General features: G+C 41.2%; 115 protein-coding genes. 36 read left to right on the top strand and 79 right to left on the bottom strand.

All coding sequences use genetic code 11. The features are described from left to right. Positions 1-60 precede the first annotated feature (60 nt). The 4 genes from AKG39_RS11450 to AKG39_RS11435 all read left to right on the top strand — a co-directional run bounded on the left by AKG39_RS11450 (position 61) and on the right by AKG39_RS11435 (position 4,755). Positions 61-480: a DUF6325 family protein gene (locus AKG39_RS11450; RefSeq protein ID WP_050740533.1), complete on the top strand. Its 420-nt coding sequence runs from the start codon at positions 61-63 to the stop codon at positions 478-480. Further along, entirely contained in the window at positions 481-765 is a 285-nt protein-coding gene (locus tag AKG39_RS11445; RefSeq protein WP_050740532.1) for an SHOCT domain-containing protein, read from the top strand. 349 nt (positions 766-1,114) lie between these two features. Further along, complete coding sequence (locus AKG39_RS11440) at positions 1,115-2,356, top strand: anaerobic sulfatase maturase (RefSeq protein ID WP_201780276.1); 1,242 nt, start codon at positions 1,115-1,117, stop codon at positions 2,354-2,356. A gap of 65 nt (positions 2,357-2,421) precedes the next feature. Then, positions 2,422-4,755, top strand: coding sequence for an arylsulfatase (locus AKG39_RS11435; RefSeq protein ID WP_050740530.1), 2,334 nt, complete (start codon positions 2,422-2,424; stop codon positions 4,753-4,755). Positions 4,756-4,885: 130 nt separating this feature from the next. Here the strand turns inward: AKG39_RS11435 and AKG39_RS11430 are convergent, their stop codons facing one another. From AKG39_RS11430 to AKG39_RS11335, 20 genes are all read right to left on the bottom strand, one after another. After that, positions 4,886-5,389 carry a GNAT family N-acetyltransferase gene (locus tag AKG39_RS11430; RefSeq protein ID WP_050740529.1) on the bottom strand — a complete coding sequence of 168 codons (504 nt, stop codon included), beginning with the start codon at positions 5,387-5,389 and terminating at the stop codon, positions 4,886-4,888. 62 nt (positions 5,390-5,451) lie between these two features. After that, positions 5,452-7,122, bottom strand: a complete 1,671-nt coding sequence (locus AKG39_RS11425) for a formate--tetrahydrofolate ligase (RefSeq protein WP_050740528.1) — start codon at positions 7,120-7,122, stop codon at positions 5,452-5,454. Positions 7,123-8,101: 979 nt separating this feature from the next. Continuing rightward, positions 8,102-9,487 (bottom strand): uroporphyrinogen decarboxylase/cobalamine-independent methonine synthase family protein, encoded by a 1,386-nt coding sequence (locus AKG39_RS11420; RefSeq protein WP_050740527.1) that lies wholly within the window; start codon positions 9,485-9,487, stop codon positions 8,102-8,104. A gap of 138 nt (positions 9,488-9,625) precedes the next feature. Further along, entirely contained in the window at positions 9,626-10,288 is a 663-nt protein-coding gene (locus AKG39_RS11415) for a Crp/Fnr family transcriptional regulator (RefSeq protein ID WP_050740526.1), read from the bottom strand. 11 nt (positions 10,289-10,299) lie between these two features. Beyond that, entirely contained in the window at positions 10,300-10,770 is a 471-nt protein-coding gene (locus AKG39_RS11410; protein ID WP_050740525.1) for an HAD family hydrolase, read from the bottom strand. 175 nt (positions 10,771-10,945) lie between these two features. Continuing rightward, positions 10,946-11,356, bottom strand: coding sequence for a large conductance mechanosensitive channel protein MscL (mscL, locus tag AKG39_RS11405; RefSeq protein ID WP_050740524.1), 411 nt, complete (start codon positions 11,354-11,356; stop codon positions 10,946-10,948). 135 nt (positions 11,357-11,491) lie between these two features. Then, positions 11,492-12,661 (bottom strand): MFS transporter, encoded by a 1,170-nt coding sequence (locus AKG39_RS11400; protein ID WP_050740523.1) that lies wholly within the window; start codon positions 12,659-12,661, stop codon positions 11,492-11,494. A 211-nt stretch (positions 12,662-12,872) separates the two neighbouring features. Beyond that, entirely contained in the window at positions 12,873-14,027 is a 1,155-nt protein-coding gene (locus AKG39_RS11395; RefSeq protein ID WP_050740573.1) for an iron-containing alcohol dehydrogenase, read from the bottom strand. 108 nt (positions 14,028-14,135) lie between these two features. Further along, positions 14,136-16,049, bottom strand: coding sequence for an oxidoreductase (locus AKG39_RS11390; RefSeq protein ID WP_050740522.1), 1,914 nt, complete (start codon positions 16,047-16,049; stop codon positions 14,136-14,138). 995 nt (positions 16,050-17,044) lie between these two features. Next, entirely contained in the window at positions 17,045-17,710 is a 666-nt protein-coding gene (locus AKG39_RS11385) for a putative ABC transporter permease (RefSeq protein ID WP_242852600.1), read from the bottom strand. 234 nt (positions 17,711-17,944) lie between these two features. Further along, on the bottom strand, positions 17,945-18,859 hold the full coding sequence (locus AKG39_RS11380; RefSeq protein ID WP_050740520.1) for a DMT family transporter: 915 nt from the start codon (positions 18,857-18,859) through the stop codon (positions 17,945-17,947). A 331-nt stretch (positions 18,860-19,190) separates the two neighbouring features. Further along, complete coding sequence (locus tag AKG39_RS11375; protein WP_050740519.1) at positions 19,191-20,801, bottom strand: metallophosphoesterase; 1,611 nt, start codon at positions 20,799-20,801, stop codon at positions 19,191-19,193. 148 nt (positions 20,802-20,949) lie between these two features. After that, complete coding sequence (locus AKG39_RS11370) at positions 20,950-21,429, bottom strand: hypothetical protein (protein WP_050740518.1); 480 nt, start codon at positions 21,427-21,429, stop codon at positions 20,950-20,952. Positions 21,430-21,645: 216 nt separating this feature from the next. Further along, positions 21,646-22,035 carry a VOC family protein gene (locus AKG39_RS11365; protein ID WP_050740517.1) on the bottom strand — a complete coding sequence of 130 codons (390 nt, stop codon included), beginning with the start codon at positions 22,033-22,035 and terminating at the stop codon, positions 21,646-21,648. Positions 22,036-22,062: 27 nt separating this feature from the next. Continuing rightward, complete coding sequence (locus tag AKG39_RS11360; protein ID WP_050740516.1) at positions 22,063-24,363, bottom strand: HD domain-containing phosphohydrolase; 2,301 nt, start codon at positions 24,361-24,363, stop codon at positions 22,063-22,065. A 100-nt stretch (positions 24,364-24,463) separates the two neighbouring features. Further along, positions 24,464-25,219, bottom strand: coding sequence for a DNA repair protein RecO (gene recO / locus AKG39_RS11355; RefSeq protein WP_050740515.1), 756 nt, complete (start codon positions 25,217-25,219; stop codon positions 24,464-24,466). 20 nt (positions 25,220-25,239) lie between these two features. Next, positions 25,240-26,136 (bottom strand): GTPase Era, encoded by an 897-nt coding sequence (gene era / locus AKG39_RS11350; RefSeq protein WP_050740514.1) that lies wholly within the window; start codon positions 26,134-26,136, stop codon positions 25,240-25,242. 20 nt (positions 26,137-26,156) lie between these two features. Further along, positions 26,157-26,519: a diacylglycerol kinase family protein gene (locus AKG39_RS11345; RefSeq protein WP_050740513.1), complete on the bottom strand. Its 363-nt coding sequence runs from the start codon at positions 26,517-26,519 to the stop codon at positions 26,157-26,159. Between the two features lie 201 nt (positions 26,520-26,720). Then, positions 26,721-27,188, bottom strand: a complete 468-nt coding sequence (gene ybeY, locus AKG39_RS11340; protein WP_050740512.1) for an rRNA maturation RNase YbeY — start codon at positions 27,186-27,188, stop codon at positions 26,721-26,723. A 28-nt stretch (positions 27,189-27,216) separates the two neighbouring features. Next, complete coding sequence (locus tag AKG39_RS11335) at positions 27,217-27,933, bottom strand: histidine phosphatase family protein (protein ID WP_050740511.1); 717 nt, start codon at positions 27,931-27,933, stop codon at positions 27,217-27,219. Positions 27,934-28,062: 129 nt separating this feature from the next. On the opposite strand from AKG39_RS11335, the gene AKG39_RS11330 reads away from it, so the two are divergent. The 14 genes from AKG39_RS11330 to AKG39_RS11265 all read left to right on the top strand — a co-directional run bounded on the left by AKG39_RS11330 (position 28,063) and on the right by AKG39_RS11265 (position 39,895). After that, the gene (locus AKG39_RS11330) at positions 28,063-28,977 is read left to right on the top strand and encodes a DMT family transporter (protein ID WP_050740510.1); all 915 of its coding nucleotides are present in this window, start codon (positions 28,063-28,065) and stop codon (positions 28,975-28,977) included. Between the two features lie 76 nt (positions 28,978-29,053). Then, positions 29,054-30,118: an NAD(P)H-dependent flavin oxidoreductase gene (locus AKG39_RS11325; protein WP_201780275.1), complete on the top strand. Its 1,065-nt coding sequence runs from the start codon at positions 29,054-29,056 to the stop codon at positions 30,116-30,118. A 94-nt stretch (positions 30,119-30,212) separates the two neighbouring features. Then, on the top strand, positions 30,213-30,509 hold a 297-nt coding region (locus AKG39_RS11320), incomplete at its 5' end, for a MarR family winged helix-turn-helix transcriptional regulator (RefSeq protein WP_160316177.1). A gap of 65 nt (positions 30,510-30,574) precedes the next feature. Further along, positions 30,575-31,543, top strand: a complete 969-nt coding sequence (locus tag AKG39_RS11315; RefSeq protein ID WP_050740508.1) for a beta-ketoacyl-ACP synthase III — start codon at positions 30,575-30,577, stop codon at positions 31,541-31,543. A gap of 307 nt (positions 31,544-31,850) precedes the next feature. Beyond that, positions 31,851-32,072 carry a phosphopantetheine-binding protein gene (locus AKG39_RS11310; RefSeq protein WP_050740507.1) on the top strand — a complete coding sequence of 74 codons (222 nt, stop codon included), beginning with the start codon at positions 31,851-31,853 and terminating at the stop codon, positions 32,070-32,072. 8 nt (positions 32,073-32,080) lie between these two features. After that, on the top strand, positions 32,081-33,028 hold the full coding sequence (locus AKG39_RS11305; protein ID WP_050740506.1) for a nitronate monooxygenase: 948 nt from the start codon (positions 32,081-32,083) through the stop codon (positions 33,026-33,028). Beyond that, entirely contained in the window at positions 33,016-33,957 is a 942-nt protein-coding gene (locus tag AKG39_RS11300; RefSeq protein ID WP_050740505.1) for an ACP S-malonyltransferase, read from the top strand. Before AKG39_RS11305 ends, AKG39_RS11300 begins: the two co-directional genes overlap by 13 nt. Beyond that, positions 33,951-34,691 (top strand): 3-oxoacyl-[acyl-carrier-protein] reductase, encoded by a 741-nt coding sequence (gene fabG / locus AKG39_RS11295; RefSeq protein ID WP_050740504.1) that lies wholly within the window; start codon positions 33,951-33,953, stop codon positions 34,689-34,691. The genes AKG39_RS11300 and fabG overlap by 7 nt, the downstream gene beginning before the upstream one ends. 8 nt (positions 34,692-34,699) lie before the next feature. Beyond that, entirely contained in the window at positions 34,700-35,947 is a 1,248-nt protein-coding gene (gene fabF / locus AKG39_RS11290; RefSeq protein ID WP_050740503.1) for a beta-ketoacyl-ACP synthase II, read from the top strand. A 1-nt stretch (position 35,948) separates the two neighbouring features. Continuing rightward, positions 35,949-36,425, top strand: a complete 477-nt coding sequence (accB, locus tag AKG39_RS11285; protein WP_050740502.1) for an acetyl-CoA carboxylase biotin carboxyl carrier protein — start codon at positions 35,949-35,951, stop codon at positions 36,423-36,425. Positions 36,426-36,427: 2 nt separating this feature from the next. Continuing rightward, complete coding sequence (gene fabZ / locus AKG39_RS11280; protein ID WP_050740501.1) at positions 36,428-36,844, top strand: 3-hydroxyacyl-ACP dehydratase FabZ; 417 nt, start codon at positions 36,428-36,430, stop codon at positions 36,842-36,844. A 12-nt stretch (positions 36,845-36,856) separates the two neighbouring features. Next, a complete protein-coding gene (accC, locus tag AKG39_RS11275; protein WP_050740500.1) occupies positions 36,857-38,209 on the top strand; it encodes an acetyl-CoA carboxylase biotin carboxylase subunit in 1,353 nt (450 codons plus the stop codon). A gap of 17 nt (positions 38,210-38,226) precedes the next feature. Beyond that, positions 38,227-39,111, top strand: a complete 885-nt coding sequence (gene accD / locus AKG39_RS11270) for an acetyl-CoA carboxylase, carboxyltransferase subunit beta (RefSeq protein ID WP_050740571.1) — start codon at positions 38,227-38,229, stop codon at positions 39,109-39,111. Next, positions 39,098-39,895 carry an acetyl-CoA carboxylase carboxyltransferase subunit alpha gene (locus AKG39_RS11265; RefSeq protein WP_050740499.1) on the top strand — a complete coding sequence of 266 codons (798 nt, stop codon included), beginning with the start codon at positions 39,098-39,100 and terminating at the stop codon, positions 39,893-39,895. Before accD ends, AKG39_RS11265 begins: the two co-directional genes overlap by 14 nt. Positions 39,896-40,121: 226 nt before the next feature. On the opposite strand, the gene AKG39_RS11260 is transcribed toward AKG39_RS11265, so the two are convergent. Together AKG39_RS11260 and AKG39_RS11255 are read right to left on the bottom strand one after the other, a co-directional pair. Then, positions 40,122-40,670, bottom strand: a complete 549-nt coding sequence (locus AKG39_RS11260) for a hypothetical protein (protein ID WP_050740498.1) — start codon at positions 40,668-40,670, stop codon at positions 40,122-40,124. A 273-nt stretch (positions 40,671-40,943) separates the two neighbouring features. After that, positions 40,944-41,759 carry a hypothetical protein gene (locus AKG39_RS11255; RefSeq protein ID WP_050740497.1) on the bottom strand — a complete coding sequence of 272 codons (816 nt, stop codon included), beginning with the start codon at positions 41,757-41,759 and terminating at the stop codon, positions 40,944-40,946. A gap of 252 nt (positions 41,760-42,011) precedes the next feature. On the opposite strand from AKG39_RS11255, the gene AKG39_RS11250 reads away from it, so the two are divergent. Continuing rightward, on the top strand, positions 42,012-43,871 hold the full coding sequence (locus AKG39_RS11250; protein ID WP_050740496.1) for an ABC transporter ATP-binding protein: 1,860 nt from the start codon (positions 42,012-42,014) through the stop codon (positions 43,869-43,871). A gap of 261 nt (positions 43,872-44,132) precedes the next feature. On the opposite strand, the gene AKG39_RS11245 is transcribed toward AKG39_RS11250, so the two are convergent. The 12 genes from AKG39_RS11245 to AKG39_RS11190 form a co-directional block, all read right to left on the bottom strand. Then, entirely contained in the window at positions 44,133-44,693 is a 561-nt protein-coding gene (locus tag AKG39_RS11245) for a hypothetical protein (protein WP_050740495.1), read from the bottom strand. 149 nt (positions 44,694-44,842) lie between these two features. Beyond that, complete coding sequence (locus AKG39_RS11240; RefSeq protein WP_050740494.1) at positions 44,843-45,769, bottom strand: EFR1 family ferrodoxin; 927 nt, start codon at positions 45,767-45,769, stop codon at positions 44,843-44,845. 288 nt (positions 45,770-46,057) lie between these two features. Beyond that, positions 46,058-46,327 (bottom strand): type II toxin-antitoxin system Phd/YefM family antitoxin, encoded by a 270-nt coding sequence (locus AKG39_RS11235; RefSeq protein WP_050740493.1) that lies wholly within the window; start codon positions 46,325-46,327, stop codon positions 46,058-46,060. A gap of 108 nt (positions 46,328-46,435) precedes the next feature. Next, positions 46,436-48,835: a putative bifunctional diguanylate cyclase/phosphodiesterase gene (locus AKG39_RS11230; RefSeq protein ID WP_160316174.1), complete on the bottom strand. Its 2,400-nt coding sequence runs from the start codon at positions 48,833-48,835 to the stop codon at positions 46,436-46,438. Between the two features lie 241 nt (positions 48,836-49,076). Continuing rightward, complete coding sequence (locus tag AKG39_RS11225; protein WP_050740491.1) at positions 49,077-49,823, bottom strand: alpha/beta fold hydrolase; 747 nt, start codon at positions 49,821-49,823, stop codon at positions 49,077-49,079. Positions 49,824-49,864: 41 nt separating this feature from the next. Then, positions 49,865-50,944: a hypothetical protein gene (locus AKG39_RS11220; protein WP_050740490.1), complete on the bottom strand. Its 1,080-nt coding sequence runs from the start codon at positions 50,942-50,944 to the stop codon at positions 49,865-49,867. Positions 50,945-51,349: 405 nt separating this feature from the next. Further along, positions 51,350-51,994 carry an ethanolamine utilization microcompartment protein EutL gene (gene eutL, locus AKG39_RS11215; protein ID WP_050740489.1) on the bottom strand — a complete coding sequence of 215 codons (645 nt, stop codon included), beginning with the start codon at positions 51,992-51,994 and terminating at the stop codon, positions 51,350-51,352. Between the two features lie 365 nt (positions 51,995-52,359). Further along, on the bottom strand, positions 52,360-52,692 hold the full coding sequence (locus AKG39_RS11210; RefSeq protein ID WP_050740488.1) for a hypothetical protein: 333 nt from the start codon (positions 52,690-52,692) through the stop codon (positions 52,360-52,362). A gap of 100 nt (positions 52,693-52,792) precedes the next feature. Beyond that, complete coding sequence (locus tag AKG39_RS11205) at positions 52,793-53,488, bottom strand: hypothetical protein (RefSeq protein WP_050740487.1); 696 nt, start codon at positions 53,486-53,488, stop codon at positions 52,793-52,795. Positions 53,489-53,807: 319 nt separating this feature from the next. Continuing rightward, a complete protein-coding gene (locus AKG39_RS11200; protein WP_050740486.1) occupies positions 53,808-56,642 on the bottom strand; it encodes a bifunctional diguanylate cyclase/phosphodiesterase in 2,835 nt (944 codons plus the stop codon). Positions 56,643-56,695: 53 nt separating this feature from the next. After that, positions 56,696-56,968 (bottom strand): GNAT family N-acetyltransferase, encoded by a 273-nt coding sequence (locus AKG39_RS11195; RefSeq protein ID WP_050740485.1) that lies wholly within the window; start codon positions 56,966-56,968, stop codon positions 56,696-56,698. Positions 56,969-56,986: 18 nt separating this feature from the next. Continuing rightward, positions 56,987-57,406 (bottom strand): GNAT family N-acetyltransferase, encoded by a 420-nt coding sequence (locus AKG39_RS11190; RefSeq protein ID WP_050740484.1) that lies wholly within the window; start codon positions 57,404-57,406, stop codon positions 56,987-56,989. A gap of 239 nt (positions 57,407-57,645) precedes the next feature. Between AKG39_RS11190 and AKG39_RS11185 the strand changes: the two genes are divergently transcribed. Continuing rightward, on the top strand, positions 57,646-58,215 hold the full coding sequence (locus AKG39_RS11185) for a GGDEF domain-containing protein (protein WP_050740483.1): 570 nt from the start codon (positions 57,646-57,648) through the stop codon (positions 58,213-58,215). A gap of 36 nt (positions 58,216-58,251) precedes the next feature. On the opposite strand, the gene AKG39_RS11180 is transcribed toward AKG39_RS11185, so the two are convergent. Continuing rightward, positions 58,252-59,127, bottom strand: coding sequence for an SPFH domain-containing protein (locus tag AKG39_RS11180; RefSeq protein WP_050740482.1), 876 nt, complete (start codon positions 59,125-59,127; stop codon positions 58,252-58,254). Between the two features lie 209 nt (positions 59,128-59,336). On the opposite strand from AKG39_RS11180, the gene AKG39_RS11175 reads away from it, so the two are divergent. Then, the gene (locus AKG39_RS11175; RefSeq protein WP_201780274.1) at positions 59,337-60,746 is read left to right on the top strand and encodes a deoxyribodipyrimidine photo-lyase; all 1,410 of its coding nucleotides are present in this window, start codon (positions 59,337-59,339) and stop codon (positions 60,744-60,746) included. Between the two features lie 181 nt (positions 60,747-60,927). Beyond that, on the top strand, positions 60,928-61,209 hold the full coding sequence (locus AKG39_RS11170) for a DUF2769 domain-containing protein (protein WP_050740480.1): 282 nt from the start codon (positions 60,928-60,930) through the stop codon (positions 61,207-61,209). A gap of 263 nt (positions 61,210-61,472) precedes the next feature. On the opposite strand, the gene AKG39_RS11165 is transcribed toward AKG39_RS11170, so the two are convergent. The 12 genes from AKG39_RS11165 to AKG39_RS20055 form a co-directional block, all read right to left on the bottom strand. After that, positions 61,473-62,123 (bottom strand): class I SAM-dependent methyltransferase, encoded by a 651-nt coding sequence (locus AKG39_RS11165; protein WP_050740479.1) that lies wholly within the window; start codon positions 62,121-62,123, stop codon positions 61,473-61,475. Between the two features lie 23 nt (positions 62,124-62,146). Beyond that, the gene (locus AKG39_RS11160) at positions 62,147-63,499 is read right to left on the bottom strand and encodes a sodium-dependent transporter (RefSeq protein ID WP_050740478.1); all 1,353 of its coding nucleotides are present in this window, start codon (positions 63,497-63,499) and stop codon (positions 62,147-62,149) included. A gap of 10 nt (positions 63,500-63,509) precedes the next feature. Then, a complete protein-coding gene (locus AKG39_RS11155; RefSeq protein ID WP_050740477.1) occupies positions 63,510-65,105 on the bottom strand; it encodes an ABC-F family ATP-binding cassette domain-containing protein in 1,596 nt (531 codons plus the stop codon). 251 nt (positions 65,106-65,356) lie between these two features. Further along, a complete protein-coding gene (locus AKG39_RS11150) occupies positions 65,357-66,223 on the bottom strand; it encodes a class II fructose-bisphosphate aldolase (protein WP_050740476.1) in 867 nt (288 codons plus the stop codon). Further along, positions 66,213-66,593, bottom strand: coding sequence for a DUF1667 domain-containing protein (locus AKG39_RS11145; RefSeq protein ID WP_050740475.1), 381 nt, complete (start codon positions 66,591-66,593; stop codon positions 66,213-66,215). The genes AKG39_RS11150 and AKG39_RS11145 overlap by 11 nt, the downstream gene beginning before the upstream one ends. Then, positions 66,594-67,850, bottom strand: coding sequence for an NAD(P)/FAD-dependent oxidoreductase (locus AKG39_RS11140; RefSeq protein WP_050740474.1), 1,257 nt, complete (start codon positions 67,848-67,850; stop codon positions 66,594-66,596). It lies immediately after the preceding gene. Between the two features lies 1 nt (position 67,851). Further along, entirely contained in the window at positions 67,852-69,306 is a 1,455-nt protein-coding gene (locus tag AKG39_RS11135) for an NAD(P)/FAD-dependent oxidoreductase (protein WP_050740473.1), read from the bottom strand. A 77-nt stretch (positions 69,307-69,383) separates the two neighbouring features. Beyond that, positions 69,384-70,142, bottom strand: a complete 759-nt coding sequence (locus tag AKG39_RS11130; RefSeq protein WP_050740472.1) for an SDR family NAD(P)-dependent oxidoreductase — start codon at positions 70,140-70,142, stop codon at positions 69,384-69,386. An 18-nt stretch (positions 70,143-70,160) separates the two neighbouring features. Beyond that, positions 70,161-71,660, bottom strand: coding sequence for an FGGY-family carbohydrate kinase (locus AKG39_RS11125; protein WP_050740471.1), 1,500 nt, complete (start codon positions 71,658-71,660; stop codon positions 70,161-70,163). A gap of 335 nt (positions 71,661-71,995) precedes the next feature. Next, positions 71,996-72,550 carry a glycerol-3-phosphate responsive antiterminator gene (locus AKG39_RS11120; protein WP_050740470.1) on the bottom strand — a complete coding sequence of 185 codons (555 nt, stop codon included), beginning with the start codon at positions 72,548-72,550 and terminating at the stop codon, positions 71,996-71,998. 156 nt (positions 72,551-72,706) lie between these two features. Continuing rightward, positions 72,707-73,402: an SGNH/GDSL hydrolase family protein gene (locus tag AKG39_RS11115; protein ID WP_050740469.1), complete on the bottom strand. Its 696-nt coding sequence runs from the start codon at positions 73,400-73,402 to the stop codon at positions 72,707-72,709. A gap of 36 nt (positions 73,403-73,438) precedes the next feature. Further along, positions 73,439-73,582 (bottom strand): hypothetical protein, encoded by a 144-nt coding sequence (locus AKG39_RS20055; RefSeq protein WP_160316173.1) that lies wholly within the window; start codon positions 73,580-73,582, stop codon positions 73,439-73,441. Between the two features lie 214 nt (positions 73,583-73,796). Between AKG39_RS20055 and AKG39_RS11110 the strand changes: the two genes are divergently transcribed. Beyond that, complete coding sequence (locus AKG39_RS11110) at positions 73,797-74,117, top strand: nucleoside triphosphate pyrophosphohydrolase (protein ID WP_050740468.1); 321 nt, start codon at positions 73,797-73,799, stop codon at positions 74,115-74,117. Between the two features lie 94 nt (positions 74,118-74,211). On the opposite strand, the gene AKG39_RS11105 is transcribed toward AKG39_RS11110, so the two are convergent. The 19 genes from AKG39_RS11105 to AKG39_RS11015 all read right to left on the bottom strand — a co-directional run bounded on the left by AKG39_RS11105 (position 74,212) and on the right by AKG39_RS11015 (position 89,727). Next, entirely contained in the window at positions 74,212-74,580 is a 369-nt protein-coding gene (locus tag AKG39_RS11105) for a YraN family protein (RefSeq protein ID WP_050740467.1), read from the bottom strand. Continuing rightward, a complete protein-coding gene (locus AKG39_RS11100) occupies positions 74,580-75,356 on the bottom strand; it encodes a ribonuclease HII (protein WP_050740466.1) in 777 nt (258 codons plus the stop codon). Before AKG39_RS11100 ends, AKG39_RS11105 begins: the two co-directional genes overlap by 1 nt. Before the next feature lie 209 nt (positions 75,357-75,565). After that, positions 75,566-76,423 (bottom strand): ribosome biogenesis GTPase YlqF, encoded by an 858-nt coding sequence (gene ylqF, locus AKG39_RS11095; RefSeq protein ID WP_050740465.1) that lies wholly within the window; start codon positions 76,421-76,423, stop codon positions 75,566-75,568. Next, positions 76,423-76,953: a signal peptidase I gene (gene lepB, locus AKG39_RS11090; RefSeq protein WP_050740464.1), complete on the bottom strand. Its 531-nt coding sequence runs from the start codon at positions 76,951-76,953 to the stop codon at positions 76,423-76,425. Before lepB ends, ylqF begins: the two co-directional genes overlap by 1 nt. Positions 76,954-77,007: 54 nt before the next feature. Continuing rightward, positions 77,008-77,361, bottom strand: a complete 354-nt coding sequence (rplS, locus tag AKG39_RS11085) for a 50S ribosomal protein L19 (RefSeq protein ID WP_050740463.1) — start codon at positions 77,359-77,361, stop codon at positions 77,008-77,010. A 92-nt stretch (positions 77,362-77,453) separates the two neighbouring features. Next, positions 77,454-78,152 carry a tRNA (guanosine(37)-N1)-methyltransferase TrmD gene (trmD, locus tag AKG39_RS11080; RefSeq protein ID WP_050740462.1) on the bottom strand — a complete coding sequence of 233 codons (699 nt, stop codon included), beginning with the start codon at positions 78,150-78,152 and terminating at the stop codon, positions 77,454-77,456. Further along, the gene (gene rimM, locus AKG39_RS11075; RefSeq protein WP_050740461.1) at positions 78,149-78,661 is read right to left on the bottom strand and encodes a ribosome maturation factor RimM; all 513 of its coding nucleotides are present in this window, start codon (positions 78,659-78,661) and stop codon (positions 78,149-78,151) included. Before rimM ends, trmD begins: the two co-directional genes overlap by 4 nt. A gap of 57 nt (positions 78,662-78,718) precedes the next feature. Then, the gene (locus AKG39_RS11070) at positions 78,719-78,949 is read right to left on the bottom strand and encodes a KH domain-containing protein (protein ID WP_050740460.1); all 231 of its coding nucleotides are present in this window, start codon (positions 78,947-78,949) and stop codon (positions 78,719-78,721) included. A gap of 16 nt (positions 78,950-78,965) precedes the next feature. Continuing rightward, positions 78,966-79,211, bottom strand: a complete 246-nt coding sequence (gene rpsP, locus AKG39_RS11065) for a 30S ribosomal protein S16 (protein WP_050740459.1) — start codon at positions 79,209-79,211, stop codon at positions 78,966-78,968. 60 nt (positions 79,212-79,271) lie between these two features. Next, entirely contained in the window at positions 79,272-80,609 is a 1,338-nt protein-coding gene (gene ffh / locus AKG39_RS11060) for a signal recognition particle protein (RefSeq protein ID WP_050740458.1), read from the bottom strand. 10 nt (positions 80,610-80,619) lie between these two features. Next, positions 80,620-80,976, bottom strand: coding sequence for a YlxM family DNA-binding protein (ylxM, locus tag AKG39_RS11055; RefSeq protein WP_050740457.1), 357 nt, complete (start codon positions 80,974-80,976; stop codon positions 80,620-80,622). A gap of 78 nt (positions 80,977-81,054) precedes the next feature. Next, a complete protein-coding gene (ftsY, locus tag AKG39_RS11050) occupies positions 81,055-81,957 on the bottom strand; it encodes a signal recognition particle-docking protein FtsY (RefSeq protein WP_050740456.1) in 903 nt (300 codons plus the stop codon). A 188-nt stretch (positions 81,958-82,145) separates the two neighbouring features. Further along, the gene (gene smc, locus AKG39_RS11045) at positions 82,146-85,721 is read right to left on the bottom strand and encodes a chromosome segregation protein SMC (protein WP_050740455.1); all 3,576 of its coding nucleotides are present in this window, start codon (positions 85,719-85,721) and stop codon (positions 82,146-82,148) included. Between the two features lie 44 nt (positions 85,722-85,765). After that, positions 85,766-86,428: a ribonuclease III gene (rnc, locus tag AKG39_RS11040; RefSeq protein WP_050740454.1), complete on the bottom strand. Its 663-nt coding sequence runs from the start codon at positions 86,426-86,428 to the stop codon at positions 85,766-85,768. Positions 86,429-86,487: 59 nt separating this feature from the next. Then, entirely contained in the window at positions 86,488-86,712 is a 225-nt protein-coding gene (acpP, locus tag AKG39_RS11035) for an acyl carrier protein (protein WP_050740453.1), read from the bottom strand. A 3-nt stretch (positions 86,713-86,715) separates the two neighbouring features. Continuing rightward, positions 86,716-87,711, bottom strand: coding sequence for a phosphate acyltransferase PlsX (gene plsX, locus AKG39_RS11030; RefSeq protein ID WP_050740570.1), 996 nt, complete (start codon positions 87,709-87,711; stop codon positions 86,716-86,718). Between the two features lie 84 nt (positions 87,712-87,795). Beyond that, a complete protein-coding gene (rpmF, locus tag AKG39_RS11025; RefSeq protein WP_050740452.1) occupies positions 87,796-87,975 on the bottom strand; it encodes a 50S ribosomal protein L32 in 180 nt (59 codons plus the stop codon). Positions 87,976-88,007: 32 nt separating this feature from the next. Beyond that, on the bottom strand, positions 88,008-88,466 hold the full coding sequence (locus tag AKG39_RS11020) for a YceD family protein (RefSeq protein ID WP_050740451.1): 459 nt from the start codon (positions 88,464-88,466) through the stop codon (positions 88,008-88,010). A gap of 70 nt (positions 88,467-88,536) precedes the next feature. After that, a complete protein-coding gene (locus AKG39_RS11015) occupies positions 88,537-89,727 on the bottom strand; it encodes an acetate/propionate family kinase (RefSeq protein WP_050740450.1) in 1,191 nt (396 codons plus the stop codon). 157 nt (positions 89,728-89,884) lie between these two features. Between AKG39_RS11015 and AKG39_RS11010 the strand changes: the two genes are divergently transcribed. Together AKG39_RS11010 and AKG39_RS11005 are read left to right on the top strand one after the other, a co-directional pair. Further along, a complete protein-coding gene (locus tag AKG39_RS11010) occupies positions 89,885-91,126 on the top strand; it encodes a nucleotidyltransferase (RefSeq protein WP_050740449.1) in 1,242 nt (413 codons plus the stop codon). A gap of 26 nt (positions 91,127-91,152) precedes the next feature. Further along, the gene (locus AKG39_RS11005) at positions 91,153-92,718 is read left to right on the top strand and encodes a carboxylesterase/lipase family protein (protein ID WP_050740448.1); all 1,566 of its coding nucleotides are present in this window, start codon (positions 91,153-91,155) and stop codon (positions 92,716-92,718) included. A 243-nt stretch (positions 92,719-92,961) separates the two neighbouring features. Here the strand turns inward: AKG39_RS11005 and AKG39_RS11000 are convergent, their stop codons facing one another. Both AKG39_RS11000 and AKG39_RS10995 read right to left on the bottom strand, forming a co-directional pair. Next, the gene (locus tag AKG39_RS11000; protein WP_050740447.1) at positions 92,962-93,207 is read right to left on the bottom strand and encodes a hypothetical protein; all 246 of its coding nucleotides are present in this window, start codon (positions 93,205-93,207) and stop codon (positions 92,962-92,964) included. Positions 93,208-93,216: 9 nt separating this feature from the next. Further along, positions 93,217-94,470 carry a DNA polymerase Y family protein gene (locus tag AKG39_RS10995; RefSeq protein WP_050740446.1) on the bottom strand — a complete coding sequence of 418 codons (1,254 nt, stop codon included), beginning with the start codon at positions 94,468-94,470 and terminating at the stop codon, positions 93,217-93,219. Between the two features lie 177 nt (positions 94,471-94,647). Between AKG39_RS10995 and AKG39_RS10990 the strand changes: the two genes are divergently transcribed. The 3 genes from AKG39_RS10990 (at position 94,648) to AKG39_RS10980 (ending at position 98,560) form a co-directional block, all read left to right on the top strand. Then, positions 94,648-95,370 carry an XRE family transcriptional regulator gene (locus tag AKG39_RS10990; protein WP_050740445.1) on the top strand — a complete coding sequence of 241 codons (723 nt, stop codon included), beginning with the start codon at positions 94,648-94,650 and terminating at the stop codon, positions 95,368-95,370. A gap of 1 nt (position 95,371) precedes the next feature. Next, a complete protein-coding gene (locus tag AKG39_RS10985) occupies positions 95,372-95,842 on the top strand; it encodes a GyrI-like domain-containing protein (RefSeq protein ID WP_242852599.1) in 471 nt (156 codons plus the stop codon). 132 nt (positions 95,843-95,974) lie between these two features. Continuing rightward, on the top strand, positions 95,975-98,560 hold the full coding sequence (locus tag AKG39_RS10980; protein WP_050740444.1) for a chemotaxis protein CheW: 2,586 nt from the start codon (positions 95,975-95,977) through the stop codon (positions 98,558-98,560). 16 nt (positions 98,561-98,576) lie between these two features. Here the strand turns inward: AKG39_RS10980 and panD are convergent, their stop codons facing one another. The 4 genes from panD to AKG39_RS10960 are packed head-to-tail and all read right to left on the bottom strand — an operon-like array spanning position 98,577 to position 101,535. Further along, a complete protein-coding gene (gene panD / locus AKG39_RS10975; protein ID WP_050740443.1) occupies positions 98,577-98,960 on the bottom strand; it encodes an aspartate 1-decarboxylase in 384 nt (127 codons plus the stop codon). A gap of 18 nt (positions 98,961-98,978) precedes the next feature. Then, entirely contained in the window at positions 98,979-99,821 is an 843-nt protein-coding gene (gene panC, locus AKG39_RS10970; RefSeq protein ID WP_050740442.1) for a pantoate--beta-alanine ligase, read from the bottom strand. A 3-nt stretch (positions 99,822-99,824) separates the two neighbouring features. Then, entirely contained in the window at positions 99,825-100,661 is an 837-nt protein-coding gene (panB, locus tag AKG39_RS10965) for a 3-methyl-2-oxobutanoate hydroxymethyltransferase (RefSeq protein WP_050740441.1), read from the bottom strand. Further along, on the bottom strand, positions 100,651-101,535 hold the full coding sequence (locus AKG39_RS10960) for a Rossmann-like and DUF2520 domain-containing protein (RefSeq protein WP_423230041.1): 885 nt from the start codon (positions 101,533-101,535) through the stop codon (positions 100,651-100,653). Before AKG39_RS10960 ends, panB begins: the two co-directional genes overlap by 11 nt. A gap of 393 nt (positions 101,536-101,928) precedes the next feature. On the opposite strand from AKG39_RS10960, the gene AKG39_RS10955 reads away from it, so the two are divergent. Beyond that, positions 101,929-102,528 (top strand): SOS response-associated peptidase, encoded by a 600-nt coding sequence (locus AKG39_RS10955; RefSeq protein WP_050740439.1) that lies wholly within the window; start codon positions 101,929-101,931, stop codon positions 102,526-102,528. Between the two features lie 2 nt (positions 102,529-102,530). Here AKG39_RS10955 and AKG39_RS10950 read toward each other — a convergent pair whose 3' ends face one another. The 6 genes from AKG39_RS10950 to AKG39_RS10925 all read right to left on the bottom strand — a co-directional run bounded on the left by AKG39_RS10950 (position 102,531) and on the right by AKG39_RS10925 (position 107,499). Beyond that, the gene (locus AKG39_RS10950) at positions 102,531-103,040 is read right to left on the bottom strand and encodes a EutP/PduV family microcompartment system protein (RefSeq protein WP_050740438.1); all 510 of its coding nucleotides are present in this window, start codon (positions 103,038-103,040) and stop codon (positions 102,531-102,533) included. 15 nt (positions 103,041-103,055) lie between these two features. Then, positions 103,056-103,430 (bottom strand): BMC domain-containing protein, encoded by a 375-nt coding sequence (locus tag AKG39_RS10945; RefSeq protein ID WP_050740437.1) that lies wholly within the window; start codon positions 103,428-103,430, stop codon positions 103,056-103,058. A gap of 143 nt (positions 103,431-103,573) precedes the next feature. Continuing rightward, positions 103,574-104,548: an aromatic ring-hydroxylating oxygenase subunit alpha gene (locus tag AKG39_RS10940; protein ID WP_050740436.1), complete on the bottom strand. Its 975-nt coding sequence runs from the start codon at positions 104,546-104,548 to the stop codon at positions 103,574-103,576. Positions 104,549-104,591: 43 nt separating this feature from the next. After that, positions 104,592-105,242 carry an adenylate kinase gene (locus AKG39_RS10935; protein ID WP_050740435.1) on the bottom strand — a complete coding sequence of 217 codons (651 nt, stop codon included), beginning with the start codon at positions 105,240-105,242 and terminating at the stop codon, positions 104,592-104,594. 31 nt (positions 105,243-105,273) lie between these two features. Beyond that, positions 105,274-106,341 carry an HD-GYP domain-containing protein gene (locus AKG39_RS10930; protein ID WP_050740434.1) on the bottom strand — a complete coding sequence of 356 codons (1,068 nt, stop codon included), beginning with the start codon at positions 106,339-106,341 and terminating at the stop codon, positions 105,274-105,276. Positions 106,342-106,659: 318 nt separating this feature from the next. After that, a complete protein-coding gene (locus tag AKG39_RS10925) occupies positions 106,660-107,499 on the bottom strand; it encodes a DUF1002 domain-containing protein (RefSeq protein ID WP_050740433.1) in 840 nt (279 codons plus the stop codon). A gap of 320 nt (positions 107,500-107,819) precedes the next feature. On the opposite strand from AKG39_RS10925, the gene AKG39_RS10920 reads away from it, so the two are divergent. The 6 genes from AKG39_RS10920 to AKG39_RS10895 all read left to right on the top strand — a co-directional run bounded on the left by AKG39_RS10920 (position 107,820) and on the right by AKG39_RS10895 (position 113,544). Beyond that, the gene (locus tag AKG39_RS10920) at positions 107,820-108,752 is read left to right on the top strand and encodes an alpha/beta hydrolase (RefSeq protein ID WP_242852598.1); all 933 of its coding nucleotides are present in this window, start codon (positions 107,820-107,822) and stop codon (positions 108,750-108,752) included. A 110-nt stretch (positions 108,753-108,862) separates the two neighbouring features. Continuing rightward, on the top strand, positions 108,863-109,888 hold the full coding sequence (gene ltaE, locus AKG39_RS10915) for a low-specificity L-threonine aldolase (protein ID WP_050740432.1): 1,026 nt from the start codon (positions 108,863-108,865) through the stop codon (positions 109,886-109,888). Between the two features lie 366 nt (positions 109,889-110,254). Beyond that, positions 110,255-111,376: a betaine/proline/choline family ABC transporter ATP-binding protein gene (locus AKG39_RS10910; RefSeq protein ID WP_050740431.1), complete on the top strand. Its 1,122-nt coding sequence runs from the start codon at positions 110,255-110,257 to the stop codon at positions 111,374-111,376. Further along, complete coding sequence (locus AKG39_RS10905) at positions 111,373-112,005, top strand: ABC transporter permease (protein ID WP_050740430.1); 633 nt, start codon at positions 111,373-111,375, stop codon at positions 112,003-112,005. Before AKG39_RS10910 ends, AKG39_RS10905 begins: the two co-directional genes overlap by 4 nt. Beyond that, positions 112,005-112,601 carry an ABC transporter permease gene (locus AKG39_RS10900; RefSeq protein WP_050740429.1) on the top strand — a complete coding sequence of 199 codons (597 nt, stop codon included), beginning with the start codon at positions 112,005-112,007 and terminating at the stop codon, positions 112,599-112,601. The genes AKG39_RS10905 and AKG39_RS10900 overlap by 1 nt, the downstream gene beginning before the upstream one ends. Positions 112,602-112,629: 28 nt before the next feature. Then, positions 112,630-113,544 (top strand): glycine betaine ABC transporter substrate-binding protein, encoded by a 915-nt coding sequence (locus AKG39_RS10895; RefSeq protein WP_050740428.1) that lies wholly within the window; start codon positions 112,630-112,632, stop codon positions 113,542-113,544. 204 nt (positions 113,545-113,748) lie between these two features. On the opposite strand, the gene AKG39_RS10890 is transcribed toward AKG39_RS10895, so the two are convergent. Continuing rightward, entirely contained in the window at positions 113,749-114,594 is an 846-nt protein-coding gene (locus tag AKG39_RS10890) for a lipase family protein (protein ID WP_050740427.1), read from the bottom strand. Between the two features lie 203 nt (positions 114,595-114,797). Here AKG39_RS10890 and AKG39_RS10885 point away from each other — a divergent pair. Continuing rightward, positions 114,798-115,343 (top strand): hypothetical protein (locus AKG39_RS10885; protein WP_050740426.1); only part of this gene is annotated, 546 nt, incomplete at its 3' end.

Here is a 115,343-nt window from a genome sequence, read left to right as displayed (position 1 = left end):
TTAATGCCATAACAAATTAAGAACAAATCTGAAAAACAGATACGTTGAAAGGAGCGAAATATGCATGGACCAATTGATTTTATCGTCGTAGGTTTTGAAGGAAATAAGTTTAATGGCGAGGTATTGGATGCTTTGGGGGAAGCGGTTGAAAAAAAGATTATTGATGTACTTGATATTGCAGTGATCGCCAAAGATGAAGAGGGCCAAGTACATGCAATTGAACTGAGTAACTTGGACAACGATTTAGCCCGTGCGATTGATTTAACTCATGTATCGAATTCGGGGTTAATTTCCTTGGAGGATACCGACGAGGTCGCTGAACTCCTTGATAACAACAGTGCTGCTGGGTTATTGATCATCGAACAATTATGGGCCAAGGATCTCAAGAAAGCGTTGCTCAGCGCCAATGGCCGATTATTATCAGAAGGCCGCATCCATCCTGACGCCGCAGGTGAAATTGAAACAAAGGAGGCAATGTAAATGCCGGGATTATTAAGAGGAATGGCTAGAACCGCCGCAGTTGTCGGCACGGCAAGTGCAGTATCCGGTCGGGTTCAGCACAAACAGCAGCAAAAATATGCAGCCCAGGATCAACAAGCCTATCAGGCTCAAATGGCACAGCAGCAGGCTCAACAAACTGCAGCACCAACTCCGGGGTTTGATGATCAAATGGCTCAACTAACTCAACTCGCTCAATTGAAAGATCAGGGGATCATATCTTCTGCTGAATTTGAAGCAAAAAAGAAACAAATACTAGGCTTGTAAAATCACCTTGTATGTAATACCCGTCCTGAGGATAATAGCAAATCGTTGTCTGCTTATGCACGTTCAGGTTATGACCTGTACGCCATAATACAGATACCAGATGTTGCAATTATCCCCAGGACTTACTTTTTATATTGGGATTATTATTTATCGTTATAAGCTTTAAGACCATGTAATCCCTCAATCCTTCGCTAGGATGCAAACTACTGGTGGCACAATCGCCCCCATGACTTACTTTTCTACAATCCGAATAATCTAAGGAGACAACCATGAAAATCATAGATACGACTTCCCACCCCTTTATAAATCTATCTAAATATATTAATATGACGAAGGGGGTATGGATGCAATGGATCTGAACTTTCATCTTCTGGCCAAGCCCTCCGGGGCAGCCTGTAACCTCAACTGCAAGTACTGTTTCTTTCTGTCGAAGGAAAATCTCTATCAAGAGAATGAGAGTCCACTTATGGACGAAGCGACCCTTGATATTTACATCCGGCAGCTTATTATGACGTCTGACCGTCCAGAAATTCAGATAACCTGGCAGGGCGGCGAGCCCATGCTCCGGGGACTGGACTTCTTTAAGCGGTCTGTTGAACTGGCAAATCAATACCGCAAGTCCCACCAGCAGATCTTCCACTCCATTCAAACTAACGGCACCCTCATCGATGATTCCTGGGCGGCATTTTTTAAGAAAAATAATTACCTGGTTGGGCTGAGCCTTGACGGACCCCGGGAGCTTCATGATGTTTACCGGGTGGGAAAGGATGGCCAGGGCAGCTTTGACGCGGTGATCCAGGGCTGGAATTGTCTCCAGAAGCACGGTGTAGATGTTAATATTCTCTGCACCATCCATAAAGCCAATGCGGATTATCCTCTGGAGGTTTATCACTTTTTCAGAGACACCTTAAAGGCACAATACATCCAGCTGATTCCCATTGTCGAGCGGGCCACCGCGGACACCATCGCCCTTGCCAACCAGGGTTGGGGTGAAACCGCTGACAAGACCAGGCCCCTTTACCGGCAGGCAGGCAATCTGGTGACTGACCGCTCCGTAACCGCCGAAAAGTTTGGCCAGTTTCTCACTACCATTTTTGATGAGTGGGTAAACCAAGATGTCGGAACTGTATTCGTGAATACCTTTGACATCGCCCTGGGCAGCTGGCTGGGCCAGCACAACGCCTGTATCAGCGCCCCGACCTGTGGCACCGCTTTAGTCCTTGAACACAATGGCGATGTGTACTCCTGTGATCATTTTGTGGAACCGGAATACCACCTTGGCAATATCAGGGACACGTCCCTTAAAGCCTTAGTTACCTCAAAGCAACAGCACCGCTTCGGCCAATATAAGTACGATACCCTCCCTAAATATTGCCGGGAATGTCCGGTACTCTTCGCCTGTTACGGCGAGTGCCCCCGAAATCGTTTCATCAAAACACCTGCCGGAGAAGATGGGCTGAACTATCTCTGTGCCGGATACCGATCGTTCTTCACCCATATCGATGGTTCCATGAAGACTATGGCGGAGCTCCTGCGGCAGGGGCGTTTTGCCGATGAAATTATGACCCAAAATGCCGATAGTCATCCCTAGAATTCTTATAAAATCCCACAGCTTCTATTTAACACAATCAAAAAAATACAAAGGAGAAGGATATTATGTCAACAAAAAAATTCAATGGCGTTATCAAACTCGATGTCCGGGATTCCACTCCGGATTGGGAACTCTATAAACACACGGTTCCCCCTGAAGGTTCCCCGAACATTCTGTTTATTCTTTATGATGATACGGGTCTTGCCACCTGGTCACCATTCGGCGGCGGAGTTAACATGCCGACCTTACAGAAACTGGCAGACCAGGGACTGATGTACTCCCAGTGGCATACTACGGCGTTGTGTGCCCCCACCCGATCAACCCTTCTGACCGGTCGCAATCACCACCTTAACGGGTTTGCCTCGATCACCGAAGCATCAAACGGTTACCCGGGACAGCATTGCCATCTCCCTGAGGAATGTGCCACCATTGGGCAACTCCTCCAGGATGCCGGCTGGAGTACCTTTTGGGTGGGTAAGAATCACAACGTACCCGAAACAGATCTTGGATCCGGTGCATCCCGAAAATATTGGCCTCTTCAACAAGGATTCGATCGGTTCTATGGCTTCCTTGGAGGCGAAACCAGCCAGTGGTATCCCAGTCTGGTTGAGGACAATCATATTATCGATCAGCCCTACAGCCCCGAGGAAGGTTATCATCTTTCAAAAGACCTTGCGGATCAGGCGCTGCAAATGATCAAGGATCAGAAGGCCAGCAACCCCTCAAAACCCTGGTACATGTGGTTCTGTCCCGGAGCCAACCACGCTCCCCACCAGGCTCCACAGGAATACATCGACAAATACAAGGGCCGGTTCGACAACGGTTACGAAGCTTATCGGGATTGGGTCCTGCCACGGATGATCGAAAAAGGACTACTCCCGAAGGATACCCAGCTCACCCCAGCCAACCCGCTGCCAGACGATGTGGCGTACCCTCCAGACAATGTGCGACCCTGGAATACACTCAGTAAAGATGAGCAAAAATTATTCTCCCGTCTGGCCGAAGCGTTTGCGGGATTCTCTGAATATACCGATGTTCAGGTTGGCCGGATCATTGCCTACCTGGAGGAAAGTGGCCAGCTCGACAACACCATTGTTTTATATGCTGCTGATAACGGTGCCTCGGGTGAAGGCAGTCCCGATGGCTCGGTGAACGAAAACAAGCTTTTTAACAGCTATCCCGATGAGTTAGACGAGAATATAAAGTATATTGATGTTTTAGGCAGCCCCGACACTTACAACCATTATCCTACGGGATGGGCCACTGCATTTTCCACGCCATTCAAAATGTTTAAACGGTACTCGGAATTTGCAGGCGGCACCTGTGATCCATTGGTGATTTCCTGGCCAAAAGGGATCAAGGCCCTTGGTGAGGTGCGTAACCAGTACCATCATTCCACCGATATCGTTCCGACATTGCTGGAGCTCTGCGGTCTGGAAATGCCCAAGGTCTACAAAGGTGTCGAACAGCTTCCCCTTTCAGGCATTTCACTGGCCTATACCTTTGGAGCCGAAAAGGATGAACAGACCAGAAAAAAACGCCAGTATTATGCAATGATGGGTACCCGGGCAATCTGGGAGGACGGCTGGAAGGCCATCGCGCTCCATGCACCGGCGCCATCCGATAAAGGCCATTTTGAGGATGATTTGTGGGAACTCTATCACGTTGATTCGGATCCTGCCGAATCAAAAAATCTGGCCATCGAGTATCCAGAAAAGCTCCAGTCACTTATTAAATCCTGGTTTGACGAAGCGGAGAAGAATCTGGTCCTACCGCTGGATGATCGCAATGCCGTTGAGATTTTAACAACCCCACGGCCATCGGAAGAAGCATCAAGGGAACGTTATATCTACTATCCTGATACTTCGGAAGTCCCCGAGAGTGTTGCCGTCAACGTTCGCGGCCGTTCATTCAAAATACTTGCTGATGTGGAAATCATCGACCCGGATTGTTCTGGTGTAATCTTTGCACACGGTTCCAGGTTCGGAGGTCATGCTTTGTTCATTAAGGACAAGAAGGTGCACTACGTCTATAACTTCCTAGGTATTAAGCCGGAGCAAAAGTTCATCTCCTCAGAACTCAAACCCGGTAAGTATGTCTTTGGCATGGAGTTCATTCGTGAGGGTATGGGCGAGCATCACGAATCTCTGGGCAATACGAAACTTTATGTCAATGAGACCGTTATGGCAGAAGGCCCTATGCGCACCCAGACTGGGAAGTTCACTCTGTGCGGAGATGGTTTGTGTGTCGGCAGGGATAGCGGGGATTCTGTCAGTGAGGATTATAAGTCTCCTGGGAAGTTCACTGGAGGAAAGATCCAATTTGTTGGCGTTACGATTGAAAAAGACCAATATCGCAACCTCGAAAAATTAGCTGCCGCAGCATTTGCTGTCGATTAAACATCATGAAGACCGAAAACCTATGTCATTAGTTTAGTCAGTAGTTCAAAATAAAAATAAATCAAAAAAGTAAGTCCTGGGGACAAACGTAACATCAGTTATCCCCAGGACGATTAAACCAAAAACTTGTTTATTTTACCAGTGCGTACATGCACGAATCCATGGCTTTTCCATTTTTAAAGATGCTTTTTTTGAAAATGCCTTCCAACTGGAATCCTGCTTTTTCCAGCGCTTTTCGGGCGCCTTTATTTTCTGCAAATGGCCTGACGTAAATCCTAAACATATCAAAATCCTTAAAACCGATGTCGCAGACTTGAACAATGGCTTCGGTCATGATGCCTTTTCCCCAAAATGGTTCGCCTAACCAGAACCCCAGTTCCCCGCTTTTGCAGCTGACATCCTCCTGCATGAGCAGACTGATGGAACCCACTGCGGAATCAGCAATAACAATGGCTTTATTCAGCTGTTTTCTTTTGTTCAGATGAATACTTTTTGTAATGAAAAGATGGGCGTCATCCAGGGTGTAGGGGTATGGAAAGGTGTTTCTTAAATTCCCGGCAACCTTTGGATTATTTGCATAGGGTACAATACTCTCTGCGTCGTTTAATTTCCAATCTCTTAATTTAAATTCCATTTTCATGACCTCTTTTTTTAGATTTTCAAATCAGTTAATCATTAATCTTTCAGTTTAAATTTCTAGGATAATCCGATGATTTCACCGTCTTCGGTGATATCCATTCCGTTGGCAGCCGGTACTTTTGGAAGACCCGGCATGGTCATAATCGATCCGGTGATAGCCACAACAAATCCGGCGCCTGCAGATAATCGCACTTCTTTCACATGAATCTTAAAGTCCTTTGGTGCTCCTAATAAAGCGGCGTCATCAGAAAATGAGTATTGGGTTTTTGCCATACAAACCGGCAGATGATCAAATCCCAGTGTCACTATCTCTTCCAATTGGTTTTTAGCTTCTGGTGTGAATATAACTCCATCTGCCCGATAAATTTCCCGTGCAATGGTTTCGATTTTTTCTTCAAGTGGCAGTTCCAATGAATAGAGCGGCTCAAATTGGGATGGCCCCATTTCACAGAGCTTCACCACTTCATTGGCTAATTCAACGCCCCCTTCGCCCCCTTGTGAAAACACATCAGACAGCACGACGTTTACAGCTTCGCTGGAGCAAGCCTGTCGTATGGCTTCAAATTCCGCCTCCGTATCGGTTGGAAATTTATTAATGGCAACCACCACCGGTACCTTGAATTTTTTTAGATTCTCTAAATGCTGAACCAGATTGGCGCTTCCGATTTTCACAGCGGTTACATTTTCTTCTGACAGCTTTGTTTTTTCTATTCCACCGTTCATCTTAAGAGCGCGAACCGTTGCAACAATAACCACGGCGTTGGGTTTCAGCTCTGCATAGCGGCATTTAATGTTAAAGAATTTTTCCGCACCCAGATCCGCCCCAAAGCCTGCTTCGGTGACCACGTAATCCGCCAGTTTCAGGGCTGTTTTAGTAGCCAGCACCGAGTTGCATCCATGGGCAATATTCGCAAAAGGGCCGCCGTGAATAAAGGCCGGGGTATTTTCAAGTGTTTGTACCAGATTTGGTTTAATGGCGTCTTTCAGTAAAAGAGCCATGGCTCCTGTAGCTTCCAAATCCTTCGCCGTAACAGCTTCTCCGGCTACATCATAGGCAACAATCATTCGGGATAAACGATCTTTTAAATCCGTCAGACTTGAGGCCAGACACAAAATAGCCATAATTTCCGAAGCCACCGTAATGTCAAAACCGGTTTCTCGTTCGACCCCGTTGGCCTTGCTTCCCTGGCCTACGGTAATGTTTCGAAGGGCACGATCATTCATATCCACAACTCGACGCCAGACAATCCGATTCAGATCGATTTGCAGGGCATTGCCTTGGTGAAGATGGTTATCCAGCAATGCGGCCAGAAGACTGTGGGCAGATGTGATGGCATGAAAATCTCCGGTAAAATGAAGGTTGATATCTTCCATTGGGATAACCTGAGCGTATCCGCCGCCTGCTGCGCCGCCTTTAACCCCAAAGCAGGGTCCCAGCGAGGGTTCTCTCAGAGTGGTAATGGTTTTCTTCCCAATTTTATTAAGAGCCATTGAAAGACCGACATTGGTCGTGGTTTTTCCTTCCCCGGCAGGGGTGGGATTGATGGCTGTTACCAGCACTAATTTACCATCCGGCTTTGCCTGGTTTTCTTTTAAGACAGATAGAGACACCTTTGCTTTATGGTTTCCGTAGAGCTCGAGTTTTTCACCTGTGATTCCCAATTTTTCGGCTACTGCTGCAATTGGATTTAGTGTGGCTTCCTGTGCGATCTGTACATCTGTTTTCATAATTTAATTCTCCGCTTTCTTCTTAATAAAATTTTGTTGCTATTTATTTTTTGTTGTGGCGATTTTATTCAACGGTTCTGATTCTCATTTTCCAATATTTCCAACTTCTTTTTATTTCTCCTTTCTTTTTTTATCCCTGCTTTTACAATATAATTTGCGGGAAGAATTCGTTTACACACATGTATATATATTTGATCCAAGGTTACCACCCTTTCTCTAAAATGTCAATATTTTTTCTTTTTGGAGCAATATAGTATACTTTGTTGTTCGTTAATTATCAAACGATGTATTAATAAGTAATATTTTGTTATATATTTAACGAAATATTAAAATATGCATCAGATTTTCTATGATGTTAGTAAATATTTTATACTAGTAAAATAATACTACTTTCGTTAATAATAGAAAAAATATAAATATCCGATATTAACAGGCTATGGAAGGCTGGCTTTAATGAAGTGAATTTTATTTTTTTCTGAGAATAAATATGAATATTGTCAGGGTTATAATGACAATTCAAACTTTTATGGTCGTCAGTGTACTATGCAAAAAAAAGTGATGGAATACCTATAATAGGTATTCCATCACTTCAGACTTCAGTCAAACTGGAAATATCGATCCGAGGACAATAGTAAAATCAGAAATCTGCATCATTGCGAACTGGTGTTAGCCTTTATAAGCATGTGCCAGAACACGGTTTACTGTTGTCTCCAGGAAAGATTTTTCAAAATACTCTAGCAAAATATTTTGAACAGGTATTTCATCACATTTTTGTAAATTAATAAAATTCATTAATTTGAGCATCATTAGTGGATTTTGCAATCTCATCAAAAATGAACATTTAAAATAGCATTGATTATTGAAGGTTGCCTTTTACTCCACCACACTTTGGATTTCCAGATTCACTTACTCTTTCCGCTGGGCGGAAATTTCCATCAAAAAATGGCCAATATAAAATAAATTAAATTAATTATTTTTTTTAAATTAAAAGATTCATATAAAAATCAAAGGTTTCCTTACTGAAACGTTCAAAATTTGTCTGGGCAAAATCCGGAGTTAATGGATATTTTTCTTTAAATTCATCCCAATTGAATAAGTATTGAGACTGGGGTTTGGGAACAATGGTCTCATCGAATACGAATCCTTCACTGTTAAGAGGTGTGCCGAAAGCTTCTCCGGCGTTATCATATGTCGCATAATCCCGAACAAATTCAGTTAATGCTGCCAATGATTCTAAATTAACTTCTTTCAGGGTCAGTGGATTTTTATCGAATCCAAACATATAACCACCGCCGGGAAGCATAATATCCAGAAATTTTTTGGCCCGGTCCACAATCTCAACCGGTGTATCGGTTTTAAGGGAACTGCATGGGAATAAACCGGTGATCATGAATTTTTTACCCAGTTTATCTTTAATAGTTTGGGGGTCACCGTATTCAAAGGCTAATTGTGAACCTGCAGGGATTTCAGATAATAAGATATCCAGATACCGGCTCCAATCAGATTCGCAGAACATGTTTGGTCTGACGCCACAGGCAGCAAACTGCTGCAGCATGGTTTTATAGGAAGGCATCCATATTTCTGAAAAATCTTTTTCCCGCATAAAAGTCGGCATATGAAGGGGTATAAATACATTACCTTCGGGGTGGGGATTCGCTGGCATTCCCCAATGAAACAATAACGGCATCACTGCATCGGCGGCTTCTTGCAGCTGGGTTTTATGTCGTCGGATATCCATACTGATGCCCGAGAAACTGCGCAGCTGATCGGCGATAAAGTCAATGGGAGCTTCGGTAAAATTAAAGGAACCGAATGGGGCTCCTCCATAATAACCCTGGGTTTGAATCAATTCCAAAAAGGTTGGAAGAAAGGACATTTCATCATTTTGCAGGGCCAGTTTTCCCATTTGGATGGCAGTGGCCATTTTGATAGGATTTTGAGGATCCAGATTTTTGTGCTGTCTCGGGATAACGGTTTCCACCAGAAAATCAAAAGGTTTTTCGATTAATTGGGGGTATTCGTCAGCCTCCATTCCCACTACTTCGGGATGCTGGACAAAACCGCCTTTTCCCATAACAAAAGACTGAGATCCGTACAATTGATACATGGAAGGGGTTCTGGATAAAAGAAAATTAGCCGGAAGTACCGGACAGCCATCAGAATAAATTTTGCCACAAAGTTCTTTTGCCGGTTTGGCAAGTCTGGAATAATCAAATTGGTAATCAAACAAATTCTGTCCGTCATATTCTGCTAATAAATGGGTTGGGAACGTGACGCCAATTGGCATTCTGTCGGGAATAATATTTGTGTAATAATCACTGTATAGTTTTCCGCGTTCCTGTTGTAGTTTAAAAACATCACTCATGGTTTTTTCCTCCAGTAAATTTTGTATTATTTAACGTTTTCATTTATAGCCATATCATAGCAAATAAAAAAGAACCAAACTATCTCTTAAAAGACATTCAGCACTTTTATTTGTAAAACTTTAATTATTTAAGAATATTTACACTTCTTTTGAGCAATATCCCCTTAGCTTTTCCATGTTTAGAATAATAATCTTATTTCTTTGCGTTTTAAGCACTTTTTCGTTTCTGAGAATCCGCAAATATTTTGCCACGTTGCCCCGATTTAAGCCGACAATTTCCTGAATGGCGTTTTGAGATAAAAGAATACTATTATCATGATTTTTTGTATTATCCAGGTAGATGTAAAAGAAATTGCAGATCTTTTCCATGCCGGTGGAAAACATCTGATTGGCAAGTTCCTGACTGTTTAAGGTAACTAATTTGATATAGGCCTGATACATGGCAATATTCAGCTCTGGGTTGCTATTGATATACCGGTCGAAAGTATTACGATTAAAGACATAAACTTCTAGTTCCGAAATAGCTGTAAATGCTGTGGATCGCATAATAAATAAATCTCCGGGGAAATACAAAGGCGCCAGATAACCTTTTCCATAAAAAGAGGAGGTTTTAACATTCCCGGATTCATGTAAAACTGAGGCAGACATGGTCCCATTTAAAATATAGTACATTTCATCCATGGGTTCCCCAAAGGCATTAACCGGTTCACCTATTTTGTATTGGCGTACCTTATGCTCAATTTTTGAGAAGTAATCTTCGAATTTAGAAAAATCATCGGAAAAATAATACTGTAATTCCATTTATTAGCCCCTTAGGTTCTTAGTGTGGCAACAATTCGATCGCTTTTTAAAAGCAAATCGATGGCATCGATTGGATTGTTCACAATGATATCTGCAGTAAGCATTGATTTTATATAGCATCCCTCTTTCCCCATAACAATAATTGAAAGAGCGCTTTTTTCAAACATTAAACGATCGTTTCTGCCGTTTCCAATCGCAATGGTTGTCTCCGGTCCAATTTTTTCCACAAAGTTCATTTTTTTCTCTGATATATTCGCATTGCTGAAAATTTCCATTTTAACCGGCAAGTCCCGGCACTGATCGCCTGCGGTACCAAAGGTATTTGCGGTCAGGATATAAATATTAGCTAGATTTGCCAGTTTCACTAATCTTTCGCTTACCCCTGGGACTAAAATACCGTCCGCAGCTAAGGTTCCATTAAAATCAAAGGTCACACTTTTCACTTGAATGGTTTCATAACCCGGTATATCTAATATAATCATTTTTCTCCTCCTGAATTGCTAAGACCTCATTTTTATTCAAATAATGCTTTCATTTATTATAATCCTTTCTGTCCCATTATGCCATTAATTATTTAATAGCCAATTCGAAATTTAATTGTATTTTAAAAAAAGGTGTTCGAATTCATGAATGAATTCGAACACCTTTTAATATAGTTTATTCCTGGGTCAAGTTCGTAGTGCAATGTGGACATCGCTGCGCTTTTATCGGAATTTCAGTATAGCAATATGGGCAGGTTTTGATGTGCACTTCTGCCACTTTTTTTGTTTTTTTCAATCCCGCTACCTGATTGACGACTTTCATAAGGAAAAATATCACAAAAGCCATAATCACAAAATTAATCACCGCAGTTAAAAAAGAGCCGTATCGAATCTCAACACCAAAAATCGATAATACCAAATTGCTTAAATCGGTTTGCACAAACAGTCCGAGTATCGGAGAAATAATGTCGTCGGTCAGAGACTTTACCACGCTTTGAAATGCGGCTCCGATGATGACCGCTATGGCGAGGTCCATCACATTTCCGCGGAGGGCAAATGTTCTAAATTCTTTTAATAAGTTCTTCATATTCAGCATCCTTCCTGATGTTTTACCTCAATTAATATATCCAAAACAAGCTGGACTGTCAAGGTATTTAAGAAAATCCACGGGTCTCTTAAGGTTCGAGATTCTTAAATAAGGGTGCTTTCCCAGGACCATACACTAGGATTGAAGCTGCCGTTTAGCGATGATTCTGTATCCGGCGACTGTCATTACTGCGATAATAAAGAAGCCAATGGCCGACAGCATAAACTTAAAACTAATACTGCCCCCGGCAATTGAATTGGATAAAGCATTCATAATAATTGGTGAGCTAAACATACCTAAACTCACCGATGCGGTAACAATGGCAATGGCTGTGGCCCGCATGCCTGCGTTAACCGCACTTGCGGCGACAAAAGTGCCGGCAGGCATAATGGTGGCCATACCAAAGCCCATACAAATGGCGGCAACAAAGAAAACAGGCAGTGTTCCAACAGAAAAAATTAAAAACATCCCTATTCCTGAAACCAATAGTGCGACGGGAATGGTTAAATCCTTTAACACTCTTTGGAACCGTCCGAATAATATACCAGTGACCATCCCTGCCGCGGACATGGAGGTATTAATCAGACCACTGGTGGATGCATCGCCGTACCCATTGCTGAAAACTAATAGCGCAATGTTTGTCTGGTAAACAAATAAAAAGGTTCCATAAAGAAACATCACTAAGGCTGTAAAAAAAACGGTTGCATTGAGCTTGCCGCTTTTCTCGGCATGATCCTCTTCTTGTGCAGATGGGGCATCCTTGGGAAGGGTTCTATTAATGATAATAAGAACCGGTATAAATGCCAGATAAACAAGATAGGAGTAATTCCATTGAATTCCTGCCAGTATCCCCGAAGTAAAAACAAGAACCATGCTACCACCATTCACAACGGCGGACTGTAGACCCATCATGGCCCCACTTTCCTCACCCACAAAAAAATCGGCGATTAAAGCCATGGTCATGGTGGAGTTAATCCCCTGAGCGATTCCAATCAGGACACTAGAAAACAATAAAACCCCAATGCTCATTGACCCGAAGATAAGGGCAATCATCCCTCCTGCTAATCCGCAGAAGAGGCCAAACATGACAAGGCTTTTTTTGGGAATCCGCATTGACAGCGGCCCGGATGCAAATGCAAAAAAAACGGCTAAGAGTGCGGGTATGGTTAGTACCATTTGAATAATGGATTCATCAACCCCAACAAAGTGGGCTTGAATATCAGCCAACACGGCTGAAGCAGTCATCGAAATCATCAGTAAAGACGAAATCGATAAAATAGCTAATTTAATTCTTTTTCTGTCCAATGTATCCTCTTTCTTTTTATCGATTACAAGTAATTACTAAAACAAGCTGCTGATAAATTCATTGTATGATAATAACAAATATTACAGCGGAAAGCAAACAATACCTGGTTAAAATATTTAAAAGAATTGCAGTTTCCATATAATCCAATATAAACAGAGGCAGCCCCTAAACTTAGACTACCTCTGATATGCTTTATTCATGCCACTTTTCTTACAGGGCTTTTACTAGAATTTCCTCTAATTCCCAATAGGTCAATTCAATGGGGTTACCTTTCATACTGCTGGAAGCCACTGATTTTTCGATGATCATTGGAAATTCGCTGACGGTCAAACCAAAGCTCGACAGGGTTGGGACTTTAAGATACTTACACAATTCATGGATCCAGAGAACCCCATCCATAGCTGTTGCTTTTTGATTGCCCGTGAGAATCTGGGCAACCTCATCGTAACGTTTCAATGCCGCACTATGAGGATCCCGCACAGTGATGGATTTCACATTAATTTTGATAGCATAAGGCAATAATGTTGCGCAAATTACCCCATGAGGGATGGTTACCATACCGCCGATAACCCCGGCAAAACCATGAACCACCCCCAGCTTGGCATTGGCAAGAGCTAATCCTCCAAAGAGACTGGTAATGGCCATATCTTCCCGGGCGTTCATATCCGTCCCATCATCATAGGCTTTCTTTAAAGATCGTGCTGCTCGTCGCAAACCCTCACGACAAAAAGCATCGGTGATGGGGTTGGCGAACTTTGAAACAAAAGGCTCTAGGACCTGGATCAATGCATCCAGACCGGTGCTGGCAGTGACGTCCGGCGGTACACTAATGGTTAATTCCGGATCCAGTAAAACAATTTCCGGCAACATAAATTGGCTTCGCAAACTCACCTTGACCTTATTTTCGATTGAACTTAAAACTGCATTTTTGGTAACCTCTGCCCCGGTGCCTGAGGTAGTGGGAATCTCTATACATGGAGCTGAAGGCATCTTGAGTTTCCGTCCCGCCCCAATGACTTCCAGGTATTCAATGATTTCCCCGGGATTCTTAAGCATGGCAGCAATGACTTTGCCGGTGTCCATTGCACTTCCACCGCCAAACCCTATGACACTGTCACACATTTCTTTTCGGGCCAGTTCCAAGCCTTCTTTCAATCCTTCCACCGAGGGTTCGCCCTGAACCATCAGCACAACCGGGGTTATGCCTTCTTTTTGTAAATAACCCATCACTTTTTTAGTTTCATCCATAGACATGCCCGAAGAAAGAAGAACTCTATTTCCAAATTCCTTTGCTAATTTACCGATTTTCGCAATGCCCCCGGTTTCAAAAATAATCCGATTGGCAGTCATAAATTCGAAATTCATTTTTACTTCCTTTCTTAACAATAAAATTTTTATCGGTTCGGTTTCCTGAAACCACATTGATTTTTTTACCACCTTTTTAGTACCTCTATTAAAAAATGGCAACTGTTTTTAAATGCCATAGGTGGCTTGGAACCCTTCCTTCACAGCATCAAAAATATTTCTGGGGTTAACCGCATCGCCGATGACGGAAAAGGGGATATTAATTTTTTCCAGTTCCTTGATCAGTCCATTATTGGAATGGTAGCCTACCGCCACCACCACAGAATCCATATTTTTGATGCGTTCTTTTTTCATCACAACCGAGCGTTTTCGTACTTTAATCACTTTCTGATCTACCAGTATTTGGATTCTGGTCTGACTGATCCGTGAGGCCAGGCTTGTTTTTAAAGTCGGTGATAAATCAGAAAGAATGTCCTTACCCATCTCAATAACGACGACATCTTTATCCTGGGCATTAAGGAGTTCAGCGGTTTCAATCCCCACCGAACCGCCGCCAATGATCACCACATTTTTTCCAACTACTTTGCGTCCCAAAAGAACATCCTCGGCCAGAACTACATGGTCATAGCCAATCCCCGGAATCTTCGGGATGGTTGGGGATGAACCCATAGCCAAAATAACCAGGTCCGGAGCTTCACGGAGGATATGTTCCATGGTTACCTCAGTATTGAAATTAATGGGAATCCGATTTTTTTTGAGCATCGTTGAGAGATACTCAACCACTTCGATCATTTCAGATTTGTAGGGAGATTTGGTTCCCGCCAGGAGATTGCCTCCGAGACGATCGGTTTTCTCATATAAGGTTACCGCATGATTTTTCACCGCACCAATAAAGGCTGCCTCCATGCCCCCTGGACCTCCTCCGACAACCATGATTTTTTTCCTTGTCAAAGTTGGCAGGGCTAAATCATATTCCGACTCATGTCCGGTTAATGGGTTATATTTGCATGAAATACAAATCCCGCTCATTAGCGCACTCATACAGTGGTTACAACTTAAACAGCCGCGTATTTCATCTCTATGCCCGGTCTTAGCCTTATGATAAAAATCGGCATCGCAGATAAGGGCGCGGCCGGTAGCAACCATATCTGCTTTTCCCCTGCCGATGATATCATCGGCAAATTCAGGTGTCTTAATTCGATTGGCTACCATTACCGGTACTTTATTTTGGATGGTTTCCTTAATGATACTGGCATTGTCCACATAAACGCCTAAAATATCATCAGGTCCACTAATTATTTTACCCGAGGCGTAGGATCCGCCGGAAACATTAATTGCCGCAACCCCATGTTCAACCAGTGCCTTACAAAAATCCGATGTATCCACGATGGTCAGTCCGTCGGTTAAAAATTCTTCTGATGAAATCCGGTAAATTACCGGAAAATCTTCCCCCACCCGCAGGCGAACAGCATCCACAATTTCCAAAGGAAAACGGCGTCTGTTTTCCAGTGTGCCCCCGTATTTATCCATCCGGCGATTGCTGTTAGGCGACAAAAATTCATTCAACAGATACCCATGGGCACCATGCAATTCGACTGCATCGAAACCGCCTTCCTTGGCCCGCTCGGCAGCATCGGCAAATTCTTTTTCGATATCTTTTATCTCTTCTACACTCAGTGGATGAGGCATTGCCTGAATCACCGGGCAGGGAATAGCAGATGGTGCGACCACTTCCGTGCCGCTGTCCTGGGTATTGGCCTGCCGACCACCATGGTATAGCTGCAGGGCAATTTTTGCGCCATGTCGATGGACTTTGGCCGTGAGCCTTTTTAAACCTGGTATCAATGCGTCATTATCAATGCCGATTTGATTTGCAAACCCTTTGCCGCCCCTATTCACATAGGCGGCTTCGACAATGATCAGACCTACCCCGCCTTTGGCTCGGGCTTCATGATAGGCTACAAAACGGTCGGAAACCGAGCCGTCGGAATTGCAAAAGTTGGTCACCATTGCAGGCATTACACCACGGTTTTTAATTTGGAGCGTGCCAATGGAAATGGCTTTAAACAAATTTTCATACATCAATTTGGTCCTCCTTAATTTGGGAGCTGCTTTAGCTTTTTATTGTTTCAATAATAATGCTAATTGACAGAAACACAAAAAACCCTGCCCGGATGAATGGATAGGGTTTTTATGGTGATCTAAGCACGAGTAATTAAATCAAAAGACGTCAACGATGCCAAACCCCCAGAGCCTTTCATGACCGAAAGTCAATAGTTACACTAGGTTATTTATCCAATCTTTATGAGTTTAAACAGCTTCTGACAATAATAGGCCATCACACTTTCCATTTTTGCTTTTTATGAGCTAAATACCTGGAACGTTGTCAGTCAGCAAAAATATCAACAGACTGCCTGATAGTGAATCAGGTTTTGCACACAAAAAATGCTAAAACCGATTTCACACTTTCACATGCAAAACCGGCTCTAGCTTTTAATCTCAGACGTCATCCGTTTTGGACCTACCTCTTCTGATTTCATCAAAAATCTTCTTTTTCAATCTCCTAATGTAACCTCACACTTAACTTCCTGAGAAACTCTCAATTTTCTTATCAAGATTATTTCTTGCATCAATCATTATTTTCCAGCTCATCCTTTGAATTGCTTGTTAAATCTTAAAATATTTCATTCACTCCAGTTATAGTTCTTCATCTGGATCTGATATGGAATTCTTTTAGTCTGGAGAACACGATCTGCCAAACCTGGGAATTCATTTTTTGATTAATCGACATTTCACTGAATCAACCTTCCGTAACATCGATAAAGTCCTTTTCCCAATCTTACTCATTTCAGAGAAACCTGCTCTTACGTTCAAAGCTTTTCTCCATCCATCAATTGTATTAAGATTATCAGTTAAGAAATGATCAAGTTGATCTTTAATGTAATTATATTATAGCGCTGTTTTTCCAATAGTAAATAGATATCATGTAAACGTTTGTCACAGTTTTGTATACATGATAAATTGGCTCTGCTATGCTATTTTATTTATTATTAGATGCTAACGCAATTAAGGATTTTTTAAGGGTGACCCACATGATCCATACTTGGATAAATATCATTTAAAACACTATCAGGGTAGGTTTTATCTAAAAATTCTCCAATAGCACCACTTGAGGGAATGTTGTTTACGCGTTGATCCCAGCGAGTTACCGCTAACAGCGAGATTGTCAGATTAAAGATCATTAAAATAACGAAGATCCAGGTTAGGGGTATCCCAATTTTGAGCGGTGTTTTTTCAATAAACATGGATATTAATGGATCAATTTTTTTCACCCATAAAAGACCTAACACGCCCCAATAAAATGACTGCAGCAGATTGGTACGCCCGTATAAATTGTAGGGCAGATGCTGAAATTGCCAGGAAACCGTTCCGGTTACGAATTCCTGGAGATAACTCATAAAAAACTCAAATCCCCCGCCCAGAACCATGCTTAAAATAAAAATAATATACCATTGCTTATTGAAAACAGGATGAAGCGCTAGGGTAAGAAAAACCGCACCAAAACCATAAACCGGATTAAACGGGCCATAGATAACGCCCTTGGAAGTTTCAATGAAACCAGTAGTTATTAAGAAAAAAAGTGTTTCCAAACCGACACCAAAAACACAGCCAGTCATAAAAACCCAAAACAACTTATAAAAGGTAATGCCAGAGACGAATGATCTTTCCCGCATTTTTTTCATAGCTATTTCCATTCCTTTCTGTGGATATATTGGGGATTGGAATGCAATAAAGCAAATCTATTCATTTTTGGGATTGCTTATCACCATTGGTTGGATGCAAAGCATCAACCATTCCCTAATTACCTTTATACCCAAAATATTTCAATTTCGTTTTAAAAATTAAAAATTTCGGGTTTCCGCTGAATTTGAAACGTTCGTAGGTTTAATATCTACTTATTGCTGTCATCAAACTGTTTACTTGAAAAACACCTTTTTCAATCTGAATAATCTGACCAATTTATCACCATCCGTCAGATTAATAAAGGACCCAAAGAGAATAAAAATCAGTCCGAAAAGAATGTTGCCGGTGATCGCCTCTCCCAAGATAAAAAAGGCGAAGATCGGGGCCACCATGGGCTTAATAAAAAACGCCACGGAGGCTGTGGAGGGCCCGGCACTTTCCACAGCTTTCAAATAAAAATAATAGCCAACACCTGTGACAAATACACCTATGTAAACTAATAATGGCATGGTTTCCATACTCACACCGGCCAGAACCGGTCTTCCGGTAAGCACAAGCATAACTAGCAGAGTGGCGGAACCCATTAAAAAACTGAAACTGTTCTGGGCCAGTCCCCCGATTTTGCCAATCCGCTTTTTACCAAATGCGGTATAGAATCCGAAGGAAATAGCGGCTGCCAGAGTCATAAGTAAATACCAGACATTATTTTCTCCGGAAAAAAGTTTAGTCGGACTCATGACGATAATCAGCCCAATGATACTTATTCCAAGTGCAAAAGCTTTTTTTCTGGTAAATTTCTCATGCACCAAAAAGTGAGCAAAAACCATGGTAAACACCGGGTTAATGGAGAAGATCATCGCCGCAAGACTGGCATTGATACCCATTAGTCCTATTTGAAACAAGACCATGGAAAAACAAATGCACACAAATCCCAGGGTAAACAGATAACCGATATCCCCTTTGGTGAATTTCACCTGTCGTTTCTTTAAATCATGGAGGGCAAAAGGCAGCAACATCAATCCCCCGATTAAAAAACGGATAAATGTCAACTGGATGGGATCAAAGGACGCACCTCCGATTTTCAGGGCAACCTCCATAGACCCAAACAGCATCCCCGTTAAAAACACATAAATATAGATTTTCTTCATGATAACTCCTCGGTTTATTTATTAAATGATGCTTTACTTACTTCATCAATTAAAGCCCCATTTTATTTTGCAACAGTTTTTATTATATCAATTAATCTGGTTCCTCACCAAATTTAATTAGTATAACCTTTTCTATCACATTATTCCTTTCCCTCACCTCTAGCTTTTAGCTATTGCTGATAATCCCCAACAAAAAAAGTAAGTCCTAGCGAAAATGATAACATCAGTTGTATGCATCAAGGCGAACAGGCATAGCCTGTACGATCTTGCAGCACACAACGATTTATCATTGTCGCTAGGACGATTCTTTCAGTCAAACTAAATTTACAAGTTACTGTATGATGGCCTGGCCTTCACACCATTGGGTGATTGTTTTTTCATTTGAATATTGATACAAATTTACGGTGTCAATGGCCGAATCGGTTTTTGCCTGGGTTATCACCACAAAGGTCATGGTTGGATATCCCGGGTTTCGATCGATCCATGTGCCGGAGTTGGCATAGATTGTTTTTTCGCCAGCCGGATTGGTTCGCGGCAGAACACGGCCCACATGGGTATGTCCGAAAACCACGATTCGTTTGGAGGCATCCAGATCAAAAAATTGATTTTGGGCCTGATCATCGGTAAAATCAAAGGTTGCTGCTTTGGCCAGGGCTTCAATATACGGAATTTTTACCTTTATACCATTGATTTCCTGGCGTTCGTCCCAGGTATCCTGCATGTTTTTATATAATTTAACATCAATTACACCCGCTTCATTTTCGTATGGAAAGAGATCGTTAATGGCATAGGTTTCTGTAAAACCGTCAATGTTGGTTTTAATGAGCTTTTCCGCTGAGTTTTCATAAACCGGCAGCAATTCCATAACACCCTGCCAAATTCGCCATAACACATAGTAACCAAATTGGCTGACATCGGTTTGATCTGGTGGATTCACAATCGGGAAAGTATTTGTGGTATCTTTGGGCTGCCCTTCTCTCAGGGAGTTAGTTGCGATGCGTGTGAAGAAATAACCGGGTGGCAGAATCGAAGTAGTATTTTTGGTAATCTCACGGTTTGAGATGGGATCAGGAGTACAAAAAATATTCCAGCGATGGCCATGTTCAATGGCGATTTCCGAATTTTTACCAGTGACATAGGTTCCGAGACCTTGGTTCTCATCCCTTGCCTGGTTGATCCCTGGTAAAATTCGGGCAACATCGGCTTCGGTTAACAGAATATCATGGTTTCCCGGAACATAGGTAACTTTGATGTCTCCAGCTTGGATAATGTCATTGAAGGCATTCACAATAACATGATTGTTTGCGGCAACCCCATCAAAAAATTCATCCTGGGTATCCGGAAGGTCGTATTCCATGGGTAAAAACCAACCGTCAAACAGATCCCCTGTGATCACAAGTTCGCTGATATGAGGTGAGGTCTTCACCTGGTTTAAAAAGCTGGCCAGTGCCTGTTTATTGGCGACGGTTTCAGCAAAGGCATCGTCGATACCTAAATGTAAATCGCTGATGATCACAATCTGGGACCGTTCATTGTTCAGATCCGGAATATCCGTGAAATTAAAAAGGGTGTTCGTGGCAAAATAGCCCACATAGTCCTCGGCCAGAGTTGCTCCGGTTACGGCCTTCAGTTTGGAACTTATTTCGATTTTGTAGGCTTCTCCCCCGGTAAAGGTTCTGACCATCTGATTGTTGATCATAATGGTATTTTTATCATCACAATCAATTTGGAAACTGATGGTTTCTTTAACCAAGGCACCATCCCTTTTGATTGTGTAAAGCGCCACTGAATCGGAAACTGTTTTGACATCCAATTGTTCATTGAATGTCAGTGTGATTGTCTGGATCCGGTCATTCATCGGCGGCTGTTTCGCCGAATTGGACATGAAAACATTGGATGTAAATGTCATGACACCAACCATTGGCTCATTGTTATCTTTCATTATAAACTCTCCTTGTTGATTTGCGTTTTGTAGATAGCGAAACGAGTATATCTCAGCTTAACAGAAGGATTAATGGAAGTCTATTTCTTTTTTAAAGAACAGTCTGAAAGTAGCCGTATTCGAACCATTCAGACTATTCATCATTTCTTTATATGACAATCCCATCGATTTGAGGATTAATTTTTTCTTCCCCGGCACATTCGCCGATACCGCCGCCAATTAATGCATAGGTTGCCTTCACTATGCCCTGTTTATTTTTGACGCGTTCCCCGATTGCCTGGTGAACTTTGTCACTGCCGTTAAGATCCGGTGAGACTTGAAAGGTAATAATGGTGACTGTCTTTCCCTGGAAATTCGCCTTTTTTAGAAATGCATTCATTGCCGGAACAGCATTGCTTGCCCAAATGGGCTGCATCAGGTAAATATCCGTCGCATCCTTTATTCCGTCCCAAGGACTTCCCTGCAGCTTGGAACCCATTTTCAAAAATGCCTGAAGAACGTTTCCTTTTCTCGCTTCGGTCAACTCAATTATTTTGCCGTTCAGTCGTTCGTTTAATCGCTTGGCTCCAATTTTTGTATTCCCGTCTTTTGAGAAAAATACAATGGCGGATTGGTTTTCATTATTCATTTGATTTTCTCCTTTCAAGATAAAAATTGGTAATTGCCATACTGCCGTGAGTTTCGCAACTACCTAGTATGCTAAAAATATTCGTCTTCTTTATCATGTAGAGAAATTATACCACTTAATTGCACTGTATGGAAGATATGGTGAAGATTTTTGGCAAAAAATAAACAATGCCACACATAGATTATGTGGCATTGTTTATTCTTGTTGTTTTTCAAACTAATTCCGAATAATTTCTATTTTATAACCATCAGGGTCGGTTATGAAATAGTAGCGGGGTTTCCCGTCGCCGCTGAGCCCCTTGGGTTCGGTGGGATTATAGCCCTTGGCTTTGTGATCAGCATGAGCGGTTTCAAGGTCATCCACCACTACCGCTAAGTGACCATAGGCGGTTCCCAGATCATAGGGAACGCCCTGCCCGTAATTGTAGGTGAGTTCAAGTTGATGACAATTGGGACTGCCATCTCCTAAAAATACCAGGGTAAACTCGTACTTCGGTTCATCACGCCTTTTTACCTCTTCAAAGCCCAATGCTTCTTTGTAAAATTCCAGGGAGTGGTCCAAATCAAGTACACGAATCATAGTATGTGCTATTTTAAATTTTCCCATTTTTTTCTCCTTGTTTGTATTAATAATTTATTTTGTTTCTTTCATCATTTTAACAAAAACATTAACGATATCAGGATCAAATCGTATTCCTGACATATTTTTGATCTTTCGGATCGCTTCCTCACTGGTTCTCAGGGCCTCAACGCTGGGATTTGTCATGGCATCGTAGGATTCAGCCAGAGCAATAATCCGAGCTAACTCGGGTATTTCTTCGCCTTTTAAGCCTTTTGGATAACCAGACCCATCCCAGCGCTCGTGGTGGGCGAAAACGGATTCTGCCAGATCCAAGGTTTCATCAAACATATTCAGAACTCTGTATCCGACGACGGCATGTTCATGTTTGAGTTTTCTTTCTTCTTCGGTTAATACCCTTTTTTGACTTAAAACCTCATTATCCAACACAACCTTTCCAATATCATGGAGAAAGCCTGCTTCTTTCAGTCGTTTAATCTCAGCCTCAGATAAATCCATGGCTCGCCCGATCCGTTGGCTCAGTTCACTGACGTTTTGGGAGTGCCTTACTTCCCTGGGATTTCCATTATGAAGGGTTGCGATAATGCTTTCGATAAAGCCCGAATTTATACTTTTACGGTTAAGGGTTTTATCCCGATACATGGCGTCTTCAGCATTTTTCAGCACATCGGAAATACTTTTCCCAGGACCGGTCTTGGTGTCACAGCCCATTGAGATACTGCCCTTTAACGCCAGAATATGTTCGTTTGAAAATTCTGTTTTCACCCTTGCCATAAGCATATGGACCTCATCCGGATGGGTGTTTTTGAGAAGAATAGCAAATTCATCCCCGCCAACCCGGGCAATGATATCTTCTTTACGAAAAACCTTATTGAGTATCTCTGAAACTTTACTTAAAAGGGCATCTCCGGCAACATGGCCAAAAATATCATTAGTTAGTTTCAAACCATTCACATCTCCGAAAACCAACCCAAGCGGTAGGTGCTTTTCGGTGTCAAAACTTTTCATTATATTTTCAAAATAGAATCGGTTATAAAGCCCGGTTAGTTTGTCATGATAGCTTAGGTATTCCAGGGCGTCATTGGATTCTTCCAGTTCTCTGGTACGTTCCGAGACTTTGGCTTCAAGTCGGTGGACAAGGTTGTAAATGGTATCTGCCATGCTATTAAAGGCAACTGAAATCTGCCCGATTTCATCATCTCTGGTAATTACTGCACGTATGGTCAAATCACCATTTGAAAATTTTTCAGTTGTTTCAATGAGACTGGATACAGACTTAAAAGCCATGTTTGCCAATTTGAAAAATATTAAGCCGGATATAATCAATGCAAGCAGAGTTAATCCCATGGTTAATTGAATACTTCTATAAATTCCAGCGGTAACAATACTTTCGGGAATGGCCGTAATCACTAGCCAGGAGAGACCTTCCTGATTATATTCGCTGAGTTTGACGGTGATCTGACCATTGTCTGTTTTTATGCGTGAAAAGGTTTCCCCCGTAGATCTGTAATTTTCGTAGGCCTTAAGAATGGCTGAGTTGTCTATTTCCCCAATGGATGTTCGCTGAACATTGCCGTCTTCCAGGGTAATAAAATTAACATGATCAAAGGAATTGGCCACCAAATTTCCGGATTCTTTCTCAATTATAATTGCAGTGGCTTCTTTTTCGGTAGCAATTTCCTTCAAGAAATCATTGATATCAGTCAGTATGAGATGAGTTCCCATGACTCCTTCCAACTCTCCGGTCGCATTGTAAATGGGATAGGCGGCCGATACCGTCAGATCATCCATAATGAAATGTTTGTATATCTGGGAAAATATGGGGCCCTGACACTCTTTTGCCGCTTTATACCATTCCCGTGTTCGGGGATCGAATTGTCCCGCAGCTAAAACTAAGTCACCGGCTGTTAGATCCTCATTTACCGAATAATACAATGAGTTGAATCCCGAATCCGCATTGTTACGCAAAATTTCGATTTCTCTATTCTGGTTTCTCCTGGCGCCATAATAATCACCGTTTTCCTGACCATAACTGAAACTGTATATATTGGGATTACTGGTTTTGATGACATTGACAAAAAAAGCTTCTCGAGCGGAAACCTCCGAAAGATCGATGATCTCATTTTCGATGACATGATGGTTGATGTCGTTGATGTGCATGGGATCCTTTATGAACTCATCAACTTCTTCTAATATATCGCCATTAAAATCCGATGCCATTTCGATAAAGGTATTACTGGCAGAAGATAACCAGTTTGAAAAAATAATATAGCTGATCATGCCAACGGTTGAAAACGTGAGGATGAGGAACAGCAGGATGAGAATCATCCGTATTGAGATACTTTTCTTTGTCATTTCTTCATCCTCTTTCATTTTTAAAGGCCTGGGTTTTTAATCTATTAATATAGCAGACTTGCAAAACAGCAGTCGATTGCCGGGAATGCCAGCGGACATGTCATACCAGTGGATTGAGCATGCTTTTATAAAAAGCATAGGCTTTAGAGCCCTTGCCAATGCAATTTCCAATATAATGGTCTAAAATATCGTTGAGTTTCATCATGTCTTCGGATGAATATTCGCGATTTTTAATTTCTTTTATGGGTTCTTTTAAAAAGTCTGCCAATACCGCTACCATGTTATCTGTTATTTTATAGGCATAACCGGGACTACTGTAACAGTCCCGACACAAAAGACCATAGTTTTCAATGCTGAAAAAGTTTAAATTTTCCTGGGATTCACAGGCGGAACAACGGTCCAACCGCGGCCGGTAGCCTAAATAACTGACAAGTTTCATTTGAAAGGCTCCTACCAGGGCGAGGTCGCTTTTGGCCTTTCCCTGGGCCATATAGTACAGAATATGAAGCAAAAGCTTGAGTATTTCCGGGCTTTTCTGAAAGAAGTCAAAGGCGTTATTCATTAAATCCAGGAGATAGGCACCCAAAGCCATTTTTGTAAGATCATTTCTTAGTGGGTAAAAGGATTCAATGAGATCCGCCTGGTTGATACTGCCGAAGCTTTTCCCCGGATAATAGACAAACTCACTGTAAGCGAAAATCTGGGTGCTGGCCATGAGACCACTTTTGGGTCTGCGCACACCCCGGGCGATGCATTGGATCTTTCCTTCGTCTTCGGTGAAAATGGTGAGAATTTTATCCTGTTCTTTGAAGGCCTGCTCTTTGATGACCAGGCCTTTGGTTTTAATCAGTGACATAAGTTCCCGAGACTACGTGTTTATTCAAAATAACCCAGGTCCTTAAGATCAAAATTCTTCTCACGCCAATCCGCACGAACCTTAACCCAAATTTGAAGGTTAACCTGGGTTTTTAGGAAAAATTCAATATCTTTACGGGCCTGGCTTCCGATTTTTGTGAGCATGGTCCCATTTTTACCAATTAAAATGCCCTTATGGGTTTTACGTTCACAGAAAACCGTGGCCTCTATATCGATAAGATCCTTGTTTTTTCGGGGTTTCATAGAGGTGACTTCGACTGCAATCCCGTGGGGAACTTCTTCATTTAATAGATTAAGGAGTTTTTCCCGAATCAATTCCTGGACAATCCATCGTTCGGATTGATCGATGATCATGTCCGCAGGGAAAAACATCGGACCCGGTTCCAGAATGCCATTAATAATTTCCAGTAATTCTTTGACCCCATCCCCTTTTGCGGCAGATACTGGAATAATACTGTGAAGAAAATCATATTTTTGATAAGCTGCAATGGTGATCAGAATTTCTTCTTTGGGAATCAGATCGATTTTATTGATAATGAGAATAACCGGGGTTTTACTGAGTCTTAACTTTTCAAGAATATACTGATCTCCGGGACCGATTTTTGTTTCGGGTTCAACCAGATATAAAACCACATCCACATCTTTAATGGTGTTTTCAGCCGCCTTTTGCATGTAATCTCCCAGCTTATTCTTGGGACGATGCATGCCCGGGGTATCAATAAACACCATCTGAGATTTTTCATCCGTATAAATACAGCGAATGGCATTTCGGGTGGTTTGGGGTTTTGCTGATGTAATCACCAGCTTTTCTCCCATAATATTATTTAATAAGGTTGACTTTCCAACATTCGGTCGTCCAACAATACTGATAAATCCTGATTTAAAAGATTCTTTCATCGTTCACATTCTTTCTTTGGTTAATATAACCAATTGAGTATTTTTGGTAAAAAGATAATGAGTCCCACGCAAACCGACATAATCGCAGCAACCATAACGGCCCCTGCGGCAGTGTCCTTCGCTATTCTGGCGAGCTCATGATAGTCTTCGGTATAGAGATTCACCAGTGTTTCTATGGCGGTATTTAAGATTTCCAGAATAAAGACAAAGGAAACCACAATTACCAATGCCAGCCATTCACTGGAAGGAATTTGAAATGCGACACCGGCCATGACTGCAATAAAGGCAATACCCAGATGAATTCGCATATTTGGCTGTGTTTTAAGGGTGTATTTTATTCCTGCAATAGCAAAAGAGAAACTTTTGGTGAGTTTTCTCCGCATTCCATCTACCTCCTTGTTTTGGCTGATTTAAGCAATTGACGGTTGTTTTTCGCAAACTTTTTGTGTAATAGACCAACGTCTATTTACTGCCGTAGGGGCGTGTAGTACACGCCCGCAGACGTTGAGCATTTAGGCAAACATTGGTTTTCCAGCCAAACGTCTACGGGCGATTAATAATCGCTCCTACGAATCACCTTATAATCAGTCGTCGCCCATAAGATCTTTTTCAATGATCCGCATTTCTGATTTTTCATCATCTTCCATGTGGTCATAACCTAAAAGATGTAGCACGCTATGAACAGATAAATAGCATAGTTCCCGGGTTAGGGTATTCCCATACTCTGCTGCCTGGGTTTTTGCCTGCTGAACACAGATCACAATATCCCCGAGAAGCAGGGGCAAAAATGGATTCTCTTTAATAATAGTTGTCCGATTATTGATGAAATCTTCATACATGGGAAAGGAAAGCACATCGGTGACTACGTCTATTCCCCTGTACTCGGCATTTAAATTTTTTATTTCCTCAGCCTTCACAAAAGAAAAACTAACTTCGCATTCCACTCCGATTTCCTGATGGAGCAGCGTACGCACCATTGCGTCTTCTATTTCTTCCAGCATGGCGTCTTCTATTTCAAACTCACTTCGATTATCATAAGCTACTACGAGCATATTATTTCCTCTCTGGTTTTCGTCAATTTCACGCCTTTTGTTTTCTTGCCGCTTTTGCTTTTGCCTGGGCTTCTGTTCTCGCTTCTGCCCTCATCACGGATTTATTGGCATCCCCTAAAGGTTCTTTATCCGGTGGGATCAGCTCATCATAGGGCGGGGTTGTCATCCCGGAAAGCATGCCGAAACCGTGGTTGTAATCAATAACGGTGATGCTTCCCAGTTTTATGTCAAAATGCCATTTGCTGTCAATGGGCAGCTCCAGCAGATTGGTGAGGAATCCATGGATGGTTCCCCCATGGGCAACCAGGAGCACCGTGTCATCGGATTCAAGCTCTGCAATAAATTCAGCGCAAATGTCATGATAGTCACGTTGGCTCTGTCCCTGGGGGACCACATAATCAAGGTAATCCGCCATCCAGAGTTCCCATGCCTCCTGGCTGATTTCAATGCATTCGTCCCGTGTTTTTCCTTCGAAAATACCGAAGTTAAATTCCCGGAGTCGGGGGTCCGCTGTTACATCTTTGCCAATGCCTGCTCCCACATCACTGGCAATTTTAAGTGCCCGTGATGTCGGGCTGGCAAAGATTTTATTAAAGTTTAACTTTTCATTTAAATCAATGAGTTCTTTAACCAGGATTTCCTTCATGGCTTTGCCCCGGTCGGTATATTCTGATTCAGTGTGACCATTCAGGCGATGTTCTACATTACCCCAGGTCTCAACGTGTCTGACTAATACAAGTTTCATACTTTACCATTCCTAACTTAATATTCCCATCTATTATAACCTATTTGCCTAAGGGAATCCAAAATATTTTTGACTTGCTATGGATATTTTGTATATAATGAGAGGAATGAACAAAGAAAGGAACTCTCCATGGAAAAACTTAAAAAACAATCCTTTTTAGCAGATCTTGGCCTTGTGGCTGTGGCCTTTGTCTGGGGTAGCGGTTTTGTAGCATCAAAAAACGCCCTGGACTCCATGACGCCGATGATGCTGATGGCACTGCGTTTCACGGTTGCCGCCCTGCTTTCGGGGATTATCTTCCGAAAAAGCCTAAAAAACATTTCAAAAGAAACCCTAAGGGCCGGATGCATGATCGGTTTTTTTCTCTTTACGGCCTTTGCGGCACAAATGATCGGGCTCCAATACATGCTTGCTGGGAAACAGGCCTTTCTCACTGGGACCAACGTAATCATGGTTCCATTCATTTACTGGGCAGTGAAAAAACACCAGCCGGATCGATATAATTTCATTGCCGCATTTATTATGATGCTGGGCCTTGCTCTGCTCACCGTTGATTTTTCAACCGGATTTACCTTTCAGCTTGGGGACAGCCTGACCCTGCTTTGTGCCTTTCTTTTTGCCTGTCATATTGTGGCAGTTGGTATTTTTTCAAAGGAGCATGACCCCATTGACCTGACGGTGATTCAATTAAGTTTTGCCGCTGTTTTATCTTTACTCTATGTGATTTTTTCAGGAGAATTCACCCTTGATATTCCTGCTGCCGGTCTTGTCAATGGCCTGTATCTGGGTGTGTTTTGCACATTTTTGGCTTTTCTCGGACAGACCGTCGCTCAAAAATACACCAGCTCCACCCACGCTGCCATTATCCTCAGCCTGGAATCCGTTTTCGGAAGTATCCTTTCCATTATAATCCTTGGCGATGCCTTTACCCCGCTGATGTTCAGCGGTTGTTTCATTATTTTTATGGGAATTTTAACCGCGGAAACCAAGTGGTCTTTTCTTAAGAGTAAGCAAAAAAAGTCTGAAAAAATATCCGAGGTTTAGCTTTTACTTTACTTTTTTATGTTTCCTATGCTATGATTTCTAAAATCGAAAGATAAAAAGAAAAGGAGGTTTTTTATTGAAAACTCAATTTAAAATTGGCGATCTGGAATTTTCCATGCCCATCGTCCAAGGTGGCATGGGCATTGGTATTTCCCTTTCAAGCCTGGCCGGAAATGTTTCTAAAAACGGCGGTCTCGGTGTACTATCCGGGGTTGAAATGGGCTGTGATTACCCTGAATATAAAAAAGATTCAAAGCTTGCCAATAAACGAGCCCTGGAAGATCACTTAAAGCGTGCTAAGGAAATATCAGGCAATCGTCCCATCGGGATTAATATTATGGTCGCCTTGACTCAATACGAACAAATCGTTAAGGATGCCGTACAAGCCGGTGTGGATATTATTTTTGCCGGTGCGGGGCTCCCCTTAACCCTACCGGAATTAACAAAAAACTCCTTAACTAAAATAGCCCCTATTATTTCTTCAAGACGTGTGGCGAAGCTGATTCTCAAGCATTGGTGGCGACACTATAAGGTTGCGCCGGATGCCATTGTACTGGAAGGCCCATTGGCCGGCGGACACCTGGGCTTTAAAAACGAAGATCTCACTCCGGAACGGTTATTGGAACAACCCCTGCCCGAGATGATTCCCGGAGTACTTGAAGAAATCAAACCCTATGAAGAATTAGTGGGCCGAAAAATTCCCTTAATCGCCGGCGGCGGCATTACCACAGCTGATGATGTCCGAAAAACTTTGGAAGCCGGGGCGGATGCGGTGCAGATTGGTTCCCGATTTGTGGCCACCGAAGAATGTGATGCAGCACTGGCCTTTAAAGAAGCCATGGTTCATGCGAAACAATCAGATATTGAAATCATTGTGAGTCCTGCGGGATTACCGGGTCGAGCTATCCACAATCCATTTTTAGAAGAGGTTTCAGCAGGTTTAAGAAAGCCCAAAAGCTGTCCGATTAACTGTATCAAATCCTGTGATTATAAAACTGCTCCCTATTGTATCGGTTTGGCACTCATCGCCGGAAAACACGGAGACCTGGACAATGGTTATGTTTTTTCAGGAGCCAATGCCTATCAAATCACTGAGATCACTACAGTTGAAAAGCTAATGAATGAACTCATGGATATTTAATTAAACAACGCTTAAATTATGTTGACTTCTTTTGCCATTTCTTGACAAAATTTTTTTTAGGATTATAATTAGTTAGACAATCTAATTAATTGNNGGAAAAAACAAAAATGATGGGAAGACCATCAGCGATCTCGCCCAAATCTTAAACATTACCCTGCCCTCGGTAACCATTGCCATTAATAAGCTGGTGAAAAAGGGTTATGTAAAAAAAGAAAAAAGCAGTACCGATGGCCGGATGGTATATGTGCGGCTCACCGATAAAGGGCTGCGGATCGATAAAATTCATCAGTATTTTCATGTGAAAATGGTGAATGAAGTATCAAAAGAGATGACCGACCATGAAAAAGAAGTGTTGATTCATGGCATGGAAAAGCTCAATGGTTTTTTTTAAAAAAAATTATCAGGCATATCAGCAGCAAAAAAACTACATTGATATCCTGATGCTTGGAGGAACAAATGTCCTTTTCACTTATTGGAACAGGGTCTGCCTTGCCAAAAACAATCCAGACTAATTCAGACCTGACCGCATTTCTCGATACATCCCATGATTGGATTCTATCAAGAACAGGCATCGAATCACGACATATTTGTATCGAGGAATCCATTTTGGACATTGCCCTGTCGGCTTCCGTGAATGCCCTGGAAAATGCCGATATTCAACCAAAGGACCTTGACCTGATCATCTGTCCAACCCTTGGCGGCGACACCATTACCCCTTCTCTGGCCTGTCTTATCCAGGAAAAGCTTGGAGCAACCTGTCCGGCGTTTGACATCAACGCCGCCTGTTCAGGCTTTGTATATGGTCTGGATCTGGCGGATGCCTATTTAAGCCGGGGCAAACCCATGAAAATTTTAATCATCGCCGTCGATGCCATGTCAAAACTGGTTGACTGGACGGATCGCTCAACCGCGGTTTTATTTGCGGATGGCGCCGGTGCGGCGGTCATAACCAACGGTAACGATCTTAAGTCCATTTACATTTCGGCTGTTGGAAACCAGCATGCACTGTGTATTCCCTGGGCCAAGGGAAATCATCCTGGTCTTGAAAAACAAGATCTGGCTATTCCTTATTTAACCATGGACGGTCCTGAAGTCTATCGTTTTGCCGTTGCCGCTATCTGCGATGATCTCAAGCGAGTTGCTAAAGAAGCTGGCATTCGTTTGGAAGATTTGGATTTCATCGTCCCCCATCAAGCCAATCTCCGGATTATTGAAAGTGCTGCAAAACGCTTGAAAATACCCATGGGCAAGTTTGTTCTCGGACTTCAGAACACCGGAAACACCTCGGCTGCCAGCGTTCCTCTGGCGCTTGATGATCTTAACAGAAGCGGCAAATTAAAACCGGGAATGCTCATTGCCATGACCGCCTTTGGCGGCGGTTTAACCACCGGTGCCTGTGTGCTGGAATGGTCAAAGGAAGCGTAACTGTTAGCTTGACTGTTTTAATGACAATTATTTATCATTGTATGAGCCGAGATCGTACAGGCTATGCCTGTTCGCCACGAGGCATACAATTTGATAAACAATTGTCCTTAAAACTTACCAGCGTAAACTGTATTTAGTTTTGATTTGCAAGAGGAAAATTTATCCCTTAAACACAAGATAAAGATATAAACGTCTGCGGGCGTGTGCTACACGCCCCTACGGTCATTTTCATACTACTGATTAAAACATCATAATTGCTACATTAAAAATTTTAAAAAATATAAACAATCTTAGGAGGATTAACCCAATGGTATTTGAAAAAATAGTTGAGATTTTACGTAATTACAAGGAAGAACCTGAATTAGAAGTGACCATGACCTCAAGCTTTGAAGAATTGGAATTGGATTCTTTGGATACTGTGGAACTGGTTATGGAAATTGAAGAAGCTTTTGATACAAGCATTGAAATGGACGGAACACTTCTGACCATTGGCGATGTTGTAGGACTTATCGAAAAAGCAATCGCATAGGTGTCGCAATGATTAAAACACCACTCTGCGAACTGTTAGACATTGAATTTCCCATTCTTCAAGGAGGAATGGCCTGGATATCCGATGCCCAGCTGGCTGCTGCCGTATCCAATGCGGGTGGTTTAGGGATTATATCTTCAATGAATGCTGATGAAAATTGGCTGCGTCAGGAAATACAAACGGCTAAAAGTTTGACCACCAAACCCTTTGGGGTTAATGTCATGCTCATGAATCCCCATGTTGATAAAATAGCCCAGGTTCTTATTGATGAAAAAGTCCCGGTGGTAACCACTGGTGCCGGAAACCCCGGAAAATTGATGAAGCTCTGGATTGATGCCGGCATTAAGGTCATTCCGGTAGTTCCATCTTCAGGCTTAGCACGCTATTCCGAACGTGCCGGCGCTACTGCGGTCATTGCCGAAGGCGGAGAATCCGGAGGACATGTGGGCGATTTAGCCACCATGCCTTTAGTTCCCCAGGTCTGTGATGCAGTTTCCATCCCGGTGATTGCCGCCGGTGGGATCGGTGACGGTCGTGGAATTGCGGCAGCATTAATGCTGGGTGCGGTTGGAGTTCAATTGGGAACACGTTTTTTAGTGGCCAGTGAAACCAATATCCACGAAAATTACAAGGATAAAATCATTAAAGCCAAGGACATTGACACCACTCTTTCCGGAAGATCTTTGGGTCATCCGGTCCGATGCCTTAAAACAACCTTTGCCAAAGAATTTTTAAAAGCTGAAAATGATCCTTTAACACCAAAAGACACCCTTGAAGAATTTGGCCGTGGTGCACTTCGCATTGCCGCCCAGGAAGGTGACTCCAAAAAAGGCTGTTTTATGGCCGGACAAATTGCCGGACTGATTCACGAAAAAGAAAGTGTTAATGAAATTATTATAAAATTAGTGAAAGAAACTGAAACAGCTTTAAATGGAGGAATCCAATGGGTAAAATAGCTTTTCTCTTCCCTGGTCAAGGTGCCCACTTTGTTGGCATGGGCCAATCGATTTTTGATACCAGTCCTTCAGGAAAGGGTGTCTTTGAAAGCATCGAAGCCCTGCGCCCAGGAACTTTAAGTCAATGTTTTGATGGCCCCAAGGAAGTACTTAACCGAACCGTGAATACTCAACCCTGTATTTTTGCTGTGGAAATAGCGACCATGGTTACCTTAAACGACATGGGGTTAAGCCCCCAGGCCGTTGCGGGTTTCTCCCTTGGGGAAATATCCGGTCTTGTGGCCGCCGGTATTATATCCCTTGAAGATGGTTTGCAATTAGTAACCGCCCGTGGTCAAGCCATGGAAATGGCAACCCGTGGGTCCGATGCCACTATGGCGGCGGTTTTAAAGCTGGATAATGCTGTGGTGGAAACCCTATGTGCAGAATTCACCGGGTGTTATCCTGTGAATTACAATTGTCCGGGGCAACTGGTGGTGGCGCTTTTAACTGCGGACCTCCCTGATTTTGTAGCCCGGGCAAAGGCTTTAGGCGGACGTGGCATGCCGCTTGGTTTATCCGGCGGATTCCACTCCCCTTATATGGAGGAAGCCGTTAAGACGTTACTGCCAACACTCAATGGGTTGTCTTTTTTAAAGGGATCCATTCCCTTATACGGAAATGCAACAGCACTCCCCTATCCCCAATCACCGGAGGAAGTCAAAGCCGGTATTCTTCACCAGATCAACCATCCAGTTTTATGGGAGAAAACCATCCGCCAAATGATGGCAGACGGCATCACCACCTTTATCGAGGTAGGCCCCGGAAAAACTTTAGGGGGATTTTTAAAAAAAATAAGCAGCGAAATAAATAGTTTTCACAGTGATGATCTGATCAGAGATTACTATGAAAAACAAAAGGCTGGAAAGGAATGGTCTTTAGAATGTTAACAGGAAAAACAGCATTAATCACCGGCGGAGCCAAGGGCATTGGCCGGAGCATCGCCCGTAAAATGGCCGCGGCCCATGCCAATGTGGCGATTGTTTATCGGGGTAGCGAACAGGCCGCCCTGGATACCAAAAATGAAATTCAGGCAAAAGGTGTACAGTGCGAAATTTACCAGTGCGATGTTACGGATTTTGCCGCCACCAAGGCGCTGGTAGCCCAGGTCATCAACGATTTTGGCAGCTTTCAGATTCTTGTAAACAATGCCGGCATCACCGCAGACAAGCTTTTGATTGCCATGAAGGAAGAGGATTTTGACTCGGTCATTGCTACTAATTTAAAAGGTGCCTTTAACATGACCAAACATGCCGGTACCTACTTTTTAAAACAGCGTCAGGGTCGGATCATCAATATTTCCTCGGTGTCCGGACTTATGGGCAACATTGGACAATGTAACTATGCAGCGGCCAAGGCCGGACTGATTGGTCTCACCAAGTCCACGGCAAAAGAAATGGCGCTGCGTCAGGTTACCTGTAACGCCATTGCTCCGGGTTTTATCGATACCGATATGACCAAAAAACTAAAGCCGGAAATAGTAGCAGAAATACTAAAGTTAATTCCTTTAAAGCGTTTAGGACAGGTAGAAGATATTGCCAACCTCTGTGTTTATTTAAGCAGTGACATGGCAGGATATATTACTGGAGAAGTCATTAAAATTGATGGCGGTCTCTATATTTAGGAGAAACAATGAATCGAAGAGTAGTCATAACAGGATGTGGTGTCGTTTCCCCTGTAGGAAGTAAAGTCGACACCTTTTGGGAAAGTTTAGTAAATGGAAAATGCGGTATTGATGTCATTAAAAAATTCGATACCACAGGATTAAAGGTCACCGTAGCAGGAGAGGTTCTAGATTTTGATCCTCTTGAATACATTAAGAAAAATGAAATCCGAAAAACTGATTTATTTACCCAATATGCATTGGGAGCAGCCATCCAGGCGATGGACGACAGCGGGGTTTTGGATCATGTTGACCCGACCCGACTAGGAGTTTACATGGGCTCCGGCATCGGTGGTATCCATACCTTTGAAACCGAATGCGAAAAAATGGCTACCAAAGGCCCAAGCCGGATCTCACCGCATTTTATTCCGATGATGATTTCTAACATTGCGGCCGGCACCATTGCCATTCGTTACAATGCTCAGGGACCCTGTCTGCCCATCGTAACCGCCTGTGCCACCGGCACCAACTCTATTGGCGAAGCTTTCCGGGCCATTAAGCACGGTTATGCAGACGCCATTATTACCGGAGGAACCGAAGCCAGCATTACTCCTTTAGCCATTGCCGGTTTTACCAATTGCATGGCTCTTACCACTACCGATGATCCCACCCAGGCCTGTATTCCCTTTGACAAACGCCGAAACGGTTTTGTTATGGGTGAAGGCGCCGGAGCCATCATTCTGGAAGATTTGGAACTGGCCCTTAAACGTGGCGCAAAAATTTATGCCGAAGTAGTTGGTTATGGGCATACCTGTGATGCTTATCACATCACCGCTCCCCATCCCGATGCCAATGGCGGCGCCCGTGCCATTACTCAGGCCCTCGCTGAAGCCCAGGAATTGGGTGTAATTCTTGAGGATTCACAGATTTATGTAAATGCCCATGGCACCAGTACCCCCCTTAACGATAAATCCGAAACTCTGGCCATTAAAAAAGCCATGGGCGATAATATTTCAAGAACATTGGTAAGCTCCACGAAATCCATGACCGGGCACATGCTCGGAGCAGCTGGTGCGGTGGAAGCCATTGCCTCGATTCTTGCTCTCCGGGATGGGGTTGTTCCGCCAACCATCGGTTACAGCGAACCCGATCCGGAATGTGATCTTGACTATGTTCCCAATGTGAAGCGGGTAATTAAAAGCGATCTGGCCATTTCCGTTTCATTAGGATTTGGCGGTCATAACGGCTGTCTCGCTTTTAGAAAATTTGGTGAATAATATGGAATTAAATACAAAAACTCTCAGTGAGCTGGCCAAAATCATGTCCGATCAAAAACTGACCAGCATGGAAATTGATCAGGGTAATCTGAAGATCAAACTCAAACGGGATGTTCAGCTAAAAGACGCCCATTTCCCTGAACGATCCCATGCTCTGGAAACACCGGTGCATCATTTGATCCACCCGGTCCCAGAGGAAGAAATAAAAACCGCGACTCCCGCGGCTGACCCTTCCATTACAGAAATCAAATCCCCGATGGTCGGTGTTTTTTATCAAAGCAGCAAGCCCGACGGCGAAGCCTTTGTGACGATTGGTCAAAGCTTTTCTGAAGGCGATACCCTGTGTATTATTGAAGCTATGAAACTCATGAATGAGATTATCGCCGAAACCCCAGGCACCGTTGTAGAAGTCTGTGTGGAAAATGGTCAAGTGGTCGAATACGGCCAGGTTCTTTACCGTATTCAAGAAAGAAGATAATTATGAAACGCGACGAAATTAAAACCATCCTCCCCCACCGTGAGCCAATGCTCTTGGTGGATGAGGCTGAAAAAATAGATGATACCACCGCAACCGGACGTTACACCGTCACCGGAGATGAATTTTTTCTCCAGGGACACTTTCCGGGAAATCCCGTGGTTCCAGGGGTTATCCTCTGTGAAATCATGGCGCAGACCTGCTGTGTGCTTTTAGCTGAAATCAGCGATGTTAAAAAAACTCCTTATTTCACCGGTTTGAACAAGGTGAAATTTAAAGAAAAGGTATTACCCGGGGATACCATCGAAATTACCTGCTCGATCACAAACTCCAAGCCACCCTTTTATTTTGCCAAAGGCTCGGGATCAGTGAATGGCAAAATTGCAGTTGTTGGTGAATTTTCATTTGCCCTCATGGACTAAGGAGGAATTCACTTGTTTTCAAAAATACTAATTGCCAATCGTGGTGAAATTGCCCTACGGATTATCCGGGCTTGTAAAGAAATGGGTATCGCTACTGTGGCTGTTTTCTCCGAGGCCGATGAAAGCAGTCTTCATGTGAGTCTGGCCGATGAGAGTATTTGTATTGGACCTGCTCCGGTTACCGATAGTTATCTTAACATATCGGCGATTTTATCCGCAGCGGTTCTGACCGGCGCCGAAGCCATCCATCCCGGTTACGGTCTCCTTTCCGAGAACCCAAAATTTGCACGACTGTGCGCTCAGTGCGAAATTGCGTTTATCGGCCCTTCCTGGGACCTCATCGAAAAAATGGGTGACAAGGATCAGGCTCGTTCCACAATGGAAGCCGCCGGGGTTCCCATTGTTCCCGGCACGGATATTATTGATGACCCAGATGAAGCTCAGAAACGAGCGGATGCCATTGGCTATCCGCTTTTGGTAAAAGCTCGTTCAGGCGGTGGCGGCAAAGGTATCCGTTTGGTTGAACGTTCCGAAGCTTTTTTAAATGAATTTCACATGGCCCGGCAGGAAGCCCAAAACGCTTTTAGCGACGGCGCCGTCTATCTGGAAAAATTTCTCACCCGGGTAAAGCACATTGAAGTTCAGCTTCTCTGTGACCATCACGGCAACGTCGTAACCCTGGGGGAACGGGAATGTTCCATCCAGCGTAAAAACCAGAAGCTGCTGGAGGAAAGTCCCTCCCCTTCCCTGACCGAAGAAACAAGACAGTCTATGATGGCTGTTTCGGCTAAGGCCGCCAAGGCTATTGGCTATAAAAATGCCGGAACCATTGAGTTTTTGCTCGATACCCAGGGAAATTACTATTTTATGGAAATGAATACCCGTTTACAGGTGGAACACCCAATTACCGAAATGGTCACCGGCATTGACATTGTCAAATGGCAGATTCGAATTGCTTCAGGACTGGCCCTTACTTTTACTCAGGATGATGTTCATATCCAGGGACATGCTATTGAGTGTCGGATTAATGCTGAAAATCCACTTTTGGATTTCAGACCCAACTGCGGCACCATATCCTTTCTGCATGTGCCAGGAGGCCCCTGGGTGCGATTTGACACTCTATTGTACCAAGGCTATGCCATTCCCCCCTATTATGATTCACTGGTCGGGAAACTCATTGTCCACTCCAAAACACGGGAGCTGACCATTCGAAAAATGAAGGCGGCTTTGTGCGAATTGGTCATTGAAGGCATTGAACATACCAGTCAGGTTCAACTGGATATTTTAAGCAATGAACTTTTTGTTAAAGGCGATTATTATACCGATTTTATGGAAGTTGCTTTCGATAAGACCATATCCGAATAGAAAGGCAGTTTTAAATGATGAATAAAGTTCTTTTTAAAAAACCGAAAAATGAATTGGAAACCAGCAGTCGTTTTAAACGAAAAACTAATCCTGCCATTCCCCAGGAATTATGTCGAAGCTGTCCTTCCTGTAAAAATATGAGCTTCACCAGCGATCTGGAGAAAAATTTCCATATCTGTTCCAAATGCGGTTATCATTTCCGAATTAATGCCAGACAGCGATTAAGCATGATCTGTGATTCAGGAACCTTTATTGAACACTTCAAAGATAATACTTCAGTTAACCGCCTGGACTTTCCAGGATATACTGAGAAACTGGAACAAGCCACCCTTTTCAGTCATGAAAAGGAAGGCGTTGTTTCCGGGGTATGCCAGATTAATGGCATGGATGTGGGAATCTTTGTCATGGAATCTTCGTTTATGATGGGCAGCATGGGTCAAGTGGTGGGCGAAAAAATCACTCAGATTTTCGAATACGCTACTGAGAAACATCTTCCGGTGATCGGCTTTACGGTTTCCGGAGGCGCTCGGATGCAGGAAGGCATGCTGGCACTTATGCAAATGGCCAAAACCAGTGGCGGCGTCAAACGACACAGCGATGCCGGTAATCTTTATATTGCCGTGCTCACCGACCCCACCACCGGCGGCGTCACCGCCAGTTTTGCCATGGAAGCTGATATTATTTTAGCCGAACCCGAAGCCCTGATCGCCTTTGCCGGCCCCCGGGTCATTGAACAGACCATTCGTCAGCGACTTCCCAAAGGTTTTCAAAGAGCCGAGTTTTTACTTGAAAAAGGGTTTATTGATGGGATTATCCCCCGAAACCTACACAAAGAAACATTGAATAAGCTATTAATCCTCCACTCCGTACTAAAAGGCGGTAAAACCAATGGAAGCATATAAACGCGTTGCGCTAGCCAGAAAAAAAACACGCCCCACCGGAATTGACTATATTGAAAATCTATTCACCAATTTTATTGAGCTTCATGGTGACCGCTGTTTTGGGGATGATGCCGCCATGATCACCGGTTTGGGTTTTCTCATGGACATGCCGGTGACGGTAATTGCCCAAGAACGGGGGAAAAACACGAAATCCCGGGTGAAACGCAATTTCGGATCCTCTCATCCCGAAGGTTATCGAAAGGCGCTGAGACAGATGCAGCTGGCCGAGAAATTCAATCGTCCCATCGTCTGTATTATTGATACCTCTGGAGCCTTTTGCGGCATTGGTGCTGAGGAACGGGGTCAGGGACAGGCTATTGCCAAGAACCTAATGGAAATGATGACCCTGAAGGTCCCCATTATCTCGATTATCATCGGCGAAGGCGGCAGCGGTGGTGCTCTGGCTCTGGGTGTTGCCGACGAAGTATGGATGCTTGAAAACGCCATCTACTCAGTGATTTCACCCGAAGGATGTGCCAGTATTCTCTGGAAGGATTCTTCTAAAACCAAAGAAGCCGCTAATTGTTTAAAATTAACGGCTCAGGATTTGCTGGAATTAGAGGTCATCGATAAGATTGTTCCGGAAACGCATCGGGATTTTACCCTCCTGTACCGTGAACTGATCATCAACCTCTACAAAACCTTTAAAAAGAACCAGTCTCTCCCCCACGAACAACTCACCCAATTGCGTTACGAACGCTTTCGCAAGTTTGGGGCCTTTGATCAAATAGAAACAACAAAATAGAAATACAAAAAAGGTGCACCGAGAATCGGCTGCACCTTCTTTTGCTGTAAAGCACGTCCCGTGGACAATGGTAAATCGTAGTCTGCTGCATGATCGTACAGGCTGTCGCCCGTTCGCCATGATGCAGACAACTGATGTTACGATTGCCCACGGGACTTACTTGTATTTTTTCCGATAGTCTCAGGTAAAACGCATTCCTGGTTGCACCTTTATATTTTATCGATATTTATTTTTGATCTTCTATGGGAAAATAGTCGCCGGATTCAGTCATTCCGACTGGAAAGGCGCATCGCTTGAGCCATATGTCTGAGGTTAGTTCGGGTACCGGCGGCAGTGAAAGAGTTTTTTCGAAAGCATTACGAACGATTTTCACCACTTCTTCATCAACATTGGTTTGGACCTCATCAAAGACTTCCCAACCGTTTTCCGGAAGATGCAAGAGAATAATCTGTGTTTTATCGCCGATGGAATACCGGTCTAAAACCTTATAATGGGACATATGATCCAGAACGCACAGGCCCCAATTGGTTCCGTGTTCATAGGCCTGAAGGTCCGCGTAATGGTTTGATAAAATTGCCATGCGATGGGTGGTAACCATCCCCCCTCGATGCAGGCTGGCATCCACAAATCCGAATTCTCTTAGAATCATGCCCACTTCATACTTTGAGTCCAGCGCGCAAAGATTGGTATCTCGAAGCAAAAGTGTTATACCCGGGTATGTAAAATCTATAATTTCTTTAACTTTTCTAAAATCCCCATATTTCTCGCCGATCATTTCCTTCTCCTTATTGATTATCGCCTCAGATTTAAGCGTCATTTGCTCTATGACAATGTCCCTGAAAATGGAATTGAATTCCAAATCACTGAAGTTTTTGGTCAGCTAATTACAAAAGTAGTCATTCAATACAATTAATCGTTTTCAAATTAATGCATAAATGAATTCTATACTTTTTCATTGAATATTGCAATCGATTTTAGATTTATATAAAATTATTTTATAGATCGATAAAGTCATATCTGAGGTGTTCGACATAATTCCAAGTTATACTTACAAAGACGATTTAGATGGAATACCGCTTTCACAGGGTACATTAACCTGACATTTCCCGCAACCGTATCGGGGTTTGAATTTATCAGCAGTCACCGCTAAAAAGTCGCTGCAAATACTATGGTTCTTCCCCTTTTCAAAGGAGATTGCCTTCACCGGACATTGCTTGATACAGGCACTCCATTTCGAGCAGTTTTCATAGATATCTTCATACTCTCTAATACAAGGCTCAATCTTCAACTCTGTTACAATACTGCCAAACCGTCCGGCAATCCCTTTTCTAGTAATCAGTCCTTTTGACAGTCCAAAAGTGCCAAGGCCACAAACATAAGCAACATGCCGTTCAGACCAGTTGCTTGTGAAAGTGGGCTGATCCCGGTTTGTAGAATCTGTATTTTTCGTTTTGCTCCAAAATCGCTCATCAAGAGATGGAATAATACTGGCACAATTTTCATTGATTAACTGACTCTGCAAATATTTTGAAAGTGAATTAATTAATTGCTGACCCTCAATACGTGCTATTAGCCATTCCGGGGAAGGCCATTTTTTTTCTTGGTGGTTACTTTCTTTGACTGCTTCAGTGAATGGCAAAAAAAATGAGATCACGGTTTTTGAGGATGACAGCCATTCTTTAGGCAGTTTAAAATGGCTGCCAATTGCTTTAGGATCTTTCAGCTTTGTAAAATAGACATCATTTGTGTCGGCGAATCCAAAAATAGGCGTATCAAATATTTTAATATCCCGGGTCTCGATATCGTTATCTTCTGATGCTTCCAAAAAATCAGAGGCCAACCCTATTAATTCATCTTTATTCATTTAATCCTCCATTGTTTTATAAGTAGTATTGTACGTTACAATTTATCGGGTGTCAATTTCAAATAATGCTGGTTTAATTTTGCCCTTGTAACCTTTGTTTAGATCGATTATACTATAGCTATGGAGTTTATCTTTCTATCGGGGTTGAACCCTGCCACTTTAGAAAAAGCGGCACTCTTTTTTAATTTTTTGGGATTGTTTATATTGAATCGTCTCAATTCCATTTACCACTTTATTCCAAAGGAGAAATATATGAATACTGTATTTAAAGAAATACTTTTAGGAGTCAAAAGAGCTATTAGTTTAATTCGGAAGAAAAATCGAAGAACACTCTATTTAGCAACCTTCCTAATGTTGCTAACAGGTATTTTAGCCAATGGTCCCGCCATTATATTAGGGAGACTGGTCGATACACTTGGTACCGACGAAATTTTGTTTTCTGTTGTTGTTCCCTTTGTCCTTCTTCTTTTGGTGGTCATCATTCTTCGGGAAATATTGACGGTGATCCGAAAGTTTTTTATTGAAAATATTGCCACCCAAACCGACAAAGAACAAACCGTACATGTCATTGACAAACTTCTGAAAGCTGACATTGGCGGTTATCTCTACCAGCAAAAGATCGGTTCATTATATGGGCGGATTTTTCGATCCATTGAGGGATTAGTGCATCTCATTAAACTTACATTTCAGGACTTTATGCCGGTTTTCTTTACAGCGGTGGCTGCCATTGGCATTGCCTTTTTGCAAAAGCCTCTCATTGCTTCGGTGATGATTCTTGTTATTCCAACCGGGTTGTACATCATTGTTAAACAAGTCTCTTCCCAAAAGGGAATTCGGGTGGCGCTGCTGAGAAATAAAGAAGAAGTTGACGGTAAAGTCGTTGAAATGCTTGGCGGCATTGAAACCATTCACGTCATGAATACCAATGGCTATGAAGTATCCAAAATTGAAAAAAGCACCGAGAGACGGCGTTTGACGGAAATAAAGCACCATATCAATATGGCTCTTTATGACTCTGCCAAATCCCTTAACGAAGGTATTTTTACCATTGTGGTCATTGTTGTGGCTATCTATATGGCATCCTTAAACATGATTTCCCGAGGAGACATTCTGGTTTATGCCATTCTGTTTAACAGTATCATCGCACCTTTACGGGAAATTCACCGAATTCTTGATGAGGCCTCTGAAAGTGCTATTCAGGTCAATGATCTTTTTGAAATATTGAATCAGCCTATTGATCGGTCTTTTATGAAGCATAAAACCGATTCCTGGATTCTTGAAGGACGTGACTGTGCTGTTTCCATTAAAAATCTGTCATTTAATTATGATAACCCGGAGATACCTGTTTTAAATATTGAGGATTTAATTATTACAAACGGTGAAAGTATCGGAATCGTGGGTGCATCCGGAGGCGGCAAAACTACTTTAATACATATTTTATTGAAATTAGTCCATAATTATTCTGGGGAAGTCGGTTTATTCAACAAAAATCTCAGAGATGTGTCTCGCCAGGAACTGGCGGCTAAGGTTGCCTATGTGGCTCAAAAACCATTTATTTTTTCAGGGACCATTAAAGACAATATCGTATATGGTTCCCGTCGCAGTATATCCGAAGATGAAATGATCGAGGCGGCTAGAAATGCTCATATCTATGAGGAAATAATTGAAAGTCTTGGCGGATTTGATGGCATTGTATCAGAAAACGGCAACAATTTAAGTGGCGGTCAGCGTCAACGGCTGGCTCTTGCCCGGGTCATGCTTCAAGACCCAGAGCTTATTATTTTTGATGAAGCCACATCCGCATTGGATAATACCAATGAAGCTATTATTCAGCATAATATTGAACGCATTTTCAAAAATAAAACCGTCATCACCATCGCCCATCGACTGACAACCTTAAACAATACGGATCGTATATTGGTCTTTGACGAAGGTGAAATTGTTCAGGAAGGGGATTTTAAAACACTGGCTGAGGCAAGCGGCCTTTTCCAGGACTTTCTTCTTCAGCGAAGCATTGCCCAGACCCCCATCGAATTATTGGAAAGCGAACCAATTATATCCCCATTAATCGTAGAAATCGAACCGACAATGCCGCCTCTGGATCTTGACTAAATTCATCGAATTAGGAATATATACTGCTTAAACAAAAGAGGAGAAGCCGTATTATGGCTTCTCCTTTTTTTGTTTTCGACTAACCTACCGTACCGACCAATTATTAATCAGTTGTGTGCTCGCAATTCGTACAGTCTGTCGACTGTTCGCCTTGATGCACACAACACGATGTAATAATTGTCGGTACTGCTTTATCATTTGTACCCAGTCTCAGAGGAGATGCCATAGTATGACTTCTCCTCTTTAAAATTTGCTAATAGATCATTCCAGGATCACACCGCCTGAATTGATTCTTATGCTTGGGGTTGTATCATGATTTTTATCTAAATAAAGCCTGTCAAATTTTCCTTCCCGAATATCCGGTATAATCATATCAGGCAAATCTTCCTGGAGAAGTTCTACAAGAGCATCGCCCATGGCAAAGCCACTGGCACCAAAATAACTGAGAGCATTAATTAGGGTTTGAAAATCTGCATCTTTTCGGGTAATGACAAGATCAAACATCTCACTCACCTCGGTTTCCAGATTAAGCGCACTCGACCATTGATCCATCTGAAATTTAACTACTCTGAGAACACCAATGAGCACGTTATTCCCTAACATATCAACATCATGGCGATCTGCGGCTTTGATCAGATGTTTTACATACTGTCCAAACCCAGGAAGTGCCAATATTGCAAGTCCGGACATTTGTGGTTTAATCGCGCATTCCCCCCAATTTCGAGGCACTTTCCAGATATTGACAGCTTCAGGCAATGATGTGCTGTCAATGGGTTCTTGCAAATTTTGGACAGATGTCGAATGTTTGCTTTTTTTAAACATATGAATTTCCTCCCTCTTCCCATGGTAAATAAGACTGTTACATTTTCGATTATCTTGTTACTTTTATTTTACAGTATTTATTATTAATTATCAATCATCTTTTTAAATTAACTATTACAATGGCGGCCAAAATACCAATAAAATCTCAGTTAAATCTTTGTGTGCGTCTCCAGCAAAGATTTTTCCTGTGTACTTTCTGCGTTGTTTGAACTTTCCATTAAATAGTCTCTCACACCTTTTAACATCGGACCTTTCGCAACATCCTCTATGCGTGGAAAAACTGTGACATGCTTCATTCGGATTTCTATTTTACTGATATTAAAACCACCGTTTACGACCATGAATTTTCCAATACCAGGGATAATAGCTTGCTGAGGACAACCATAAACGCATCTCAGGCATAAAACACAATCATTGCCAAAGACAGGTCTTGAATTATACAGTCTGATATTTTCCCGAGGACAATGCGTCTCACACCAGGAACATCCGATACAGTTGTCTTTGACCGAGAGGTGTTTGCCGAAAATCTTGCTGCCTTTCTTTTCCCAAAAGCCCAACATCGAAGCTAAACGATCAATCCCGTATGGTATGGTTCGACGTTGAACCCCTTCCAGGAGCTCAGTCACGGCTTTTTCAGCAACTTCGGGTGCCGCCCGCAGCATCATTGCGCACAGACTATCGTCATATTTAACTAAAAAATTAGACGGCATCACAAACATTTTTTCGTACACCACATGATACCCTTTTCGCTTAAGACGACGAATGGTTCCCACCCGGCATGCGGTGTTGGGCGAAATCTCCCCGCCTCCGGAAACCGAAATAACCGCTGCAGGTCTCCCTTGTCCCATTGGCACTTCTTTAATCCATTCATCAATGGGCGTAGGGGCATTAAATGCATAAACCGGGAAAAGCACCACCAATAAATCTCCCAGTGATGCGGGTTCGTATTTTCTGTTTAATTCAGTGCGTTCGATATCAATGGAATGATTCAAAAAGGCTTTCTCAAAAGCGTCAACAACCTTTGCTGTTCCGCCGGTACCCGAGAAATAAACAAGATTAACTTTCTTATAATCCATATTCTGACACCTCAATTTCTGGATTTCCTTTTTTGATTATTGCGTGCAAGCATTCTTTTTTGATCCGTTTATATTTACCCCCATTAAATTAAAACTTTATAATGCAATGGACTTTTTTAAATCCCTTTTTATTTTTTTCAATTAACTTTATCAGCATACTAGAGTGATTATATAACAAATGCAAAGATTTTAATATTTAATTTTAACAAAAAAACCAGTCACAACAAAAATTGTGCTGGTTCATTTTGCATTTAATAGTTCTCTAATCAATGGTCAAGGAGTGAACCCCTAACCGTTGGCATTTAGTTTATCTTCAAGATGTTGCATGGCTTCATCCAGTGATAATGTTTTTGAATCGATTTGTCTTGATGTTTCATCGATTACTAATTTCGAACGCATTCTTAAATCGTCATCTCGCTTTTCAAAAGCCTCAATGCTCATAACAACAAGATCACCTTCACCATTTTTAATAATATAAATTGGTTCTTCGGATTGATGCGCCATAGCAGAAATTTTTTCATAATCATTTCTTAGGGTTGTGGAAGATTTAATGATCAAATCATCACCTCATATAAATTATTCTGTTATTATTATACAATAATTCTGAAGTGTTAACAATAGCTTTTGAAATCGATTCCCGGCTTTTAAATTCATCTGATCCTTGGTTCAGTTAAGGGTGGAATTAAAATTTGATAAATCACAGCCACTTATCAAAATCTTTTCAAGCTCAGTGACGCCCAGTGGTTTGTAATAGAAATATCCTTGGATTAAATCGCATTCAGAGGTCTTCAAAAAGGCAATTTGGTCTTCATATTCCACACCTTCTGCAACCACCGATAAACCCAGGCTTTTACCAAGCTGAATGATGGCGTTAGCGATGGCCTGATCCTTATGATTGTGACCGATACCATCCACAAATTGTTTGTCCATTTTCAAACGATGAATGGGCAGCATTTTTAAACGGCCAAGTGAAGAATACTCAGTTCCAAAATCATCAATGGCAATGGAGATACCAAGAGCTTTAAGGCCATTAAGTTTTCCGATAATTTCATTGAGTTCCAGAATTGCAATATTTTCAGTGATTTCGATTTCCAGAAATTCGGGATTTAGACCGGTTTTTTTTAAGATCACTTCTACCTGATCGATAAACTGAGGATTTTTAAATTGACTGGCGGAAATATTCACCGCCATTTGAATTGGAGGGATGCCCATATCCTGCCAGGCTTTGTTCTGAGCGCAGGCAGATTCAAGAACCCACTCCCCAATAGGATTGATTAGTCCGGTTTGCTCAGCCAGAGGTATAATTACACTTGGTGAAATCAATCCAAGTTTGGGATGATTCCATCGCAATAGACTCTCAACCCCTGTAATTTTTTCGGTATGCAATGATACCTGGGGTTGGTAAACGAGAAAAATCTCGTCATTTTCCATGGCACGATATAAAGAATTGATCAATTCTTTTTCTTTGTTGATCTCACTTTTAATTTCATCCGTACAAAGAAGATATTGGTTTCGACCATTGTCTTTTGCTTTAAACTTGGCAATATCCGCATTCATAATCAGTGTTTCTGCATCTTCCCCATCCTTTGGATAAAGAGCCATACCAGCACTGGCAGTCATAAAAAACTCCTGCCCTTTAAGCATAAAGGGCTCATAAAACAAACCCATTATATCTTTTGTAATTTTAACTATTTCATCTTCATCAGTAAGATCATTAATCATAATTAAAAACTCATCACTACTAAAACGTGATACAATATCAGCTTTCTTCAGAACACTTTTTAATTTTTGACCTACCATAAATAAAAGCTCATCGCCCATACCATGGCCAACCGTATCGTTAACCGTTTTAAAAGAATCCAGATCAAGAAAAATAATTCCGAGTATATTATCTGTGAATTCAAGTTTAATAATATTAAAATACACATAATTTGTAAATAGGTTGCGGTTGGGAAGCTTGGTGATATGATCAAAATGTGCCATGAAATTGATTTCTTTTTCCGAATCAAGACGTGTTATGGTATCACCCAGAATATTGGCAACGATTTTAATAAAGTTGATATGGTCATTCTGCCAGTTAATGATACCGGTTTCTGAATCGAAGCCCCAAAATCCAATGACCTTTTCCTGACTGAGAATTGGCGTCATGATTTGAGATTTTATACGGTCGATTCTCAACTCATGCATTCCCTCGTTTGCAAATACAGGAAGCTCCTGCATATCAGAAACAATAAACAGTTCGTTGTTTAGCATTTTCTCCATGCGCAAATGGGATTTATCAATGGCTATCTTTTGGAAGTGGTCCTTTCCCGATTCAATTCCTTCCCGGCAATATTCCTGAATCGTGGAAAAGGTATTTTTCCCATGATCAAACATGCAAATATAGCTGCGATCCAATGAGAAAAACTCACAGCTCATTTTCAATAAATAAACAATATCTTCTTCGAAATTATTTTGATTCGTCTTAACACAAATCGTTGAAATCTGAGTAATCAGCTCTTGCAGTTTTACTTTGTAAGCGGTGTCGTTTAATCGCATGACAAAAAGTTTGTTTAAATAATAGATCAGACAAATGGCGATACAGAAAAGTCCGATTCTCACACAATAGTCAATACCATCCAATCTAACATAAACAACCGGGGCAAAAATCCATACCACACATTGAGTTATAATAGTAGATGTGGCTACTATTATAAGCAAAATTTTTCGATTGAAAATTATAAATGCAGTAATTAATATGAAGGGAAAAGCCCAAACCGTAACGCTGCCAGATTCAATGAAGTGAAGGGTTATTGTAGGAATTAGTAAGGCAATCATACCCACACAAATAATATCAATTGTATGTTCTTTCAATTTCAAATGTTGTACTAAATAAATCACAAGGCTAAAGAAAAAAAGCGCAAAGCTCAGCATCATTACATTTGCGAGATCAGGATTTTCAGCAAAAAAATAAAGGACAATAATGTTTAATAATCCGCCGCCAATCGTTGCAAAGGATAAATAGCGGTAGATCTTTTGTCTTGATATTTTAGTAATCAAGTTTTTTCGATTTTCTGAGGGTTTCATATTATTAAAACTATAGTAACGGAAACCTAAAAACATTACACTAATAATGAATAAAAAAATAATTATTATGCTTGCCAAAAATTGCACCTCTATATAATAGGGCAATCAAATAAATTGAATGCCCAGGATCCTTTTTAAATAATTTGAAGCGATTACTGAATAATTATAGCATTTTTGAATTCATTAAAATAGCCCTAATTTGATATCTAATGATAAATTATCATACTAATTTTGGCGATATTCAAGAATGAAACAATTCGAACAAAAGGGACAAATACTTTCCCGAAGCTTTTAAACTGATTTCACCATGACCGCTTTTCTCATTAATCACTAACCGACTTTTGGGAATAGTCTCATGGAGAATTTTGGCAGAATTTTTCATGATCCCCAGTTCTTTCTCCCCTACCAGAATCAATGCTTTAGCTTTTGTTTTATTCAGCCCCACCGGAATGGGAAAATTTCCATTACTTCTGGTGATATTCACGAGAGAATTTTTGGTCATTCGGGAACTATCCTCAAAATAACTTTCAAATAAATCATCTGGGATATTCAGGGCTTTCCCTTGAAGTTTGGCTACCCATCTTTTTTTAATAAGCCCATAGAACAGTTCATAAAGCGGTACGGTAAGAGCTACCGTTGTTTTCATTGGAATAACCAACGCACTTTCAATCACGGCATATTCTGTAATATCTGGTTTTTGGGCCAGAACCTCCACAAGGATTTGAGCACCGATGGAAAGACCACAGATTGCGAAAATCCGGCCGCCATATTGCTTATTGATGTTTTCAATAAGGTTTTTTGCGGATTCTTGGATGCTTATAAAGGGTGTCCCCGCAGCCTCCCCATGTCCCTCGATAATGGCAGCAACAACAAAAAAATCATGTTGAAGTGCTTCGATCTGAGGTTTCCAGGACCACCATGACAAACCACCCCCATGAAGAAACAGAATCACCGGTTTATCCTGATTACCAAAATATTTAAAATCCATTGTTATCCTCTAATCTATCATTCTGCACGGTTTATAATCAATTACTTAGAATTTTTTTCTTGCTGAAGCAGTCCACCTGACAGTTCTTTTGGAATATCATCTAAATGGATGCCGTTTATTCGACAGAAATGCTCTAAAAATAATTTAGATGAAGCTTCTTCAGGTGTGTTTTCTTTTAATTTAACCAAATCACGTAAAACCTGAGTTGCCTGAACATCACTCAAATATCGGAAGAGACCGGAACCCATGCGAATGGTTTCCGGTTTATTTGGATTGAAGTAATAATTCCAATATTTGAACTCCTGAGCTTCAGTCAATGATAGCTTGATTTTATACTCTGACTTAGCTGATACAAAACCTTCCTTTGAATCGTCCCCTTCAAAAGTTTCATCCACTAAAAAAGCGCCGAAAATAATTCGATCCTTTTCTTTTGAACTTGGCAACCTTGTTGTGAGAATTGCCAGACTATTACGTTCCACACCTTTTAATTTTAACGGTTTCCCTCGGTTTTTCCCTGTTTGTATGACCCCCGCCGCGGCTTTCCAATTATTCAGCATTTGACTTTCATAACAGACAAATGCATTCTCATCGAAGCTTCCCATTGATGCATCCAATTCAGTTCTTGTGATCAGTTCTTCGTAATATCTTCTACAGGGACTATCTTCATCACTGCACCATACATAGTGTTTTTTATCAATATTATATTTGATTATTTCATCGCTACAAACTCCATCATAACCAATCTGAGTGGAGGATTTACCACCATCACAATAATTACATTTAAATGCAATATGATGGTTAATATCAGCTTTTTTCTTTGTTTCCCGGTGGTGATTAAGGGATTTTGACGATGAGGATTCCAAAGTTATAATAAATGGATCCACCTGCTCCGCCTTTTCTTCTTTAGCATGAGTTAATTTTTCCTTTTCCTTTATTTCCTTATTGATTATTTCCGAAATAGCAGCATCTTGAATACTCAAATAATTTTTAAAGGCATCCGGATAGACGAATTCCTTTTCATCTGTGCCAAACAAAACGGTGATATGATCCTGAGAATGCCTGATAACCTTACCTTCGCCAAAATAATTGTGTTTTACGGTTGTATTCATTAAATGAGTCATGTTCTTTACTCCTTTTTCTCCTTGCTAAATACTCAAGGCTTAGTTATGTTTTAAATCTATGATTCAAACTTTATGCAAACCTTGTCATCACTGAGCTTCCAATATGTTTGGAAATAAGCGCTCACTCTGACCTGATCATACACAAAGTTTTTTATTTATTATATTATATCACTTAAAGCGTTTGATAGGGATACTTTCAGAGCTTATATTTTTTATTATTGTGCTTTTCTTATTCTGTTAACACGCCGCAATGTTATTTTTGATTGAAAATAAATTTTTTGAGTGATTGCATATAGCATAGTTTTATTAGAATTCAACTACTTTTAGGGAAATAATTTTCTATAATGAATTGGAAATAAAAAAATCTCGAAATAAAAATTTCGAGATTTTTTTATAAGCATCGCATCAATAATCAACAGGATCCTTAACGCAATCCATAATCGCTTTTTTGAACCCTTCACACGCCGTTTTGCAATTGGATTGGGTACCAGTGACAATAACACCACTTAGATTCGAGTTGGTTGGGGGACCAAAAAATTTGACAACTTCAACATCCGCCACTGTTAACGCTTCATCGATACCAATAATCCCCTCAAGAGCCGGTGCAAATAAAAAGGCAATGGATGCTCCAATGGGTAATCCATAGGTTTTAGAAAAATATTTTCCGATTTTTGGAACCAATTGAGCATAGATGAGATTGGAATCGTCATCATTAACGCTGTAAATACTTGCTTTGGTTTCTGCATAGTCACGAATATAGCGTAATCCGCTTTCTACGTCCGAAACAGTTGGTCCGCTAATGACACCAAAAACCTGACCATCATTAAGCCCGGCTCCTGCACCATAAAGAGTCTTGATGTAAACAACTTCGACATTTGCCGCCTTGGTCGCTTCGTCTGCGGCACAATAGCCAACTCCGTCATATTGAGTCGTGAAGACTCCGATATCAATGGACCCTTCCGGTAAATCAAATTCTGTTATCATAATATCCTCAACGTCAGTCAACAGCTTGCTATAAACAATGTTGCATTTTATTCTATCTCCAGTCATGACAGTCATCCCCTTATCTGAATTATTATTTAAATCAATGATGTTATTATGTTCATAATAACATCTGCGTTTGTCGATAAACCCGTCCTATGGACAATGGTAAATCGTTGACTGCTGCATGATCGGACAGGCTGTCGCCTGTTCGCCATGATGCAGACAACTGATGTTACCATTATCCATAGGACTAACTTTTCTATTTTGTCTACAGTTTAAGATGTTATTCTGTTCATAATAACATCTTTGTAAGCTTTCGTAAATATAAAAAAACAGCATTAAACAGTAATGATCGATCAGTCAATATCTGTATTTAGGATCTCAGAGCGAATGACTATTCTAAGTCAGTTCCCGAAAAAAAATATTAATTCCTAGCTTTCACGGGCGGCAATCAGGCTGCCCAGGTGAATACCCGCAAATGCCACAGCTCCGTAAATCATTACATAGAAGAATGCGGACCCCTGAACCGAATAAAAAAGCGTTGGTAAAAAAAGAAGCCCAATTATAAGCGGGTAAAATATGTGAAATCCATTTTTAAAGCCATATAATAATGCGGAAACAAAACAAAAGACGGGAATTCCCAATGCTAATATGAGCATAAAAAAATTCGTGCCTTTTTCCAATGTCGGTAATATATAAAAGATAGCAGCGGTAATAATCAAATAAGGTATGGATGGGATGGTCTGTTTTCTTGCTCTTTTCAATTTTTCACCTCTGTGGATTTAGGATCCTGTGACATCAACGTTTATCGTATCAGGGATAAAAACCCATTCATATGCCTTTACCCCTTAAATTCCATCAAAATTATTTTGTGAGAAACTTTGCCTTGTAAACAATTTCATCATTTCCAACAAATGCGACCATAATCGCAGTTTCATCTTCATTAATCCACATCCGAATGTAAGTGGGTTCATTGTTTAATTCGGTGTTCTGCATTCGGCTTACTTCAACGCCATCGCTTCCCAACAAATTTTTAACATCATTATATGTCATCCCTTCAGCAATCACTGCCACCTGATCTTCGGTGACCTTTGCATTACTCAAAGAGGCAATATCAGCATTTTTCGGATAAGCTATAGTTTTTGATATTACCTGATTAGCACTATTATAACTTACAGATACACCATAACCGGTTATTTCATCCGTATAAACATAGGCATTTTCACTAATATCGACTTTAGTATTAAGGTCCAACGTGGAATCAACCTCGTCTTTTGTCTGATTTAACTGTACTTTATTATAAAAACCATAAGGATCATTCTTTATAACGTTTTCCGGAATTGTATCTGCCTTGGCAATTACGTCCGTTTTAACATTTGTATTCTCGTTGCTACTTCCATCTGCATTGGCAATTATATCCGTTTTAGCATTTGCATTATCACTGCTACTTACATTTGCATTAGCATTATCATCATTAGTACACCCTGAAAAAAAACCAAGCATTCCAACCAAGACGCTTATACATACGGCAATCGGTCTTAATCTAGCCTTAACCATCATTAATTATCTCCTGTCTTTCATTGCATCGGACCTCTGATCCACTTAGCCAAATTTTCTTTTAGTCAATAGTATTTTTCCTTATAGTGGCTTGTCACCTTCTTTATCGGATTTTTAGTTTCAATAATTGTTTTATTCCCATTTTATTGCAAAATAAACTTAATCATTGGAAGTATAAATAATATAATCTGAATGAAAAATCGGTATCGTTAATGATGGATGTTATTCCAATCAATGAGCAGGTATTGTTACAGGATATCTCCCAGAATATCAGAGAAATCCTATGCTATTTCGAAACCCCCAGTTTGTGATGAGTATAAAATTATATACTGGGTTTTCGATGCATTTCCAGGTATGCTGTTTCATCATTTAAAAAATTCATAAAGCTCTCTTTTCCAAGGGGTTTACTAAAATAAAAGCCTTGAAAAATAGCCCGTCCCTTTTTTAAAAAATAGTCAACCTGTTCTCGGGTTTCAACCCCTTCAATAATGGATTCCATGTTCATTGCTTCTGCCATAGAAATGATGATGCTGGCTAAACTTTTTTCCTCTTGCAGTCCGGAATTCTGGGCAAAGGCCTTATCGACTTTTAAAATATCAAAGGGTAATTTACTGACAATACTAAGCGACGAATAACCGGTTCCAAAATCATCCAGCACAATTTTAACACCAAGAGACTTCAATTCTTTAATTATTGATATCACTGCAGACTCATCTTTTGCAAAAATACTTTCGGTAATTTCAATAAATAAATATTGAGGATCAATTTGATTTTCCTCAATGGCTGATTTTATAACTGCTATGAGGTTTTTTGATTTAAACTGGATAATCGACACGTTCACACTGATATGGATCTTTTTATTCAATTTATTAAGTTCGGCAATGGTTTTGCAGGCTTCCTCAATCACCCATTGGCCAATGGGGATAATCAGTCCGGTTTCTTCTGCAATCTGAATAAAATCATCGGGCATCAATATCTGTCCATTTTCGTCAGTCCATCGAATCAAAGCTTCCGCTCCGAAAATACGTGTTCCATAGGAATCGATTTTAATCTGTGGCTGATAGACTAAATGAAATTCTGAGTTTTCACTTGCTTTTTTCAAGCGATTAATCATGATGATTTTTGGAACTATGAATTGTTCTTCATCTTCTTTTGCAAAGGCATAGGCGTTTTTTCCATTTGATTTTGATGCGTACATGGCTGAATCCGCTTTTATCAAGATTTTTTCAAGAGTATCCCCATCATCTGGAAATATAGCAATGCCGATACTCCCACTTACACTGATTGTTTCTCCGGATATAATAAAATCTTTGGCTATTTCCAGCAATAAATCATTCGCTATTTTAAGAACGCTTTTTTTGTCTTTAATCCGCTCCAGCACTACCATATATTCATCAGAACCCAGTCTGGAAACCAGATCTGATTTTCGAATACGATGCTTAATGCGATTTCCGATTTCCACCAGCAATAAATCTCCATTAGCATGGCCAAAGGTATCATTCACTAACTTAAATCCATCCAGATCAATATAAAGAATCGCTGCTTTGTAATTATAACGGTTTGCTCTTAAAATCGTTTCCTGAAAATGTTCATAAAATAAAGCGCGATTTGCCAATCCGGTTAATGAATCATAATAGGCCATTTTTTCAAGCTGTATCTCCATGGATTTTTTTGCTGTCATATCAGAAATAATTCCAACATAATGGGTGGTTTTTCCGGCATCATTCTTAATGGCGTCAATCATCAAAAATATTGGAAAGATTCGGCCATCCTTTTTTTTATTCCATAATTCGCCTTCCCACTTATCCTCATTGATTAGGGAATGCCAGAGATCTTTATAAAAATTACGTTTGTGCCGTCCCGATTTGAACAATCTCGGTTTTTGGCCAATAATTTCGTTTTGCGTATAACCGGATATTCTTTCAAGTGATTTATTACACTTGATAATGGTACCGGTGGAATCGGTTATAACAATGCCTTCACTTGTTTCTTCAAAGGATTCCCCATAGAGGATGAGTTCCTTATTGGCTGATTCCAATTCCTGGGTTCTCTTTTGAACCCTGTTTTCAAGCTGAGCATTAATGTGCTCACTTTCTTCCCGAGCGTCTTTTATATCTTGACTAACGGTAATAAAATCTCTGGTTAAGTCACCGATTTCATCGTGTCTCAAAGCAATGGAAGAATCCTTTATGAGTTCAGAGTTATTACCTTTTGCCAAAATGAGATTCAGTCCTGTTTTTAATTGATTGATCGGTTTAATAATGGAATGATTAATAAACAGTGCCATAATCAAAGCCAGGGTTAACCCGAGAATTGTTAGAAATATCCCCGTTTGACGAACCAGATTCCTGCTTTCAAGGATGATTGAACCGTCAGTGTTTGACTTTAATACCCCAAAGGCCTGGCCATTGATGTTATACAACTGAGTATAGGCAACAATAACGTCTTTTGTCGGCATTTCATAAACTGTTTTCTCTGACAAAACGGACTCTTTCCCCACCTGGCTTTGTTTTGTGTACAGACTTTCAATATTTTGTTTTTCTTCACTGTTCATAGCCGAAAATTCATCAATGGATAAGGTTGCCCCGGAAATGTCTCTAAGTTGATTCTTCAGATAATCCGAATAGTTTCTGATTAAAATGAAATGATCTTGAGAACTTACGGATCGGTCAGTTGATGAAATCTTCTGTGAAGCAAACATGTATGTGCGATCCCCGACTGTAATAAATCCATTGATTGCATCACCTTGAGCCACGTTAAGTTTAAGCAATTCTTCTTTTAATAGATCTCCCTCCTGAAGATCAGCGAAGGTATTGAAAGAAAAAAGAAAGCCATCCGTATCATAAATTCCAACAAATGACATATCCAGATTGGTCAAACTTTCTTTTGTGTAATTTCTATTGACATATTCCGTATTAGCCAGTTCTGTGTAAGCCAGAGTATCATCCCAAACTGCATAGTCATTCACAATAATTGACATGTTTTTGAGTTCATCATCAATGATTTTCAAACCCTGCTCATTCTCATTGAAGGCCTTTTCAATGTTTACTCTTTCAAATTTCGGAATAACCACCAGAGATTGAGCGCTTAAAATTAATATGGAAAAGAGCAGGAAGACCAGTAAAATAATAAGCGCTGTTTTAGTTCGTAATTTCATATTCACCTCTTGAAGTAATCTTGGCTGTCACTCATTTTTTTAAATGCATTTATTTACAAAACATCCGCATAGTCATTGCTCTCCGTTAATATTTTCTCGGCATAAGAACAAATTGGGATGATTCTTCTTTTTTCGACCCGGGCATATGCCACCACAGCGTCAACTAGTTTCTTACCGATCCCCTGTTTTCTCAGAGCATTTGAAACATATACATAATCAATCGATATTTCTTTATCTCCGTGAAGACAAAAGTTAATTTCTGCTATGGGAGCCATTTCATCGTCACCCATATAAAATTTATTTATGCCCCTTTTTATATTTTCCATTAGATTCTCCTAACCTGTTTAAATTTTTGGTATTCTTCTTACCGGCTTGTGCATGAAAATTCTGCTATCTCTTTTAAAACCCAGTGGCTCATAGAATCGATGGGCGTTGGAAGTGACTAAAAGTCCGTATAACTCCATGAAATCCTCGTCTTCGCTAATATATTTAACAAGCCGCTTCCCAAGTCCTTTTCCCCGGTGTTCCTTGTCAATGATGACATCGCAAAGATAAAAGGTGGTTGTATAGTCGGTCAGTACCCGTGCAAATCCAATCTGTAAGTCGTTTTGATCATAAACCCCATAACAAGTGGAATGTTCGATGGCCTTTGCACAAATTTCTTTAGTTCGTTTTTTTGCCCAGTATGTCTGTTCCATAAGCTTTTTAATTTCGTCAAGCTGTAGTTTAGTTTTATCATCACTGATGGTGTAGCTATCTGACATTTTAATCCTCCGTTTATTTATTATCCTTAGGTAATTTCACTATTTATTCTTTTTTTTCTTCTATTATTTTAACATATTTCAGGGACAATCATATCAATTCTTTTTTTATTATACTATTTGACAATGTAAAGATTAGTGATAGAATCAGATTATAGAATTTATTAAAAAATATAAACGACTTCATGGTTTTCAATGCATTGTGTTTTTAATCACGCGTAAAGCAGAAATGGAGGATCGTTATGAATTATGAAAGTTATTCAAAGGAACAGCTGATTGAAACAATTGAAGAATTACGATTATTAAATCATCAGTTATTAGCTGATAATGAACAATATTTAATTGCAAATGAAAAATTATCTGATCCTAACAGATTAACAAAACTAAGAAACATCAGAAACTTGCTCAAACATTTAATTATGGAAATTAACCGTAGTTCGATATTAAATAAGCCCATATCAATTGCCTTATTTGAGTTCGAAGGTTTTAAAAAAATCAACGATACCAAAGGTTATCTTTATTGTGATATCATTTTGAAAGATGTGGCTCAAATCATCCAAAGCAACGTCAGAGACACTGATCTTGTTGGACGATACACAGGCGAGGAATTTATGATCATATTTTCAAGCACTTCCGAAAGTGTGGCTCAGAACATTTCTCAGCGCATTCAACAGGCAATTCAACAACATTTCCTTGAAGATAATATCAGTATAACCGTCACTAGCAGTATTAAGCAGAAAGCTGGTGAAAGTCTTGAGGATTTTATTAAGGCCGCGGAGGTAAATTTAATCAAAGCGAAAAAATCAGCATAAAAAAAGGCATCAGCATTGATGCCTTTTTTTATGCATTTACTCCATGGTTTGTTCTTTAATCGGAAGCACTCCGGCCATTTCACCAATCACATTGATTAACTGGGTATTGGAAGGCACGACGATTTTCGAATTACTTTTCAGTGCAGTCTCGGTTGCTTGCAATTGTCTTAATAGTTGAGCATTTCCCACAAAATACATTTCAGCGGCTTCATTGACAAGCTTAATGGCCTGGGCCTCGCCTTCTGCCGCAAGAATTCTTCCTTGTCTGATTCCTTCCGCCTTTTTTATTTCAGCCCGCTTAATTCCATCCGCAGTTGTTTCGGCGGCGGTGGCAAAGTCTATGGCAGCGACTTTTTCATTTTCCGCTTTAACTACCTTGTTCATGGTTTCCTGGACATCCTGGGGCGGATCTATTTCTCTCAATTCGGTTCGTACAATATCAATTCCCCACTTGTCAGTTTCTTCTTTTAAGGTAACCAGTAAGTCCGTATTAATCCGGCTTCTTTCGCTGTTGGCGGATTTCAACGTCAGGGTTCCGATGATATTACGCAGTGTGGTTCTGGCCAGATTGATAATCTGCACTTTGTAATTATTGACATTGTATACCGAATTTTTAACACTTTCTTCGTCAGCTTTGACCTTAAAGTAAACCTGGGCGTCCACCGTTGCATTAAGATTATCATTGGTAATAATAACCTGAGGTTCCGCATTAAACATTTGCTCGGTGACATTCACCACAAAGAGTCTCTGGACCAGCGGCATAACCCAGTGAAAACCCGGTTCTGCAAATTTTGTATACTTCCCAAGTGTTTCAATGAGGCCCCGACTTGTGGGTCTGACAATACGAATACCGGCGAAAAAAATAACGATGGCAATGATAACAATGATTAATAATCCTGATAAAAAATACATTCTTTTCTCCTTTTCAATGATTGGTGTTGATTTCTAAATAACAACCACGCTTCTTTTAACAGTATATCCTAATTTTCTGATATTTAACAGAAAATTTTATTCGTTAATAATTAGTATGATAAAATGGTGTTCTGCAGATTCAACTGCAAATAAAGCTATCTCACTTGGCTTTTTTAGTCTGATACAATAAAGAAAGGGTGTGTTTCATCGTGTTTACTGATCGATTAACCGTTCATTTTGAAAAATCCATCACCACCTCCCCAGTCGGGTTTTGCCTATATTGGATGCAGCAATCCCAGCGCATCAATTACAACCATGCTCTTGCCTATGCCATTGAACTGAGTAATGAATACAAATTGCCTTTATTGGTCTATTTTGGCCTCACTGATGATTTTCCCGAAGCTAATGAGCGGCACTATGCCTTTATGCTTGAAGGTCTCAACGAAGTTTCAAAAGAACTACAGAAACGTGGTATTGGTTTTCATCTGGTAAAGGCATCCCCTGAGGTTGGCATTACGGATTATATCAGGAATGCAGCCTTCCTGGTTATGGATAAGGGCTATCTGAAAATCCAGCGAAAATGGCGGGAGAAGGTCATTAAAAAGGCATTGACAACCGAGGTTTTAGGCGTTTATGAATTGGAAAGCGACTTGATTGTTCCCATTGGAATGACCTCTGTCAAAGAAGAGTACGCCGCCAGAACCATTCGACCCAAAATTCATAGATATCTTGATCAATATGCCCTTAATTTCCGGATGAAATCAGTGATAATCCCCTGGTCTGGCGAGTGGTTTGAGGCATTGGATAATCAACTCTATCCAAAGGCAATTCATAACCTAAATCCCAAAATGATCGATGAATTTCTTGAAAGTGCTGCCATTGATCATTCAGTTAAGAAAAGTTTATATTTCAAAGGCGGTTATTCAAACGCCCTCCTGCGTCTGCATGCCTTCATCGAAAAAGGATTACCCCATTACGACGAAGGCAATTCGCCGGCTTTTGTGGTTCAATCAGGGCTCAGTCCCTATCTGCATTTCGGACAAATTTCGGCCCTTGAAATTTACCTAACCTTGCAAAAAGTTAAGCATATCAGAAATGAAGCTTATAATGGATTTATTGAACAACTTATTGTACGACGGGAATTGGCCTTTAATTTTGTTTATTATCGAGAAGGCTATGATGTTTTTGAAACCATGACCAATCCATGGGCATATCGTACCATGGGACTTCATGACGATGATGTCCGCCCTTACCTCTATGACGTGGAAGTTTTGGAAAAATTTGCTACCCATGATACTTACTGGAATACCGCTATGAAAGAAATGGTGCTTACCGGTTATATGCACAATTATATGCGCATGTATTGGTGCAAAAAAATCATCGAGTGGACTCCGAATTTTAAAAAGGCCTATGAAACTGCCATCTATTTAAATAATAAATACTTTATCGACGGCCGAGATCCCAATAGTTATACCGGAGTTGCCTGGTGTTTTGGGATACATGACCGGGGCTGGCGGGAACGAAGTATTTTCGGAACTTTGCGGTATATGAATGCCCAGGGGCTTAAACGAAAGTTTGATATGAAAAAATACATTGAGCGCATTGACAAACTTATATAATCCTAAGCCACACCTTTCGATCCCAGTATTTTTGCTGGGTGCAAACCACTTTAATTTTAGTGTAAATCCTATTTTTAAATATATTCACCAAAATGCAATTGTTTGGAAAATTAAAATGCGGGTAAAAAAATATACAGACAGTTTATAAATTTGTATCTATTTTATTATAGGAGGTTTACTTATGTCAGTTGTACCAAAAACCAAGGAAAATGTTAGAAAGTGTATGTGTACAAAGTGTCCCAGCTATACCCTTATTTGTAAGGTCAAGTCAGTGCCGGATAAAGTGAGTGTAAGTTTTAGTGATCTAGAATCTAAAGGTCATGCGGAAGTGATGTTTTGTGCCTATGAACCAAGTCGCTGTATTGAAAAAGAAAAAGGCTGCCTCTGTGAAACTTGTGAGTTGTTTAGGGAATACAATCTTAAAAATAGTTTTTATTGCATTGTCGCAGGCGGAAAGCTGTAATTATCAAATTATTTATATGCAATTCCATTAAAATATTACATTCGAACTTTAAAGCAGCTATTTTTGCCTGATCGACGGAGGGAAATAGAATAATAAGCATAAAAAAACAGACCCGTTAATTGGTCTGTTGAGTTTGATGCTAAAACCGCCCTGGGGACAATGGTAAACCGTTGTCCCCAGGACTTACTTTTTGCTTTGCTGACACTTTAAACAGACCAGCTAATTGGTCTGTTTTCTTATGCATCAATCCAGGTTGCGAGCTTTTATAATAGTTTAAATGATGTATAGCGTTGTCCATCCGAATAAATGATTTTTAAGCCAACCATTTCGCTGATCACTGTCATGGTTTTTAATGTGTAGAACGAGATGTGACAGGCCTCTCTCATATAATGCCAGTTCATAAAAGCAGCGTCATTTCGAGGATGAAAGGTGGTCATTATCGATAACAGTCCGTCTTCATCCAGCAGCGCTTTGAATTGATGGAAATAATCCAATGGATTTTTTAAATGCTCGACAACTTCGGTGGCAGTGATGAGATTGTATTTTTGGCCTTCGTAAATTTTATCCGGAGCGTAAAACCGATCGTATATATCCATTGAATAGTCATAGTCACGTTCTAAAAGTGTTGCCAGCACCGGAGAAGGGCCGCTTCCAAAATCCAGACCGTTTCCCCCAGTTTTGCAATAATCCAGAATTGCCGAATGAATAAACCGTTTGAAATAGTCCACATAGCGCTGATCTTCAATGGTGTTTTCATGGAGATTATAAATTCTCAATTCTTCTGCCTCGGTTATGATTGCATTTTTATCTTTTGAAATAAATTCGCAATAGGAACAGTAATAGAAGCTTAATTGATAATCTTTATGAAATATTTCTCTTGTTTCTGATCCGCAAATATCGCAATAATCATTCATCAATTTCTATCCCTTTTAAATCCCTAATATTTAATAATTCCCATGGCTTCTAAAATTGAACTGATGAGAATGGCCACGATGCAAACCGGTGCTATGTATTTGATCATAAGAATAAAGAGCTTTTCTCGTTTAAAGGGTGACGAAAGCTTGACTTCGTCGGTAATAATTTTCGTCTCAAGAATATGCCCTACAAAGATACAGGTGAAAAATGCACCCACCGGCATAAGTACTGAGTTGGTAATAAAATCGAAAAAGTCCAGGAAGTTAAAACCAAAAATCGTAATACTGCTCCAAACTCCCTGACCCAATGACGATGGAATCCCCAATAGAATCGCAATGACTGCAACAATTAAGACGCCCTTTTTGCGGTTCCATTTAAACTGATCACACACCGTGGAAACTACCGCCTCCATCAGTGAAATAGACGAGGTCAGTGCTGCGAAAAGAACCAGCAAAAAAAATACGCCGCCCATAAAATTACCGAAGTTCATGCTTTCAAAAACCTTGGGCAAGGTTACAAACATCAACCCGGGACCTTTGTTAAGGGCTGCAGGATCGCCTCCGGAAAAAGCGAAAACTGCAGGAATAATCATAAAGCCTGCTAAAATTGCAATGCCCGCATCAAAAAGTTCAATCTGTTTTACCGATGCTTCCAGGTCTTCTTTTTTACTCAGGTAAGACCCATAGGTTACCATAATCCCCATCGCCAGAGATAAAGAGTAAAACATTTGTCCCATGGCGGCTAAAACCGCCTGAAAGCTGAAATTCGAAAAATCCGGATACAGAAAATATCTAACCCCTGCCATGGCTCCCGGTTGGAAAATGGAATAAACCGCCACAAAGAGGGATAAAGCAATCAGAATAGGCATTAATATAACACTTGCTTTTTCGATACCGTTTTTGACCCCCTTGATAACAACAAAAGTGGTTGCCAGCACAAAAATGCATTGCCAGAATATGGGCTCCAGGGGTTGTGCAATATAGCCGCCAAAATAATCATTCGCTGCGGTGGCTAGTCCGCCGCCTGAAATAAAGGTGACAAAGTATTTAATCACCCATCCCCCGATAACACTATAATAGGGTAGAATTAAAAAGGCCACTAGGGAGGCAATAACCCCGATGAAACTGTATTTTTTATTTAAGGCCCGATAGGCACCAACCGGGCTGAGTTGTGTTTTTCGGCCAATGGCCAACTCGGCGGTCATGATGGTAAAGCCCAAGGTTAATACAAATATAAGATAAATCAGGAGGAAAAGTCCTCCGCCATATTTTGCTGCTAAATATGGAAATCGCCAAATGTTGCCAAGGCCCACCGCTGAACCTGCGGCGGCCATAACAAAACCAATTTTGCTAGAAAACTTGCTTCGACTACTCATAGATCACGGCTTACGCCAGTTTCTTTTTGTATTCGATGAACTCATCATAGGTTGATAAGCGATCAAGGATACCTTCTTCACGAATTTCGATGATTCGATTCGCTACCGTTTCCATAAACTGATGGTCATGGCTGGCAAACAGAAGAATTCCTTTATATTCCATGAGACCGTTGTTCACTGCGGTGATGGATTCGAGATCTAAATGGTTGGTGGGCTGATCCATAACCAGAACACACGCGTTTTTCATCATCATCTTGGAAAGCATGCAACGCACCCGTTCCCCTCCGGATAATACCTGTACTTCTTTGTAAATATCGTCGCCGGAGAAAAGCATCCGACCCAGGAATGCACGAATATAAGTTTCGGTGATTTCCTCGGTATATTGCTGAATCCATTCGCAGATATTCAGGGTACAATCGTTGAAAAATTCGCCATTGTCCTTTGGAAAATAGGATTGGCTGGTGCTGACGCCCCATTTGAAACTGCCTTCATCAGGCTCAATTTCTTCCATAAGAATCTTGAATAAGGTAGTCATGGCAATTTCATTATCGGATACAAAGGCAATCTTTTCATCCTTGCCGACCCGAAAACTGACGTTATTCAGGACCTTGACCCCATCAATGGTTTTGGATATATGCTCAACACTGAGAATTTCCTTACCGGGTTCTCGGTCAATCTGAAATCCAACCCATGGGTATTTTCGTGACGAGGATGGCATATCTTCAATATTCAGCTTATCCAGCATCTTTTTACGGGAAGTGGCCTGTTTTGATTTGGATTTATTAGCCGAGAATCGGGTAATAAAGTTCTGCAGTTCCTTGGCTTTGTCTTCGCTCTTTTTATTTTGATCCTTAAGCAATCGCTGAATCAATTGACTGGATTCGTACCAGAAATCATAATTCCCGACGTAAACCTTAATTTTATTATAGTCAATATCGACAATGTGGGTACAAACGTTATTAAGGAAGTAACGATCATGGGAAACCACGATAACGGTGCCTTCATAATCCATCAGGAAATCTTCTAACCAGAGCACGGCTTGGATGTCCAAATGGTTGGTAGGTTCATCCAGCAGAATGATCTCAGGTTTACCGAACAGGGCCTGAGCCAATAAGACCTTAACCTTTTCATTCCCATTGAGTGAATCCATGGTGGCATCGAGAATATCAACCCCGAGACCTAACCCCTGGATAATACGGGAACCATCGGATTCTGCTTCCCAGCCGCCCATTTCCGCAAATTCGCCTTCTAATTCTCCGGCCTTAATGCCGTCTTCATCGGAAAAATCTTCCTTCATGTATAAGGCGTCTTTTTCTTTCATAATAGCATATAGACGGGCATTACCCATCATAATGGTATCAAGCACAGTGAATTCATCATAGGCATAATGATCCTGTTTCAATACGGACATACGGATGTGTTGAGGAATAAAAACATCCCCTGTCGACGGCTCAATTTCACCGGATAATATATTTAAAAATGTGGTTTTTCCTGCACCGTTGGCACCGATAATGCCGTAGCAATTTCCTGGGATAAACTTTAAATTGACGTTGGAAAATAGATTGGTTCCGCTAAAATTTAAACTTAAATCTGTTACTGTAATCATATATTTCGTGATCCTCCATGGTATTTATAGTCATAAAGAAAAGGCCCTTATCAGTTAATTCACTGATAATGAACCTTCACTACAAGACATTTAATTATACCCTTTATTCCTTTTAATTTCCAGTGTTTTCATAAATACTTAAGATAATATTTAAGTCCGCTGGCTCAATTTGTTTAAAGTGCTTCTATGGCTTCCGGATATGCTGGTTTTTTTGCCTCTATCCTACTGAAAGAAGTAAATCTTATGCAAAATTAGTTTTCATCATTAAAAATTTTCATGGCGCGTTCCGCATCCTGTTGCATTCCTAAACGTCCGATTTCTGAAATTTCATCGAAACGCAGTTCTTTACCGGGGTTTTTAGCAAAATAATCTTTTACAGCCTGACCTCCCGCCAGGGACATATAGGTGAAGTAGTTGATCTTTGAAATCCCAGCCTTAATGGCTTTTTTAAAGTCGTCATCCCCTACTCCGGATCCTCCGTGCATGACCAGCGGGACATCCATCTGGTTATGAATCTCGGCGATACGGCTGAAATCCAAACAAGGTTCTGCTTCATAAATCCCATGGGCGGTGCCAAAGGCAATGGCCAGGGCATCGATTCCGGTGGCAGCAACAAAGGCTTTAGCGGATTGGGGATTGGTGTAACACTCTTCCGGGGTCAAGGCTTCGTCTTCGGGATCCATGGCACCTCCGCCTTCGGGACGGAGCACCCGACCAAGCTCTGCTTCCACGGAAACCCCCAGGCAATGGGCGATCCTGACAATTTCACAGGTATTTTCGAGATTTTCATCATAGGGCAATTTTGAACCATCATACATCACTGACGAAAACCCCATTTTCATGGCCCGTAATAAATAGCCCAAATCTTCGCCATGATCTAAATGAACGCACACATTTACCCTGGCTTTTTTTGCCAGATTAATCATAACCGGTCCGATGGTATCTAATTGAGCAATGTCTTCGTGGATCTGAGCATGGTTAAGAATCACCGGCTGCTGAAGATTTTCAGCTGCCGCAATCACCGCTTGAATGCTTTCTAAATTCGGGGTATTAAAGGCTCCTACGGCAAACCCACGAGCAGTGGGTATTTTTAATATTTCACTGAGATTAACAAGCATGATTTTTCTCCTTTATGCTTTTACACGCTACAATATCCACACCTGACCCGCAAATATCAGAGATGAGCACATCACCTCTTTTGCAGGCATGTTGGAGCTTGCTTCTTTTAATTTCATTCATGGCTGCCACCATACTTCTTTTGGGTATGGGTTGCGCCGATTTGACCGGTATCAGGAATTCTTGTTGACCCAACATCATAATCATAGTACTGGTCAATGTTCTTTCCGGTGCAGTCAGTTCTTTTTGTGCAAACTTCAGCCCCCGTTTACAGGTGTATCCTTCAATACTAAGGGTGTCTTTCCCTTGTTTTGTCACAGTGATCACACATTCCGAAGGACAGGTGGTACAGCACAACATGTTTCTTTCCATCTACTTAACCTCCATAACTGAAACCGTCAATGGCCGGGATAAGCCGGCCAATTGTTCGGGTTTGATTTTAACATTTTCCATGACGCTTGGTTTAAAGTCTTTCGTTTTGCCTTCATAAATAATTTTCTTCCCACTGATAACTACAATTCGGGCCGCATCCAAAGGCGATCTGACTCTGAAGTTAACCAAAGCACTTTTCTTTAAAGGTAGAGATATCTTATCAGGCACGGTGTAAGCGACATTTTCTCCAGGACTCAAGCTGATATAGTCCCTTGATTTGACCTTATTGGTTAAGGCAAACTGGGCGGCATATTCTCCGGCCCGTTCTGCCTCCAGGGTGACCAAATCTACTAAATCATGAACATGAAGCACATTCCCACAGGCGAATATTCCGGAAATATTGGTTTCCAGAGTTTCATTTACTAAAGGGCCATTGGTTTTGGGGTTTAATTCAACCCCGGACTTCTTTGAAAGCTCATTTTCAGGAATTAAACCGATGGAAAGCAGCAGTGTATCACAGGGGATGATTTCCTGACTACCTTCAATAATCTCCATTTTTTCATTCACCTTCGACACTTCAATGGCTTCGAGTCTGGGATAACCAATAATATTGGAAACCGTGGTTGATAAATGAAGAGGAATATCAAAATCATCCAGACAGTTTTTAATGTTCCGGTATAGTCCATTGGCATAGGGCATCAGCTCATAAACACCGATAACCTTTATTCCTTCCAGGGTCAGCCGCCTTGCCATAATCAGGCCAATATCGCCGGAGCCGAGAATAACCACCTGGTTTCCGGGTTTCAGATTTTCTATGTTCACATAACGTTGGGCTAAACCTGCGGTAAGAACCCCAGCTGGCCGGGACCCCGGTATTTTTATGGCCCCTCGGGTTCGTTCCCGACAGCCCATGGCAAGAACAACGGCTCCGGCTGTAAAATCCAACATCCCGGCTTCATTCATGGCCGTGACCTTTCGGTCAGCCCCAATATCAATGACCATGGTATTGAGATAAACATCAATATCCGTCTCACTGACTTTTTCGATAAAAAGCTCGGCATATTCCGGCCCGGTTAATTCTTCTTTAAAATACTTAAGACCAAAACCACTGTGTATGCATTGATTAAGAATCCCTCCCAATTCATTGTTTCGTTCGATAATGGCAACGGTGGCACCTTTTTCTTTGGCTTTTAGGGCTGCTCCGAGGCCCCCGGGGCCGCCGCCGATGATGACGATATCGTATTGCAATTTTCTCATTTTAAGCCTCCCCTGTTTTTACTTTGCCGCGCAATAGTTCAGTTCCCAAATCTTCCAGCAGAACCTGATCCACGGGAATAGCTAATTCCCGGGCAATGATTGACAGAACCTTGTATTGACAGAATCCGCTTTGACACCGTCCCATTCCCGCTCGGGTACGCCGTTTAATGGCATCAAAGGTATGGGCACCGATAACCCCGTGGATGGCGTCGACAATTTCACCCTCGGTAACGGTTTCGCAGCGGCACACAATTTTTCCATAGGCCGGATTGCTCTGAATGAGTTTATCTTGTTCTTCTATGGTGAGCTGATTGAAGACGACTTTTTTCTCCCGATAGGGATTGTAGCTTAGCTTGTTTTTTAAAGAGAGGCCGGCATTGGCCAGCAAATCACGAACATGTTCGCCAATGGCCGGCGCCGAGGCAACCCCGGGAGACTGGATTCCGGCAACGTGAATAAACCCTTTCACGGTTTGTGATTCGGCAATAAAAAAATCATTGTTATTGTTGATCACCACCGGGCGAAGCCCTGCGAAGGTTCGAATGACCCGGTTTGTTTCAAGCTCCGGTAAAATCCGGTGGACGCCGTCAATGAGTTCCTGGATACCATGTCGATAGTTTACCACGTCCTCTTTATCGTCTAACATCGTTGCTGTTGACCCGATAATTGTATTTCCGTGAATGGTTGGAATACAAGCTATGCCCTTTGACTCCGGGCTGGGAACCGGGAACATAACCGTATTTGGTTTAAAGCTGAGATCTTTGTCCAAAACCATAAGATCACCATGGCGTGGCTTTATTTCATATTCGTAAATGTCCAGCAGTTTTGCCACTTCATCAGCATGATTACCGGCGGCATTTACGATATAATCACAGTTAAATGCGGCATTTTTTGTTTTAATCACAAAACCACTTTTATTTTTATCGATGGACAGTACCTTCTGATTGGTAAAAATATCCACGCCGTTATCTTTGGCATTTTCTGCAAAGGCAATGGCGACCTCAAAGGTATCCACAACGGTGGTAGTGGGTGAATAAAGACCCTGGGTAACATTTGGCGCCAGGTGTGGCTCTTTTTTTCGCATTTGCTCTGCGCTGATAATTTCCAAACCTTTCACACCATTTTTAATGCCGTTGTCACGTTTGTATTTAAGCACCTCAAGATCTGCTTCGCCAAAACCAATGACAAAAAGTCCGGGATTAATCATCCCAAAACCCAGCTCTTTGGAAAGCCGTGGGTACATGTTAGCTCCTTCAACATTGATTTTCGCTTTAAGGCTTCCGGGCTTTGGATCATATCCCTGGTGAACTACTCCTCCGTTGCCTTTGGTAGCCCCGATACCAATATCGGTACCGCGTTCAAGAAGGCCTGTTTTAATTTCGTATTTTGACAATTCGTGAGCAATAGCGGTTCCAGTAATGCCCCCTCCGATGATGATAACATCATAATGACTCATTTTAATTTCCTTTCTTAATTCCCATGTTTCCAAGGATAGTATTCATGGTGTGAGAACTACCCTTTTCTCTTTTGTTGCTATCGCATCAGCATCCCGCCGGTGGCATCCAGGGTGGTTCCGGTAAGATAAGCTGCGGGTTCCGAGGCTAGAAATACCACGATATTTGCCACATCCTCTGGTTGAGCCACTCGACCAATGGGAATACGACTCTCATAGTATCCGGGATTCGCTTTGATATTTTCCCGAATCAAATCTGTATCCACAACCCCCAGGGCAATGCCGTTTACGGTGATTCCCCTGGAGGAAAGTTCCCGGGCCATGGAAATGGTCAAGGCCACCATGCCCGCTTTACTGGCAGCATAATGGGCATGCCCAGTGGTGGACCCGTTAAAAGCTGCCTGGGAATTCACATTTATGATTTTTCCGGGCCGTCCTTTTTCCAGGTTTGCTTTTGCAAAAAACTGCGAAGTCTGAAAAGGTGCGGTGAGGTTGACATTCATGGTCAGTTCCCAATCCTCCAGGGGAATATCCTGAATCCAGCCGGTCAGCCAGATGCCAGCATTATTAATCAGGATATCTAAATCCCCAAGCAGCTTTTGCGCTTCTTGCATCATATCAATGGTCTCAGCCGGATTTTCCAGATTTGCTGCAATGGCATAGGCCTTAACCCCCATGGCTTTAGCTTCTTCAATAACAGCCTGAATATTTGGGGTTAATGCCCGGGCTGTCACGGCAATATTAACCCCTTCGGCCGCAAGGCCCAGGGCAATCGCCCGTCCGACGCCACGGGATCCCCCAGTAATAATGGCATTTTTTCCCTGTAGTTTTAAATCCATTCTCTTTTCTCCTCAATTTTAATATTCATCCCAAATGCCATCCAATGCATTGATAATCTTCAGATAACGGTTGTATTTTTTATCATACATGGCGAACTTTTCAGGATTGGGTGTGGCCGTAAAAGCGATGTCTACCATTACATCCGAGGCGGCTTTAAAGCTCTTGTATTCCCCGGTTGCAACCCCGGCGCAGATGGCGGCTCCCAAAGCTCCCAGTTCACTGCAGTCAGTGACTTCAATGGGGACCTGGAGAATATCCGCAAACATTTGAACCCAGACCTTGGACCGGGCAACCCCACCAGCAATTCTTATGCTCTTGGGTGCTTTCCGATATTTAAGCAATTTTTGAATATGATATTTGTGACTGAACACGATTCCTTCATAAACGGCTCTGAGCATGTTATCACGGTTGTGGTAGCTGTTTAGTCCAATAAAGCAGGCCTTTGCATTAATATTGACGTTGCTGGCATAAAGAAACGGCAGAAAGACAATTCCACAATCCTGATCGCCAAGGCAGTCTACACAATTATTCGAATAATCATAGACATCCTGATTCTTGAGGTCCACGTCTCTCAGAATTTCAGTTAAAAACCATTCCAAATTACTGGCGGAGGTCGGACTGCCTTCCATGATCATCCAGTATCCGGGAATCGGATATATGGAAGTCATGAATAAATCCTTATCCACCACCGGTTTCTTGCTGATGTACTCATTAATACTCCAGGTTCCCGCAACCACACACATTTTTTCTTCATCAGTGATCCCCACTGCCATGGCGGATGCATGAATGTCCATACAGCCTCCGGCAACCGGGGTGCCTTCTGCCAGACCCGTAAGTTCTGCCACTTCTTTAGTGATCTTGCCACACACTTCTCCTGAATAGCGCAGTGGTGGAAGCTTATCGTAAATGGATTCAAGTCCCATATCCTTTAACAAATCAATATCATATTTTACATCCCGGACATTCATAATGCTCGAGCCTGACATATCAGCAATTTCCCCAAAGGCTTCACCGGTTAATCGAAACCGAATATAATCCTTACACATAAAAATCCATTTGGTGTTTTCAATGACTTCCGGTTTATAATCCAGGAACCACCGCAACAATGTGGTTGGTTGTCCGGCCCAAACGGATTGCATGGTTTTTGGCAGGATCTTTTCAAAGGTGCCATCCTTCATCCATTGGATGACGTACTCTTTCCCCCGAACATCCGTGGAAATCATGCCATTGTAGGCCTGCTTGCCGTCTGCCTGGATGAGATACATACCGTTTCCGTGACCGGTGGCGGCCAGTCCGATCACTTCACTGCCCTTTATTCCGGCTTTTTTCAGGACGCCTTTAATGGCAGAAACATTGGCTTGCCACATTTCCTCAACATCGCGTTCGGTGAAGCCGGGCTCGGGCTGAAACATCGCTGTTTTTGTACTGGAAATGGCGATTTCCCTGCCTTTTAAATCATAGATGGCGGCCTTAATCATTGTGCCGCCATTATCAAGACCGATTAAATATTTCCCCATGTTTTTAATCCTCCATTTTCAAATTTTAATAATTAATTACACAACTACTGTGAGCTTCGCTGCCAATTTACACGAAACAATTTTTACACTGCAGGTTGGACAGGCTATTGCCTGTTCGCCTGCACGTTACAAAATAGTTTGTGAAAACTGACATCAAAGCAACCATCGTTCGATTCTTTTAAATTATGCAATTATCCATTAATTTTCAACATTTTTCACTGGATTCGTTTACAGTTTTCTATAAAAAAATCCTGCTTAATGGATGCGACTAAAAACGTCACATCCATTAAGCAGGACTCACACAATTACCATCCAGGCCTTTTATTCTGTTGTATTTACCACAGGGACTTGTCACTTATCGTGACACCCTTAAAGCCGCGTTCTCTTATCTTATTTAGCATTTCCCGATCCCTGATGAAGCCTCCGGCAAGCAGCGGGATCCTGGCTACCTGCATCAAATCATCAAACAAATCCATGGCCGTAATTGCCGGCAACACTTCGGCGCCGTCAACTCGTGCAGATTCCAGAATTTTCATAGTTGTTTCGAAGGATCGTGAATCAATAAGAAAAAAACGTTGGATTGTAAAAAGTTCATAGCGTTTCGCCATTCCCAGCTTACCGCTGTCAGTTGACATAACCCCATCAACATGATAATGGTTTTTCAACAGTTTCATGCCGACGTGATCTTTACCAAAACCGCCGATTAACTCAAGATTGACCAATGCTTTTTTACCTTTTGAATGAACCATTTCCACTAATGTTTTAAGATTAGCGATATGGGCATCGGTGAGCAAAATTATCCTGGCATCACTTTCAAGGGCGACTTCCAAATTATTCAGCTTGCGAATGGATGGGATGACCTCAAATTCGTTAAATTCTATGTTACTCATTGACTATCCTCGTTTCAAAAATCATAGCACACTATGAATTGCACTGTCAACTTTTATTTATTGGACAAGTTTTTCTTAATAAATAGATTCATACCGCTAATAGTCCGTTGTTTTTCTCACTTCAATCACTCTATGAAACATTCTTTTGTCTCATTATTAAGATGCATGCAAAGAAACAAAGTCCATAAATGTCTGACTGATCAGCTTATGACCCTCGGCGTTTGGATGAATGCCATCCTCACAGATTAATTCTTTGAAATTACGCTTGTCTAGAAAACGGCTGCGTACATCAATAAATAGACTTCCCGTTTCCGCTGCAATAAGTGCTATGGTGTTTGAATACAGCTCTTGAAAGCGGTAAATCATTTGCACATCACCAAGAAATTTTGTTATATTTTCCTTACTCAGTCCATTGCGGGTAATCCAGGACAGATACTTTTCCGCATCAATTGGCGGAAGCGACATCAGCAATGGTCGGATGCCGTGCTCATTTAACTCAGCAATGATTTCGCGAAAGGTTCTTTTGAATAAATCCAGGGGTGTATGGGGAAGATGATTTTCTTCGGGGCTGGCTGACACAGCTTCCCAATCATAATCGCAATCATTTCCGCCATATTCCAGAAGCACAATTTCACAGTCAAGGCCTTTTTTTAATCCGTTTGTCAGATATTTATGACCTTTTTCAATGGTACAGCCGAATTTTGAATGATTATGGATTTGAAATGGTATTAATTTTTCCAGAATTTTAGCTACACTTTCTTTGGAAAAAAAATACTTCTGACTTTCTTTATCCAACATCACACCTTTTAAAATTGAATCTCCATATACCGCAATCTGCTTTTTAATGTCCATATAGGTATCTCCTTTTCTTTTACCCCAATAACCAATTTACCGCCAGATGCGTTTGCAAATGATGATATAACCTGCCAATAAATTCGAGTCGTTGCTATGGCGTCTGAATTCGACTCGATTATTATCACCCTGACTAATCAGATTGATTATTTCCTCGTTAAACTTGTTGTTTTTATCCATCAAAAATCGCACCATCTCTTTACAAAGCTTTTTTTATTATTATATCACTCTTTCGTGTATTTAAAATACTCTCCAGTAAATAATATGAATGAATCCCTTTTCATTTTTACTTTGTTACTTTAATCAGGATTTGAAAGCTTTTTTCTTAAATTACTGTTTTTTCGCTTGTTTTTCCTAGCCTACATTGGGTATAATAAACTCGAGGTGATACATTATGAAAGTAGAATATAACAAACTTGTCAGAGACAAAATCCCTGAAATTATTAGAGAAAGCGGACGGACCTGTGAGTTTAAGATCCTGGGTCAATCAGAAATTAAGGACGCTCTAAAAGAAAAGCTCATTGAAAAGGCGGAAGTATTTTCTAAGAGACCCTCGGAAGATGAAATTTCTGATATTTATGAATTGTTGGACACCATTGTGGAAGTCTACGACTTCGAACCTCTTCACATCGATTACTTGAAGCTCCAAAACAAAGAAAGCAAGGGTTCTTACTCTGAAAAGGTTTTTTTGATTTCAGTGGATGACGGCCAATAAACAGAAATATTATTTAAAAAATTAGAACAGGCGATAGTGATTGCAAATAAACAATCCCTGTCGCCTGTTTATTTAAAAAGCTTTTTAAAATCAATCAGCGCAGCATAAAGGCATTTTCGTAGTGATTAATCACTCTTTTTCCATCGTCTTCAAAATAAATTTCAAGCACATCAAACCGCACACTGACATCGAAAAGTTTTTTTTCTTTCAGGTACCATAATGCGGTTTTTCCGATGCGTTTTTGTTTGCTCAGGTTCACAGCTTCCCGGGGAAAACCATACTTTAAATTTTTTCGATACTTCACTTCCACAAAGACAATTGTCTCTTCTTTTTGAATGACAATATCAATTTCTCCGGTTGAGCGTTTGTAATTTCGATCGAGAACCCGGTAATTTGCATTCGTCAAAAAAGTGACCGCCAGTTCTTCGCCCTGCTGTCCTTTTTGATAATTTTGGGTTTTCATTAAAAACCCAAATTCCGGACAAAGCTTCTGCGGTGAATCGGCGTTAGTCCGTATTTGTGAATGGCCTCGATGTGCTGAGCTGTACCGTAACCCATGTTGTGATCAAACCCATACTCCGGATATTCTTCATGATAAACCAGCATCATATTGTCCCGAAAAACCTTGGCAATAATACTGGCGGCACCGATACAATAGCAGGTGGCATCCCCGTGAATGATTGATTTCTGAGAAATATTCGAATCAATTTTAATGGCATCAAGAAGCAAAAGCTCGGGCTGGATGGAAAGCTTTGCCACCGAGTCTGCCATGGCTTTTTTGGTGGCGTTCAGAATATTAATCTCATCAATGGTTTGGTTGTCCACCACGCCAATTTCATAATCCAAAACTTCGGCTAAAAGTTGTTGACACAGGCTTTCCCGCATCTTTTTAGATAACTTTTTAGAGTCATTCACGTACGGAATCTGAGAGTCGTGTTTGAGGACTACAACACAGGTAACCACAGGACCTGCCAAGGGCCCCCGGCCAACCTCGTCAATGCCTCCAATGTATTTTATCCCCGCCTGATAATGGCCATTTTCCATTGCTTTCATCTTTTGAATCCGCTGTTTTTCTATTAGCAATGCGCCCGCTTTTCTTTCGAGGGACAAACCCATCTTTTGAACAGCGAGTCTGGGATCTGCTTTCAGCAGGGAAATTATTTCAGGGCAGTTTTTGATTTCAAGTGTTTCCAGTTCCTCATGGATAGCTTTAACAGTTTGCTTATGAATGTCAATCATATGGTACCTCTTTTTTCTTTGGGGTCATTTTAAGGGTGTTATTATTGAAATCATTATACTACATGTGCCCAGGATTTATCAAATAAATTGCCGCATCGTTCCAATTATTCTCACCGAACAAGGATAAGCTATGAATACTAAAAAACGCTAATTCTAACCATTTTACTGGTTAAAGAATTAGCGTTCACTTTTGTTGTTTTATTGATTTTTTACCCCATAAAGGTTTTACTGGTTGGACGTTCAAGGGTTATGCGGCCGATGCGGCCATTTTTAAAATCGTTGAGAATCAGTTCGCTGGTTCTTGAATAATCATATTCTCCGCCTTTTATGAGTAATCCACGGCTTTTGGCAATGGCATCATAAATTTCGACGAAGTTTTTGTTTTCCAATGTTATTTTATAAATATTCTCCACATATTTGGGATAATAGGCAATCAGATATTTTAACAGATCCGCGGCAATGTTCTCTTTTTCATAAATCGTGTCTTTAATGGAACCGAGCCATGCCAGGTGAAGCCCAACCATGGGATCATCAAACTTAGGCCATAAAATCCCCGGGGTATCCAAAAGCATCAGGTTATCCGGGGTGCTCAACCATTGCTGGCCTCTGGTTACACCCGGCCGATTCCCGATCTGGGTTTTCTTTTTACCGATCAGACTATTGATGACCGTTGATTTTCCGGCATTGGGAATGCCGCAAACCAGGCATTTCATTTGGAACTTATTTTTTACGTTTAGAGAATGAATTAATTTAATGAGCTCAGCCTTCAAACGCCGATCGAAGGCATCATAAAGCATGACATGTTGAATATTCGTATTTCCTTTGAACCAATCCATCCAGGCTTCACTCACAAAGGGATCTGCCAAATCGGACTTATTCATTAACAGTATGTGCTGCTTATTCCAGGTGTACTCGTTAATGTCCGGGTTCTTGCTGGATATGGGCAACCGTGCATCCACTACCTCGATCACGACGTTAATGAGCTTCATTTTTTCTTTGATTTCCCGTTTGGCTTTGGCCATGTGACCGGGATACCACTGGATATATTCTATTTTTTCATCAGACATTAATTCACCGTTCCTATGGCATTGAGTGGCCAAATTCTAAAAATCACTTTTCCGTCAATGGCATCTTTGTCAACAAAGCCCAGGCTTTCATAACGACTGTCCGAGCTGTTAGCGCGGTTATCGCCCATTACAAAATAAGTACCCGCTGGGACGGTTACTTTTGCAAAATCATCATAGGGTACAGCGCTGATATAATCCTCTGCGACCGGCTGATCATTAAGATAAAAAACAGTATCTTTTATTTCTACAGTATCTCCGCCTTTTGCAACCACACGCTTGACATATTCAACACTTTTACTGTAGCTGAGAATCACAATATCCTCATACTGAGGCTCGCCGATGGTATAGCCGATTTTGTTAATAATTAATCGATCACCGTTGTCAAGGGTTGGAACCATGGAGCTGCCATCAACCATAACGAAATCAAACAAAAACATTTTAATAATAAATGCAAGAATAACGGCAATAATCGCAGACTGTAACCATTCTCTAAGTTCCAAGCTGCCGCTGCGTTCCCGATCACTTTTCATCTCTTCACTTCCTTACTGTAAAATAACCAAAAAAGAGGCTTGACAGCCTCTGAATTACGCTCTTTTTTCTTTTCGTTCTTTAACTTTGGCTGCTTTTCCAATACGATCGCGAAGATAAAATAACTTGGCACGACGAACCTTACCACGTCTTACGATAACAACATCTTCAATTTTTGGTGAATGTACGAGGAAAGTTCTTTCAACGCCAACGCCTGAGGAAATCTTACGCACGGTAAAGGTTTCTCCTACACCGCCATTTTGTCTTTTTAATACGATGCCTTCAAAAATCTGAATTCTTTCGCGTTTTCCTTCAATAACTTTTACGTGTACTTTTACAGTATCTCCAACAGAAAACTTGGGCAGCTCTGCCTTCATGTTTTCCATTTGAATCTTTTTAATTATGTCCATTTGTTTCTCCTTTAAATTGAATTTTGACGTTCGTGCATCAAGTGCAGAGGACCGTCTCCTTTGTTAACATACCATGGTATTATACACTGATTCTATTTCTTATGCAAGCTTTTTTCATAGTTTTCATACAAATCCGGACGGTTATTTTTTGTTTTTTCTTTTGCCTTTGTCAGACGCCAGGCTTCAATGTCCTTATGGTGACCGGATAAGAGCACATCTGGAACCGCTGCGCCTTCAAATTCCCTTGGTCTGGTGTAATGAGGGTACTCCAGCAGATTTGATTCAAAGGATTCTTCTTCCAGACTTTCTTTATTCCCTAAAAAATCCGGGATATTCCGGGCGATGCAATCCGCCATGGTCAGGGCTGGAAGCTCACCTCCGGTAAGAACGTAGTCCCCCACTGAAAACTCTGCGGTAACATACTGGTCAATGACCCGTTGATCAATTCCTTCGTAATGGCCGCAAATAAATACAATCCCTTTTTCCTCTGCCAGCCCAATACTGTGGTTTTGTTTGAACTGCTGGCCACTGGGGGTTAGATAAATAACCGGGTAGTCTAGGTAATTCTCAATGCTTTTAAGGGCATTGACAATCGGCGGTGCCGCCATAACCATACCGGCTCCGCCGCCAAATGGGGCGTCATCGACTTTGTTGTGTTTATTCCCGGAAAAGTCCCGGATATTAATAACCTTATATTCTATGATCCCATTTTCCACCCCGCGTCCCATCATTCCAGACTGAAAATAGGTGTGAAATATTTCCGGGAATAGGGTTAAAAAATAATAGGTCATAGCTCCAATATTTCCTGGGGAATAGTGGCATTGATACGCTGTTCTTTCATATCAATGTTATCAAAATAAATTTTTCGGGCTGGCACACAGTAGGTTTTTTTACCCCCAGTAATGATGTAAACATCAATGCCGCCGGTTTGCATTACATCTGTGAGCTTTCCCAGAAGTTTGTCCCCATTATAAACTGGCAGCCCCAGCAGATCCTCAATAAAAAATTCATCTTCATTGAGTTCAACCGCAAGCGCGCGATCAATGGCGATGTGCTGGCCCATTAAGGCTTCAGCATCATTTCGGGTAATTACACCCTCCAGAAATAAAAGTACATTGTTCTTATGCAGGCGATGGCCCTTAATGGTATAATCCACCCAGCTTTTGTCTTTTGAGATCTTAATGGTATCTAAATCAAAGAAACGCTCAGGGTCGTCGGTGAGAGGCAATACCTTGATTTCCCCTTTTATCCCATGAACCCCAAGTATCCGACCGATGATCATCATGCTATCATTTTTCATCATTTTCTCCCAATAATAAATAAAAAAAAGAGCTGTATACACAGCCCAGTGCATCAACTATTGGATAATTTCCAACATGACGCGCTTGTCTTCTTTCGTGGCAGCGGCTTTTATGACGGTACGAATTGCCTTTGCGATTCGACCCTGCTTTCCAATGACTTTGCCCATGTCATCGTTGGCAACCTTTAATTCCAAAGTTATGGATTGATCGCCTTCGACTTCCTGAACAGAAACATCATCGGGATGATCAACCAGAGCCTTAGCAATAATTTCTACAAGTTCTTTCATCACTTACCTCCTGATACTACTCGATTACGTTTTCTCTTTTTAACAAATACTTAACGGTATCTGTTGGTTTTGCTCCATTAGCCAACCAAACCTTTGCACGATCTGCATCAACTTTTACAAGTGATGGATCAACACAAGGATTGTAGTACCCAATTTCTTCGATGAATTTGCCATCTCTTGGAGCACGTGCGTCAGCAACAACGATTCTATAAAAAGGTTTTTTCTTCTTACCCATTCTTTTTAATCTAATTTTAACTGCCATGTTTATTTCCCCCTTTCTTAAACTTCTTTTATCTAGTGACAATTTGTCATAAATAACATTTTACATAAAAGGTAGCTTCATGCGCCCTTTTTTTGCAAGATTTGGATTGGACATCTGCTTCATCATCTTTCGGGATTGTTCAAACCCTTTTAAAAGACGATTCACATCGGCTACCTTTGTGCCACTCCCTGAAGCGATCCGCTTACGGCGGCTGGCATTAATAATCCCAGGCTTATGGCGTTCTTCGCCGGTCATGGACAAGATAATTGCTTCGGTTCGCTTGGTATCAGCTCCGGATAAATCCACATTTTTCAGAGCTTTTTTACTCGCTCCGGGAATCATTTCCAACAGGCTGTTCATTGAACCCATGCTCTCAATTTGCTTAATTTGTTCCAGAAAATCATTGAGATCAAATTCCTGGTTTCGTATTTTTTCTTCCAGCTTCCTTGATGATTCTTCATCCATCATGCTTTGAGCTTTATCAATGAAGGAAAGCACATCACCCATCCCTAAAATACGGGAGGCCATACGGTCTGGGTAGAAAAGTTCAATATCGGCGAGTTTTTCGCCGGTACCAATATATTTAATGGATTTCCCGGTGGTAAATGTAATGGACAATGCTGCCCCACCACGGGTATCCCCATCAAGCTTTGTTAAAATCACCCCGGTAATATCCAGGAGGCGATTAAATTCGTTCGCCACATTAACAGATTCCTGACCTGTCATGGCATCAACGGTTAATAAAATTTCGGTTGGCAAAATGGTCTCTTTAATCTTGACCAATTCTTCCATCAGGGCTTCATCAATTTGCAGCCGGCCGGCGGTATCAAAAATAACTAAATCATAGTGACCGTCTTCGGCTTTTTTCAACCCGCGTTTGGCAATTCCCACCGGGTCTTTGATATCATGTTCCGAATAAACATCAATATTTAATTCTTCACCCAGGATTTCAAGCTGTTTAATCGCCGCCGGACGGTATACGTCACAAGCAACCAATAATGGCTTGAATTTCTTTTCCTTGCGCAAAAGATTGGCAACCTTACCGGCAGTGGTTGTTTTACCAGCACCTTGAAGCCCGACCATCATGTAGACATTCCGGCGGCCGTCAATAAAGTCCATCCGCTCAATTTCCCCACCAAGCAGGGTAGTCATTTCATCATTTACAATTTTAATGAATTGTTGTCCTGGTGTCAGGCTGTTCATAACCTCCTGGCCAATGGCTCGTTCACTAATGTTTTTTGTAAACTGTTTAACAACCTTAAAGTTAACATCCGCTTCCAGCAGTGCAAGCTTTATTTCCCGGCTGGCGGCTTGGATGTCCTTTTCGTTAAGCTTTCCCTTGCGTTTGAGTTGGGAAAATATATTCTGAAATTTCTCATTTAATCCTTCAAAGATCATAATTTCACCTCTAGTTTTCTTCGCTGACTTTTTTTAATTTTTCAATCACTGCGGTCAGTTCGGATTTCAGCTCCAGGTCTTTTGTACCTTCTGTCAGACCAACCAAATCCTTTTGGATTTCTTCCAGAAGTTTCTGGGATCCTAAAAATTTTTCTACCAGCCCAAGTTTTTCTTCATAAACTTCCATCATGGCTTTTGAGCGTTTAATCACATCAAAGATACCCTGACGGGTGACTTTCATAACTCCGGCAATTTCAGCAAGACTATAGTCGTCGTTATAATAATAGTCCAGGATCTGTTTTTGCTTTTCGGTTAGAAGCTCACCATAGAAATCAAACAAATATTGTTCGCCAATTTTTTTTTCCATAAACACCTTCAATGTCGTAAAGGAATTTTACTTGACGACTTTATTATTGTAAGTCCTGGGGGGCAAAATGTCAAGCTTTTATTCAAATAGGAGATCAACAAATTTTAGCGGATCAAATTCAATGAGGTCCTCTTGTTTTTCACCGATTCCCACGTATTCAATGGGGATTTGCATTTCGTCAATAATGGCGATGGCAATCCCCCCTTTAGAGGTGCCATCCAGTTTCGTTAATACAATTCCGCTGATCTCAACGCACTCGTGAAAGACCTTGGCCTGGTTTAACGCATTCTGTCCGGTGGTAGCGTCTAAAACCATAAGATTATGGATAGTAAAGCCTTCTCCTTCGCGATTGACGATGCGGCTGATCTTTTCCAGCTCTTTCATAAGATTGACCTTATTATGGAGCCGGCCGGCAGTATCACAAATTAATATGTCGGTTTTTCGGGCTCTGGCGGCACCGATGGCATCAAATACCACTGAGCTTGGGTCCGCACCTTTAGTGCTTTTAATAATATCCACGCCCACCCGTTTGGACCACTCCTCAAGCTGCTCGGTGGCCGCTGCCCGAAAGGTATCTGCGGCAGCAACCATGACTTTTTTTCCTTCGGCTTTGTAGCGACTGGCCAGCTTGGCGATAGTGGTAGTTTTTCCAACACCGTTAACCCCTACCATCAGTATAATCATCGGTGTGGTCCATGGTTTTTGTTCAATCCGAACCATATCGGCGATAATTTCTTTTAAATAAGCCATAACTTCTTCTTTGGTTTTTGCCCGGGTTTCTTTAATCTTGCTGCGGAGCTGTTCGGTGATCTTCATCGAGGTTTCCACCCCAAGATCCGAAAGAATCAGAGTTTCTTCCAACTCTTCAAAAAAATCATCATCAAAGCTCCCCATGTACATGACATTTTCTAATTTTACCTTAAACGTATCCTTTGTTTTAATCAGCTTGTTGCGCATACGTTCATATAAACTTAATTCCATTGTTGCCTCCTCTAATATAAGTATATTTATAAGCTCAACAGTAAATTGCTTTGATGTCAGTTTTCATAAACGATTTCGTAACGTATAGGCGAACAGTCGTTAGACTGTACGCCGTATAGTGGAGAAATTGTTTCATGTAAACTGGCAGCGAAGCTCACAGCACTTTCGCAATGGCTGTGGTGTATTCTTTAGACATAATCGGATATTCGGACTGATACCAGTTGCGAAACACCGTCCCCGGACATCGATACGCCGTAGAGATTGTCGCAGACCTCCAGGGTTTTGAGCCGGTGGGTAATGGTGATGAATTGGTTGTTTTCGGCGATTTTCTTCAAATAACTGATGTAGCGAAAAATGTTGTGATCATCCAACGCCGCATCAATTTCATCGATGACGCAAAAGGGTGAGGGATTGATTTCTAAAAAAGAAAAAAGCAGGGCAATGGCCACCATGGATTTTTCGCCGCCGGAAAGCAATGAAATATGGCGGAGCCGTTTTCCCGGCGGTTGGGCTACCAGCTCAATGCCGCCTTCTAAAATCCCGGTGGGATCGGTGAATTCCAAATAAGCCCGACCGCCTTCAAAAAGAATGCCAAATATTCGGGTGAATTTTTCCTGAAGGATAATAAATTTTTCCTTAAACTGATCCGTCATAGCGTCGTATAAGGAATTGATAATGTCCAGCAGTTCCCGCTTACCCGAATCCAAATCCTCCAGTTGTTCCTTCATAAACCCGTGCCGCTCAACAATTTCTTCATAATCGTCGATGGCACTGAGATTCACATTTCCCAGCCCCGCAATTTTCCCCTTGAGCTCCCGTTGGCGTTCTTCGGATAAATCCAGTTCTTCAGCATCCTGTTTCGCCATCAATTCTTTGTAAACATCCTGTACCATAATGTAATTCATTTCATAGCTGGCATAAATGCCTTCTTCCCAATGATCCATGTTGATTTGAAGACCGCTTATTTTGGTTTCCAGCTTGTTTTTTGCATCATTATGGATGATTAAATCATGGTTAATGGTTTTGATTTCTTCTCGGAGTGCTTCCAAGACTGTGGTATTTTCTTTTTGCTGATCCATATTGGTTCGGTTTTTTTCCAAGTGGGACGCCAATTCAGCCGTTAACCTTAAAATTTCGATTTCCAGAACTTTCTGGCTCTGGGTCAGCTCAAAAGATTCGCTATTATATTGGGAGATTTCCTTTTCCAATTGGGATTTTCGTTCCAATTGGCGGTTAAGCTGCTCTCTTATTATTGAGCACTGCTGTTCATAGCCATTGATTTCTCCATTTAGCCGGGTGACTTCCATCTGTCCCTGGGATATTTCCGGTCTTAGATTATCCAATTGATGACGGATATCATCCACCGCGTCCCCTGGCGCCTGATCCTTTTGGGGCTGCTGCTTCACCTTATTATGTGAATTTTCGGCAAGAATCAGGGCTTCTGAAAGTTCATGCAGCCGATGGGTTAAGCCAGTTTCCTTTTCTTTGAGCTCCTGAGACAGCTGCTGATTGGTTTCTTTTTTCTGGTTTAAATCGTCAAGTTCTTTATTGTTTTCCCATATTTTTTGTTTGCAAAGGTTATAATTAGCTTCAATTTCTTTTAGCTCATTTTTATACTGTAACAGTGCCTGGATTCCAGTCTGTTCCTTTTCATGGAGCTTTAATAAGAGTTCTTCCTGGTGTGCCATTTCTTTGCCGAGCTTTTCAATTTCCGCTTTTTTAAACAAGGGTGATTGCCGGCTGTCTTTATTCTGTCCTCCGACAATGGCTCCACCGGGATAAAAAATTTCGCCTTCCAGGGTCACAATCGTGAATTTCCCCTGAAGACTTCTTTGGATTTCTTTTCCAGCGGAAAAATCCCTGGCAACAATGGTTCGGCCCAGTAAACTGTCAATGGCCTTTTCATAAGCGGCAGTGGTTTTTACCAGCTCGCTGGCAATGCCTTCAAATCCGGAAAGCCCTTTTAGCAATTCGCGGGTTTTGGCATCAATGAGTGAATACCGGAGATTATCCAGAGGCAAAAAGGTGGCCCGACCAAGACGCTGGGTTTTTAAAAGGTTAATGCAAGCACTGGCGGTTCTAACATTTTTCACTACAATGTTCTGGCTTTTTCCACCCAGAGCAATATCAATGGCCTGGGTAAAACGACTGTCCATGGAGATCAGTTCCCCAACCGGTCCGTAAACTACATGGATCACATCCCCAAGAATTTTTTCTGAGGTCATCAATTTACGAATGGCCGGGAAATAATCCTGGTAGTTTCTTTGGACATTTTCAAGATAATCTTTTTTTGAGGCGTTGACCTTACGATTGTTTGAAAGGGTGTGCTGCTCGCTGGAAAGATTTTCTTGGGTGAGTTTGGCCCGGTTGAATGTTTCAAGCAGTTTTTGATGCCGAGTTTCAAACGCTGCTTTTTCATCACTGAAGGCCCTGGTTTTTAGCGCCAGTTCTTTTAAGCTCTCATTAATCAGGGTTTGCTCCTGTGCCAGTACCGCCAGGCGCTGATTGACAAAGTCAGCTTCGGTTTTTGTTTCCTGGATTCCCACCCTGCATTCAAGCAGTTTTTCTTCCAGACTTTGGCGTTTAACCTGGTTGGAAGCAACAGACTCCTGATGGATTTTTTCCCGTTCTTTCTCTGTCTGTTCTTCCCGCAGCAGTTCATTTAAGGTTATTTCCAGCTTTTCTTGTTTTGAACGATGAATTTTCAGGAGTTCTGTTTTCTGTCCCGCTGTTTCCTGCAGATCAGTAATTTTTTTATTATTTTCGGTGATTTCCCCGTCAACATCGGCCATTTCTTTGCCCAGACGTTCCGCGGTAATGTTATTGGCTTCAATCCGGCTTTTGTTCCGAATATCATTTTGCTGGGCCTGTTCCAATTCTGATCGCTGTGCAGTCAGTTTGTTCTTGGCCATATCCGCCAAAAATTCCAATTCCCGGTTGTGAATGGTCAGCTTCTGATACAAGGCATCCTTTACTTCAATGTTTTTTTCATCGGATTCACAAAGCCCGCATTGACAAGTGAAGTCTTCCCGAAGCTGGGTCATGGTCTTTAGGGCAGTGGTCATTTTTTCATAAAAAACGACTAAATCCACAGTTTTCAGCTCCTCATGGAGCGTCAACCAGGTTTTAGCCTTCCGGGACTGATTTTTCAGTGGTCCTAACTGCTTTTCTATTTCCACCATAATATCCCGTAAACGGTCTAAATGATTCTGGGTTTGCTCAAGCTTTTTTTCGGCTTCATTTTTTTTTGTTTTATAAGATACGATCCCCACGGCTTCCTCAAAAATACTTCGCAGTTCGCCGGGTGAGCTGGCAATGATATTTTCTATTCCACCCTGACTAATCAGGGAATAGCCGTTTTTCCCAAGGCCGGTATCCATAAAAATACTGTGTACATCCTTAAGCTTGCAGCTTTTTTTATTAATGGCGTAATCACTGTCCCCGGAACGATAGAGTTTTCTTGAGATCGAGACCTCCTGGGGATAATCCACCAGTGATCCATCCCCATTGTCCATCACCAGCACCACTTCGGCATAACCGGTGGGTGATTTTTTATCGGTTCCCGAAAAAATAACATCTTCCATTTTTTTTCCCCGCAGGGACTTAATACTTTGTTCACCCAGCACCCATTTAATGGCATCGGTAATATTGCTTTTGCCGCTGCCGTTGGGCCCCACAATGGCTGAAATACCCTTGGAGAATTCGAGGCTGACAGGGTCTGCAAAAGACTTAAATCCGGTTATATGTAATTTTTTTAAAAACAAACCCTCACCTCAATTTCCAGATCACACATTTTTTCCTGAACTGTTTATTTTTTCAGCACTTCAGATAAGTAATTCTTGGCCGCATCCTGTTCGCCTTCTTTTTTACTTTTACCGATTCCGGCGCTGACGCATTCATTGTTTAAAAGCAAATTAATGAAAAAAGTTTTATTATGCTCAGGTCCCTCAGATTTATCCAAAACATATTCGATGACGTTGTCATTATTCTTTTGGATATGTTCTTGAAGTTCTGTTTTATAATCCTTTACCAGAGCCCCGGACAAAGCCAGCTCGATATTGTTGCCTAAAAGCCGCAGCACCATTTCACGGGTTGTTTCAAAATTACTGTCCAAAAAGACAGCTCCAATAAGAGCTTCGAACGCATTGGCTAAATTCGACTTTCGTCGTCGTCCGCCGGTTACAATCTCCCCTTTTCCAAGCAGGATATGATCCCCTAAATAGAGGTCATAGGCTGCTTTGGAAAGAGACTCGGCACATACAATATTGGAACGGATTTTCGTCATCTTACCTTCTGATAGTTTATGAGACTCATATAAATACTCACTGATAATCAGTTCCAATACTGCATCCCCCAAGAATTCAAGACGCTCGTTATTTGCGGCGTTTCCTGAATGAGAGCTGTGTGTTAATGCAATTTTCAAAAGTTCTTTTTTCTTAAAATGATAATTAATTTTATCTTCTATAGTCAACTTATAACACCTCCTCAAAAAGCAGGCACCGCCGAAATTCAGCGGCGCCAGTTATTTCTTTATGCTATTGCATTTATTATATCTTGGACGGTCAGGATATTTTCAAGCACTTCATCGTCAATTTTAATCTCAAATTCATCTTCAAAGGCCATAATTAGTTCAACAATGTCTAATGAGTCTGCCTTAAGATCTTCAACAAGGGAAGTTTCAAGGGTAATATCATCAAGATCAAGATCAAGCTGTTCAGCAATAATTTCCCTGACTTTCAATAATTTTTCATCCATGACTTACACCTCCATTTTTTTTGCATTTTCAGTGATTTTTTGTAAAACATCGTTCTCAATAAACTTAATACTCTGTCGCACCGCATTTTTAATGGCAAAGGCATCACTGCTGCCATGAGCTTTTATGATCCCGCCCTTAACCCCTAAAAAAGGTGCCCCGCCGTACTCCGCATAATCAAACTTTTTTTTGAATTCTTTGAGGTTTTTCTTAATCAGAAGACCTCCAATTTTCCCTTTGGTATTGCTGGTAATCGATGTTTTGATGCCCTTTAACAGGTATGCCGCAACGCCTTCGGTTAATTTTAAAACAATATTACCTGTAAAACCATCACAAACCAGAATATCTGCTTCTGTTTCCGGAATATCCCGCGCTTCCACATTGCCCGAAAAATTAAAGTCTCCAGCCTCCAGCAGCTCATAAGCCGCCTTTACAAGGCTGTTTCCTTTTTTTGCTTCGACGCCGATATTAATAAGACCAATGCTGGGGTTCATCTTTCCCAAAACATTTTCAGAATAAATTTTCCCCAACTGGGCAAATTGCACCAGGTATTCAGGTTTGCAATCCGTGTTCGCACCAGTATCAATCAACAGGAAAACGCCATCGCTCTTTGGCAGGGTTGCCGCCAAAGCAGGACGCTTAATTCCTTTAATACGGCCTAGTTTTAAGAGTCCGCCTGCCAACAGGGCACCGGTACTTCCTGCTGAAATCAGCACCGGATTTTCCAGGGTTTTCATGGCCTCAAGGGCCACCACCAGGGAGGAATCGGTTTTACGACGAATGGCCATTGCCGGTTCTTCACCGCTGCTGATCACGGTTTCTGCATGAAGAATGGTGATCTTGTCCTCAGGGTAGGTATATTTTGAAAGCTCTGCTTTTATGGCTTCCTCGCGACCGACAAGGGTTAATGCGACACCATACTCGTTAACCGCATCAATGGCTCCTTTGACAATCTCGAAGGGGGCATGATCGCCACCCATGGCATCCAAAAATATATTCAAAATATGGCCTTCCTTTCTCATTTTGCGTTTTTCATCACAGGAAATTTAATCCCGGATAGAGAAAAAACAGAGTCTAAACTCTGTTTATTCGTCAAAACTAATGACACTAACGTCTTTGTATGTTCCACAAGACTTGCAAACACGATGAGGCAATTTAATCTCACCACATTTTGGACAAGTACTCATACCTGGAACAGTTAATTTATAATGTGTTCTTCTCTTATCTCTTCTAGACTTAGAAGTTTTTCTCTTTGGTACAGCCATCACTAACACCTCCTATATAAAAGTCATATCACTTACAATAATTTTTTTAATGCTTCAAAGCGGGGATCTAAATCACCGTTTTTATCACAACTACATTGCTCGTGATTTAAATTACTGCCACATTTTGGACACAAACCCGCGCAATCGTCACTACATAGCACACGATAAGGTTCATTAATATAAATGCACTCTTCAACAACGGGTACGAGATTTAGGACAACCTCATCCTCTTCAACCGTTACTGTTTCCGAATACTCATAGCTACATTCCACCGGGGTTGGTTCCAGGCAACGGGCACAGGGATAGATCATGGTCATTTCCACCGTCACTGTCACGAAAAAAGTACCACGCGACAATTTCTCGATGGTTCCACGCGCCAAAGCGCCATCTTCCCCGATTTTTCCCTCAATGTCTTTTACGTCCTCATTTTTCAGAGTAAATTCAAAGGGGATCTTTTCTTCCAGTAATAGCTTATTGATTTCAAAATTCATTTTATCACTCCAAACGGGCAATCATCATTATATAGACGATTGCCCATTTTGTCAAGTGAAATACTTTACATTATTTAACTAATGAAAGGGTATCTCTGGCAATCATTAATTCTTCGTTGGTCGGAATGACCATAACCGTTGTTTTTGAATCTTCAGCTGAAATAATCATGGCTTTTCCGCGGTTGCTGTTGGCAACTGGGTCTAATTTAATGCCTAAAAATTTCAAGTGATCACAAATGGCCTGACGAGAGGTTGATGAGTTTTCGCCTAAACCAGCGGTAAAGATAATGCCATCAACACCGTCCATGGCTGCTACATAAGCGCCAATGGTGATTCGAACACGGTAATGGAAAATATCCAAAGCCAATTGAGCACGTTTGTTGCCGCCGTTGGCAGCACCTTCAACGTCACGGAAATCTGAGCTGATGCCTGAAACTCCGAGAACGCCGGATTGTTTATTCATCATGGTATCTACTTCTTGAACAGTATAACCTTTACTGACTAAAAATGGAACGATGGCCGGATCGATATCGCCACATCGTGTTCCCATTTCAAGGCCTGCAAGTGGCGTTAATCCCATAGAGGTCTCAATGGATTTACCATTTTTAATAGCACAAAGACTGGCACCATTTCCTAAGTGACAGGAAATCAGTTTTAAGTTTTCAATTTTTTTACCCATTAATCCAGCTGCTTCTGCGCTTACAAATTTATGAGATGTGCCGTGAAAACCATATTTTCTAATTTTATATTTTGTATACATTTCATAAGGCAATGGATACATATAAGCTTCCCCAGGTAATGTTTGGTGGAAAGCTGTATCAAATACAGCAACCATTGGTACGGTTGGCAATAATTCCTGACAGGCTCGAATACCAATGAGGTTTGCAGGGTTATGAAGTGGTGCTAACTCAGAGCATTCTTCCAACGATTTAATAACAGCATCATTTACCACAACAGAAGCTGAAAACGCTTCTCCACCGTGAACGGTTCGATGACCGACTGCAGAAATTTCGTTTAATGATTTGATTACGCCATGACTGGGGTCAACTAAAGCAGCCATTAAAATATTTAAGGCTTCTTTATGAGTTTTCATGGGTTGTTCAAATTTTACTTTTTCTTGTCCCGGTGCTTCATGAACCAGAACAGATCCCTCAATACCTATTCTTTCGGCCAGACCTTTGGCTAATACTTCTTCGGTGGACATATCAAGTAGCTGATATTTGAGCGAAGAACTACCACAGTTAATAACAAGTACATTCATTAATAATTACTCTCCTTAAGTTTTAATTGATTGCGTAGTATAACTTCTATATAATAACAGTAATACCACTAAATTTCTATTATTTTTTTGCACAATTACAGGAATATCTCTAAAAATCGTTATTTTTTTATCATTTAAGTTAAAAAAGGAGTGGATCATGAAGGTTCTTGGAATCATAACCGAATATAATCCTTTTCACAAAGGTCATGCCTGGCAGCTTGAAACTACTAAAAAAATATCCCAAGCCGATGGTGTCATGACCCTGATGAGCGGAAGTATTACCCAGCGCGGCGATTTCGCCATCATAAACAAATGGGAACGCACAAGACTGGCGCTGGCTTCCGGTATTGACCTGGTCTGTGAACTGCCCTTTGTTTATGCCGGCCAAAGTGCCGAGGCATTTGCCCAAGGCGGCATTAAAATCTTCAATGCCACCGGAGCCTGTGATTTTCTTTCCTTTGGCTCTGAACATGGTGAACTGGAACCACTCCAAGCCCTGGCCCAGATTCTGTCGCTGGAGTCTCCGGAATTTAAACAGCTCCTGGGGTTCGCCCTGGATACCGGTGTTTCCTTTCCCAAAGCCCGAGAACAAACCATTCATGAACTTTTAGGTGAGGAAGTCAGTTCTCTGCTTACTACCCCAAATAATATTCTGGCCATTGAATATCTTAAGGCTCTGATTGTCACCCAAAGCACTATTTCCCCCATCACCGTGAAACGCCAGGGATCCGATTATCACAGTCTGGAAACATCGGACTACATGAGCGCCACAGCCATTCGAAAAATTCTTTTGAACAGCCTGGTTCGTGACACCATTCATTCAAACCCAGTTATGGACCTTAAAAATAAGCTTCCTTATAAGGTAGAAAGCTTATTGGCCCCCATGGAGGATTACAATCTCCAGGGGGATGCTCTGTTTCTCAACGCTTTAAGGCTGATGATTCTCTCCCGGGATGTCGGGGATCTGAAAAATACCCCCTATGTTGCAGAGGGCCTGGAGCATAAAATCCGGGATGCCCTAAAAACAGCCAAAACCCTGGACGCTCTGGTTGATGCCATTATTTCGAAGCGAATCCCCAAAACCCGGGTTCAGCGTATTTTGTGCAACCGCCTGTTGGAATTGGACAAGAAGGTTCTATTTAAATTCAACGATCCTTCGTTTAAACCTTACCTGCGGGTATTAGGCTTTAATTCAACCGGCCAGGCAATCCTTAGGAAAATTAAAAAGCAGGGTGACATTCCCATCCTCACCAATATGAGCCGTGGCGAGCGGCTTCTTTCCCCTGTCCAACGCGAGATGCTTCATTATGATATCCGTGCCACGGATTTGCATAATCTGTTTTATGAAAAAAACTATCAGTATCACCACGACTATACCCAAAGCCCCATCCGCATTTGAAAAACCAATTAATTAAGGAGAATATTATGCCATTCGACAAAAACAATAAATCTGACATGCCAAAAAATCCCGAACTATTTCCATCCTGCGGCCCTGTGAGAGGGCTGCATCGCAAGGGAATTTCAAGTTATAAAGGCATCCCCTATGCCCAGCCCCCGACTCAAAATCGACGATTTAAAGCGCCTAAGCCGATGCCTCCATGGGAAGAGATCCGAGATTGCCTTGAACCTGGAAATGCCGCCATGCAGATGGGCGGCATTCTGGTTGATTCCTCGGGAACCTACCAAATGGATGATAAAAGTGAAGATTGCCTTTTTTTAAATGTCTGGACACCGGCCACCGCAAAAGAGGAACGTTATCCGGTGTATGTTTTTATCCATGGCGGCGCTTTTGCCACCGGATCCGGCAGTGAAATGGTCTATGATGGTGCCCGAATGGCTCAAGAGGGTGTGGTGGTAGTCACCATCAACTACCGTCTGGGAGCCCTTGGCTTTCTCGCCACCCACGGGCTTTGTGAGGAATCCGGCACCACCGGAAATTATGGTTTACTGGATCAGATTCAAGCACTTCACTGGGTGCAGGAAAACATTGAAGCTTTTGGGGGCGATCCCACAAAGGTGACCCTGGGGGGGCAATCCGCAGGGGCCTATAGTGTGACGGCGCTGATGCTCTCGCCCCTGGCTAAAGGACTTTTTCATCAGGCCATCGTCGAAAGCGGCTCAATTTTTTCAATCTCCAGCTTTGCCTCACAAAACCGTGGGAATTTGGAAAAATCCATGGCCAATGGCCAGCTGCTCTGCGAGCTGTTTGGTGTCGAAGATACCCAGGAGGATTTATACAAGTTGAGACGGATCCCCGGCGATGCTCTGGCTGCTGTATCGATGGTTAAATCCGACCAGTCTGCGGCACCAAACGCCTTCGGTTTCTGGCCGATTTTTGATGGCGTCGTTCTGCCTAAAGATCCGGTTGCCGCCCTAAGATCCGGAGAGGTGAACCCGGTTAAAATGCTGGTGGGCTTTAATACGGATGAGTCTTCCCTCTTTATCAAGGGACACACCAACCTGGGAATTTACAAAATGCTATGCTATGAAATTTTTGGTCCAGAACATGCGGATGCGGTCATGGATTTCTTTAAGGTAGATGAGGAGCACTCGGCATTGGAACGGATGCAGGAAATTTACACCCACTCGGCTTTTCTCATCGGCATGGTCATGATGGCAAAAAAATATGCCCAACTGGGCATTGATGTCTATTTCTACAATTTTGATTATGATCCTGCCATTCTTAAAATAGTGGGCTTGAACACCGCCCATGCCATGGAGCTTCCCTTTGTTTTCGGAAACGGTATCGGTCGGCGCCGAGCCACTAAAATCAGCAATCTTTCCTGGCTTATGCAACAATCCTGGACGAACTTTATTAAATACGGAGATCCCAATTTTAAAGCAGCATTTAAAGGACAGGTACCCTGGCCCAAATTCGATCCGGAAAAAAAGGACATCATGGTCTTTGACACCCATTTGTCCACCAAGCCCCTGCCCTACGAAGAAACCCTGGCATTTCTAGAAAAAATCATGTTCAACGACCCTCAATAAGGGTTTGTTGCTAAACCGTCCTGGGGACGATGGTAAATCGTTGTCGGCTGCAGTTCGTACAGGCTGTCGCCTGTTCGCCCTGATGCCGACAACTGATGTTACCATCGTCCCCAGGACTCACTATCTATTTTGTTAAAATCCTCCAAAAGCCGTTAAGCCTTTAGCATGTTGACAAACACATAACGCAGTACCGGCAATTGTTACGGTAGTTAGTCGGCAAGTTGAAAGGCTTCGTCTTCTTTTTCACTTGCTTTCCACGTACCAGCGGGGTTCCTCGTAGAAAAGACAAACTTCTTTGTTGAGGATGCGGCACAGATAGCGGATGCCCTGGCCGCCGACTTTTCTTGAAACCCCGGGTCGGACGTCTAAAATCCGGTCGATTTCGAAGACCCGGCCATCCTCCCAGAAAATTCTAAGGGGTATGATGCGGCCATCTTCTTCAAATTCGGCAATGACCTTTACATATTTTTTGGTGTACTTATTTTCCATAACGCACCTCTAAAAATATCTCAGGGGATAGATGACATGATCCTTTTTAGGGTCCATGCAACTCATGGTATCGCCTATGGTAACTGCCCGTCGCACAGAGTGATTGCCATATCTTTTGCGGAGTCCATCAATAGTGATATCCAAACGCCCCTGGCGGATACGTTCTTCTTCATGACCAAATAAATCAAGCTGTATGGGAACCGTATTCGGAACCAAATCTGCTGCCCGTACCCCCAGTGACCTTACCGGCGAACTGAAATCATAGTTTTGATTAAATAGCAAAATAGCGGCTTCCCCAATTTCACCGGTCAGATCCGAAGGCTTACTTAATTTCATCTGTCGTGTAAAGCTTCGCAGTTCTTTGGTCCGGATATGAATGGCCACGGTTTGACAATAACAGTCGGTTTCTCTCAAGCGCATTGCCACACTTTCAGTTAACATATACATGACCAGTTTCATGTCTTTCGTGTTTTCAATATCCCGGGGTGTTGTAATGCTGTTGCCAATGCTTTTTATAACCCGTTCATTCCCATTGTAGTTTTCATCGAACCACTTAACCGGACTGTTATCAAGTCCGTTGGCAAAGTCCCATAAAATAACGCCCATTTTACCCAGCTGGCATTTTAGAAAATCCATGGATGATTTTGCCAAATCCCCAATGGTATAGATCCCGTACTTCATCAGCTTTTTTCCGGTTGATCTTCCCACATAGAGCAATTCCCCAACACCTCGTTCCCACACAATTTCCTGGTAATTTTCCCGGGTGATCACCGTAATGGCATCCGGTTTTTTATAATCTGAACCAAACTTGGCAAATATTTTATTAAAGGAAACTCCGATTGAAACCGTCAATCCCAGTTCCGACTGAATCTCCCGGCTTATTTTTCGGGCAATTGCTTCGCCGCTTCCGTATATGTGGGTGCTGCCCGTCACGTCGATCCAGGCTTCATCCAAGCCAAAAGGTTCAACCAGTTCGGAGTAACGATAGTATATTTTTCGCGCCATTTTAGAGAATTTCAGGTAGCGTTCAAAATTTGGTTCCACTATGATCAGCTGCGGGGATTTTGCCCTGGCTTCCCAGAGGGCTTCACCGGTTTTTACCCCGGCTTCTCTTGCCAACTGATTTTTTGCCAGAATAATACCATGGCGATTTTTGGGATTTCCTCCCACTGCCACCGGTAAACCCTGAAATTCAGGATGATACAAACATTCAACGCTCGCATAAAAGCTGTTCATGTCGCTGTGCAAAATGACACGATCCATTTCATTCACCTTCTTTAAACTATCACCGTTTTTTTTACCCATAAATGATATTTATTTAAATAATATACCCTTTTATTATCATTTGTCAACGGATTAAAATATATTTTTATCATTTATGGTTATTTTTATTGAATTTTCATCATTGATCCCTTATACTTAAGATCAGAGGTGAAAACGATGATTAACGAAAAAATCAGAACATTAAAAAAGCAATCACATCTGACTGCTTATGAAATATCTGAAAAATCCCGAGTCCCTTTACCAACGGTTCATAAAATTCTTTCCGGTGAAACTAAAAATCCAAAATACGAAACCTTAAGGGCTATTGTTGAAGCCCTGGACTGTATAATCCAAATTGAGCCCGCACAAAATGGGAATATGCATGATTTTTCTGAAAAAGAGTCCGGCATTGTGGGTTTATACCGCCAATTATCATCTGACGGAAAAGCCTTTTTTCAAAAGAATATCAAGAATTTTCTTGATTATGAAATTCATTTTAAAATTAAAGAAAATCATCAAAGAATCAAAGAGCTTCCCCTCTATCTGCTGCCTGCGTCCGCAGGAATCGGAAGTTTCCTGGATTCTCATCACTATGAATTCACCCCTTTTTCCGCTGAACTCATTCCTTCCGGAACAAAATTTGCCATTCGGGTAGCCGGTGATAGCATGGAACCGGCTTATTATGATAATGATATTGTTTTTATCCAGCCCGCTTCATTACTTGAAGAAGGCGACGTTGGCATTATTGTGATCAATGATGAAGGCTATATTAAGCAATATCGGGATCACCAGTTTATTTCGTTCAACCCCAAATATAAACCGATTTTACCCGGGGAATATGACAATGTTCGTATTGCAGGAAAAGTCCTGTCAAAATATGAGAAAAGAAAAGGAGAATAAAATGGCTAAAATGTCAAACATTGCAGTTTTAAAACAAAAAGAACAACCTACCTTATTCATTCGTACCAGAACAAGTGTTGATCAGTTGCCTCAATTAATTGGAGAAAGTTATTGCAAAATGAGCGCCTATCTCGAGGAGCTCAACGAACATTTGGCTGATGTTCCTTTTGTCGCTTACCATAATATGGATATGCAGAATTTGGATGTTGAAATAGGATTTCCGGTGGCTGAACCCATTCCCGGAAAAGATGATATCGAGGCGGGATCAATTCCTGCCGGCTTGATCGTTTTTTCAATGAATCGAGGTCCTTACGATAAAATGAAACCCCTTTACAAAGAAATGGCTAACTGGATTGAAAAAAATGGTTATACCGCCACCGGCTCGGCCTATGAATATTACTATAACGATACCTCATTTCTTGAAACTGAGTTATTAACCAAAGTTGTCATGCCGGTAAAAAAAGACAATTAAATTCATATAATTAATCTATAATATCTTGCCAAATCCAAAATATAATGATACATTAGTCTTCACATTAAATTGCAAAGGCGCAATAGTGGTACCTTCTGCTTTGCGTCCTTTTTATGCAGAAAAGGAGACTTTATGATAATCTACAAACAGCAGGACTTTCTAAGTCACATGCCAGACGTTTTAAAGTGCGAGGAGAGCATTACCGCTCTTAACGATCAATGGGATAATATCAAACTTTTATGTGAAATAAATTGCCCGATCCAGTCAAAAAACGTACTTCCAAATATGACAAAAATTCAAAATAGTTTCTATAATCTTCAACAGGAACTCATTAGCGCCCTCGGATCCGAAAAATTGAAAAAAACAGAACAGAAAATTATTTCAAAAACACAGGTTGCCATTGATATTTTAATACGAAATTTATACGAAAGAACTGCAGATATTGGTTTTATCGCGACGGATGACGATATTAGAAAATTTGTAAGCAATGAAGACCCCAGTGAACAAAGCCGAAATGACATTATCAAACGGCTGAATGAATACGTTGCTAAGTATTCTGTTTATGGAGAAATTGTCATTCTCGATCAAAACTATCGGGTTTTGGCAAATCTCGATCAAGGCAATGATATTCTGGGATTAACCCTGGATGACCCGATTTTGACTAAAACCATGGAAAGCAATGAAAGCTTTATCGAATCCTATCAGCCTTCTGCCTTACAGTCCAACAGATATAAATCCCATGTATTTTCCAGTAAAATATATGAGGAAGGCTCTCATTATCCGATCGGTATCATTTGTTTGTGCTTCCGTTTTGAAAATGAAATGAAGCAGATTTTTAAAAATTTGGCCAGGGATTATGATGGATCTGTTATTACCATTGTTGATAATGACAATCTGGTTATTGCCAGTAGTGATGAAAATCACGTTCCCACGGGCATCACCATCGAATCCCCTGAACCGGAAACCTATGGTGTCGAATATTATCGGGGCTCCGCGTATATTTCAAAAACCGTCTTTACAAAAGGCTATCAGGAATATTTTGGACTGGGCTGGAAGGGGCATATCATGCTTCCCCTTAATCTTGCATTTAAAGATACCACTGATCTTGAACACATCGATTCTGTGACAACCCGTAAATTAATGGGCATGGCCGATTCTTTTTCGGTTGCCCTCAATGAAATCATTGTCAAAACCCAGACCATCAATGGCTCCTTAAAACGTATTGTCTACAATGGTCAAGTTATTGAAAAAGACGATGCTATTAAAAATGAATATGCCCGCCTAAAACCGATTTTAAGCGCAATTGGTCGAATTGGCACTAAAACCAGCAATCTTTTTCAAAGCTCTGTATCCAATTTATTTTCCACTGTAGTTTCAGCCAGTTTGGTAGAAACCCGGTTTTTGGCATCATTAAGTGTGGATATCATGGATCGAAATCTCTATGAAAGAGCCAACGACTGCCGCTGGTGGGCACTTAATTCCAGCTTTCGCAAGGCTCTTTCCCATGAAGGCGAGATGAACCCAAGCGATCTACAGGAAATGACAACCATCCTAGCTTACATTAACAGCCTCTACACGGTTTACAGCAATTTATTTATTTTTGACCATACTGGTACTATTATTGCAGTATCCAATCCCGAGCGTTCCGAAGATATCGGCAAAACATTAAGCAATTCGTATATTCAACAGGTTTTAAGCAATTCAAATCCAGGCAAATATGTTGTTTCTCCTTTTGAAGCCACAGATTTATATGATAATCGACACACCTATATTTATGGGGCTTCCATTACCGACAGCCGCAACCCCAATCGAACCGTTGGAGGGATTGGAATCGTCTTTGACAGTCAATCACAATTTAAAGACATGCTGGAAGAAGTTCTGGAATCCAAAAATGATACCTTTGCTGTTTTTACGGATCGAAGCAAGAATATTATTGCGTCCACTGATGAAAATCATAAAATCGGCTCCGCTTTAAATCTTCCCCACGAAATGTTTACCCTATTAACCGGTACCCAGGAATCTAAAATTCTGGAATACCATGATTGCTGTTATTCCGTAGGCCGCGCCTGCTCATCCCATTACCGGGAATATAAAAGCACCGACGGATATCAAAATGATATTTTGGGTTTTGTTTTTGAAAAATTGTCCGATATTAATCAAACCAAGACTCTTGCCAGCAAAATCCAAGACATTGAGCAATCCGATTTCAACTATTCCATGACAGACAATCTTCAAAAATTAGCAACCTTTGTGATGAATGGACAGGTATTCGGCCTCGACGAATCTGTAGTATTAGAGGCCATGGACTGCGAACATATTATCACATTGCCTGGGTCCACAGATAATATCAAAGGTGCTGTTGAATACAACGGCAGCTACATTGTTGTGGTAAACACCCATGAAATCTTTAGTATGAAGGCAGAAAACAACGGGAATTCAGATGATTCCCATCTGCTTGTGCTGAAGCTTTCAGACGATGAGCTTCTGGCATTGCATGTCGATAATCTCATGAGTGTTGTGGAAATTAATGTTGATGACATTGCTCCCGTCAGTCTTTCATCTGCTGTTTCAGGTATTATTTGTCTTTCAGACAATAGCAATCGCACCATATTGGTTCTGGATCATCACATTTTTCTGGAAAAGCTGGCTGATAATGAATTAGGTGACGATTGGGAAGAAACCCTTCCCCTTATCGAAAACTTAACGAATCCGGTTTAATCCCAAAAGAAGATCGCTACTCAATGTGGCCATGTTCTTCCTTATCTTTAATTTTTAGTATTTTGTTTCCATCATCAAGAATCAGCACCTTCGGTTTAAACCGGGGTGCTTCTTTTTTTTCCATCATGGCATAGGAGATAATAATCACCTGGTCTCCTATCTGAACCAATCTCGCCGCGGCTCCATTGACGCAAATAATCCCAGTTCCTCTTTCACCTTCAATTGTATAGGTTTCGAAGCGTTCCCCATTATTCACATTGACGACCTGAACCCGTTCCCCGGGGAGAATATCCGACTTTTCCAGAAGCTCGCAATCAATGGTTATACTCCCCACATAGTTTATATTAGCCTCGGTGATTGTGCCCCGATGAAGTTTTGATTTAAAGAGTGTAATATACATTTTTATCCCCACTTTATTTTATTCTAAAATTATGTTGTCAATCAATCGTGTGTTTCCAAAACGCACGGCTACAGCTGCTAAAGTGGCAGCTTCTATTTTTTCAATGGCGTCCAGAGTATTTAAATCCAGAATCTCTACATAATCAATGACTGCCAGGGGCATCGTATTAATTCCATTTCGCAGAATAGTCTTTAGTGTCTCAACCTTTGTCTCTCCCAAGCGATACAAGCCCTGAATATCTTTCAATGATTTGTTTAAAATAAGGGCTTGATTTCGTTCTTCAGGGCTGAGATAAACATTTCTGGAACTCATAGCAAGTCCGTCGGCTTCCCTGATGATGGGACAGGTCACAATTGTCAGCTGCATATGAAGATCCCTCACCATTTTTTTGATAATTTCAACCTGTTGGGCATCCTTTTGGCCGAAATATGCCTTGTCAGGTTTGATAATATTAAAAAGGATGTTCACAACCGTGGTGACCCCTTTAAAATGCGTGGGCCTTGAGCTCCCACACATTTTTTTTGTGCTGACACCTTCAACCAAAACAAAGGTTGTGGAACCTTCCGGATAGATTTCACTAACATCCGGTACAAATAGAATATCAGCGCCGGCGGCTTCAGCCAATCTTGAATCTCTGTCAAAATTCCGCGGGTACGCTTTAAAATCCTCTCCCGGACCAAACTGGGTGGGATTGACAAAAATGCTGACAATGACGATGTCATTGTCAGTCCTAGCTTTTTGAATCAGTGACAAATGCCCTTCATGAAGATAACCCATGGTAGGTGTAAAACCAATGGTTTTATTTTGACCGAATGCATTGATTACGTCTTGCAGCTCCTCGATGGTTTTCGCTGTTTTCATGATTTACTTTGAAAGCTCCGCAATAATTTTATCATCAATGGTAAAGGTGTGTTTTTCTTCGGGAAATTTAAGCTCTTTCACTTCGCTGACGTAGTTTTCAATGGCCGTTTTTATGGTTTCATTAAGCGCAGCGTAACCCTTGGAAAACTTAGGTGACTGTCCCGAGTACATTCCCAGCAGGTCATGAATCACCAGAACCTGTCCGTCACAATATCTTCCGGCACCAATGCCAATGGTGGGAATTGAAACATTTTCGGTGATCAGCTTAGCTAATTTTTCCGGGATTCCTTCAAGGACAATTGCGAAGGCGCCGGCCTTTTCAAGGGCCACAGCATCTTCAATCACAGCCATTGCCTGGGCCTTGTCTTTGCCCTGGACCTTGAATCCGCCAAAGACATTGACCGACTGTGGGGTGAGACCAATATGACCCATTACCGGGATCTGCGCTTTGACAATGGCTCTGACCTTGTCCACCACATCCACGCCGCCTTCAAGCTTAACCGCATGGGCTTTCCCTTCCTGAATCAGTCTTCCAGCATTCCTAACGGCTTCTTCATCACTGATATGATAGGATAAAAACGGCATATCGCCGACAATTAAAGCAGTTTCTGTACCTCTGGACACGGCTTTGCAATGGTATACCATATCATCCATGGTCACTTCAAGGGTTGACTCGTAACCCTGAACCACCATGCCAAGGGAATCGCCCACAAGGATAGCGTCGATTCCGGCACCGTCCACAATTTTCGCCATAGAATAATCATAGGCGGTTAACATGGTTATTTTTTCATTGCTGGCTTTGGCTTTTAAAAAAGAGCTTACTGTAAATTTACTTTTCATTTTTTTCACCTTTCGTTACTGCTTTCATTATTTTAAAATATTTTTCTGAATCCATTCTTTTATCCCTAATCATGTTTAATGTTGCGATGCCCATGGTTTCATAAAGGTCCAGGTATTCGGGTATACTGGTTTTTATGGCATCCACATGTTTGACAATCGTATTTTCATCGCCACGGACCAGGGGACCGGTGAGAGCATCGACGGTTCCGCTTTTCCGCACATTATTCAAAGTCGCTGTTATCAGCGGCAGAAATGAAGAAGCGATCTTCTCCTGGTCAATACCAGCCTTTGTTAACATCTCAAATCCTGTATCAATTAATGTCACCATGTAATTTGAGAGCACACAGGCGGCGGCATGGTAAAGGATTTTACTCTCCTTATCGATGATAAAAAACTCATTACCGGTTACCTCAAGCATTTTTTGAATTAAAGCCTTCCCCTCATGATTTCCTTCCAGGGTGAATTTTATTGCCTCAAGGTCTTTAACCGGTGTTGAGACTTCTGAAAACGTCATAATCGGATGAAGGGAGCAGATCCCACAGCCCAACTTCTCAAAGCCCTCAAACACCTCTGATGAAAGAGCGCCGCTGGTATGGACAAAGGTATGTTTTTCATTCAGGTACGGTGATTGCCCAAGAAGGCTGACCACTTCCGGAATAATGTCATCACCAGTGGTGATAAAAACGACCGCACTTGCTTTAAGCAGTGAATCCAGATCTTCAAACAAGGCCGATCCGGTAAGTCCGGCTGATCGTACCGAGGAGCTTTTGCTTTTGCTGTAATAGCCTGACACCGACAAATTCTTTTGCATAAAATAGTTTCCCAACGATGTACCGACTTTTCCGGCACCGATAAATCCAATTTCCATAGTCATCATCCTTAACAATTCATTTAGCTTTAATAAATCCCAACTCATCCAAAATACATATTTTAACAAATAAAAAAAGGACTTCTGCTTAGAAATGGACATAAGCAAAAGACCTATTTATATGACATAAATATGTATCTGATTATTCAGTCTCTGTCCAAAGGATCAAAGCAGATTTTTAGTTTAATTTTTATTTGTTATTACAAAAGTGCAGTTCACTGGGATACCGCCTTGAAGATACAATACAATAAAACATAATAAATTGCAAGTAGTTTATATTTTCTGAAAATCAAAATGGGATATCGATGGTATAATGGGAATACAATAATTTAGAAATCGAATTGCTATTTGCCGAGGTCAGCCAAAAGCATTTATAGGTAATTGCGAAAGGAGACAAGTATGTGTGGTCGTTATACGATTTTTTCAGATAAAGAGAATTCAGAACTAAGCAGAATGGTTGAAGCAGTTAACCAAAAATTCAATGTCAAAATTAAAACTGGGGATATCTTCCCGTCCAATTTGGCACCGATTATAAGAGAGCATCAGGGAAAAATAGAATTAGATGTTATGGAATGGGGTTACCGCAATCCATTTAAAAAAGGCTTAATTATCAATGCCCGGTCCGAAACCGTGACAGAAAAAAAGATGTTCCGGGATGACTTTGAACAGCGACGCTGTTTAATCCCCGCTTCGGGTTTTTACGAGTGGGATCAGCAAAAGCATCAGTATCTGTTTGATTCGGATGCCATACTTTATCTTGGGGGCATCTATAAACCTTTTGAAGGAAAGAACAAATTTGTTATTCTGACCAAAGCACCGAACCCAATGGTTTTAGAAGTACACGATCGCATGCCGGTGATTATTCCGGCTGATATGATGGACTCCTGGTTTCAGAATGTTAAAGCTGCCATGGGCCTCCTCAAAGAAGATGCGGTGCCTTTAGTGAAACATCAAAGCGAGAAGATTAGTGAGTCTTCCCAAATTAAATTTCAGTTATAATTTCATACCGCAACCATATGTTTAGTGGACAATACATCTCTGGGTTTTTCCGCGTCTTCTTTTTTATCCCAGGGCAAAACATCACCGTCATCTCGAAGGTATTCAAGAATTTCCCAAATGCCTTCGCCGGTATAAGAGCTTACCTTAAAAATACGTTCACAGCCGGTTAACTCAAGCCACGCAACCGCCTGTTCCACATCCCCATCCGGGTCATCAATTTGTGTGACAATCCCAATAACGGGTCGTGAGCAAACCCCTGATACACAAGGTGGATAAAGCGAGTACGGCTCGGTTGAACTAAGCAGAAGGGCCACTACATCGGATTCATAGGCATACAAGGCTAAAGCCCGGGCTAAACCCGCATTTTCAGCGTATTCCCCTGGGGTATCAATGATGACATCGTAGTAATTGATATACTGGGTCTTTTTGTAATGTATTTTTTTTCCCTTCAGTGCCTGACGCAGTGTTGTTTTTCCGCATTCACTTCTGCCAACGAGGATCATTTTTTTCATAGTATGCCTTTCATCTCAAGTCTTTGTGATTTCACAGATTGTAAATTTCAGGGTATCTTTCAAATAAGCGAGGATTGCTTTTATGGCAGAGTCGACTTCCGAAATTCTTCCGGTAAACATCAGTGTGCCACTAAAACGATCAATGAACCCCAACTCAATCCGGGCTGTTTTTACTGCTAAATCACCTGCAATGACTGAAATTTCAGACGGTGTCATGCTTAGTACCCCAATGGCCGCTTTGTCATAATCAATGCTGGGGTTCAATCCTAATTTTTTATAGACAATAGCATCGGGACTGGCGATGATATGAGCCAATGTTACCTGCTTGCCGGGGACGGTTTCCTGAATAATTCTGAGCTTACCTTCGTTTGAACCTAATATGCCTTCCATTTTAAGAGGCCTCCTTTACTCCGTATCAGCAATTGCGTCAATAGAGAGTATAATAAAGTATTATATCACGTGAGAAATCAATTTAAATGGAGATACTTGCTTTTATCGGATATTCTGTAGCTCTTTAAAACTACCTATTCCCTTTATTTATGACCTGCTTTTAGCAGGTCTCTTCTTTTTCGGTATTCAATGATAGGTAAATCCCCCTGTATCAGGTTTTCATCCATTCTCAGCTCTGTTTTGATCGGTTTTTGTGTTAACACAACATGTCGGTCCTGGTGCAGAATATATCGATTGCCGATGTTGCTGAATCGATTAACGATCTGTTTTAAGACCGGGAGCTTTATAAATTTTTGATAAAAACGTAGATAAATACGGGTATGTTCCTCGTCAATGGGAGCAAAAACAGCTACAATTCGAACATCGGGGCTAATTTTATTTTGCCAAATGTTCGGCATTTGTAATTCAAGACTAAAATAATCCTTATAATTTTCAATTTCCTTGGGTTTTAATGGTTTTAAATGACCATCATCAACTACATTGTGAACATAAAATGTCATCCGGTTATCCTGCCATTTTACAACGGGACCATTCACCAGCGTTTTATTGCCTCTTCCAATAGAATTGGTGTGAACAAAAGGCAAATGAACCACATCCAATTGATTTTCAATGGCCCTGGTGTAGTGAACCGGCCACATTTCTGAAAAACCGCCATAGGAAAATCCCTGTCTCAAATATTCAAAGAAAGGAATCTCCGGGAGTTCAGCAGAATAGTCTCCATACCAAAGCCAAATAAAGCCATACATTTCTTTAACCGCGTAGGCGTTGACTTTATACCGATCCGGCACCGGAGTATTTTTTCCATTGGCTGGTATTTCTATGACCTTTCCCGATCCATCATAGGCAAGTCCATGAAAGGGACATTTTACGGAATCATGAGTCACTTTCCCAGCGCTTAAGGAAGCCCCTCTGTGGCAGCATTTATCGAAGATACAATTTATTTCGCCATTTTCACTTCGCCAAAGCACTAACTTTTCACCCAAGCGAGTAACACCAATCAGTTTATTATTTTTCAGCTCTTTTGCATCCATTATCCCATACCATTGGTTTTTAATCATTTTACAACTCTTTCTTTTGTCGATTTAATTTTCTGACCTCAGGTCAGCCGTCGGCATCTAAAATTTTGCGTATTCTGTTGAAAATATCATTGATCCCATCGTCGCCTTTAATTTTATGCAAAATACCCTTTTCATTGTAAAAATCCAATATTGGTTTGGTAGTCTCTTTATAAATCGCCAAGCGATCTAAAATGATTTCCTCCTGATCATCGGATCGATGGACTAAATCCGTCCCACAGATATCGCATTTTCCTTCAATCTTCGGTGGATTGTACTTTATGTGATAGCTCTCTCCGCATTTTGGACAGACTCTTCGGCCTGCAAGTCTATCTAGTATGGCAGCTTCGGGCACATCAATTAAAAAGACTCTATCGATGTGTTCATTTTGCTTATTCAGAATCAAATCAAGCGCTTCTGCCTGGTTTTCATTTCTGGGGAATCCATCCAACAAAAAACCATTGGCACAGTCTTCCTTTTTTAACCGGTCTTCAATAAGCGAAATGGTAATATAATCCGGGACTAGCTTCCCTTTCTGCGTATAATCCTCTATTTCCAGTGCCAATGCATCGCCGTCTTTGACTTTTGAACGAAAAATATCACCGGTGGAAATATGCGGGATCTTAAGATAATCACAAATTAACTTCGCTTGGGTCCCTTTTCCCCCACCGGGTGTTCCTAATAAAATTATTTTCAAATAATCCACCTCCTGAATTTAATATTAGAACTCATGCAAAACCGATAACGGTAATATTAAGAACTTCATGATCCGCCAGACAGATTTCATATGGCGTCACTTCAACATCTCCATTTCTGAATACCCACACATTTGGTCTTAAACAATAGCTTTCAAAGTTCTCGGTGACGATTCCAATTAAACCATTACTCAGTTTGACACAGCTTCCAACCGGATACGGGGCTATTTTAGTAATAAAGACCCTTACGAGGTCCGGATCAAATAGCACACAATTAGATCCCATAATATATTCAATGGCTTCTGACGGTATGAGACCCTTTCGATAAGGCCGATCCGATGTTAATGCATCGTAAACGTCTGCAATTGAAATGATCCTTCCATACAATGAAATATCGTCTCCCTTAATATTGTTGGGATACCCACCGCCGGCAAATTTTTCATGATGATCACGGATTCCCAGTTGCGAAGATTTGCTGCACTCATATTCTTTGATTAAATATTCATAGCCAAATGATGAATGTTTTTTCATTTGAGTGAATTCCTCATCGGTTAATGGGCCTTCTTTATTTAATATTTCTTTGGTAATAAAAACTTTTCCAATATCATGCAATAAAGCTCCAAAGCCTAAATTGCACAACTCTGTTTTATCAAGTCCCAGGGCAGTTCCCAACACAATTGACAAAACGGCAACGTTAACAGAATGAAAATATGTATAATCGTCAAAAACCTTTAGGTCGACCATATTGACCATCATATTCTTGTTTTCCAGGATTTCTTCGACGATTGTCTCAACCTGATTCTCTATTTCATTGAATTTCTTTTTGGAAACCGGCGAATCATTTTCCTTGCTGATAAAAATATCCTTGAGGCTGCGAACCGTCTTATTCCGAACCCGCTCATTGATTGTGTTTACAATTGGAATGTCGTTTAATATATCATCTTCAATATAAATACCATGATAATTGAGATTACGGATTCCTTTGATATAATCCATTGTTAGCATTGTGTTCTTTGCCAGCACAAGTTCTCCGCTTTCACCGTAAAGGTTATCTGCATTGATCATTCCTTCGCGCAGGCAATATGTTGGTGCAAATCTCATGAGGTCATCCTTCCAGTAAATCTATTTAATAATATCGCAGTCTTAAAATACTAAGAGCATTACCTTATTTTCGAACTAAATTAATGATAGTTTCTTTAAATACGATGATATCGTTTCAATGGATCGATGTCAATAGCCATTTGAAAGAACTGCTCTCTAAAAGCATAGAAACTATATCAATTACTCAACAAAAATCAATTGTAGATTTTTTTGATTTAATACAAGCAAAAAAACCGGGATGATCACATTTGGATCATCCCGGTTTCCTATTAGTATTTTGTTGTATCTTAGATCATAATATTTTTTTATTATTTTAGCTTATTTATCTCCAGCAAATAAACCACTGAAAAAGCCTTCAATATCCTGGAAAAAGCTTTGTACATTAGCAAAAAAACCGACCGAACCCTGGCTTGCCTGGGCTAATTTTATAAATGTATCCGGATCCATATTGAGTTCATTGAACTTATTCACCAGAACTAAAATTTCTTCGATCTGCTGACTGTCTAAAACCGTATCATACTTGGTTGCTGTTTCTTCAATGAGCTGACGAATTTCATCGTCCGACATGGTCTTTGTTTGAGCTATCTCACCTTTAAGGCTGTTAATGATATTAACCGCATCATCCCCGATTGCATCCTGGAGTTCTCCAGTGACCACCACTTCTTCAACCGCCGTTGTTTTCGCTTCTTCATCCAACACAGTTCCGGTAGCAGCCTCATAAGCTTTGTATATCCCTGTTAAGGCGCCTGTTCCTGAAACAGGTGTGTAGGCTGCAACAATGACCTTGGCATTTTCGATTCCTGCGGTGAGCAATGCCGCTTCATACATGTCATCGGTTACCCAGTCAATATTATTGGTTTTTAAGTCAATGCCGCCGGTATCTTTTTCCTGGACGTAAACACTGGATAAGGCAAGACTTCCAATTTTATCAAGCGAAACAAGTCCATCTAAATATTCCCGTTCATCAGCGTTTGTTACGATGGTTTCTTCCACATCGCCTCTTTTAATGCCGAAAAATCCATAGATCGTTTTTAATTGTGACTCGGTATTATCGGCACCAATGGCAACACTTGCACTTTTTGAGTCGGCAAATACCGGTGTCATCATGGTCGTTAATAAAACAAGTGCAGCCATAACGGTTACTACTCTCTTCTTCATATTTCACCTCATTGATTTATTTTCTTTGAACTTTTTTTAGAATTAAACTTATTATTGAGCTCAAAAATGATATGCAGTAAGAATATCAATAAATTCTAGTTTTTAGCTTAATTATTGAATAAAGATCCTAAATCCTATGGCTTTTTATAAAAAATGCTTATCGTTTTTTCTGCTTCATGTTATTATAATGTCAGAATTGAATTCAAGTAACAATTGATGTTGAAGCATAAATACCTTCATTGCCTAAATTTTTTCCAGCCAATCATTAAGAAAGGAAACCACAATGGATTATTTGAGTGAATATTGTACCGGACTAACCAATGCATGATGTAGAATATGGATTACATAAAGATTTAGCTGGAATGGAAAAAGCGGCTTTTCCAAACTTTAACATAACCCCATTTGTTATAAAAGTAATCAATGCCGTGGGAACAGTCAGTGTTGCCCTTACCAGACTGTCAATAAATAAAAGAAAACTAAAAATATCAGGCGCAGATGGCGGTAAATTCTATCTGACCATTTATGAACCTCAGAACTGCATCGATACCAAACCTTGCCTTTTATATTTCCATGGCGGTGCCTTTGTTTTCAGAGATTTTGGATACATGCACAAAAAAGTCTGTAAATATGCCACCGAATCCGCTTGTAAAATCGTATTTGTCCATTATCGTCTGGCACCGAAATACCCTTCAAACGTACTATTAGAAGACAGTTACAGCAGTCTGGAATGGGTTTTTAAGCATTCAAAGGATTTGGGAATCGATCCCAATAAAATAGCGGTTGGCGGCGACAGTGCCGGCGGAGCACTTGCAGCAGCGGTAACCCAAATGACAAGGGACCGAAAAGGCCCAAAAATCTGTTTTCAAATGCTGATTTATCCGGTAACAGATGCCGCACAAAAAACAGCATCCATTAAAAGCTTTGATAACACCCCGGGTTGGAACGCAAACCTGAATAAACAAATGTGGAATTACTATTTAAAAAATACCGATCCGAAAACCATGAAATATGTTTCACCCATGAGCAATCCTTCATTTGAAAATTTACCTGATGCCTATGTAGAAGTGGAAGAATTCGATTGCCTTAGAGATGAGGGCATTGCCTACGCCCAAAAACTCATGGATCATGGTGCCAATGTTAAACTGAATTATATAAAAGGTACTTTTCACGGTTTTGATATTAATCTCAAAAAAGGTGTTGTCATAAAGGCTGTAAACGCCCGGATAAAAGCACTTAGAGAAGCTTTTTCCTGAATTCCAGGTATTTTTAAATGGATACTCATTTTCGGTACTGCATTGCATAATTTTAAAAAACATCGTATGATTTTTTAGAAATCAATAATATTTAAAAGGAGATTTAATAAATGTGGATAGACCTTAGAAGTGATACAGTAACCCAGCCAACAGAAGCCATGCGTCAGGCGATGGCTCATGCAGTCGTAGGCGATGATGTCTACGGTGACGACCCGACAGTAAACCAATTGGAAAAATTAACGAGTGAACTTTTTGGTAAGGAAGCGGCGCTTTTTGTGCCCTCCGGAACCTTCGGCAACCAATTAGCTATTATGACTCACACCCAGCGTGGTGACGAAATTTTACTGGGCGATGACTGCCATATTCTGATGCACGAAGTTGGTGCAGCGGCGGTGCTCTCCGGTGTTCAAACCCGGACGTTTCCAACCAATTCTGGGCATATCGACATTGAAAAACTCAAGCGGATGATACGCGGCGACGATATCCACTTCCCTGCCACCGGACTGCTCTGTATGGAAAATGCCCAATCATCCGGGGCAGTTGTTTCATTGGCAGACATGCAAGCCGTATACCAGCTTGCCCAGTCCAGGCATGTTCCGGTGCACATTGATGGTGCCCGGATTTTCAATGCGAGTATTGCCATTAGTGCGGATATAAAGGAAATCGCGGCCTGTGGCGACTCTGTGAATGTCTGCCTTTCCAAAGGTTTATGTGCACCGGTTGGCTCGATGCTAATCGGCACTAGGGATTTTATCCGCAAAGCCCGGAAAAACCGGAAATTAATGGGCGGCGGGCTTCGACAGGCCGGAATTCTTGCCGCCGCCGGAATCCTTGCTTTGACTGAAATGGTATCCCGCCTGGAAGATGATCATAAAAATGCCCATTATCTGGCTGATCGCCTTGAAGAAATAGAATCATGCCAGGTAAATCGCAATCGTTTGGCAATCAATATGGTATTTTTCACCCTGCCGGAATCAGTCATAAGTGAAGCTGCTCTTATCGAAGGACTGAAAAATAAAATGATTCGAATAAACGGCCAGGAGGATGGTGAGTACCGATTTGTCACCAATTACGGCGTATCCGTTGACGACATCGATCTGGTTGTGAAAACCATGAAAACCATTATCGACAATTAAACTTTTGATTTATATTCCAGATAATTGAGTCAATTTCTTCATTGATTTTTAGGCAAATCATTTTAGCATAATTTTCTGCCTCTGTCCAGTATATTTTAACTGATTCTTCGAAAAATTTGACATATCACAGGTTATCAGTTATGATTATTAAGTAACAACCATTAAATCGGCCTAAATTTGTTAACAATTAAATAATAAAACAATCGTACCAACGTTGTTAGATGAGATAAAATTCATTAAGCGATTTTATCAAGTCCTGCAAACAAAAGGGTATGATTGTTTTTTTTTATTAGCTTTTTTAGAGAAATCAATGTTTTATATAAGAAACGATAAACCGATAATCAATAATTAAGAGAGGTACTATGCATGATACGTTTTGAAAACGTAAGAAAAAAATACGGCGATACTGTCATCCTTGACAATCTCAGTTTTAACATTGAACCAGGTGAGTTTGTTGTCCTTATTGGTCCCAGCGGCTGTGGTAAAACCACCACCCTTAAATCCATTAACCGACTGATCACCCCAGACAAAGGGAAAATTTTTGTTGATGGCCAGGATATTTCAGAAGTTAACCCCGTTAAACTCAGGCGAAAAATTGGATACGTGATTCAGCAAATTGGACTATTCCCGAATATGACCATTGAGCAAAATATTGGCATTGTGCCAAAGCGGCTCAAATATCCTAAAAGTAAAATAAAAGAAATTACCCAGGAACTGATGGAAATGGTCGGCATGTCCTATGAAGAATATGCTCATAAATACCCTTCCGAACTTTCAGGCGGACAGCAGCAGCGTATTGGTGTGCTCCGGGCCTTGGCGGCTTCTCCTCCAATTGTCCTAATGGATGAACCATTTGGTGCCCTGGATCCCATGACCCGAAGTATTTTACAGGATGAGATTGTCAAGCTGCATAAAAAACTCAAGAAAACCATTGTTTTCGTAACTCATGATATGAACGAAGCACTGGATCTAGCCGATAAGATTATTTTTATGGAAAAAGGCGAAATTGTTCAAATGGCCACTCCCGATGAAATGCTTGCACATCCAGCCAGTGCTTTAATTCGTGATTTTATGCGGAAATCATCGTCAAGTGCCGATTCTTCGGATTTGACTGCTGCAGATTTCATGAAAACAAAATTCTTTAGCGTCTATAAGAAACGAAGTATCCGAGAATGCACAGATTTAATGGCACGACAACACATTGATTCGCTTTTAATAAAGAACGATGACGATACCTTTGCCGGGATTGTAACCATCAGAGATATTAAAAAACATGGCAAATCTTCTGGCAGCATTGGTGACATTACCCCCTATGATAATATTACTTCCAGTATTTCAGAGAATGCCAAAGAATCTTTTGATAAGCTCTACAACACCGGAGACAATTATGTTGTTGTTTTAGAAGACAACAAGACCATTGCCGGAATAATTTCTAAGACAAGTATGGCTACCGCTATGGCCGACACCTTATGGGGAGATATGCAATGAGTTTTTTTGACACCTATGGTGAACGGCTGATTGATGCCATTCAAATCCATTTATTTTATGTTCTTTCTTCAGTTCTCATCGGATTTTTCATTGCTTTGATTTTGGGCATTCTACTTTCTCGAATTCCGCGGTATGCAAAAATAATAATGCCTTTACTTTCAATTTTCCAGACAATTCCAGGTATTGTTTTTGTCGGTGTCCTCTTTCTTTACTTAGGCATGGTTCCGGCAACTGTCATTATTGCCTTGGCTGTTTATGCTATTTTTCCGGTGCTGAAAAATACCTATACCGGCTTAATGGATGTTAAACCCGAATATATTGAAGCTGCTAAGGGTTGCGGCATGTCCCAGATTCAAACACTTTTAGAGGTTGAGCTGCCGCTTGCGACGCCTTCAATTATTACCGGATTACGGATGTCCACCATTTATACTGTCAGCTGGTCGGTTTTGGCGGCAATGATTGGCTTAGGTGGACTGGGTGAATTTATCTATATTGGTATCGCCTCAAATAACAATGCGATGATTTTAGTTGGAGCCATTCCTTCGGCTATTATGGCCATTGTCCTCAGTTTATTAATTGATGTTTTGAGACGGTTTGCTATTCCAAAAGGATTAAGGAGTTTAAAATAATGGATATTTCAATAATACTTGAACATCTTTATCTGGTTTTTTTGTCGGTGCTATTTTCAGTGGTGGTTGGATTACCCTTGGGTGTTCTTGCCTATTTAAATAAACCACTGCGCAAAATAGTTTTGTGGGTTGTTGAAATATTACAGACGATTCCGGCCTTGGCTTTGCTTGGGCTGATCATGGTCATTTTTGGAGCAGGTAAGGTTACTGTAATTACCGGACTGGTGCTCTACTCCCTCCTGCCCATTGTCCATAACACCTTCATTGGTTTGGAAAATGTTGACAGCGGCATTAAAGAAGCTGGCAAAGGAATGGGCTTAACAAAATTTGATCGCCTGATTTCAGTGGAAATTCCTTTGGCATTTCCGATGATTTTCACCGGCATTCGTATCGCTACGGTCACCACCATAGGCGTGGCTGTTTTTGCAACTTCTGTGGGCGGCGGCGGTCTGGGATCAATTATTAACCAGGGGATTCGAACCCAGAATATGAAATTAATACTTTTTGGCACATTGGCCCTGATGATCATGGCCATATTCTTTGATTTCTTAATGATCTGGATTAACAATCGTTTAGTAAAACGTACATCGAATTAGAATTTTCGAAAATTGAAAGGAAAATAATATGAAAAAATTTATAAGTTTATTAGTTGTAATGATGTTAGCTGTTTCTTTTGCAGGATGCAGTTCAGGAAATGATGAAGAATCAATCATCATTTATGACGGTACATTTTCTGAAATGAAAATCGTTCATCAAATGGCAAAACTTGTTGTCGAAGACCACACCGATGCAACCGTGGATATACGGGATGAAATGTCGGATGTTAACAGTTTCAACGAATTGGTAAGCGGTGGTGCTGATATGATGAATGCCTACGATGGCACACTTTTAACAACCTATTTAAAATTAGATATCAGCGACGTTCCGGTCGGATCGACCATTTATGACTATTCGAATAAAATTGCGACCGAAGAAAAAGGCGTTCACTTGATGGATAAACTAGGTTCTGAAAATACCTATGCGATTGGTGTTTTACCTGAAACCGCAGAAAAATATAATTTAAAAACAGTCAGTGATTTGGCAGCTGTTTCAGATCAGCTTATTTTCGGAGCTGAACATGGTTTCTATACCGAAGAAGGCAGCATGAAATATACACCATTCATAGAATTCTATGGTCTTAACTTCAAAGAATCCAAACCCATCGATATTGCTTTAAAATATTCTGCGATTGAAAATAAAAATATTGATGTGACCATGGTTTATACAACCGACGGTTTAAATAAAAAAGCAGGTTTGGTCATCTTAGAAGACGATCGACAATTTTTTCCTGAATACAATGATGCATTACTCGTAAGAAATGATCTTTTCGAACGATTTAGCACCATTGCCCCGAATCTGGAAGAAGTTTTAAATACTCTGGGTGGGGCTTTTACAGATGAAATCATGACCAACCTTACCTACGAAGTCGATGTTAATGGTCGAACCCCTGAAGATGTCGCCCATGAATTTTTACTGGAAAAAGGATTAATCTCAAAGTAAAAATCATGAGTTTTTCATAGCTTGTTAGCTAAGGATATCGTGAAAATTGATTAAAACCATAAGTTTGTTTTATGTCAATCTAAAAAGAATCTGTCAGTATAAAATCTGACAGATTCTTTTTATTTGTCTAACAATATGATAAAACTGGTTGAATTTCAGAAAAGCATATCATCCCAAGCAGCAGGCGCATTTTCAATTTTAATTTTACGAAGTTACATTCTTCAGCATAGAAATAGCTAATTCTTGAAGATTTATGGCTTCGGGACAAAAACCAGGATTTTTGATTCTCAAGTCAGTCATGTACTCTGTGTCCAGCTCTCCTAATTTCTCAAAGTAACAATTAATGCGATGGTTTAAAAACACATTGTTCAACTGAAAATCAACAGGAAACGGCATGCTGACATGTTCATATACCAATCCTTCCTCCGTGAATGGTGGGGGATATTCTGCAGCAGGCAATGTTGGTATTAAATCGTGGACATTAAAAATTCGAAAGCTGTTTTCAACATGCTCATTATAGTTTTGAATAAAATCCGGGTCACCGGGGCGACCCGCTGCGTAGGTATAAACATAAGGATTTTTAACGGCTGTGTTTACAGCGATATCCAGCCCCGCCATTATTGCAAGATCAGCCCCAAGACTATGACCAGTGATAAATAAAGCTTTATTCGGAGTTGCTTTTAAAATAGCTTCAATCAGATTGCTTCTGAGGGATTCGTAAATTCTGGTAATCCCCCGATGGGTCTTCCCGGCATTTTCAACGTAGGGAAATGAAATCTGAAAGAGATCCAAGTCGGAATCGAGATTAGGCGTTGAATCGGAGCCCCGAAAAGCCAGAACAATGCGCTCCTCTGATTCTGCTATAAAACCAAAGCATTCCTCGATTTTTTCTGTTACTCCCACCATTCCGTAAATGGTATGGCTAAGCGCATAGGCTTCAGGCAAAATAAGCTCTTTTTTATCAAAAAATGGATACGTTTGATAGGAAAAAGCCGAAAGTAAAATTGCGTCCTGATTATTAAAGCCATTGGCATCAGATAATGAGTTCATGATTTCCTCCTCGATACTTTTAATTGTATGGCCACATTATAATGCACTGTTTTTCATACCGTCAAGAAATTTTCCTAAAAATGCTGCAATAAATAGAAAAAAGAATGATTGATGATCCGTCCGTTAAAAATTCCAAACCTAAAACATTATCTATGATATAATTTTCTAACGATTAATGTATTATACCAATCAAGGAGGATTGAATGGCCCCAATAATTTGCCCTAAATGTGGTTGCAAAAATACCACTGCTGTTTCTGATATTAAATCTTCAAATGATGAATCGACTATAAAAGCAACTCAGGAAAAGGCTTTATGCTATTATTGCAACAGCTGTGAAACAAACTTTGGGGGTGACACGACCCTATTAGAAAAATCTACTATCCGCATCTACGTAAATACTTATAAAAAAGACACGGTCAGCCAGACAATAAACTTTTATAAAACCGCTGCCGGAGCTACTGTGGAGGGACCCTTTCTCTGTTATTATCCCGATCTTCCGGAACTTTATCTGGATCAGGAACAATGGGCTCGATTTCTTAAATCTTTTTACGCACTTTATGTTTTTGACTGGAAGCATGATTATATAAATACGGATTGCTCTCACGAGTTTGGCTGGGATCTGAAAATTAAATTCGAAGACCAGGAGCCCTTCGTATCCAAGGGCAGCGATTGCTATCCCCCTTACTGGGATGCTCTGATGGATCTTTTTGTAAGCTTTGGCCTTCCCAATATTAAAAATAAGTTAGCC

The organism is Acetobacterium bakii (genome assembly GCF_001263355.1).
GTDB lineage: Bacteria > Bacillota > Clostridia > Eubacteriales > Eubacteriaceae > Acetobacterium > Acetobacterium bakii.
The sequence above is the reverse complement of the archived record's forward strand: the minus strand, read 5'-3'. Positions and strand labels throughout refer to the sequence as shown.

What these genes read in the sequence shown, in the direction of transcription:
- AKG39_RS11450 (WP_050740533.1), top strand. Translation starts at nt 61, where the DNA reads ATGCATGGACCAATTGATTTTATCGTCGTAGGTTTTGAAGGAAATAAG.
- AKG39_RS11445 (WP_050740532.1), top strand. Translation starts at nt 481, where the DNA reads ATGCCGGGATTATTAAGAGGAATGGCTAGAACCGCCGCAGTTGTCGGC.
- AKG39_RS11440 (WP_201780276.1), top strand. Translation starts at nt 1,115, where the DNA reads ATGGATCTGAACTTTCATCTTCTGGCCAAGCCCTCCGGGGCAGCCTGT.
- AKG39_RS11435 (WP_050740530.1), top strand. Translation starts at nt 2,422, where the DNA reads ATGTCAACAAAAAAATTCAATGGCGTTATCAAACTCGATGTCCGGGAT.
- AKG39_RS11430 (WP_050740529.1), bottom strand. Translation starts at nt 5,389, where the DNA reads ATGGAATTTAAATTAAGAGATTGGAAATTAAACGACGCAGAGAGTATT.
- AKG39_RS11425 (WP_050740528.1), bottom strand. Translation starts at nt 7,122, where the DNA reads ATGAAAACAGATGTACAGATCGCACAGGAAGCCACACTAAATCCAATT.
- AKG39_RS11420 (WP_050740527.1), bottom strand. Translation starts at nt 9,487, where the DNA reads ATGAGTGATGTTTTTAAACTACAACAGGAACGCGGAAAACTATACAGT.
- AKG39_RS11415 (WP_050740526.1), bottom strand. Translation starts at nt 10,288, where the DNA reads ATGGAATTACAGTATTATTTTTCCGATGATTTTTCTAAATTCGAAGAT.
- AKG39_RS11410 (WP_050740525.1), bottom strand. Translation starts at nt 10,770, where the DNA reads ATGATTATATTAGATATACCGGGTTATGAAACCATTCAAGTGAAAAGT.
- mscL (WP_050740524.1), bottom strand. Translation starts at nt 11,356, where the DNA reads ATGAAGAACTTATTAAAAGAATTTAGAACATTTGCCCTCCGCGGAAAT.
- AKG39_RS11395 (WP_050740573.1), bottom strand. Translation starts at nt 14,027, where the DNA reads ATGAATTTCGAATTTATGACTGCCAATCGGATTATTTTTGAAACCGGG.
- AKG39_RS11390 (WP_050740522.1), bottom strand. Translation starts at nt 16,049, where the DNA reads ATGTATGAAAATTTGTTTAAAGCCATTTCCATTGGCACGCTCCAAATT.
- AKG39_RS11385 (WP_242852600.1), bottom strand. Translation starts at nt 17,710, where the DNA reads ATGAAAAAAATGCGGGAAAGATCATTCGTCTCTGGCATTACCTTTTAT.
- AKG39_RS11380 (WP_050740520.1), bottom strand. Translation starts at nt 18,859, where the DNA reads ATGAAGAAAATCTATATTTATGTGTTTTTAACGGGGATGCTGTTTGGG.
- AKG39_RS11375 (WP_050740519.1), bottom strand. Translation starts at nt 20,801, where the DNA reads ATGAAAGATAACAATGAGCCAATGGTTGGTGTCATGACATTTACATCC.
- AKG39_RS11370 (WP_050740518.1), bottom strand. Translation starts at nt 21,429, where the DNA reads ATGAATAATGAAAACCAATCCGCCATTGTATTTTTCTCAAAAGACGGG.
- AKG39_RS11365 (WP_050740517.1), bottom strand. Translation starts at nt 22,035, where the DNA reads ATGGGAAAATTTAAAATAGCACATACTATGATTCGTGTACTTGATTTG.
- AKG39_RS11360 (WP_050740516.1), bottom strand. Translation starts at nt 24,363, where the DNA reads ATGACAAAGAAAAGTATCTCAATACGGATGATTCTCATCCTGCTGTTC.
- recO (WP_050740515.1), bottom strand. Translation starts at nt 25,219, where the DNA reads ATGTCACTGATTAAAACCAAAGGCCTGGTCATCAAAGAGCAGGCCTTC.
- era (WP_050740514.1), bottom strand. Translation starts at nt 26,136, where the DNA reads ATGAAAGAATCTTTTAAATCAGGATTTATCAGTATTGTTGGACGACCG.
- AKG39_RS11345 (WP_050740513.1), bottom strand. Translation starts at nt 26,519, where the DNA reads ATGCGGAGAAAACTCACCAAAAGTTTCTCTTTTGCTATTGCAGGAATA.
- ybeY (WP_050740512.1), bottom strand. Translation starts at nt 27,188, where the DNA reads ATGCTCGTAGTAGCTTATGATAATCGAAGTGAGTTTGAAATAGAAGAC.
- AKG39_RS11335 (WP_050740511.1), bottom strand. Translation starts at nt 27,933, where the DNA reads ATGAAACTTGTATTAGTCAGACACGTTGAGACCTGGGGTAATGTAGAA.
- AKG39_RS11330 (WP_050740510.1), top strand. Translation starts at nt 28,063, where the DNA reads ATGGAAAAACTTAAAAAACAATCCTTTTTAGCAGATCTTGGCCTTGTG.
- AKG39_RS11315 (WP_050740508.1), top strand. Translation starts at nt 30,575, where the DNA reads ATGTCCTTTTCACTTATTGGAACAGGGTCTGCCTTGCCAAAAACAATC.
- AKG39_RS11310 (WP_050740507.1), top strand. Translation starts at nt 31,851, where the DNA reads ATGGTATTTGAAAAAATAGTTGAGATTTTACGTAATTACAAGGAAGAA.
- AKG39_RS11305 (WP_050740506.1), top strand. Translation starts at nt 32,081, where the DNA reads ATGATTAAAACACCACTCTGCGAACTGTTAGACATTGAATTTCCCATT.
- AKG39_RS11300 (WP_050740505.1), top strand. Translation starts at nt 33,016, where the DNA reads ATGGGTAAAATAGCTTTTCTCTTCCCTGGTCAAGGTGCCCACTTTGTT.
- fabG (WP_050740504.1), top strand. Translation starts at nt 33,951, where the DNA reads ATGTTAACAGGAAAAACAGCATTAATCACCGGCGGAGCCAAGGGCATT.
- fabF (WP_050740503.1), top strand. Translation starts at nt 34,700, where the DNA reads ATGAATCGAAGAGTAGTCATAACAGGATGTGGTGTCGTTTCCCCTGTA.
- accB (WP_050740502.1), top strand. Translation starts at nt 35,949, where the DNA reads ATGGAATTAAATACAAAAACTCTCAGTGAGCTGGCCAAAATCATGTCC.
- fabZ (WP_050740501.1), top strand. Translation starts at nt 36,428, where the DNA reads ATGAAACGCGACGAAATTAAAACCATCCTCCCCCACCGTGAGCCAATG.
- accD (WP_050740571.1), top strand. Translation starts at nt 38,227, where the DNA reads ATGAATAAAGTTCTTTTTAAAAAACCGAAAAATGAATTGGAAACCAGC.
- AKG39_RS11265 (WP_050740499.1), top strand. Translation starts at nt 39,098, where the DNA reads ATGGAAGCATATAAACGCGTTGCGCTAGCCAGAAAAAAAACACGCCCC.
- AKG39_RS11260 (WP_050740498.1), bottom strand. Translation starts at nt 40,670, where the DNA reads ATGATCGGCGAGAAATATGGGGATTTTAGAAAAGTTAAAGAAATTATA.
- AKG39_RS11255 (WP_050740497.1), bottom strand. Translation starts at nt 41,759, where the DNA reads ATGAATAAAGATGAATTAATAGGGTTGGCCTCTGATTTTTTGGAAGCA.
- AKG39_RS11250 (WP_050740496.1), top strand. Translation starts at nt 42,012, where the DNA reads ATGAATACTGTATTTAAAGAAATACTTTTAGGAGTCAAAAGAGCTATT.
- AKG39_RS11245 (WP_050740495.1), bottom strand. Translation starts at nt 44,693, where the DNA reads ATGTTTAAAAAAAGCAAACATTCGACATCTGTCCAAAATTTGCAAGAA.
- AKG39_RS11240 (WP_050740494.1), bottom strand. Translation starts at nt 45,769, where the DNA reads ATGGATTATAAGAAAGTTAATCTTGTTTATTTCTCGGGTACCGGCGGA.
- AKG39_RS11230 (WP_160316174.1), bottom strand. Translation starts at nt 48,835, where the DNA reads ATGAAACCCTCAGAAAATCGAAAAAACTTGATTACTAAAATATCAAGA.
- AKG39_RS11225 (WP_050740491.1), bottom strand. Translation starts at nt 49,823, where the DNA reads ATGGATTTTAAATATTTTGGTAATCAGGATAAACCGGTGATTCTGTTT.
- AKG39_RS11220 (WP_050740490.1), bottom strand. Translation starts at nt 50,944, where the DNA reads ATGACTCATTTAATGAATACAACCGTAAAACACAATTATTTTGGCGAA.
- eutL (WP_050740489.1), bottom strand. Translation starts at nt 51,994, where the DNA reads ATGACTGGAGATAGAATAAAATGCAACATTGTTTATAGCAAGCTGTTG.
- AKG39_RS11205 (WP_050740487.1), bottom strand. Translation starts at nt 53,488, where the DNA reads ATGATGGTTAAGGCTAGATTAAGACCGATTGCCGTATGTATAAGCGTC.
- AKG39_RS11200 (WP_050740486.1), bottom strand. Translation starts at nt 56,642, where the DNA reads ATGAAATTACGAACTAAAACAGCGCTTATTATTTTACTGGTCTTCCTG.
- AKG39_RS11195 (WP_050740485.1), bottom strand. Translation starts at nt 56,968, where the DNA reads ATGGAAAATATAAAAAGGGGCATAAATAAATTTTATATGGGTGACGAT.
- AKG39_RS11190 (WP_050740484.1), bottom strand. Translation starts at nt 57,406, where the DNA reads ATGTCAGATAGCTACACCATCAGTGATGATAAAACTAAACTACAGCTT.
- AKG39_RS11185 (WP_050740483.1), top strand. Translation starts at nt 57,646, where the DNA reads ATGAATTATGAAAGTTATTCAAAGGAACAGCTGATTGAAACAATTGAA.
- AKG39_RS11180 (WP_050740482.1), bottom strand. Translation starts at nt 59,127, where the DNA reads ATGTATTTTTTATCAGGATTATTAATCATTGTTATCATTGCCATCGTT.
- AKG39_RS11170 (WP_050740480.1), top strand. Translation starts at nt 60,928, where the DNA reads ATGTCAGTTGTACCAAAAACCAAGGAAAATGTTAGAAAGTGTATGTGT.
- AKG39_RS11165 (WP_050740479.1), bottom strand. Translation starts at nt 62,123, where the DNA reads ATGAATGATTATTGCGATATTTGCGGATCAGAAACAAGAGAAATATTT.
- AKG39_RS11160 (WP_050740478.1), bottom strand. Translation starts at nt 63,499, where the DNA reads ATGAGTAGTCGAAGCAAGTTTTCTAGCAAAATTGGTTTTGTTATGGCC.
- AKG39_RS11155 (WP_050740477.1), bottom strand. Translation starts at nt 65,105, where the DNA reads ATGATTACAGTAACAGATTTAAGTTTAAATTTTAGCGGAACCAATCTA.
- AKG39_RS11150 (WP_050740476.1), bottom strand. Translation starts at nt 66,223, where the DNA reads ATGCTTGTTAATCTCAGTGAAATATTAAAAATACCCACTGCTCGTGGG.
- AKG39_RS11145 (WP_050740475.1), bottom strand. Translation starts at nt 66,593, where the DNA reads ATGGAAAGAAACATGTTGTGCTGTACCACCTGTCCTTCGGAATGTGTG.
- AKG39_RS11140 (WP_050740474.1), bottom strand. Translation starts at nt 67,850, where the DNA reads ATGAGAAAATTGCAATACGATATCGTCATCATCGGCGGCGGCCCCGGG.
- AKG39_RS11135 (WP_050740473.1), bottom strand. Translation starts at nt 69,306, where the DNA reads ATGAGTCATTATGATGTTATCATCATCGGAGGGGGCATTACTGGAACC.
- AKG39_RS11130 (WP_050740472.1), bottom strand. Translation starts at nt 70,142, where the DNA reads ATGGATTTAAAACTACAGGGAAAAAATGCCATTATTACTGGGGGATCC.
- AKG39_RS11125 (WP_050740471.1), bottom strand. Translation starts at nt 71,660, where the DNA reads ATGGGGAAATATTTAATCGGTCTTGATAATGGCGGCACAATGATTAAG.
- AKG39_RS11120 (WP_050740470.1), bottom strand. Translation starts at nt 72,550, where the DNA reads ATGAGTAACATAGAATTTAACGAATTTGAGGTCATCCCATCCATTCGC.
- AKG39_RS11115 (WP_050740469.1), bottom strand. Translation starts at nt 73,402, where the DNA reads ATGGACATTAAAAAGCAGATTGCGGTATATGGAGATTCAATTTTAAAA.
- AKG39_RS20055 (WP_160316173.1), bottom strand. Translation starts at nt 73,582, where the DNA reads ATGGATAAAAACAACAAGTTTAACGAGGAAATAATCAATCTGATTAGT.
- AKG39_RS11110 (WP_050740468.1), top strand. Translation starts at nt 73,797, where the DNA reads ATGAAAGTAGAATATAACAAACTTGTCAGAGACAAAATCCCTGAAATT.
- AKG39_RS11105 (WP_050740467.1), bottom strand. Translation starts at nt 74,580, where the DNA reads ATGAAAACCCAAAATTATCAAAAAGGACAGCAGGGCGAAGAACTGGCG.
- AKG39_RS11100 (WP_050740466.1), bottom strand. Translation starts at nt 75,356, where the DNA reads ATGATTGACATTCATAAGCAAACTGTTAAAGCTATCCATGAGGAACTG.
- ylqF (WP_050740465.1), bottom strand. Translation starts at nt 76,423, where the DNA reads ATGTCTGATGAAAAAATAGAATATATCCAGTGGTATCCCGGTCACATG.
- lepB (WP_050740464.1), bottom strand. Translation starts at nt 76,953, where the DNA reads ATGAAAAGTGATCGGGAACGCAGCGGCAGCTTGGAACTTAGAGAATGG.
- rplS (WP_050740463.1), bottom strand. Translation starts at nt 77,361, where the DNA reads ATGGACATAATTAAAAAGATTCAAATGGAAAACATGAAGGCAGAGCTG.
- trmD (WP_050740462.1), bottom strand. Translation starts at nt 78,152, where the DNA reads ATGACCTATTATTTTTTAACCCTATTCCCGGAAATATTTCACACCTAT.
- rimM (WP_050740461.1), bottom strand. Translation starts at nt 78,661, where the DNA reads ATGAAAAATGATAGCATGATGATCATCGGTCGGATACTTGGGGTTCAT.
- AKG39_RS11070 (WP_050740460.1), bottom strand. Translation starts at nt 78,949, where the DNA reads ATGAAAGAACTTGTAGAAATTATTGCTAAGGCTCTGGTTGATCATCCC.
- rpsP (WP_050740459.1), bottom strand. Translation starts at nt 79,211, where the DNA reads ATGGCAGTTAAAATTAGATTAAAAAGAATGGGTAAGAAGAAAAAACCT.
- ffh (WP_050740458.1), bottom strand. Translation starts at nt 80,609, where the DNA reads ATGATCTTTGAAGGATTAAATGAGAAATTTCAGAATATATTTTCCCAA.
- ylxM (WP_050740457.1), bottom strand. Translation starts at nt 80,976, where the DNA reads ATGGAAAAAAAAATTGGCGAACAATATTTGTTTGATTTCTATGGTGAG.
- ftsY (WP_050740456.1), bottom strand. Translation starts at nt 81,957, where the DNA reads ATGGAATTAAGTTTATATGAACGTATGCGCAACAAGCTGATTAAAACA.
- acpP (WP_050740453.1), bottom strand. Translation starts at nt 86,712, where the DNA reads ATGGATGAAAAATTATTGAAAGTCAGGGAAATTATTGCTGAACAGCTT.
- rpmF (WP_050740452.1), bottom strand. Translation starts at nt 87,975, where the DNA reads ATGGCTGTACCAAAGAGAAAAACTTCTAAGTCTAGAAGAGATAAGAGA.
- AKG39_RS11020 (WP_050740451.1), bottom strand. Translation starts at nt 88,466, where the DNA reads ATGAATTTTGAAATCAATAAGCTATTACTGGAAGAAAAGATCCCCTTT.
- AKG39_RS11015 (WP_050740450.1), bottom strand. Translation starts at nt 89,727, where the DNA reads ATGAATGTACTTGTTATTAACTGTGGTAGTTCTTCGCTCAAATATCAG.
- AKG39_RS11010 (WP_050740449.1), top strand. Translation starts at nt 89,885, where the DNA reads ATGAAGGTTCTTGGAATCATAACCGAATATAATCCTTTTCACAAAGGT.
- AKG39_RS11005 (WP_050740448.1), top strand. Translation starts at nt 91,153, where the DNA reads ATGCCATTCGACAAAAACAATAAATCTGACATGCCAAAAAATCCCGAA.
- AKG39_RS11000 (WP_050740447.1), bottom strand. Translation starts at nt 93,207, where the DNA reads ATGGAAAATAAGTACACCAAAAAATATGTAAAGGTCATTGCCGAATTT.
- AKG39_RS10995 (WP_050740446.1), bottom strand. Translation starts at nt 94,470, where the DNA reads ATGGATCGTGTCATTTTGCACAGCGACATGAACAGCTTTTATGCGAGC.
- AKG39_RS10990 (WP_050740445.1), top strand. Translation starts at nt 94,648, where the DNA reads ATGATTAACGAAAAAATCAGAACATTAAAAAAGCAATCACATCTGACT.
- AKG39_RS10985 (WP_242852599.1), top strand. Translation starts at nt 95,372, where the DNA reads ATGGCTAAAATGTCAAACATTGCAGTTTTAAAACAAAAAGAACAACCT.
- AKG39_RS10980 (WP_050740444.1), top strand. Translation starts at nt 95,975, where the DNA reads ATGATAATCTACAAACAGCAGGACTTTCTAAGTCACATGCCAGACGTT.
- panD (WP_050740443.1), bottom strand. Translation starts at nt 98,960, where the DNA reads ATGTATATTACACTCTTTAAATCAAAACTTCATCGGGGCACAATCACC.
- panC (WP_050740442.1), bottom strand. Translation starts at nt 99,821, where the DNA reads ATGAAAACAGCGAAAACCATCGAGGAGCTGCAAGACGTAATCAATGCA.
- panB (WP_050740441.1), bottom strand. Translation starts at nt 100,661, where the DNA reads ATGAAAAGTAAATTTACAGTAAGCTCTTTTTTAAAAGCCAAAGCCAGC.
- AKG39_RS10960 (WP_423230041.1), bottom strand. Translation starts at nt 101,535, where the DNA reads ATGACTATGGAAATTGGATTTATCGGTGCCGGAAAAGTCGGTACATCG.
- AKG39_RS10955 (WP_050740439.1), top strand. Translation starts at nt 101,929, where the DNA reads ATGTGTGGTCGTTATACGATTTTTTCAGATAAAGAGAATTCAGAACTA.
- AKG39_RS10950 (WP_050740438.1), bottom strand. Translation starts at nt 103,040, where the DNA reads ATGAAAAAAATGATCCTCGTTGGCAGAAGTGAATGCGGAAAAACAACA.
- AKG39_RS10945 (WP_050740437.1), bottom strand. Translation starts at nt 103,430, where the DNA reads ATGGAAGGCATATTAGGTTCAAACGAAGGTAAGCTCAGAATTATTCAG.
- AKG39_RS10940 (WP_050740436.1), bottom strand. Translation starts at nt 104,548, where the DNA reads ATGATTAAAAACCAATGGTATGGGATAATGGATGCAAAAGAGCTGAAA.
- AKG39_RS10930 (WP_050740434.1), bottom strand. Translation starts at nt 106,341, where the DNA reads ATGAGATTTGCACCAACATATTGCCTGCGCGAAGGAATGATCAATGCA.
- AKG39_RS10925 (WP_050740433.1), bottom strand. Translation starts at nt 107,499, where the DNA reads ATGAAGAAGAGAGTAGTAACCGTTATGGCTGCACTTGTTTTATTAACG.
- AKG39_RS10920 (WP_242852598.1), top strand. Translation starts at nt 107,820, where the DNA reads ATGCATGATGTAGAATATGGATTACATAAAGATTTAGCTGGAATGGAA.
- ltaE (WP_050740432.1), top strand. Translation starts at nt 108,863, where the DNA reads ATGTGGATAGACCTTAGAAGTGATACAGTAACCCAGCCAACAGAAGCC.
- AKG39_RS10910 (WP_050740431.1), top strand. Translation starts at nt 110,255, where the DNA reads ATGATACGTTTTGAAAACGTAAGAAAAAAATACGGCGATACTGTCATC.
- AKG39_RS10905 (WP_050740430.1), top strand. Translation starts at nt 111,373, where the DNA reads ATGAGTTTTTTTGACACCTATGGTGAACGGCTGATTGATGCCATTCAA.
- AKG39_RS10900 (WP_050740429.1), top strand. Translation starts at nt 112,005, where the DNA reads ATGGATATTTCAATAATACTTGAACATCTTTATCTGGTTTTTTTGTCG.
- AKG39_RS10895 (WP_050740428.1), top strand. Translation starts at nt 112,630, where the DNA reads ATGAAAAAATTTATAAGTTTATTAGTTGTAATGATGTTAGCTGTTTCT.
- AKG39_RS10890 (WP_050740427.1), bottom strand. Translation starts at nt 114,594, where the DNA reads ATGAACTCATTATCTGATGCCAATGGCTTTAATAATCAGGACGCAATT.